Source organism: Plantibacter sp. H53, from assembly GCF_001650455.1.
Taxonomy (GTDB): domain Bacteria; phylum Actinomycetota; class Actinomycetes; order Actinomycetales; family Microbacteriaceae; genus Plantibacter; species Plantibacter flavus_A.
Genome location: NZ_LWCT01000046.1, coordinates 113,408 through 214,877, shown reverse-complemented (window position 1 = coordinate 214,877; position 101,470 = coordinate 113,408). Strand labels below are relative to the sequence as shown.

The window sequence follows — 101,470 nt, the reverse complement described above, 5'->3', positions numbered from 1 at the left end:
CCCCGACCGAGGCGGCCCCCGTCGTCGACCCCGCGGCCAGCATCCTCGTCCTGAACGGCACACCCACTGCCGGCCTCGCCGCATCGGCGGCGGCGGCGATCACGGCCGCCGGCTTCACGCAGCAGATCCCGACGAGCGACGCCAGCACCGAGGACGTCACGGCGAGCGGCGTCTACTACCAGGATCCGTCGCAGGAGGGCGTCGCCCGCGCCATCGCGAACGCACTCGGCGGTATTCCGATCCAGATCACGGACACGTACGCGATCCCCGTCGAGGAGGGCGAGGCGCCGGTCCTCCGCATCGTCGTCGTGGTCGGCGCGGACTACCAGCCGGCAGCCTGAGCGCGGCTGGAGCAGGTCGATCGGTCAGGTCGCCGGCTCGCCGTGTTTCCGGAGTGTTTCCTCCATGTTGAGTTGTCGTATCACTCCGCCCCGTTTGCCGATTTCGGGGTGAATCCGCGCGGTGCCCCGGATTAGTATCTGGAATTGGCCGCTCATCCCGTCCCGTCTCGACTCGCCCCCGGGTCCGCTTCGGCGCAGGGTGGCCGCCGGGATCCCGATCCCGGATGGCAGGTCCGGGTCCGGCAACAGTCGGGCGCCGAGAGCACGCAGCAATGGGAGTATGAAATGGCGAACGGAACCGTCAAGTGGTTCAACGCTGAGAAGGGCTTCGGCTTCATCACGGTCGACGGCGGCGGACAGGATGTCTTCGTCCACTACTCGGCGATCGACATGAGCGGCTACAAGTCCCTGGAAGAGGGCCAGGCGGTCGTCTTCGAGGTCGGCACGGGAGCAAAGGGGCCCCAGGCCGAAGGTGTGCGCCTGGCGTAGCCGCTGATCAGGCACGCGATTCCTGCGACGCCGTCCACTCCGGTGGGCGGCGTCGTTCGTCGTTCCGGGGCGGATCCCGGGAGTTCGCTCAGGGCTCCGGTGCTCACTTGCACTCCCACCCCCTGAGTGCCAGAATCGACTTAGCACTCGTACTCATTGAGTGCTAACAACGTTCATGACGTCCGGGAGGGACGAAAAACACACATGGCTAAGATCATTGCTTTCGACGAGGAGGCCCGTCGCGGCCTCGAGCGTGGACTGAACATTCTTGCTGACACGGTCAAGGTCACCCTTGGGCCGCGCGGTCGCAACGTTGTCCTCGAGAAGAAGTGGGGCGCCCCCACGATCACCAACGACGGCGTGTCCATCGCCAAGGAGATCGAACTCGACGACCCGTACGAGAAGATCGGCGCGGAGCTCGTCAAGGAGGTCGCCAAGAAGACCGACGACGTCGCCGGCGACGGCACCACCACGGCGACCGTGCTGGCACAGGCGCTCGTTCGCGAGGGCCTCCGCAACGTCGCCGCAGGCGCCGACCCCATCAGCCTCAAGCGCGGCATCGAGAAGGCCGTCGAGGCCGTCACGGTCGAGCTCATCGCCAACGCCAAGGAGGTGGAGACCAAGGAGGAGATCGCTGCGACCGCTTCCATCTCCGCTGGCGACACCACCATCGGCGAGATCATCGCCGAGGCGATCGACAAGGTCGGCAAGGAGGGCGTCGTCACCGTCGAGGAGTCGAACACCTTCGGCACCGAGCTCGAGCTCACCGAGGGCATGCGCTTCGACAAGGGCTACCTGTCGCAGTACTTCGTGACCGACCCCGACCGCCAGGAAGCGGTGTTCGAGGACCCCTACATCCTCATCGCCAACCAGAAGATCTCCGCGATCAAGGACCTCCTGCCGATCGTCGACCAGGTCATCCAGTCGGGCAAGCAGCTCCTCATCATCGCTGAGGACGTCGACGGCGAAGCTCTCGCGACGCTCGTCGTCAACAAGATCCGTGGCATCTTCAAGTCCGTCGCCGTCAAGGCTCCGGGCTTCGGCGACCGCCGCAAGGCTCAGCTGCAGGACATCGCCATCCTCACCGGTGGCCAGGTCATCTCCGAGGAGGTCGGCCTCAAGCTCGAGACCGTCACCCTCGACCTGCTCGGCCGTGCCCGCAAGGTCGTCATCACCAAGGATGAGACCACCATCGTCGAGGGTGCCGGCGACGCCGACGCCATCGCCGGTCGTGTCTCGCAGATCCGCAAGGAGATCGACAACACCGACAGCGACTACGACCGCGAGAAGCTCCAGGAGCGTCTCGCCAAGCTCGCGGGCGGTGTGGCGGTCATCAAGGCCGGTGCAGCGACCGAGGTCGAGCTCAAGGAGCGCAAGCACCGCATCGAGGACGCCGTTCGCAACGCGAAGGCCGCCGTCGAAGAGGGCATCGTCGCCGGTGGTGGCGTCGCCCTGATCCAGGCCGGCAAGACCGCGTTCGAGAAGCTCGAGCTCGTCGGTGACGAGGCGACCGGTGCGAACATCGTCAAGGTCGCCATCGACGCTCCGCTCAAGCAGATCGCGCTCAACGCAGGCCTCGAGCCGGGCGTCGTCGCCGACAAGGTCCGCAACCTGCCCGTCGGACACGGCCTCAACGCCGCGACCGGTGAGTACGTCGACATGCTCGCTGCCGGCATCAACGACCCGGTGAAGGTCACGCGCTCCGCGCTGCTCAACGCAGCGTCGATCGCCGGCCTGTTCCTCACCACCGAGGCCGTCGTCGCCGACAAGCCGGAGAAGAACCCGGCTCCGGCCGGCGACCCGACCGGTGGCATGGACTTCTAAGTCCGACAGCAACACCTGCGCAGGGCGTCTCCTTTGGGAGGCGCCCTGCGTCGTGTCCGGCACGGCCGTGTCAGACACGACGATTCCGGAAGGCACAATCGTTGTGCCGTCGACACCCCAGAACAATGATCCGGTTGTGTCGTGTCTCTAGGCTGGAGCCATGACACGACTCGGGGGAGCCGCGGCCATCGCCGCCACCATCTTGCTGCTGACCGCTTGTGCGACCGGACCGACGGGGAACACGACGTCCGTGGCCTCGACTTCGCCGTCCGCATCACCGACGGCGACACCCGCGCCGTCCTGGCCGCAGGCCCTCATCGACACGAGCTGCGAGGAGCTCGTCCCGCAGGCGGTTGTGGACGCGACGTTCGGTGTCCCGCTGGCTGCCGGAGCGACCGATCCTGCCCGTGCACTGTTCGGAACGTTTTATCAGACGGCCTCCGAGTACGCCGGAGGCCTGTCCTGCGAATGGGGTGCCATCGACCCGGCCGCCCCGACCGAGGACCGGAACGGCTCCGACGGACCAGACAACTGGCTCGCCGTGGCCGTCGACATCGTTCCGCGCGCCGCCGGGGTGGCCGAGCGGATCGCATCCGACCTCAACGGGTCCGTGTCGACGGCGGATCCCACCGGAGCCTGCGACTTCGGGTTGTGCACCGCCGACATGCTGATCGGGGAATACTGGGTGAACGTCGTCGCGGTTTCCTACGCGGACTCCTACCTTCCTCCGACCGCCGCACAGCAGGCGCTCTTCGACCAAGTCGCGGCGGTCGTCGGCGGCCTCGGTGAGAGCGCAGAGCCGATGCTGCCTCCGGAGAGTGCCGCCTGGGCGAGTGAGTGCGCTCAGGTCGTGTCCACCGAGACGCTCGAATCCGCCCTCGATCTCACCTCACCGACCTGGGAGCCGAGCTTTAGCTATCGATCCAGCAACCTCGCGTATGGCGCCGTGCTCGTCGCAGGCGGGCAGACCTGCGGGTTCGGCGGCGCGGAGGCCGGCCGAACGGGATCGATCAACACCCTTCCCGGCGCTGGACCTGCATTCGCGGAGTCCTTGGCGCTCGCTCGAACCGCGCCCGAGGTGTCGATCGTCGAGATCGACGGGCTTCCAGTCGACAGTGCCTTCGTGCGCGTCGATCCGCTGGTCACCGATCGTGCGGAACTCGAGCTCAACCTGCGCGGGACCTGGGTCACGATCACGGTCGGTGGGGCATCGAGGTTGGGAGACGGGTCGCTCACCGCCACGGATCGCGTCATCGCGCTGGCGACGGCCATGGCGGCGGCCTGACGTCAATCGAGTCGTTCCGGCCGCCGCCGGAGCGTCACCCGCTGAACATACTGGCGTTCGCGCGCTCGATCTCGGCGTACTGGGTGCCCGCGACGGCGAGCGCCCGGCTGATCTCGCCGAGGTTCTCTTCGACCTGACGCTGGGTGCCTCTCCAGCGCTCGACGACACCGTGGAACGCGGCGGCTGCTGCGCCGGTCCATTGCCCGTCGAGTGCCGCCAGCTGCGTGTGCAGGCGGGCGACCTCGTTCTGGATCTGCTCGATCGTGACGCGTGCCGCCGTGGATGCGCGCTCGACCGCGTCGCTGTCGACCTGGAAAGTGGCCATCGGGAACTCCGTTCGTCCGGGCGATGCCTGTCATCGCCACTACCGATCGACGCGTGTGGCATTTCCTATGATCGAGCTATGAGACGCATCGGGGGAGCGGCGATCGCCGCCGTAGTGATTCTGGGGCTGAGCGCGTGCACGCCGGCCGAACCGAAGCCGACGGAGACGTCCACACCGGTGTCGTCCGCGACACCGACCACCGCCCCTGGGCCCACCACCCCGGTCAGCTCGTACGGACTCGGATGCAAGGACCTCGTCCCAGCCGACATCGTCAGCTCGGCACTCGCGCCCTCCGTCGTGCTCGAGGCCCCGTTCACGGATGACGTCAACGCGACACCGATCAATACGGCGCCCGTGGCGCTCGGAGGACTGCAGTGCAGCTGGGGGAACGGGGAGCCCCGCAGTCGGCTGCAGGGAGGCTCTCCGCTCGGGACCGAGCGCTGGGCGCAGGTGCTGGTGCTCCCTCAGGCGTCGGCCCGCTGGCAGCCGTTCTTCGAAGGTTGGACGTCGGGCGAGCCCGGCCCCTGGGAGAACTCCACGCCGCTCTCCTGCTTCACCGGTGACGGACGTGTGCTCGATGTGTGCAGTATGCAGTTCCTCGTCGGCGACAGCTGGGTGGAGGTCCTCATCGACGGCCCGGCCGACAATGTCGCCGAGTCCGACGAAGCGGCGCTGAACGCGGTCATGCCGTTCGTCGAATCGATCAGGACCGCATTGGAGCCGACGGCGAGTGCGCCACGTTTCGACTGGGGCGACACGACGGCCGGGCCAGCTGTCCTGCCGACCGAGTGCGAGGGCTTCGTGCCCGAGGCGACGATGAGTGACCTCCTCGGCCAGCAACTGGTGTACACGTCGGCGCCGAAGAAGGGCGGTTCGGCCAGTCGAGGGGCCGCCGACGATTTGGGCGTCCCGGACTGTATCTTCGGGCTCCCTGACAGCGATTCGGCTCGCGGATTGCTCACCGCCCTGCCCCGTGGACAGTGGGCCTATGAGCAGTTGGTCGAGACGCGGATGAAGGACGGTGCGGACATCAGCTTCCTGGCGCTCGACGGCTTGGGATCGCGCGACGCCTTCCTGCAGTGCCGGACGGAGATCTTCTCGTCGTGCAGCGTCCACCTCACGGTCGACGGTCATTGGCTGCGCATCGATGTCAGTAACGAGAGCTCGGCCGATCCGGTTTACGGGGTCTCCGAGCTCGGCGCACAAGCGACGGCTTATGCTCAGGCTGCCGCGGCCGGGGTCCTGAGCGGCCGTTGAGCCGCACCGTCGCCGGAGGTCGCGGGAGCCCGCCGACGCAGGTCCGTGAACCGCGTCGGCGGTCAGCCGCTCACCCGCTGAACATGCTGGCGTTCGCGCGCTCGATCTCGGCGTACTGGGTGCCCGCGACGGCGAGCGCCCGGCTGATCTCGCCGAGGTTCTCCTCGACCTGACGCTGGGTGCCCCTCCAGCGCTCGACGACACCGTGGAACGCGGCGGCTGCTGCGCCGGTCCATTGCCCGTCGAGTGCCGCCAGCTGCGTGTGCAGGCGGGCGACCTCGTTCTGGATCTGCTCGATCGTGACGCGTGCCGCCGTGGATGCGCGCTCGACCGCGTCGCTGTCGACCTGGAAAGTGGCCATCGGGAACTCCGTTCGTCCGGGCGATGCCTGTCATCGCCACTACCGAGACGATAGGTGCTCACCACCCGCGGGAACCGGCGAGGGAGGCCTCGGACGCACCGTCCGGGGCGAGCCGACGCCTGTGGAGGAGAGTTGAGGAGGCCCGGTGGCGGGTCAGGCCGGAGGGCCCGCGATGACGATGGGGCTCGTGGCCGCTGACGGTGCGAGCGGCAGGATGACGCGGAACGTCGCGCCGCCGCCGGGGGTCTCGGTCACGTCGACCGTGCCACCGTGCGCCGCGACGATGGAGGCGACGATGGCCAGTCCGAGGCCGCTGCCGCCCGTCTCGCGGGTCCGTGAACTGTCGGCACGCCAGAAGCGCTGGAAGATCTTCTCGCGGATCTGCGGCGGAATGCCCTCGCCGTGGTCGACGATGGCGATGCTGGCGGTCCCGGCGCGGGCGTCCGTGCCGACTGCGAGCTCGATCGGGCTGTCGGCGGGTGTGAATCGCAGGGCGTTTCCGATGAGGTTCGTGACGACCTGCCGGATCTTGTTCTCTTCGCCGAGGACGATCGGCGGCACGGCCAGGGTCAACGGTTCGGCATTGGGCTTCGTGTCGGGCGTGGTGGCGTCGCCGGACGGCTTCGGCCGACGCCGGAAGCGGTTGAACGTCGCTCCGAAGATCGGGCCGGTCGAGCTCGTCTGGACCGGTGCTTCGGCAGCGGCTGGGGACTCGCCTGGCGTCTCGGAGGCGTCGTCGTCGGCGGCTCGCGCCATGCGTTCGTCGCGGACGACCTGGACCGTGCGCCCAGGGGCCTGTGCGGTGGTGTCGAGAGCGGCGTCGCGTGCGATCGGGAGCAGGTCGACGGGGGCGACGTTCAGCGGTCGCGTCTCATCGAGGCGGGCGAGCTGGAGGAGGTCCTCGACGAGCGCACCCATGCGGATGGCCTCCTTCTCGATGCGCTCCATGGCTTGTGCCACGTCCTGCGGCGTTTGGAGGGCGCCCATCCGGTAGAGCTCGGCGTAGCCGCGGACGGAGACGAGCGGGGTGCGCAGCTCGTGGCTCGCATCGCCGACGAAGTTCCGCATCTGCTCGATGGTCTTCCCACGATCGGAGTACGCGCGGTCGATACGCGCGAGCATCGTGTTGAGCGATCGGCTGAGTCGCCCCACCTCGGTGTTCGGCGTCGAGCCCGCGAGTCGCTGGCTGAAGTCGCCGTCGGCGAACGCGGCGGCCGTCCGTTCCACCTGGCGGAGCGGTTCGAAGGTCCCGGTCACCAACCACCGGGTGAGGAGTGCTCCGACCACGATGATGAGCACGCCGAGGACGAAGAAGATCGTGAGGTAGGTCGCGATGGTGTTGTCGGTGCCCTGCATCGAGATGGCGACCCATGCCGCTCCCGTGCGGAACCCGTCGAGGGTGACCGGGACGGACACCGCGTGGTACACGATCGTGCCGCTCGCGTTGGTGGTCGTGTAGATCTGGGTCCCGCTCGCGGCGACGTCGTTCGCGCTGAGGTGCGCCGGGTGCTCGGGAGCGATGCTGTCGTCCCAGCCGGAGGAGGCCCGGAGTTCGCCGTTCGTGTCGTACACGGCGACGAACAGCGTCGAGGGGGCGTCGAGCTGGAGCTGACCGTCCTCGGAGATCTCACCGACGATCTTGCCCTTGGCGGCAGTGACCAGACTGTCGTTCGCCTGCTGGGTGAGGACCTCCTTGAGGAGCGGGGTCGTCCCCATGCCTGCGACGAGCAGACCGAAGGCGAGGACGAGCACCGTCACCCCGGTGATCTTCGTCCGGAGTGAGACGCTGCTCCACCAGGTGGACAGGGAATCGGCCATCGGGTGGGGGCTACGCCTTTCCGGCCTTGAGCATGTAGCCGAATCCGCGCTTGGTCTGGATGAGCGGCTCGCTGGAGAACTGGTCGAGCTTCCGGCGCAGGTAGGAGATGTAGCTCTCGACGATGCCGGCGTCGCCGTTGAAGTCGTACTCCCAGACGTGGTCGAGGATCTGGGCCTTCGACAGGACGCGGTTCGGGTTGAGCATGAGGTAGCGGAGGAGCTTGAACTCGGTCGGGCTGAGGTCGATGGGGGTGTCACCGACGAGGACCTCGTGGGTGTCCTGGTCCATCGTCAGCTCGCCGGTGCGGATCACCGCGTCCTCGTCGGCCTGCATCGTCCGGCGGAGGATGGCCTTGATGCGTGCCACGATCTCGTCGAGGCTGAACGGCTTGGTGACGTAGTCGTCGCCGCCGACCGTCAGGCCCGTGATCTTGTCCTCGGTGTCGTCCTTCGCGGTGAGGAAGAGGATGGGCGCCGTGTAACCGGCGCTGCGGAGGCGCTTGGTGACGCCGAAGCCGTTCATGTCCGGCAGCATCACGTCGAGGATGATGAGGTCTGGCTCCTCCTCGAGGACCGCCGAGATGGCGGCTGCACCGTTGCCCACGGCACGGACGGCGAAGCCGGCGAATCGCAGGCTCGTGGTGAGGAGGTCGCGGATGTTCGGTTCGTCGTCGACGATGAGGATGCGGGGTCCGGTCATGACACCATTATCTGCACGTTTCTTGAGACTTTTCTGAGAGCCGGATTCACGCGTTCTGGAGGGCGTGGGCGTCGAGGATCGTGTAGCTGTAGCCCTGCTCAGCGAGGAACCGCTGCCGGTTCTGCGCGAACTCCTGATCGACCGTGTCGCGCGACACCAGGGTGTAGAAGCTCGCGGTGAGACCCGTGGACTTCGGGCGCAGCAGGCGGCCGAGACGCTGCGCCTCCTCCTGCCGTGAACCGAACGACCCCGACACCTGGATGGCGACGGTCGCTTCGGGCAGGTCGACCGAGAAGTTCGCGACCTTGGAGACGACGAGCACCTGCTCGGTGCCGTCGCGGAAGGCCTGGTAGAGCCGTTCGCGCTCGTCGACCGGCGTCGCCCCCGTCAACTGCGGGGCTCCCAGCGTCTCGGCGAGCTCCTCGATCTGATCGAGGTACTGTCCGATGACGAGGATCTGCTCGCCGCGGTGCCGTTCGACGAGCTGCCGGACGACGTCGAGCTTCGCCGGGGCGGTCGCGGCGAGGCGGTACCGCTCGTCGTCGGCCGATGCGGCATAGGTGAGTCGGTCGGCCTGGGGCAGGTCGACGCGTACCTCGAAGCACGCGGCGGGGGAGATGAAGCCCTGCGCCTCGATCTCCTTCCACGGGGCATCGAACCGCTTCGGGCCGATGAGCGAGAAGACGTCGCCCTCGCGGCCGTCCTCGCGGATGAGCGTCGCCGTCAGGCCGAGGCGACGCCGCGCCTGCAGCTCGGCGGTGAGCTTGAAGACGGGAGCCGGGAGCAGGTGCACCTCGTCGTACACCACGAGGCCCCAGTCCATGGCGTCGAGCAGCGCGAGGTGCGCGTACTCACCCTTCCGCTTGGCCGTGAGGATCTGGTAGGTCGCGATCGTGACCGGTTTGACCTCCTTCACCTGCCCCGAGTACTCGCCGATCTCCTCGGCGGTGAGGGAGGTGCGCTTCAACAACTCGTCGCGCCACTGCCGCGCCGACACCGTGTTCGTGACGAGGATGAGGGTGTTGGTGGACGCCGTCGCCATCGCTCCGGCGCCGACCAGGGTCTTGCCCGCACCGCAGGGGAGCACCACGACGCCGGAACCGCCGGAGAAGAAGTTGTCGACCGCTTGCTGCTGATAGTCGCGGAGGTGCCAGCCGTCCTCGACCAGGTCGATCTGGTGCGGCGTGCCGGCCGTGTATCCGGCGAGGTCTTCGGCGGGCCAGCCCAGCTTCACGAGTTCCTGTTTGAGTGCGCCACGTGCCCACGGCTCGACGAGGAAGGTGTCCGGCGTCGGATGCCCGATGAGCAGTGGCGCGATCTTCTTGGCGCCGGCCACCTCGGTCAGGATCGGGAGGTCCGTCGAGCGGAGGACGAGCTCACCCTCCTCGGAGCGTTCGATCACGAGCCGTCCGTAGCGGTTGACGGTCTCGCGCATGTCGATCGTCACGGACGCGGGGATGGAGAACTTCGAGTACCGCTCCAGCGTCTCGATCATCTGGTCGGCATCGTGCCCGGCGGCCCGCGCGTTCCAGAGTCCGAGACGGGTGATCCGGTAGGTGTGGATGTGCTCCGGCGCACGCTCGAGCTCGGCGAACACCGAGAGATCGTGGCGGGCGTCCTCGGCGAGCGGGTGGGCGACCTCGAGCAGCACGGTGCGGTCGCTTTGGACGATCAGTGGTCCATCAGACATAACGGTCGAGTCTACCGGCGGATCCGGTGCGCAACCCCCTTGAGTGGGCGCTCAGCCGGCGATCCGGACCTCGGTGATCATCGCGAGCGGCAGGGTGCGTTCGACGTCGGCCGACCGGTCCAGACCGCGCAGACGACCACCGGCGAGACTCACCGGCTCGATCGTGAACGTGGATCGTCGCTCGCCGTGCTGCAGCTGCACGGTGACCGGCGTGTGGTCGCGGACGGCGATCTCCAGCTGCTTGGACAACCACGCGGAGCTGGTGTCCCCGCGGTCGTCGGCGCGGAGCCGCGCCACCAGGTCCGGTTCCGTCGAGGCGGCCGGAGCGGAGACCGCGGCGCGCATGACCGGCTGCCGGCGGATCCGGAGCGGGGCGCCGTCGTCGTCTTCCGCGACCACCGGATAGCGCGCGTCGTGGAGGGTCCAGTAGACCGTCGCCGCCTCGATCCGGCTGGTGAGCCGGTGCTCGTCGGTCGGCCGGAGACCGAGCGCCACGAGGCTCTGGTCGACCGAGATCGCCGCGATCAGACCGGCGTCGTCGGAGCGGATGTAGCTGCTGCGTCCGGGATCGGCCGAGGCGTCGGCTGACGCGCGGATCGTCCCGACGCGGACGAGGCCGAATCGGGATGCGGCCTCGGACACGAGGTACCGCAGGGGCTGGGGGACGCCGGTCAGGGAGATCGACTCGAGGTAGGCGAGCAGGTCCTCGGCCGTGTCCCCGTCGGCGAGGGCGCGGGTGACGCTCGAGGTCGTGATGCGGTATCTCGACGCCTGGGCGCGCCCCTCCGGCTCCGCGAGGGATCGGAGACGGACGTCGAGTTCCGCTGTCGGGGGACCCAGCGCGATGATCGTCAGGTCGTCCTGGAGGACGACCTGCGACACCTCGGCGGGGAGCATGGACGCGAGCGCCGAGGCCGCGTCGGCCGCGTGGTCGTCGACGAGGAGTCGTCCGAACCCGCTGGTCGCTCCGTCGACGGTGATCCCGAGCAGCTCGGCGACCGCGTCGACCGCCCGCGTCGGTGCCACGACGGCATCCTCCGCCAACGGGTACCACCAGCTGAGCTCCTCGACCAGGTCGACGGAACCGCGCCGGTACGCCGTCAGGACGTGGTCGCGGACCGTGGCCGGGATCGCGTCGCGCCAGGCCGTCGCGAGGCGGAGCCAGCGTTCCGCGGTGGCCGACGCCAGCCAGGCCTCGCCGACCTCGCTCAGGCGGATGGCGGAGCCGATCGCATCGGTGAGCCCGGCCGACGACGCCGCGGACAGGGCGAGCTCGATCTGGTCGGGCGTGCTCGCCGCCGCGGCCGCGAGCCGTTTGAGGTCGGGCATGGACGGGGCCCCACGGCCGAGCAGACGGGCGGGCTCGCGGTCGAGTTCGTGGAGGCTCTCGCCCACGATGCCGACGGCGCCGGCCGCACGCTCACTCGCGAGGGCGTCCGCGTCGGGCGAGGGCCGGGTCGCGTGGGACGTCGGCGCCTCAGCCGGAAGCTGGAGTTCGGCCCGGCCGGGCTTCCCGCTCGCCGCCCACTCCTCGAACACCGCGGCCACCGCGCTCACCGGCCTGATCGGACCGGCTCCGTCGTCCAGTACCAGGATGTCCTGCTGCAGCCGCTCCAGGGCGGCATCCACCTCCGACTCGTCGCGTCCGAGCCTGGTCGCGAGCGACTGGGGCTCCATCCCGTCCAGCGCGGCGGCGAGCACGGCGAGGGTGTCCCGGTCGAGCAGGGCCATCCGGCGGGCGACGCTCGCGTCGTCCAACAGGGCCTCGGCGAAGTCGAAGAAGTCCGCGATGCGGGCTGAGGAGGCCCTGCGGTCGGGCGTCAGCCTGCGGAGCGCGTCGTCCGGGAGCTCCCGGAGGCGGCGCGCGATCGCGAAGGCCTCGCCCATGGTCGTCAGCGCGGTGACTGACCGCGGGACTCGCGGGACCGTCGAACGGCACCCACGATGATGAGCGTGATCAGCATCAGGAAGGCGATCGGGAGTCCGACGAGCGGCAGGATCGTCACGACCGGCCAGGCGCCGACGGCGAAGTCGCCCTGCTCGAGGCCGGTGGCGGTGCCGACCATCACCGCGACGAACGCGGCGATCGACACGGCGACGATCGTCACGACCATGTAGGCCAGGATCCGTTCGGGCCGCGAGATGCTCGGCGTCTGCTCATCAGTCACGCTCCCAGGATAGAGGCACGCGGCTGCTGCACCGAATAGGCTGGGGGCCGAGGACCGATGGTCCTCTCGATCGCGCGTCCTGCGCGATCACCGCACGGCGCTGCATTTCTGCGCACGACACACAGCGAGGTTCCCATGCCCACCGGCAAGGTCAAGTTCTACGACGAGGAGAAGGGCTTCGGCTTCATCAGCTCCGATGACGGCCAGGAGGTCTTCCTGCACGCTTCCGCACTGCCCGCGGGCACGGCCGGCGTGAAGCCGGGGACGCGGCTCGAGTTCGGCATCGCCGACGGCAAGCGCGGCGCCCAGGCGCTGTCCGTGCGCGTCCTCGAGGCTCCGCCCAGCCTCGTCAAGCTGAAGCGCAAGCCGGCCGACGACATGGCGATCATCGTCGAGGACCTCGTGAAGCTCCTCGACGGCATCGGTGGCGACCTGCGCCGCGGCAAGTACCCGAACAGCAGCCACAGCAAGAAGATCGCTGCCGTACTGCGCAAGGTCGCGGACGAGCTGGATGCCTGACGCGGGCCAGGAGACACCGGCCGAGGATCGCGACGTCACGGCCGACACGGACGCCCGACCCCTGTCGGACGAGCACCGCTCGGACGACGGCACCGACGGCGAGCCGACCCCGGCACCCGTGCCGGACGAGACGCTGATCGCGGCCGTCGAGCTCGCGCGTGAAGCGCTGCAGGAGATCACGCCCGCGAGCACGGTGGGTGAGCCGGCCGGGCACGTCGTGGTCGACGATCACGTCGTCTCGTTGCTGTTCGCGAACACGATGGCCGGCTACCCGGGATGGTTCTGGACGGTGACGCTCTCGCGGACCGCCGACGACGCCGCGCCCAACGTGCTCGAGACGGAGCTGATGCCCGGTGACGGCGCGTTGCTGGCTCCGCAGTGGGTGCCGTGGTCGGAGCGCCTCGCGGACTACCGCGCCGCGCAGGAGGCCGCGGCCGCTGCCGCGGCTGACGACGCGCTCGACGACGCTGATGACACCGACGAGTTCGACGACGACGTCGCGCTGTCCGGGGATCCCCGCGACCGGGACCGCGACGGCATCGAGCTCGAGTACGACGAGGACGACGTCGATGCGGCGTCGGGCGACTCCGACGACGACGACGATGAATCGGACGACGACGACTCCGATGAGGACGACGAGGACGAGGAAGACGAATCCGACGAAGACGACGACCGGTTCGAGGACGAGTAGCACTCGCGCACCACGCGACAGACGAACGGGCGGCCGGACCTCGAGAGGGTTCGACCGCCCGTTCGGCGTTCAGCGGGGGAGGCGGATCAGAGCGCCCCGACGACGTGTTCGATGCTCGCGATGAGCTGACGGACGTCTGCGGGGTCGATCGCCGTGAAGGTCGCGACGCGCAGCTGGTTGCGACCGAGCTTGCGGTAGGGCTCGGTGTCGACGATGCCGTTCGCCCGCAGGGTCTTCGCGACCAGCGCCGCGTCGATGGCGTCGTCGAAGTCGATCGTGACGACGACCTGCGAGCGGTGGTCGGGGTCCGTCACGAACGGCGTCGTGTAGGAGGTGCGCTCGGCCCACTCGTACAGGGCGCCTGAGGATTCGGCCGTCCGTGCCGACGCCCAGGCGAGGCCGCCGTTGCCGTTGATCCACGAGATCTGTTCCTCGAGAAGCACGAGCGTCGACAAGGCAGGCGTGTTGAGCGTCTGCTCGAGTCGGGAGTTGTCGACTGCGTTCTTCAGGCTCAGGAACTCCGGGATGTAACGCCCGCTGGCGGCGATCCGTTCGATGCGCTCGATCGCTGCGGGGGAGCAGAGGGCGAACCACAGGCCGCCGTCGGATGCGAAGTTCTTCTGCGGTGCGAAGTAGTAGACGTCCGCCTGGCTCGCGTCGAAGTCCACACCACCGGCGGCACTCGTCGCGTCGATCACCGTGAGTGCACCGGCGTCGCCGGAGACGCGTCGCACCGGGGCCATGACACCGGTCGAGGTCTCGTTGTGCGGCCAGGCGTACACGTCGACGCCCTCGACCACCTCGGGATCGATGCGGGATCCACCCGGCACCTCGCGGACGTCCGGGGCGGTGAGCCACGGGGCGCCGGCCGCCTTGGCGAACTTGCCGCCGAACTCACCGAAGACGAGGTTCTGGCTGCGCTGCTCGATGAGGCCGAAGGCGGCGGCGTCCCAGAACGCGGTCGAGCCGCCGTTGCCGACGATGATCTCGTAGCCCTCGGGAGCGCGGAACAGCTCGGCCAGGCCGGCGCGGACACGGCCGACGAGCTGCTTGACGGGAGCCTGTCGGTGGGAGGTGCCGAGGAGGGACAGGCCGGCCGCCGAGAGCGCTGCGATCTGCTCGGGTCGGATCTTGGAGGGGCCGCAGCCGAATCGACCATCGGCGGGCAGAAGGGACGTGGGAATCGTGATCTCCGGCATACGGCGATTCTAGAGGCGGGGGCCTCATGGCGTCGTGCCACGCAGCCGGATGCGTCCACGCGGGGCGGAGTGGCTTGGCGCGGGAACGTCGCCGCTGCGCACTAGGCTTACCGGGAACGTGCAATCGGGCAGGGAGGGCGTCGATGACCGATTTGATTGACACCACAGAGATGTATCTCCGCACCATTCTGGAGCTCGAGGAGGAGAACATCATCCCGCTTCGTGCGCGGATCTCCGAGCGCCTCGGGCACTCCGGACCGACGGTCTCGCAGACGGTCGGTCGGATGGAGCGCGACGGACTCGTCGTCGTGTCGGGGGACCGGCACCTCGAGCTCACCGAACCGGGTCGTCGCAAGGCTGTCCACGTCATGCGGAAGCACCGCCTGGCGGAGCGCCTCCTGAGCGACGTCATCGGCCTGGAGTGGGAGTTCGTCCACGAGGAAGCCTGTCGCTGGGAACACGTCATGAGTGAGCAGGTCGAGCGCAAGCTCCTCGACATGCTCAACCACCCCACCGAGTCGCCGTACGGCACCCCGATCCCCGGACTCGACGAGTTCGGCGACAGCCCCGCCGTCGCCTTCTCGCAGGGCGTCATCAACATCGTGGGTCTCGTCGAAGGACGCTCCGAGCCGGTCACGGCGACGGTCCGACGTCTCGGCGAACCGGCGCAGGTCGACCCCGAGCTGCTCCTGCAGCTCAAGCAAGCCGGCGTCATGCCGGGTCGCGCGGGAACCTTCGCGGCAGCGGGCGGCTACGTGCTCGTCACCATCGACGGTGTCGAGGGCGGCCTCGAGCTGCCCAACGAGCTCGCGACGCACATCTTCGTGGAGACCCCTGCCGCGTGAGCATGAGACGCGTATGAGGATTCCCTCATGTGCCCGTTTTCCCGTGATCGAAACGTGACTTTCTGAGGGGTAACCCGTAGGCTGTCACTCGTCCTGAAGGCCATGATCTGGCTCAAGGAAGACGACCGAGGCACCCCCTAGCCCGTCCCTCGGCCACACGAACCGACATCAATCGTCGGATGGGGCTGCGCCATGCCGATCGCACGACCGCGATCGTCGTCGCTCATGCGGGGTGCCGGAGGAATCCACTTGACTGCAGCTGGCGAGAGCGGCCCCGACCAGGCCGAGACGACCCCGAACGTCCCCCTCACCCGGAAGCAGCTCCGACTCCAGGAGCAGGCCGCGAAGCAGGCGGAGGCGACCACCCCGTCCCAGACGGAAGCAGACGACGCGCTCGTCACCGAGGTCGCTCCGGACGCAACCGTCGACCACCCCGAGATCGTCCTCGACGATGCCGTGGTCGAGGAGGTCGACGCCGCCGTCACAACCGGTGAGGTCCGTGTCGACCAGCGGCCGCTGACGAAGCCCGCCGCACCGGAGCCGACGGCCCCGCAGTCCTTCACCGTGACGTCCGCCACCGACGCCTCGCTCGCGACCGTCGCTCCGCTCCGCACCGGTGCGGATCGCGTCGCCCGCAACAAGCCCCCGGTCAAGCCGTCCGCGTCGACGGTCGCCGTGCGCAAGCCGAAGCCGTCCGGAGCCCGACCCGGCTCCGTCCGCGGCGTCGCCACCATGGCCTTCCTCGTGCCGGCACTGGTCGCCACCGTCGCCCTCCCAGCCTATGCGGCGAGCAGCAGTGCGCAGACCGAGTACGGGACGTCCGCCTCGGAGCAGCTGAAGGCCTCCGGTGCCCAGAGCGTCGTCGCTTCCGACAAGGTGGCCGACGCACCGATCTCCCGCGACCTCTACAGCGCGACGACGCCGGACGAGCTCGCCGAGCGCCAGCGGCAGCTCGACGCCGCTGCAGCTGCCAGCAACGCCACCTACTCGATCACCGTGGGCGCACGTCAGGCCGGCGACGACTACCCCTGGTTCGACCAGGCGACCGACGACGAGGGCGGCGGGCTCTCGCCGCTGCGGTACTACTACCGCGAGTGCGTGGACTTCGTCGCCTGGCGACTCAACCGCGACGCGGGTACGCCGAGTGGGAACTGGGCCTTCACCTGGGGCAACGGCCTGCCGCCGAGCAGCGCCTACGGCTGGGCCGACTCGTGGCAGTACAACAAGGGGACCAACGCCATCGCCGGCTCCGTCGCCTGGTTCAACTACAACCACGTCGCCTATGTGCAGTCGGTCAACGCCGACGGGACGGTCACCCTGGAGGAGTACAACTGGGGATCCGCACGGCACAGCTACAACACGCGCACCATCGCGGCCAGCGCCGTGGCGCTCTACCTCTACCCGCCGGGCGTCGGCTGATCCGACCCGCTCGACCTGGATCGCGTCCCTCCGTCGGAGGGACGCGATTCGTCGCCGTACGCGGTGACCGTTCGCGACCGAGCGGTGTCCGTCGTCCGAAGCCGAGGTGGCGCGGAGGGGAATTCTCCTGCAACGTGCGGAAATCCGGTCGGTGTGGGTTAATCTGGTGCTCTGCAACTCGGAGAGGTTCAGGAGCTGATGCACGCTATACGTCGCCACGTGGTCGCGAATGGTCGCGGCCTCTACGTGCTGCGGCATTCCAGCCAAGCGTGCCGTGGCTCCGCCGTGGATCAAGAGGGTGCTGTCGTCATGACAGTGCCCTTTTTTGTTCCCCGGAAACGACTCGATCCGCCGCGTCAGGGACGCAGCAGGTGATGATCGTCGACCGGTCGCGGCAGCCGTCGTGGCCCTTCGGAAGGGAACGTGCATGCGCACACTGGTGTTGAACGCGGGCTATGAGCCGCTCGCGATCGTCTCGTTCAAGCGGGCCCTCGTGCTCGTGATGCATCACAAGGCGACCGTCGTCGAGATCGACTCCTCGCATCCCGTGGTGGCGACGAGTGGATCGTTCGATCGGCCGTCGGTCATCCTGCTCACCAGATACGTCCGGATCCCGAACGCCCGCCGGGTGCCCGTGACCCGCCGCGGCGTGCTGCGCCGCGACGGCCACCGCTGCGCCTACTGCGGGAAGGCGGCGACGACGATCGACCACGTGCAGCCGCGCTCGCGCGGGGGTGTGGACAGTTGGGAGAACCTCGTGGCCTGCTGCCTGCGCTGCAACAACGTGAAGGGCGATCGCACGCCGATGGAGATGAACTGGAGCCTCCGGGTCTCGCCGCGGACGCCGCACGGCTCGCAGTGGATGGTGCGGGGCGTCGAGCGCTCGGAGCCCGACTGGGAGCAGTACCTGGCGCCTGCCGCCTGAGCGACCGGCTACACTCGACGGGTCAGCCTCTGTAGCTCAATGGAAGAGCAGTTCCGTCCTAAGGAAAGGGTTGGGGGTTCGAGTCCCTCCAGGGGCACTGTCCGAGGTGCGGCCGTCCAGGCGAGCACGGCTTCGCATGTCGGGTAGGGCTGCGAGCACGCCGTAGGCTCGAAGCATGACGCACGACCTCCACCGCCAACTCGAACGCGACGCCATCACTCTTCGTCAGCTGCGGTCGGCCGTGGTCGTCGCGGATGCTCGGACGCTCGGCGCCGCGGCGAACCTGCTCGGGGTCGCACAGCCGAGCCTCGCGCAGCAGCTGCGGCGGCTCGAGGCAGCGCTCGGGGTCGAGCTGTTCAGCGTCCTGGGGGAGGAGTACCGCCCGACGCGCGAGGGGCAGCGCTTCCTGCTCAAGGTCCGCACCTTCATCGACGTGGTCGCCGACATGGACCCGGCGTCACCGGCGCGGCACATCCGGGTCGGCCGTCCGCCGACGACGTGGGACGCGGTCGTCTCCGAGGCCGGTCGCCGCATCGACGTCCCGGCGATCGCGGTCACGATCGAGCCGGTCGAGCAGCTGCACCTCGTCACCACCGGTCGTCTCGACGCCACCATCGTGCGCCTGCCGATCGAGCTGCCGGACGAGCTCGCCGCCGAGGAGATCGCCGCACTCCCGCTCGGGGTCGTCATGCGAGCGGCGCACCCGCTGTCGGCGAAGGACGTCATCGAGTGGTCCGATCTCGCCGACCAGGAGCTGCTTCGTCCCGAGCCCGGAAAGGACCCGGCGTACTCGGCCTGGCTGGCCGGCGCGCTCGCGGCGCGCGGCTGGTACCCGCGCTCCCTGACGATCGACGCGGGGAACGACACGCTGTTCCTCGACGCCCTGCGCTTCGGTGAGCGACTCGTCGCCCTCCGTCCGGTGGCCGCGATGCGGGAGGGCGACGGCCTGTGCTGGCGGCCGTTCGCCGACGCGCCTGAGCTCCGCGAGCGGTTCGCCCTGGTCACCCGACGCGAGTGAGTCCGCTCGGGGCCGGTTGGTGATGACACCCTCCACACGCCCTTTTGCGACCCGACCGGGATCTTCTCCCGATCAAGTCGGTCGACTTGTTCCGGATTTCTGCCGCGTTCGACACCGTGTTCTCAGCTCGGAGTGGGTACGCTTATCCCTGAATCGGGGGATGACAGAAGCAGGATACGCACATGCCCGAACGACGACCACAGCAGCAACGAGGTCATGAACGACGCCAGACCGTCGTCGAAGGTGCCGCGCGCATGTTCGACCGGGTCGGCTACGGACAGGCGAGCCTGTCGGACATCGCCCGCGAGGCGGGGACGACGCAGGGCTCGCTGTACTTCTACTTCCCCTCGAAAGAGGAACTGGCGATCGCCGTCATCAACGAGCAGAGCACGCGCTCGATCGCTGCGCTGACCGCGCCGACCACCGCGCCCTCGCCGTTCGGCGGGCTGGTCCAGGCCTCCCGCGCCATCACCGAGCAGCTGCTCACCGACCCCATCACCCGCGCCGGCCTGCGGCTGTCCCTCGAGCAGGGCGTCATCCAGGCTCCGACGACCGCGTTCCACGAGCAGTGGATCGCGAGCGTCGAGGAGCGGGTGCGGGCCTCGATCGAGCTCGGTGAGTTGCAGTCTCCGCTCGAGCCGGCGGAACTGGCGAGGTCCTTCGTCGCGTTCTTCACCGGGACACAGCTCATCTCGAACCTGCTGGCCGGTCGGACCGACCTCCTCAACGCGGTCGACACCATGTGGCGGATCCTCATCGCGGCGGTCATCGTCGCGGACCGCCAGGCCGAGGTGCTCGCCGTCCTCGACGCCGCCTTCGACGCGCAGGACGCCTGAGCGGTCGGGTGCACGTTAGGGGGTAGCCCTGACGCATGCGCCGTGAGGTCACCCTAAACTGAATCGGGTGATTAACTCACTTTGCTGATCGTCGTGCGACGACGGATGGATCACGGTGTGCGGGGGCATTCCGCGTTCCATCGGCGAAGAGTTGGTTCACGTGCCGGGCTGGGCGATGTCGTGGGGGGATCGCCCAGCCGACGGCGTGTGGACGCCTCAGCGGCCGATGGCTTGCGGCGCGTATCGGTGCTCTGGACGCCCGGTGGTCCCGTACCGCAGCTGCGTCGTCAGGAGACCGCGAGCGGCCAGCGCGGAGAGGTACCGTTGCGCCGTCGCGCGTGAGACGCCGACCAGCTCGGCCACCTCGGCGGCCGAGCGCTCGCCGTCCGCCTCCGACACCGCCTCGAGGACGGCCGTCTCCGTGGCGGACCTCGACCGGGTCGTCGCCCCGGCGTCGCCGGAGTGCAGGATGCGCAGGGCGCGCTCGATCGTCTCCTGGTCGGCGTTCACCGCCTCGCCGAGGACGTTCCGGAACCGGGCGTAGGCGGCGAGCCGGTCCTGGAGCACCTGCGGCGCGAACGGCTTCACCAGGTACCCGAGGGCCCCGGCGCGAAGCGCTCGGCGCACGGACGCACCGTCCGACGCTGCGGAGACGACGATGGTGTCGATCGGGAGGTCCACGAGGAGCTCGAGCCCGTTCCGATCCGGCAGATAGCCGTCGAGGAGCACGAGGTCGGGTGGCTCGGTGGCGATGCTCCGCGCGGCCTCGGCGGCCGACCCGACAGGACTGAGCGCGCGGAAGCCGTCGACCTGGTCGACGATCCGGCAGTGCAGGCGGGCGACGTGGAAGTCGTCGTCGACAACCAGCACGGTGAGATCGGCCGTCACGATCCCTCTCCCGCCAGGGACTGCGCCGGCTCGACCGTCCCGGGGAGCCGTGCGCAGAAGACCGCTCCGTGTTCGCCGCGGACGCCGGGGGACGCCAACCAGACGTCGCCTCCTCGACGACGCGCGACGTCGCGCGAGAGCGGCAGACCGAACCCGTGGCCGTGGACGTCGTCCGGGTCGCCAAGGCCGATGGTCGGGGCGGCGGCTGGCGCGTCGTCCTGGCCGGTCGCCGCGACGCCGTCACCCGAGTCCATCACGGAGCAGTGCAGCTCGGTGCCGTGGTCGAGGACCTCGACCTCCACCCAGGCCGGTCGGACCCGGCCCGAGACGGCCGCGTTCACCGCATTGTCGAGCAGGTTGCCGAGGACGGTGGTCACGTCCTCAGGATCGCACAGGGAGCCGGTGACGAGGGTCTCGGAGCCGATGGTGACGAGTACCCCGCGTTCCGCGGCTTCGACCCCCTTCGCACCGAGGAAGGCCTGGAGGTAGGGCTCGGTGAGGCGGTCCGCGTGCTGCACCGGGTACTTCAGCGGTCCATGGTCGAGCACGTTGGCGAGATACTCGCGGGCCTCGGCGTCCTGCCCGGTCTCGAGGAGGCCGGAGATCGCGTGCAACCGGTTCGCGAACTCGTGCCGCTGCGCGCGGAGGGCGGTCGTCATCGTCGCGACCGCGTTGAGCCGCCGGGTGAGCGCCTCGACGTCGGTGCGGTCGCGGACGACGACCACCCGCCCGAGGTCGACGCCGTCCCGGGACACGGGCCGGACGTCGACGAAGAGGACGCGGGACCCGACGACGAGCTGGGCCGAGGTCGGCCTCGCGGCGTCGTCCGCGACGAGGTCCACCAGTCGCTCGGGCAGATCGAGGTCGTCGAACCGACGCCCGACGACCGACCCGATGCCGAGGAGCCTGGCCGCCTGATCGGTGCACACCGTCACGACGCCGTCCGGCGAGACGCCGAGGACGCCTTCGCCGACCCCGCCGAGGACCGCAGCCTGGTTCTGCACGAGCGCGGCGAGTTCCTCCGGTCCGAGGCCCAGGGTCAGCCGCCGCAGCCGCCGCCGGATGAGCATCGAAGCGATCAAACCGATCGTCAGCGCGAGCAGCGCTGCGCCCGCGACCAGCATGGTCTCGCCCACGACGTCGGCGAACACGCGCTGCGGGGCGAACCCGACGCTGATCTCGCCGACGACCTCGCCGGCGCCGGACGAGACCACGGCCCCACCGGTGTCGGAGGACTCTGCGGCGAAGACGGGCACCTTGGCGCGGGCGGACGGCCCGAGGGTGCCGGTCTCCCACGAGACCGACTCCGTCCCGGCCAGGGCCGCTTCCGCACTGGTGCTCACCCGGAGCCCGAGCTGGTCGGGGTCGGGGTGCGCCAGACGGATCCCGCGCTCGTCGGTGATGACCACGAAGAGCGCCCCGGTCCGTGTGCCGACCTCCGTGCCGAGCTCCTGCAGGGGACCGGTCCGGAGGTCGGCCGCCGTCGGCGTCCCCGGGGTACGTGCCTCGAGCGTCACGGCGGTCCGGACGTCGGGATCGCTCGCGACGCTCTGCGCGATCGCGAGGGCGGTGGACTGGGCCTCGCGCACGAGGCGCTCGCTGCTCATCCAGGCGAACACGCCCGTGCACACGGCGACGACCGCGATGACGACGACCAGCTGCAGCACCAGCACCTGCGCCGCGAAGCTGGAGCGCCCGGCCCGTCGTCGACCTGGCAGCTCCGCTTCCTCGCCGATCATGGCTCCGATCGTACGTCGCCGGGGCGATGGGCGGTGTCGACCAGGTGATGAGCAGAATGCGCAGAAGGTCGTGTAACCCGCAGATCCGAGCCGAACGCCCACAAGCGAGACAGTTCCGTGCCACTCCCGTACGGTTCCGGGAACGCCCGCCGCGCTCGGTCCATCGCCCGTGTCGCCGCGTGACGTCCCATCGTGCACACCGCGGTGCACGCAGACGAAGGAGTCGACATGCTGGTCATTCTCGGATTCGCGATGATCCTCACCTTCATGGTGCTGATCATGACGAAGCGCCTCACCCCGATGGTGGCGCTCATCATCGTCCCCACGGTCTTCGGGCTGTTCGCCGGCGCCGGACTCGGGCTCGGCGACATGGTCATCGAGGCGATCGGCAGCCTCGCTCCGACCGCCGCCCTGTTGATGTTCGCGATCATGTACTTCGGGATCATGATCGACGTCGGGCTCTTCGACCCGCTCGTGCGGTTCATCGTCCGTGCGCTGGGCAACGACCCAGCGAAGATCGTCGTCGGTACGGCCCTCCTGGCGGGCGCGGTGTCACTCGACGGCGACGGGTCGACGACCTTCATCGTGACGACCGCCGCGATGCTGCCGATCTACCTGCGGCTCGGCATGAACCCGGTCGTCCTCACCTGCGTCGCCGGGCTCGCGAACGGCACGCTGAACATCGTCCCGTGGGGTGGGCCGACCGTCCGCGCCGCTTCGGCCCTGGGTGTCTCGCCGACCGAGATCTTCGTCCCGATGCTGCCGTCGCTCGCCGCCGGCCTCGTCCTCGTGTTCGCCTTCGCCTGGTTCCTCGGGCTGGGGGAGCGCAAGCGCCTCGCGGGCGTCGACCTCCTCGGCGACGGTGCCTCCGGCGTCGCCGCACCGGGTTCGGGTTCCGGGCCCGCCGACCACCCGCTCACCGGCGGCATGTCGACGACCTTCTCGACCAGTGCCCGTGGGCGCCTCGCGACCCTCGTCCGCCCCGACGACACGGCCATGGCCGACACGATGCTCGACCCCGAACGCGACACGCTGCGCCCGCGCCTCATCTGGGTGAACCTCGTGCTCACGGTCGCGGTCATGACGCTGCTCGTGCTCGACCTCGTCCCGTTGCCCTACGTGTTCATGGTCGGCACCGCCATCGCCCTCCTGGTGAACTTCCCGAGACTCGCGCAGCAGTCCAAGGAGATCGTCGCCCACGCCCCGAGCATCGTCGGCGTGGTCTCGATGGTGCTCGCGGCCGGTGTGCTGATCGGCGTCCTCAACGGGACCGGCATGGTCTCCGCGATGGCCGACTGGATCGTCGACATCATCCCGACGGAGCTCGGTCCGTTCCTCGCGGTCATCACCGGGGTGCTCAGCATCCCGATGACGTTCTTCATGAGCAACGACGCGTTCTACTTCGGCATCCTGCCGGTGCTGGCCGAGAGCGCTTCGACCTTCGGCATCGAACCGGTCGAGATGGCGCGCGCGTCGATCACCGGTCAGCCGGTCCACCTGCAGAGCCCGCTCGTTCCGGCCATCCTCCTGCTCGTCTCGCTCGCCAGCGTGAACCTCGGCGACCACCACAAGAAGGTCCTGTGGCGCGCCGCGATCGTCTCGCTTGTGATGCTCGTTGTCGGCGTGCTCGTCGGCACCATCCCGTTCGGCTGACACCGGCGGGCACCGCGGCTCAACGCGTGGTCGTCCAGTCGAGGTTGACGACGTCGCCGATGTAGATGTCGAGTCCGAGGCCGGGGATCGACGGGTTCATGCGGAGCAGCTGCTGCTGCGGCAGGTCGAAACGCTGCGCGATGTCGAAGAACACGTCGCCGGCGACCACCGTGTAGGTGAGCGGGTTGCCCTCGGCATCCGTGGCGACCGGGCCGAGCGCGCCGTCCCGCGGCCCGAGGTCGAACGCCGGGCCCTCCGGAAGCGGTTCCGCCGGTTCCGCCGGCGCGTTCGGCACGATCGGTGCCGGCTCAGGAGGCAGGGCGTCGCGCGCGGTCGAGGTGGGCACCGGGGCGACCGAGGGCGACGGGTCGGGCTGCTGGGTGACGACCACCGTCACCGGAGGCGGGGCCGGCTGCGAGACGCAGCCGCTCAGGGTGAACAGACCGGCCACGCCGATCGCGAGGTTCCGGGCGTACGGCAGCGCACGTCGACGCCCGGTCGATTCCTTCGGCCCCACAGCGCATCCCCCCAGGATGGACCGGGCCCGCAACGCGGTCGGCTGGGCTCGGTCGAACCCTCAGCCTACGGCGAGGCGCGGCGAGTCCGAGCAGGGCTAGCCCCGAAATCCCGAGCGCGGGGGCCCTCCAGTAGGCTGCTGGAACGCGCATCGAAGGAGAGCCATGACGGAGCAGGACATCGACCGGACCGGAACGGGAACCCCCGCGGCAGGACCGTCCACCGGCTTGCGATGGGGCATCCTCGGCCCTGCCGGTGTCGCGAAGAGCTTCACCGCCGACCTCCGACGGCACGGCTTCGACGTCCGGGCCGTCGCCTCGCGATCCGCCGAGACCGCAGCCGCGTTCGCCGCCGAGTTCGACATCCCGAACGTCCACGTGGGGTACGAGGCGCTCGCCGCCGACCCCGAGGTCGACGTGATCTACATCGCGACCCCGCACCCGTTCCACGCCGAGCAGGCGGTGCTGGCGCTCGACGCCGGGAAGCACGTCCTCATCGAGAAGCCCTTCACCCTCAACGCCGCCGAGGCGCAGGCGGTCGTGGCGCTCGCCGCGGAGCGCGGCCTGGTCGTGCTCGAGGCGATGTGGACCCGGTTCCTCCCGCACATGGTCCGGCTCCGCGAGTTGCTCGCCGACGGTGTCATCGGACAGCCGCGTAGCCTCGTCGCCGATCACACCCAGCTGCTCTCGGACGACCCGGAGCACCGCATGAACAACCTCGAGCTGGGCGGCGGCGCGCTGCTCGACCTCGGCGTGTACCCGGTCTCCTTCGCGTCGTCCGTCTTCGGGACCCCGACGACGATCCAGGCCACGGCCGCGCTCCGCGACACGGGGGCGGACATGCAGGTCGCGACCCTCTTCGGCTACGCGGACGGCCAGGTGGCGAACACCCTGTCGGCGAGCAACACCGTCGGCCCGAACCGCGCGGCCATCGTGGGGACCGACGGCTGGATCGAGTTCGACCGCGTCTGGTACACGGCGACGACGTTCCGGGTGTTCGGCACCGACGGCGAGGTCGTGGAGACCTACCGTTCCGAGGTGGACGGCCGCGGGATGCACTTCCAGGCGTGGGAGCTCGAACGGCTTGCCTCCGAGGGCAAGCTCTCCGGTGACATCATGCCGCTCGCCGAGACGGTCGCGATCATGGAGACCCTCGACGAAATCAGGCGCCAGATCGGCGTCCGGTACCCGGGCGAATGACCCGAGGCGCCTGAACACGCGGGTCGAGACCGATCCGTCGTGCCCGAGCGCCCTCGTGCAACTCGATGGCGTCGCTGTAGTGCCCGATGAGGGCGCTGCTGACGCTCTTCCAGCTGCGCGGCAGGACGCCGGCCCGAGCTGCGGCACCGAACGCCGCCCGCTTCACCTCGTCGCCCACGAGGTCCTGGGCGAACCCGCGCAGCTGTTCGAGCCTGCCGGGTTCGTAGAGCCACCCGGTGCGGCTGGAGTCGACGAGGTCCACCGGTCCGCCCCGACCGGTCGCGACCACGGGTACCCCGGAGGCCATCGCCTCCTGGATGGTCTGGCAGAAGGTCTCCGACTCGCCGGGGTGGACGAACACGTCCAGCCCGGCCATCGCGACCGCCAGCTCCTCGCCGCCCAGGAATCCGGTGAAGACCGCGTTCGGAAGTCGCTGTTCGAGCGAGGCACGCAGCGGCCCCTCGCCGACGATGACGAGCTTCACGCCCGGGAGTCCGCCGAGCACCGCGAGGTCCTCGACCTGCTTCTCGGCTGCGAGTCGACCGACGTAGCCCACGATGCGCTCGCCGCCGGGAGCGATGGACCGACGCCAGGCCTCGCTGCGCCGTTCCGGGGAGAACCGGACGGCGTCGACGCCCCGCACCCATAAGCGGACCCGCGGGATGGCGTGCGCCTCCAGCTGCGCGATCGACTGCCGTGACGGCGCGAGCGTGAGCGTCGACCGGCCGTGGAGGCGCTCGACGTGTTGCCACAGCAGCGCTTCGGCGACCGGGAACCCGTACCGTCCGGCGTAGGCCGGGATGTCGGTCTGGTACACGGCGACGGTCGGGACGCCCAGGCGCTCGGCGGCCTGGACACCGCGCCAGCCGAGGACGAACGGCGAGGCCAGGTGCACCACGTCGGGGCGGAAGCCGCGGAGGAGCTCCGTGATCCGGCCGACCCCGCCGGCGGCGACCCGCACGTTCCGGTAACGGGGGAGCGGGATCGACGGGACGCCGTCCACCCGGAAGCCCTCGTGGAGCCGCGGCGTCGAGGCTCCGGCGCCGGGGGCGATGACGAGCACCTCATCCCCTCGGTCCGCGAAGTGCTCCATGATGCGGAGCAGGGAGTGGGTGACGCCGTTCATCTGCGGCAGGAACGACTCGGTCACGATTGCGATCCTCACACCCATGATGCTCCGCGTCGTACGGGTCGCAGCGGTGCCCGGCGGGCGACGTGTCGGTGACCATCGGGTGACATCGCGGTGCCGCACGATGAGGCGCAGCCTGCTTTACTTATCGCATGAGTGCTGGTGGATTCGGAAGCGGCGGCGGGAGCGCGTCGGAGCGGATCGAATCCTTCTCGTACACCCCGGCGCGGCGGCTGCGGCCGAACGCGAAGGTCCTGCCGGAACACGCCCGCGGCCACAACCGGGCGCTCGTGCTCCAGACCCTCTTCGCCAGCGGGGCCATGAGTCGGGCCGACATCGCCCGAGCCACCGGCCTGACCCGGGTGAGCATCTCCGACCTCGTCGCCTCGCTCATCGCGGACAACCTCATCGTCGAGGTCGGGCTCCGCGAGACCTCTCGCCCGGGCAAGCCCGCCACGCTCATCGACATCAACCGCGACGAGTTCCAGATCGTCGGCCTCGACCTCTCCGACACCGAGGTGTTCCGAGGCGCGGTGCTGACGCTCGACGGCGAGGTCGTGACCATGCTCGAGGTGCCGCTCGACGGCGCCATGGGGGCGGACGCGATCGCGAAGGCCGTCGCGCTCGCCGCAGATCTCGTCGAGGAGGCGACGGTCGAGGTGCTGGGCATCGGGGTCGGCTCGCCCGGCATCGTCGACATGACCGGCACGGTCCGCAGCGCGCCGAACCTCGGCTGGACCGACGTCGACCTCCAGGGGGCGATCGAACAGGTCGCCCAGGTACCCGTCCTCGTCGCGAACGACGCCAATGCCGCCGTCCTCGCGGAGTACAGCTTCGGCGGGGCGGACGGCGACCTCATGCTCGTGAGCGTCGGGAACGGCGTCGGGGCGGGGCTGCTCGTGGGCGGTCACCCGCTCTTCGGGAGCCGGTTCGCAGCCGGTGAGATCGGCCACGTGGTCGTCGGCACCGACGGTGGACCATTGTGCGCCTGCGGGAAGCGTGGGTGCCTCGAGGCCTGGCTCGCCGTGCCGCACCTGCGCGAGCTCCTCGCGGCGGCCGAGGCGAGCGATCTTCCGACCGCGGAGGTCGAGCAGCGTCGCGAGGAGATCCTGCGCGCGGCAGGGGAGCGACTCGGTGTCTCGCTCGCCGCGATCGTCGGTGCGCTGAATCTCTCGGAGATCGTGGTGAGCGGCCCGGAGGAGTTGCTCGCCGGCGTGCTCCTCGACGCGGCGATCGAGACCGTGCGGGCGCGCACGATGACCGAGTTCCACGGCGGCGTCCAGATCCGGATGAGCGAGCAGGGCGCCGACATCGTCCTGCGGGGCACCGCGGTGATGGTGCTCTCCGGCCTCCTCGGCGTCTCCTGACCCTCGGACGACGCGCGCGTCGCACATTTCCTCGGCGGACTCGGCGAAAAACCGCACCGCTTCCCGGTGTTTCCACTACCGGGCACGTATGGTGCAAGTGTGTGGCGGCTAGAGAAGAGACGGGATGACGGCGACGTGACGTCCGGAGTCGAACGGGAAGCAGCGGAGGCGCAACTCCGCGAGGGTCCCGTGGCGGCATCGGCAGGCGTGGTCGACACGGCGCTGCACGCCTGGCGTCAGCAGCTCAGCACGGTCGGCGGCCCCTCGCCGCTGCTCCACTTCGTGGACGCCCCGACGACCCGGGTGGAGCTCAGCTCGACGCATCCCGGTGGTCTGCCGCAGTTCATCTCGGGCAAGTCGACGCTGCTGTCGAACCTCATCCGCGACGAGATCGCGCTCCGCGGAGCGAAGCGCGCCGCCGATCGCATCACGACGAAGGGCATCGAGCTCTCCACCGTCCGCGGCATCGACGCCGTCCACCTCGCCGTCGGTCTCGCCCAGTGGACGCATCAGGGCGAGGACTTCAGCGCGCCGGTCCTGCTCCGACCGCTGGCCATCCGCCGGTACGGTCGCGACTTCGAGGTCAAGCTGCGCGGTGCCACCACCGCGAACCCGGAGCTCGTCCGCGCCCTCCGCGAGCAGTTCGGCATCGTCCTCGATCCGGACGAGTTCGTCGCACTGAGTGAATCGGGTGGCGTGTTCAAGCCGCAGCCCGTCATCGACCGCCTCCGCTCGCTCGCCGCCGGGCTCGAATGGTTCACCGTGCAGCCGCGTCTGCTCGTCTCCTCGTTCGCCGCCGTCGGTCACTCGCTGCTCGACGACGCCGCCAAGCTCGACCACCCGATCCTCGACGCCGTCGCCGGCGACGAGGGGGCCATCGGCCTCGTGCGCAGCAGCTTCACGCCCGTCGACGCGCCGGGCCAGGACGACCGCCCGCCGTCGACCGACACCCTCCTGCTCGACGCGGACGTCGAGCAGGAGAACGTCATCGCCCAGATCGGCGCCGGCAACTCGCTCGTCGTCACGACGCTGCCGGGCACCGGCGGGACGCAGACCATCGTGAACGCCATCGGCGTGCTCGCTTCGCAGCACAAGCGCGTCCTCGTCGTCAGCCCCCGTCGCTCCACGCTGGAGGGCATCCGCCACCGCCTGACCAAGGTCGGTCTGCCGGGCCTGTGCGCGTCGCCGTCGACCCTCCGTCGCGACCTCATCCAGGCGATCACGCGCAACGAGCGGGCGATCCCGCCGCAGGTCGGCGAGGTCGACGACGCGCTCGTCCGGCTGCGTCGGGTCCTCATCGACTACCGCACCTCGCTGCAGGCGAAGGACCCCGATCTGCGGGTCTCGGTCATCGACGCACTCGAAGCGCTCTCGAAGCTCTCCAAGCTGCCGCACCCTCCGGGAACCCTGGTCCGACTCGACCGCCAGACGCTCGTCGGACTCGCAGCGGGCCGCTCCCGCGCGGCGGAGGCGCTCGAAGGCGCGGCCGCCCTCGGTGAGTTCCGCTACGGACCGGGCGACTCGCCCTGGTACGGCGCGTCGTTCGACACGACTGCGGAAGCCCAGGAGACCCACGATCTCGCCAAGCGCCTGCACCGCAAGGACCTGCCGCAGTTGCTGGAGCGTGCGTACGGCCTCATCGGGCAGACGCAGATGCGGCCGTTCGAGTCCATCGACGAGCTGGGTATCTACCTGCGACTCCTCGCGGACATCCGTGAGACGCTCGACCGCTTCCAGCCGGACGTCTTCGACCGGTCGCTCGCCGACCTCATCGTCGCCACGAGCCCGCGGAAGGACTCCGCCGCGATGTCGTCGGCGAGCCGCCGGCGACTCAAGGCCCTGGCCAAGGAGTACCTGCGGCCCGGCGCACACGTGCCCGACATGAACGCCGCACTCCGTCGGATCCAGCAGCAGCGCACCCTGTGGCAGCGCTATGTGACGACCGGTGCGCCGCCCGAGGTGCCGCTCGGCATCGCGGACGTCGAGCAGGCGTACCAGACGGTCGCCGCGAAGCTCGAGCTGGTCGACCAGCCGCTCGGCATCGCCGACACCCCGGACCGCCTCGGCCGCCTCGCGATCCCGAGTCTCGTCCGCACGATCTCCGAGCTCGCTGCCGAGTCGGAGGTCCTCCACAACCTCCAGGAGCGCACCGCGATCCTCGCCGGCCTGCGCGAGCAGGGCCTCGGTGAACTCATCGTCGACCTGTCCCAGCGGCACGTGCCGCGGACGCGCCTCGCCGACGAGCTCGAACTCGCCTGGTGGCAGTCGATGCTCGAACTCGTGCTCACCGAGGACCGCGGTCTGCTCGGCGCGAACACGAGCGTCGTCGAGCGCCTCGAGTCCGACTTCCGGCTGGTGGACGAGGCGCATGCGTCCGCGTCCGGGCAGCTCCTCGCCTCGCTGCTGGCCGACACCTGGAAGATCGGTCTCGTCGACCACGCCACCGAAGGTATGGCGCTCCGCTCGCTCCTCAAGCGCGATCGACCGCTCCGAGCGGCCGAGCTCGAGCAGGCGGCTCCGACGCTGTCCCGCGTCCTCGCGCCGGTCTGGCTCGTCTCGCCGTACGAGGTGCCCCGCATCCCCGAGAGCGCGTCCTTCGACGCCGTCTTCCTCGTCGACGCGGGGGCGACGCTCCTCGCGGAGAACGTGGACGCCATCCGTCGTGCGCGTCAGGTCGTCGCCTTCGGTGACCCCGTGACGCAGAGTCCTTCGCCCTTCGAGATCCGTCTGACGGATCAGGAGGCGACGCCCGAGCAGCACGCCGACATCGCCGAGCTGCACCGTGAGTCCGCGCTCGAACAGCTGAGCTCGGTCCTGCCGACCCTCATGCTGACGCGCTCCTACCGCGCGGGAGGCGAGGACCTCGCGGAACTCGTCAACGAGCGGTTCTACGGCGGCCAGATCGACTCCCTGCCGTGGGCGGGTTCGTTCCTCGGCCACGGCAGCCTGAGCCTCGACTACGTGCCCGGCGGGCTCGGCATGCCCGACCCGGTCACCGGAGCGGTGGAGAGTGTCGACGTCGAGGTCGAACGGGTCGTGGAACTCGTCCTCGAGCACGCCTCGAACCGCCCGAAGGAATCCCTGATGGTCGTGACCGCGAGCGACAAGCACGCGGTCCGGGTCCAGCAGGCGGTCCTCGCAGCGTTCTCCCGTCGTGCCGACCTCTCCGACTTCCTCCTGCGCGAGCGGGCTGAACCGTTCACCGTCCTGACACTCGAGCAGTCCGTGGCCGAGAGCCGCGACCGCGTCATCTTCTCGATCGGGTACGGTCTGACGCCGCACGGACGGGTCCTGTCCGATTTCGGCGCACTGGGTCAGCCCGGCGGCGACCGGCTGCTAGCAGTCGGCATGACGCGCGCGCGGCGGTCCATGGTGATCGTCTCCTGCGTCCGCCCCGAGGACCTCGACCAGAACCGGATCCAGCACGGCATCCTCGCGCTCGCACGCATCCTCACGGACACGTCACGCCGCGCCTCCGAGGATCAGGCGACGCACGAGGCCGAGCCGATGCTCGTCGACCTCGCGACGCGCCTCGAGACACTCGGGATGCGGGTCGACATGGGCTACCGCGGCAAGCTCGCCCTGGTCGCCTCGTGGGGTGGCCGAGCCGTGGTCGTCGAGTGCGACGAGGAGCTGGGTGACGCGAGCCTCCGGGAGTCGCTGCGGCTCCGCCCCGACGTCCTGCGCCGTCTCGGCTGGCACTACGTCCGCGTGCACAGCTTCGACCTCTTCGCCGACGCCGAGGCGGTCGCGCAGCGCGTGGCCGGTGTGCTCGGGCTCAACACGACCGAGCACCTCGACACCGCGCCGATCGCCGTGCAGGTCCCACGCCACTGATGGTCGGACACTGATCATGCAGGACGATCAGGAGCCTCGGATCGTCCGTCCCCGAGGATCGAGGCGGGCGATCCGCCCCGGTGCTCCCGGGACGGATCCCGCGCCGCAGCTGCCGGCCGATCCCGTCAAGGCTGCGGAGGACACCGACGCCGCTTGGGGCGGAGCCGCCAAACCCGCTGGCGGCGGTGGCAACGACGACGAGCTGCAACGCAACGTCCCGCCCCACTGGTGAGCGGGACGGGACGTCGGTGCTGCTCGACGAGTCGGACTAGCGGCCGTCGGTCGTGTCGTCGCGAGCGGGCGGCAGCGGAGCGCTCGTGCCCGTCTTCAGCACGTCGCGGATCTCGGTGAGCAGCGACAGCTCGCTCGGTGCTGCCGGCTCATCAGCGATCGTCGGCTTCGTCGTGACGCGCTTGAAGTGGTTCATCGGCAGCACGATGACGAAGTAGACGACGGCGGCGACCAACAGGAACTGGATGGTCGCGCCGATGAACGCGCCGAAGTGGATGACGGCAGGGTCGCCGTCGACCGTCGGGATGGAGACGTTGAACGCGTCGTTCAAGCTCTCCGCGCGGAAGAGCGCCCCGAGCAGCGGGTTGAAGATGTTCTCGACGAGCGAGTTGACGATGGCGGTGAACGCGGCCCCGATCACGACGGCCACTGCCAGGTCGATCACGTTGCCGCGGAGGATGAACTCCTTGAAGCCTTTGAGCATGGGGTCTCCCTGAGGATCGGGGATGGACAGGACCCTGGCTACGCTACCGGCTCAGGACGCGGCGCTCCCGGCGGAGGCCGGTGTGGCGCTGGAGCCGGAGCTGGAGGAGCCGCCCGAAGAGGAGGAACCGCCCGTGGTGTCCGAGGAGGACGAGCTCGACGACCCCTCCGAGGACTTCGAGGAGGCCGGGATGGAGCTCGAGCCCTTGCCTGCACCGGCGCGGGAGTCCGTGCGGTAGAAGCCGGAGCCGTTGAACGTGACACCGACCGCGCTGAACAGCTTGCGCAGCTTGCCGGAGCACGCCGGGCACTCGGTGAGGGAATCGTCGGTGAAGGACTGCTGGACGTCGAAGGCGTTGCCGCACTCGGTGCAGCGGTAGGCGTAGGTGGGCACGGGGTCTCCTGGGATGTGGTGGGTCGGCGCGCTCAGCGGCGCGGTCTGACCTGGTCGAAATCGAGGATGCGGCTCGGGGTCACGGCACCGCCGACGGGTTCGTCGTGGATCTCGCTCGGGACCTCGTCGAGGATCTCGGTGTCGTACAGCACGGCGTAGACGGGAGGGCAGCGCTCCATCGAGCCGAGCGTCTTGTCGAAGTACCCGCGCCCCCACCCCATGCGCATGCCGTGGGCGTCGACGGCGGCCGCGGGGACGAGGATGAGGTCGACGTCGTTGATCGCGATGGGACCGAGGGTGGTACCCACGACCTCGGGGGTGCCGGCGAAGCCCACCGTCTCGATGCCCTCTTCGCCGATCGTCCAGTCGAGGAGCCCGTCGGTGCGGGTGATGGGGAACAGGATGCGGATGCCCGCCTCCTGCGCCCATTGCAGGAAGGGCCTGGTGTCGGGCTCACTCGGGGAGGAGAGGTAGCAGGCGATCGAGCTCGCGCCGAATCGGGAGACCAGGGCTCGGAGGTTGTCCGTGAGGCCGGTGGTCGACCGTTCCTTCTCGAGGGAGGTGAGCAGCTCCCGCCGCTCACGGAGCTCGGCGCGCAGCGCTCGTTTCTCGTGTTCGGCGGGGCTCGTCATGCGACCCATTCTAAACGGCTCGTCGTCGCGCCCGGCTCGTTGCCCGTCGTCCTACCCGACATCCGCCGCCTCGTCCAGGGGTTCGGGGGATTTCACCCTCGATCGAGGGGGTATTCGGGTACTTCACCGACTCCACACGATAGGTTTTTCCTCATGACCACTCGTGTTACCAAAGCAGTCATCCCCGCAGCAGGTCTCGGCACCCGGTTCCTTCCGGCGACGAAGGCTCTGCCGAAGGAGATGCTCCCCGTCGTCGACAAGCCGGCCATCCAGTACGTCGTCGAGGAGGCCGTCAGCGCCGGGCTCGCCGATGTGCTCATGATCATCGGCCGCAACAAGAACGCACTTGCGAACCACTTCGACCGCGTGACCGAGCTCGAGCTCAACCTCGCGAAGAAGGGTGACACCCAGCGCCTCGAGAAGGTCAACGAGTCGAATGAGCTCGCCGACATCCACTTCCTGCGCCAGGGAGACCCGAAGGGCCTCGGCCACGCCGTCCTCCGGGCCAAGCGCCACGTCGGCGACGAGCCCTTCGCCGTGCTCCTCGGCGACGACCTGATCGACGCCCGCGACGTCCTCCTCGAGCGCATGCTCGAGGAGCAGGACAAGCGGAACGCGACGATCATCGCCCTCATGGAGGTCGACCCCGACTCGATCCACATGTACGGTGCGGCAGCCGTCGAGGCGACCGACGACTCCGACGTCGTGCGGGTGACCGGCCTCGTCGAGAAGCCTGCGAAGGAGGACGCCCCGTCCAACCTCGCCATCATCGGTCGCTACGTGCTGAAGCCCGAGGTGTTCGAGATCCTCGAGCGCACCGAGCCGGGCAAGGGCGGCGAGATCCAGCTGACCGACGCGCTCCAGGAGATGGCCGCCGACGTCGAAGGCACGGGCGGCGTCTACGGCGTCATCTTCCGTGGCCGTCGCTACGACACGGGCGACCGCCTCGACTACATCAAGGCGATCGTGCAGCTCGCGGTCGACCGCGAGGACCTCGGTCCCGAGCTGCGTCCGTGGCTCAAGGACTTCGCCGGGGACCTCGACTGACTCCAGCCGACGACACACGCCGCGCCCCGGGTCCGCGACAGCGGATCTCGGGGCGCGATGCTGTCGACGACGTGGTGTCGGTGCATCGGTGAGCGCTCCACTAGGCTCACCACAGAACGCGAGAGGGGTGGCACGGTGGCGCAGGTCGTACCCGTTCTGAGCAGTGGGCGAGTGAGCATCCGGCCGATCAAGGTCCGTGACGCGAGGCCGCTCGAGCGCGAGCTCGCGGAGAACCGAGCCTGGTTGCGCCGCTGGGAGGCGACGAGTCCCTACGGCCCGGTCCCGGCCGACAGCCGTGCGGCGATCCGGTCGCTGCAGAACCACGCGCGCTCGGGCGCGGGCCTTCCGTTCGTCATCGAGGTCGACGGGGAGTTCGCCGGCCAGCTCAACGTCTCCGGCATCACGTACGGATCGCTGGCCTCGGCGTCGATCGGCTACTGGGTCTCCCAGCGGTTCGCGGGTCTCGGTGCCACACCGATCGCGACCGCTCTGGCCACCGACCACTGCTTCACCGCCCTGCAGCTCCACCGGTTGGAGATCTGCATCCGGCCCGAGAACGCTCCGAGCCTGCGGGTCGTCGAGAAGCTCGGGTTCCGGTACGAGGGTCTGCGCCGCCGCTTCATCCACATCGACGGCGACTGGCGCGACCACTTCTGTTTCGGCCTCGTCCGCGAAGAGGTCCCGGGCGGCGTCCTCAACCGGTGGTTGGACGGCCAGGTCCCGAAGGACGCGTGTGTGATCCCCGAGGCCGACCGTCTCGCGGCCGCGGCGCCGTTCCCCACCCGCTGAGCAGGTAGCCGTTTTCGCCCTCCATCCGGGGACACACCCAGCTGTTGATCGGTCTCAGGTCATCGACCCGCTACGGTCAGGGACATGGACGGCGGATTCCTGAGCGGTGGGGTGATCATTCTGGTCGCAGCGATGCTGTGGCTGGTGTACCTGGTGCCGTCGTGGGTGCGTGACAGTCAGTTCTCGGCCAGCGAGCGCAACGCGATCCGGCTGCAGCAGACGCTCCGTGTGCTCGCCGAAACGGCCGAGGTTCCGGAGGCGGTCCGGCTCGAGGCGACGTCGCGTGAGGTCGCCGCGCAGCGCAAGCTCCTCAAGCAGCTCGAGGCCAGGACGAAGGCGACGGCCGAGGCGGCGGCCCGCGTCGAACTCGCCGAAGCCGATCGGATCCGTCGCGAGGAGGAGGCCAAGGCCGTGCAGGCCGAAGCCGCCGCCCGTGCCGCGGAGGATGCTCGTCGCGCCGCCGCTGCCGCAGCCCGTGCCGTCCAGCGCAACGCCCGAGCGGCGAAGCTCGCGCGGAGCCGTCGTCGGTCGCGGTTGCTCGCGACCACCGTGTTGGTCGCCTCCATCATCGGGTTCTGCTCCGGCGTGACCGCGTTCATCGCAGGTGGCGGTCTCGTCCTCGGTATCTCGTCCACGGTCGTCGGGATGCTCGCGCTCTCTGCGCTCTCCCGGATGTCGCGCATCGCCCACCGTGCCGTCGCACCGGTACCGGCGGTCGCTGTCACGACCAGGCGTGTCGAGTCGGCGCTCTTCGAGTACAACGAGCCCGTCAAGGCGGCGTCGCAGGCGCAGACCTGGACCCCGACGTCCATCCCGAAGCCGCTCCACCTCTCCGAGGGCTCGTCGGCTGCCGCCGAGCTGGCGAAGGCCGACGCCTACGACCGCCTGCGTCAGGCGGCCATGCAGGAGGCCATCGCGTCCCGCGCCGAGCGTCTCGCGCCGGTCGTACCGACGATCGTCCGACGTCCGGAGCCCGTCGCCGCTCCGCAGCCCGAGCGCGTCGAACCGCAGTCGGCCCCGAGTCGTTTCGCCTCGATGGGCGTCATCGACGAGGGCGAGATCGCCGCCGGCGGATCCACCCTGTTGCAGCGTCGCCGCGCCGCGGGCTGAGTCCCGACCGCGCCCGTCCGGTCGTTCATGAACCGGTCACCGGCGACGGATAGACTCGTCGAGGGGGTTCGTCGCTCGGTTCTCGTCGGCGCCCTGGAACGCGAAAGGTGACCATGGGCGTGTGGCGGAAGAGCCGGCGGAAGCCGATGAAGCCCTACGTCGCGCCCCCTGAGGTGGCTCCGCCGCCGGTCGAGCACGCGGTCGAGGAAGGCCTCCTCATCGCGCGGTCCTGGACCGTGGTCGAGGTCACGAACTGGATCATCGAGCGAGCACTCCGCGACGGCGCGTCCTACGACGCCGAGGCGACGCAGGCGGCTGTCCGGCGCGAGCTGGGGCGCATGGCGGACGAGCAGGAGGAGTACGCGGACCTCGCACGGGAGGCGCGCCAGACGGCCTTCCAGCGTCGGGGGAGTGCACGTCACCAGCACGACTACCGCGCGGGCGACCTGAGCGCCCTGTCCCGTCGCCGCGAGGTGTACTCGGGCCTCGCCGCCGAACTCCGTCGGGTGAGCAAGGACGAGGAGTTCGTCGCGGCGATCGCGGAATCCGCTCGTGAGCGTGCGTGGGGCGACCTGGAGCGCGCCATCCAGGCGAAGCTCGACCGGGTCCTCGACGAGCCGGTCGTCGACGAGCACTATCGGCGTGCCCGGAGCCAGCGGCTCCGCTGGTTCCGCGATCTCGACCTCGCTGCCCTCATCGCCGCAAACCCGAAGGACGGTGGCATGCCGGTCGACGACGGCCCGAACCCCTACGAGGACTAGCGCGGCCGGTTCGAAACGGGTCGTCGGTTCTGCTAGCCTGGACGAGTAGTTGGGCCCATGGCGCAGTCCGGTAGCGCACCTCGTTCGCATCGAGGGGGTCAGGGGTTCGAATCCCCTTGGGTCCACCAGCTGCAACGACAACCCCGCACCTCACAGTGCGGGGTTGTCGTGTTTCCGGGTGTCGGTAGCGTCCTGTGCCGTTTCGGCTGCGCTCCGCGTCCTGTACGGTCGGGAGCACGGCGCCGCTTCGGTTCCCGTGAACGGGACGAGCAGTCATGCCAGCACCATCCGAACCGACCGTGCAGCACGATGCCGTCCTCGGGGTGATCGGCACTTCGCTGAAGCCCGACGAACGACGCGTGCCGATCCACCCGGCGCACTTCGAGCGCATCCCGGAGGAGTTCCGGTCTCGGATCGTCGTGGAGCACGGCTACGGTGCCCGGTTCGGTGTCTCCGACGAGGAGATCGCGCCCTCCGTCCGCTCGTTCGCGACACGCGCCGAGGTCATCGCGCAGGCCGACGTCGTCCTCCTGCCGAAACCGCAGCTCGAGGATGTCCAGGAGCTCCGCGACGGGCAGACACTCTGGGGCTGGCCGCACTGCGTCCAGGACACCGCGCTGACGCAGCTCGCGATCGACAAACGGCTCACGCTGATCGCCTTCGAGGCGATGAACCACTGGGCCGCCGACGGCAGCTTCGGCTTGCACGTCTTCCACAAGAACAACGAACTCGCCGGCTACAGCTCGGTGATCCACGCGTTGGAACTCTGTGGCTCCACCGGCAGCTACGGCCGTCGCCTGACCGCTGTGGTCATCGGCTTCGGCGCGACCGCCCGAGGTGCGGTGACCGCGCTCAACGCCCACGGGATCCACGACGTGCGCGTGCTCACCAACCGCCGGGTCGCGGCGGTCGCGGCGCCCATCCACTCCGCCCGCATGATCCAGTTCGACCACGACGACGGCCCGTACCTGAGCGAGGTCATCACCGACGAGGGTCGCGTGCCACTCGCGCCCTTCCTGGCGGAGAGCGACATCGTCGTCAACTGCACGCTGCAGGACCCGAACGCACCACTGCTCTATCTCCGTGAGGACGACCTCGGCGCGTTCCGGCCCGGGAGCCTCATCGTGGACGTCTCCTGCGACGAGGGGATGGCGTTCGAATGGGCGCGTACCACCGGGTTCGACGACCCGATGTTCACCGTCGGGCCCGGGGAGATCAACTACTACGCGGTCGACCACAGCCCCTCGCTGCTGTGGAACTCGTCCAGCTGGGAGAACAGTGAGGCGTTGCTGCCGTTCCTGCCCACCGTCCTGGCCGGCCCGGCCGCCTGGGTCGACAGCCTGACCGTCCAGCGGGCTGTCGAGATCCAGGACGGCGTCATCCGCAACCCTGCGATCACCGAGTTCCAGCACCGGTCGGCGGAGTACCCGCACGAGGTCCTCCCGGGCTGATCGGTTCTCGGCCGACCGTTCAAGCAGCGGGCCGCGGCGGGCCTCTCGGTGAACCACTGACGGAGGCACCGCGCCCGGGAGGCCTCTCGTGGGCACTTCGACAGGCTCAGTGACCGGGGGTGGTCCGCCCGGAACCCTCCGGTCCTCGAGCAATCGTTCCCCGGTCACTGAGTGACCCCTTCCGGTCCCTGAGCCTGTCGAAGGGCCCACGGAGGACTCCACGAATCCGGCGCCCGTTCTCCGGTCCCTGAGCCTGTCGAAGGGCCCACGGAGGACTCCACGAATCCGGCACCCGTTCTCCGATCCCTGAGCCTGTCGAAGGGCACACGAACAACTTCCACAGTCACCCTCACTCGGCATCTGGAATGTCAGTGGTCCATGGTGGACTTGTCCCATGACCGAGACCCCCCCTCACCGCGACCCGCGTCGGCGACGAGTACGCCGCGCAGCTCGCGGAGTTCTCGGACCATTACGCGGACATCCAGCGGCGTCGCGCCAACCTGGACGCGGAAGAGGCCCGGCTCCTCGCCCGCTCAGCGGCCTACGCGGACGCCTACGCCGACTCGGTCATCCCGACGGCCTTCCCTCCGGCCGAGCGCCTGGCGCTCTCGCGCCGCTCCACCTGCGCGGCCCTCGCGATGGCGACCCGCACCCCTGAGCGGACCGTGCAGCGTGCGACGAACGACGCCGAGCGCCTGGTGAACGAAGCGCCGGCCGTGCTTGCCTCCCTTGAAGCGGGCCGTATCTCGGTCCGTCACGCGCAGACGATCATCGACCAACTCAGTGATGTCCCGATCGAAGGGCGGGCGGTGTTCCTCTCGGAAGTCTTACCGGTCGCGGAGGAGTCCACGAACGCGAACCTCCGCAGGCGCGCCCGCGTCCTGCGCGAGCGTCTGCACCCCGAGTCGATCACCGCCCGAACGATCCGCTCCGAGGCCGACCGCCGCGTCGAGTTCGAACCCGCAGCGGACGGCATGGCCTGGGTGCACCTGTTCACCACGGCGCCGATCGCGCAGGGGATCATCGAGCGGGTCGAGGCAGCCGCCGCTGAATCGCGCAATGTCGGCGACACCCGCACCTGCGCCCAGCTGCAAGCGGATGCCCTTGCGGCGCTCGCACTCACCGGTGTGACCCCGGACGACGTGATGTCGAGCCCGGTGCTGCCGCACCCGATCGAGGTCCAGGAACACATCAAGCCAACCGTGCAGATCACCGTCCCCGCGCTGACCATGGCCGGAGTATCCTACGCACCCGGCATGCTCGATGGCTATGGGCCCATCGACCCCGCGACCGCAGCACGCATCGCGGTGAACGCGCCCAGCTTCACCCGGATCCTCGTCCAGCCCGAAACTGGTGCGATCCTCTCCTTGGGTCGCAACCAGTACCGCGTTCCGGCTGATCTGCAGCGCGCGGTGCGGTTGCGGGACGGCACCTGTCGGGCACCGGGCTGCGGCAGACGCGCCCGGGCCTGTGACCTCGACCATTCCGTCGCCTGGGAAGACGGAGGCACCACAGATGTCGACAATCTCGCCTGCCTGTGTCGACATCACCACCGCATGAAGCACCTCCCCGGGTGAAACCTCCAACACGCACCCGGCGGTGTCCTCGAGTGGACGACACCTGAAGGCAAGCAGTACCGGACGGAACCAGACCCCGCACCGTTCTGACCCCCGCCGGTCCCTGAGCTGCGCCGCACTTCGACAGGCTCAGTGACCGGGAGAGGTGTGCTTGGCGTGGTGAGGCGTCGTCGTGGGCACTTCGACCGACTCAGTGACCGGGGAGGACGGGCTCAGCGACCGGGAGAGGTGCACTTCGACAGGTTCGGCGACCGTGTGTGGGTGAGTCCGGAAGGCTCTGGTCCCTGAGCTTGTCGAAGGGCAGCCGGGTCGCGCAGACTCAGCGACCGGGCGAGGCGTGCCTGGGTGTTCCGGCCCCTGAGCCTGTCGAAGGGCGCTCGGGCGTGGCACTCCCGGGTGGGTGCACGGCCTGAGAGGTTCGTGGCAGGCCGCGCAAGCGGTCGAGCCCGGCTTGCACCCGCCCCTACGCTGGACGCTTGCGCCGTACGGCATCGGTCGGCGGAGGAACACATGGTGCACGACCGACTCGAGGAGGCATGGATGTTCGTTTGGCAGAGCTGGTGGGGTGTCGCCGCAGCGGCCGGGATAGCGCTGATCGCAGCGCTCGTCGTCATCGTGATCGTGTCGGTCTCCTTCCGGATGGCGGCGCGACGGAGCGAGTGGCCGGGAGCGCTCGCCGGGAGTGCCCGTCACCCCTTCCGAGCGCTCGTGATCCTCGTGGCGGTATGGCTGGCGGTGGCGGCGACGCTCCCCGATGAGAACACTCGCGGGTTCGTCGACCAGACCTTCCGGATCGCGGTCATCGCCGCGGCCACATGGCTGGTCGCCGCGCTGCTCGCCTTCGTCATCGGGCTCGGCCAGGCCCGGTACCGCATCGACGTCCCGAACAACAAGGTCGCCCGCCGCATGCAGACGCAGCTCGCGCTCGTCCGTCGGTTGGCGATCGCGGTCGTCGTCATCGTCGGTGTCGCGTCGATCCTCCTGACGTTCCCCGGCGTCCAGGGCGTCGGGGCGAGCGTGCTGGCCTCCGCCGGTGTCGTGAGCATCGTCGCCGGCCTCGCGGCGCAGTCCGTACTCGGGAACGTGTTCGCCGGGATCCAGCTCGCCTTCAGCGACGCGATCCGGGTCGACGACGTCGTCATCGTCGAAGGGGAGTGGGGCCGGATCGAGGAGATCACCCTCACCTACGTCGTCGTCGGCATCTGGGACGACCGCCGCATGGTGCTCCCCTCCACCTACTTCACCTCCACGCCCTTCCAGAACTGGACGCGGAACACGAGCGAGCTGCTCGGGTCGGTCGAGTTCGACCTCGACTGGTGGGTGAGCCCCGCGGTCATGCGGACCGAGCTGGAGCGCATCCTCGACCGCACCGACCTCTGGGACGGCCGGGCGCAGGTGCTGCAGGTCACGGACGCCGTCGGCGGCTACGTGCGCATCCGCATCCTCGTCACCGCGGTGGACGCACCGACCCTCTTCGACCTCCGATGCCTCGTACGCGAGCAGATGGTCGAGTGGATCCTCGCGCAGAACCCGTCGGCGATCCCGCGCAACCGGGTGCAGATGGTCGAGCAGGAGCCTCGTCCGGAACCGAAGCGCGGCGGTCCGGTGACCGAGCCGGTCGGGCTGTTCAGCGGCAGTGCCGAGGCCGAACAGCGCGCGAGCCTCTTCACGTCGTCGATCACCCTGCCCGACCTGGACGACGAACCCGAACGCTGACCGTCGCGCGGCCGGACGCGTGTGCACCGAATCGTTGTCGTTCCGGCGATCCTGTATGCGCTTCCCATCGCTACCATCAAGGGAACCTCGCCGGGTGACCTGCCGGCGGGCCGTCGGCGCTGCTGCCGACGTGAACGGACGGCGCCGGCCCGAACCCCGGCGACGGCATGCGAAGGAGACCGCGCGTGAACGACGACACCCTCTTCCTCACCGATGAGGACACCGCCGTCCCCGGCGAACGCCCGGAGCAGCGTCTCGAACGACGCTCCGCGTCCGTCCTCAAGCACCGACTCCTCGAGCAGGAACGCAAGCAGTTCGAGGAGTCCCTCGCCTCGGCGAAGGCGGACGGCGCCCTCGAACGCGCAGCGGCCCTCATCGTCTCCGCTCGGCGACGCTTCCTCATCGGGGCGTCGAAGTCGTTCACCTACGCGTCCCTCCTCGCCGCAGACCTCAGCTACGGCCTCGCGAACGTCACACTCATCGACGGGACCATCGTGCGTCCCCTCGACGTCCTCAGCGACGTGCGGACAAGCGACGTCATGATCGCCGTGTCGCTGCAGCGGTACCGGAAGTACACGATCGACTCCGTCGTCCCGTTCGCCGAGGCGGGAGGCAGCCTCGTGCTCATCACCGACGCCCCGGACGCCCCGTTGACCCCGTACGCCGACGAGACGATCGTCCTCGGCCGTGCCGAGGACGGACACCCGAGTTCCTCGATCGGGATCGCGCTCACCCTGCACGTCCTCGCCACGCTCACGACGGCCAGCGCCAAGGGCGCCGGGCGACGGGCGGTGGAGCGGGAGCGCCTCGCCGAGACGCTCGGGGTCTACGTCTCCGACGAGGGCTGAGCGCGGACCGGGCTCAGCTGCCCGAACCCTTCCCCTCGCGCACGATCGACAAGGGTTCCGTGATGTCCTCGAGGGACTTCCGCGCGGCGTCGACCCCGAAGATGAGGGCGACCAACCCGCCGAGGATCATCACGCCGGCGCCGACGAAGTATCCGACGGTGAGCGGCCCACGGTCGGTGCCGTCGCCGATCAGGATCCCGTACAGCAGGGGCGCGACCGAACCCGCGATCTGTCCGATCGCGAAGAAATAGCCGATCACCTGGCTGCGGAGCTCGAGCGGGAAGATCTCGCTCACGGTCAGGTAGGCGCTGGACGCGCCGGCGGAGGCGAAGAAGAACGAGACGCACCAGAAGATCGTCTGCGTCGTCGCGTCGAGCGCACCGGCGTTGAAGAGCACCGCAGACACGGCCAGGACCGCCCCCGAGACGCCGTAGGTGAGGAAGATCATCTGGCGACGACCCCAGGTGTCGAACAGCCTGCCGAGGAGGAGTGGGCCGAGCAGGTTGCCGATCGCGAAGGGGAAGAAGTAGTACTGCGTCGACGAGGGGCTCGTGCCGTAGAAGTTCTGCAGCACGAGCGCGTAGGTGAAGAAGATCGCGTTGTACAGGAACGACTGCGTGATCATCATCGCGAGGCCGACGAAGGTGCGCTTCGGGTACTTCGAGAAGAGGACGCCGAAGATGGTCCGGATCGGGATGTGGCCCTGGGCCTGCACCGTGAGCGCCTTCGACTCGTCGACCGGCTCGATCGTCCCGCCCTGTTTGCGGACGGTCGCCTCGATGTCGTCGACCGTTGCCTCCGCCTCCTGTTCCCGACCGTGCGTCATGAGCCAGCGCGGACTCTCGGGGATGTGGCGTCGCAGGAAGATGATGGCGAGGCCGAGGACCGGCCCGATGAAGAACCCGATACGCCAGCCGACGTCCTCCGCGAAGTAGTCGGTGTTCAGCAGGAAGAGGTTCGCGGCCGATCCGAGGGCGGCGCCGCCCCAGTAGGTGCCGTTGATGGCGATGTCGACGTGCCCGCGGTACTTCGACGGGATGAGCTCGTCGATGGCCGAGTTGATCGCCGCGTACTCGCCGCCGATGCCCATGCCGGCGAAGAACCGGAAGATGGCGAGGAACCAGAACGTGGGGGACAGGCCGGCGATGCCACTCGCGACGAGGTAGATCGCGAGGGTCAGGATGAAGAGCTTCTTGCGGCCGAGGCGGTCCGCCATGCGGCCGAAGACGAGGGCTCCCGTCACCTGGCCGAGCAGGTAGATCGTCCCGAGGAGGCCGACCTCCGCCGCCGACAGCCCCAGCGACTTCTGGAATCCGGCGGAGGCGACGATCTGGATCTCGAGGCCGTCGAGCACCCACGAGAAGCCGAGACCGACGACGATCATCCAGTGGAACCGGGTCCACGGCAGTCGGTCCATCCTGGCGGGGACGAGGCTCCGCACCGGGGCCGGTTGCCCGGAGGTCGACGTGTTCGACATGGAATGGCTCCTTCCACGGCCGTCCCGTCGACGGTCGATCCGGGAGATGACGCTACTCCCGCGGCGGGCATCGGACGTCGCTGATCGGTGCCCCTTGACTTCGTCCTGGCGGAGGAGCACCCTACGCCCGGCACCCCGTGCGATGGCGCCCCGTGGCGCGGAATGGTCGTACGCTCGAAGCGCGACGAGATCGCGGACGGCTGCCGAGGGCCGTCGAGGAGGAGGCGGCATGCACCTGGTCGAGGACAGCACCGAGACGGACATCACACGGGTCTTCCAGGACCGGATCAGCTCCGGCGTCGCCCCGGGATCGTACGTCGCCGTGTTCGACCGCGAGCGGGTCCGGTTCGAGCAGGGGTTCGGCGGAGTCACCGTGGGCGGTCCGGTGCCCGACGCCGACACGCTGTTCCGCATCGCCTCCTGCACGAAGAGCTTCACCGCCGCCGTGCTCCTCATCCTCCGCGACGCCGGCCGCCTCGATCTGGACGCGCCGGTGGACGGGTTCGTGCCGGAGTTCACGCCGGTGCTCCCTGACGGCATCGCCGTCCGGCCGACCGTACGGATGCTCCTGACGATGTCGGGTGGGCTCGGAACGGACGATCCGTGGGGTGACCGCCAGGAGTCGATCACCGTGGACGAGTTCCGGCGGCTGCTCGTGCGCGGCGTCCGATGCGTCACGACACCCGGGACGGCCTTCTCCTACTCGAACCTCGGCTACGCGTTGCTCGGGCAGGTCATCGAGCGTGTGACCGGTGGCTCCTACATCGACGCGGTGACCTCGCTCCTGCTGGAGCCGCTCGGGCTCGGCGCCGTGTTCGAGCGACCCGAGGGCGACGGGGCGGTCACGGCGACCGGTCATCGTGTCCGCCGCGAACGGGCCGTCGATGAGGACGGCCGATTCGTCGAGGTCCCGTTCTCCGGGCCCGGGGTCTTCTCCTCGATCGGCGGGCTCTTCGCCTCGGCCTCCACCCTGATCGGATGGGTGCGCTGGCTCGACGGCGCCTGGACCGGGGACGAGACCGGACCGCTGTCGAGCGCCAGCCGCCGCGAGATGCAGCAACTGCACCGGCTGGCTCCGTCGCGGCCCACGCTCGACGGCGTGCCGCCGAGACTTGCGCTCGGCTACGGCTTCGGCCTCTTCGTCGAGGAGGACCCCGACCTCGGGACGCTCGTCTCGCACTCGGGCGGCTACCCCGGCTACAGCGCCCACATGCGGTGGCACCCGACATCGGGGTTCGGCGTCGTCGCCTTCGAGAACGCCGGCTACGCGGCCGTGGCGAAGCCCGCCGAACAGGCCTTGCGGCTGGCGATCGCGGGAGCCCAGGCCGCCGGCGAGCTGCTGGAACCGGCGATCCGCCCCTGGCCGGAGACCCTCGTGGCGTCCATGACCGCGACCGGGCTGCTGTCGCATTGGGACGACCGCGTCGCCGCGTCGCTGTTCGCCGAGAACGTCGCCCTCGACCGACCGCTGGACGAGCGACGCGAGGCGGTCGACGCCGCTGTCACCGCCGTCGGTGGCATCGCCGAGGTGGCTTCGGGACGTGCGACGCCGATCTGCGATTCGCCGGACCACCTGGTCTGGTTCGTCGAGGGGACGGAGGGCCGCCTCCGCCTGGAGGTCCGGATGACACCCGTGCTCCCGCTCCGGGTCCAGACTTTCACGGTGACGGTCGACGACCAGGGGGTGTGAACGCCGAACGCCGGCAGCTGAGGCTCAGCTACCGGCGTTCAGGTGGAACAGGGTGGTTCGGTTCAGCCGATCGAGTCGTCGTCACCGTTGCCGTTGCGGTTCGTCGGGGAGATGTCCTCCGTCGATTCGACGTACTCGTAGTCGGCCGTCGTCGGGCCGTCGTGGTCGCCGGTGTTCGTCGCTTCGCCGACGGGACGGTAGATGAGCTGGCCTTCGCCGTAGGGCAGGACGAGCTCGCCGTCCTGACCGTCTTCGAGCGGGATGATCTCGCTGTCGAGCGGGCCGCCGGTGAGTTTCGCAAGAGTCTGTGACATGTCGCCAGCCTAGCCCCGACGACTGTCAGAGTGCTGCGATGGTCCAGGACACCCGGTGTGGTGTATTGGGAGCCAGGACGACGAGGTCGGTCCCGGTCGAGAAGGCGTCGGGTGGGCAGGTCATCGGTTCGATGGCGAGCCCCAGTCGGTTGAGCTCCGCGACGGGCTGATCGGCCGTGTGCACCTGGACCCAGGGCAGACCGTCACCCCAGTGCACGGCGACGCCGCTGCCGGATGGCGTCGTCACGCGCACCGTGACCCGGCCGTCGACGTCGCGATCGAGCGTCGTGTACGCGTGATCGATGAAGGTGTCGCCGATGGTCCGGGGTGACCGGAAGTCGAAGTGCTCCGTCGCCTCCGTGTCGACCGGCTCCAGCGAGACCGGGATGAGCCGGTCCGGCGTGACGGTGAGCACCTCGGCGGCGGGCAGTTCGAGCGTCCAGTCGTCGACACGGCCCTCGCCCGCGACGAGGTACGGGTGCGGTCCGGTGCCGTAGGGTGCGTCGACGTCGCCGAGGTTCAGCGCCTCGACGTCGGTGCGGAGTCCGTCGTCGTCGAGCGTGTAGGTCGCGGTGACCTGGACGCGGAACGGATAGCCCTCCTGCGCCTCGATGACCACGCGGAACGCCGCTGACGCCGCGCTCGACGACACGAGGTCCCACTCCGACCAGGCGGCGAGCCCGTGGAGGGCGTGACCGCGAGCGGGTTCCGTGAGTGCGAGCTGGTGGTCGACGCCGGCGAAGGTGTACCGGCCGTCGACGACGCGGTTGGGCCACGGGGCGAGCATGGCGCCGCGGAACGCAGGACGGACATCCTCGGCGTCGAACGGGACCACGAGGTCTCGGCCGTCGTGCCGCAGGAACCGCAATGAGGCACCGACCGAGGCGATCGACGCGGTGTACGCACCGTGCTCGAGATCGACCCGTCGTCCCGAGATCGGACGTCGGTCGACGGAGGCGGACGGGGAGACGGCGCTGGTGGATTCGATCACGGCCCCATTCTGTCGCATCGACGCCGACCGACCCCGCCGACTGGCGGTGCGGGTCGGGCGGTGGGACGCGGCTCAGTCGAGCGAGCGGCCGCGCATGTCCGAGAGGAACAGTGCGGCGACCGCGGCGACGACGAAGAAGGCGGCGAACACGGAGAAGAGCAGGGCCTGTCCTGCGAGGAGGAGCACCGGAACCGACAGCGGGGCGATGATCGAGGCGATGCGGCCGATACCGGCGGCCCACCCGGCCCCGGTCGCACGGAGCGCCGTCGGATACAGCTCCGGGGTCGTCGCGTACAGGGCGCCCCAGGCGCCGAGGTTGCAGAAGGACAGACACATGCCGAACACGATGATCATCGGTTCGGTCGTCGCCGTGCCGAACAGGACCGCCGACACCGCGGAGCCCGCCAGGAAGGTCGCGAGGGTCTGCTTCCGGCCCCAGGCCTCGATCAACCACGCCGAGACGGCGTAGCCCGGGATCTGGGCGAGGGTGATGATCAGGGTGAAACCGAAGGACCGGACGAGGGAGAACCCGGAGTCGACGAGGATCGTCGGGATCCAGATGAACGCGCCGTAGTAGGAGAAGTTGACGCAGAACCACACGATCCAGAGCGAACCGGTGTCGCGGCGGTGCGTGGCCACCCACAGTCCACGGAGGCGCTCGCCGGCGGAGGGGCCGGTGCTGACAGGGGTGTCGGTGGTGGTCTCATCAGCGGTCTCCGGGTGGGCGACGCCGGCCGATGCCTCGAACTCGCGGACGACCGCTTCTGCCTCGCGGTGGCGCCCACGCGACTCGAGGAAGCGCACCGACTCCGGGAGACGCGTCCGCACGATGGCCGCGTAGACCGCGGGCAATGCACCGATGGCGAGCGCCCAGCGCCACCCGTCGTCGCTCGTCGGCACGACCAGGTAGCCGATGAGGGCGGCGGCGATCCACCCGACGGCCCAGAACGCCTCCAGGAACACGATGATCCGCCCGCGGATCCGTGGCGGGGCGAACTCGCTCATGAGGGTCGAGGCGACGGGCAGCTCGGCGCCGAGTCCGAGGCCGACGATGAACCGCAGCACGATGAGCACGCCGAGTCCCCAGGCCAGGGCCGACGCGCCCGTCGCGATGCCGAACACGAGGAGTGTGATCGCGAAGACGTGGCGTCGACCGACCCGGTCGGCGAGCAGACCGCCGAGCGTCGCACCGATGGCCATGCCGAGGAACCCGGCTGAGGCGATCCAGGAGAGCTCCGTGTTCCCGAGCTGCCACTGGACGGCGAGCTGGGCGAGCACGAAGGACACGAGTCCGACGTCCATGGCGTCGAGGGCCCAGCCGACGCCGGAACCGACGAGCAGTCGCCCGTGGGCCTTGGTGAACGGGAGCGCGTCGAGGCGCTCGCTGCGGGTGCGGGGTGTGGTGGGGGCGGTGGACACGTCACCATTCTGGTGCAGGATGTGCCCACCGGCGTCGGTCCGTCGCAGATAGGCTGACGGCACGAACTGCAGGCGTGCGGCCGGGCAGTTCACCCGCTCCGCCCGCCGTTCCGTCGAAAGGCCACTCCCGTGACCGATGCACCGCCTCCCGACCCCCAGCAGCCTGACGGACGCCCGCCGCAGTGGCCGACAGGTCAGCAGCCGCAGCAGCCGTATGGTCAGCAGCAGCAGCAGCCGTATGGCGGGCAACCACAGCAGCCGCCGTACCGGCAGGGACCGCAGCAGCAGAACCCGTACGGTCAGCAGCAGAACCCGTACCCGCAGAACCCGTATGGCGGGCAGCAGAACCCGTACCAGCAGAACCCCTATGGCCAGCAGCAGAACCCGTACGGCGGACAGCAGCAGCCACCGCAGCAGAACCCGTACCAGCAGCAGCCACCGCAGGGGCCGCCCGGGTTCGGCCAGCAGCCGCCGCCTCCGGGCGCCCCGAAGCGCAAGCGGACGGGGCTCATCATCGCCCTCGCCGTCGGTGTCCCGCTCGTGTTGGCGGCGATCATCACCGTCGTCGCCCTCGTCCTCTCGCAGGGTGGCGCACCTGTCGCGGATCCGAGCCCCACCCGCTCGGCCACCCCGACGAAGACCGCTTCTCCGACGCCCACGGAGACGGACTCGACGCCGGAGCCGACGAAGACCTATGTCTCCATCCCGCCCGACCTCGACTTCGCGGCCGGGCAGGACGTCCCCGCCGAATGGACGGCTTACCTGACGAACGACCTGGATTCGTCCTGGGCGGCGATCGGTCCGGACCGGAACGGCGTCGAGATCTACCGGAACGCGGCGACCTCCTGCGACGTCGGACTCGGCAACATCGCGCTGACGCCTGACGAGATCGCGGTCGGAGACGACGAGAAGTCGAGCGACGCCTACATGGCGAAGTACGTCGGGGCCGACTACGTCAAAGCGGACGGCACGACGGAGCAACTGAACTACAACAGCGGTGGGGGCCTCATCGAGTTCCGGGTCCTGTCGTGGACGCAGCCCTCGGGGGAGCGCACGTACTGGGGCGTCCGGTCGCTCACGAAGATGGGGATCCTCGTCGTCTTCACCTTCACGTGCAAAGACCAGGGGTCGCTCGACCTGCTCGCAAGCGACGTCGTGAACCTCATCTCCGTGGAGCTGCTCCCGAAGCGCTGACCGGTCCCGTCGTCAGAACGCGCGGAGGACCGCCTGCGCGACCGTGAAGATCGCGAGGCCGGCGAGCGCGCCGACGATGGTGCCGTTCAAGCGGATGAACTGCAGGTCGCGTCCGACGAGCAGCTCGATCTTCTGGGTCGTCTCCCGGGCGTCCCAGCGCTCAACGGTCTCGGTGATGATGCTCGCGATGTCGTGCCGGTAGCGGGTGACGACGTAGGACAGTGCGTCCGCGACGCGGGTGTCGACGCGGGTGGAGAACGCTCGATCCGTCGACAGCCGCCGGCCGAAGTCCGCGATGGTGCCGGAGATCCGCACGCGGAGGTCGCTGTCGGGGGCGTCGAGTGCCTCGAGGAACGCGCTCTTCGCGGCCGTCCACGTCTTACCGGCGACCTCCCGGACGCGAGGACTGTCGATGACCTCGTGTTTGGCGTTCTCGAAGCGGGTGATGGTCGCGTCGTCGTGCTGCAGCTGCTCCGCGAGCTCGCCGAGATACCCGTCGAGGGCATGACGGAGCTGGTGGTCGGGGTCCGCGCGGACGGCCTGGACGAAGGACACGGCCTCACGGTAGAGCTTGTCGTCCACGAGCCGGTCGACGAAGGACGGCACCCAGGTCGGCAGACGGCTCGAGACCAGGCGCTCGAACGCCTTCGGGTTCGTGCTCAGCCACTCACCTGTGCGGTCGAGGAGGAGGTCGACCGCGTCGTGGTGCGCGCCCACGCCGACGATGTGCTCGACCCAACGGCCGATGTTCGGGGCCCACTGCGGGTCGATGAGGTGTTTGGACGCCAGTGCCTCGATGACCTCGCGGACGTCGTCGTCGGACAGCGTCTCCAGGAGACCCCGCACCGCGATGGACCCCTCGGCGGTGACCCGCTCGGCGTTCGCGGGCTCGGACAACCAGCCGCCGAGCTTCTCGGAGACGGAGACGGACGCGAGCTTCTGCCGCACGACCTCTTCGGAGAGGAAGTTGGTCTCCACGAACTCGCCGAGGCTGACGCCGATCTCGTCCTTGCGCTTCGGGATGATCGCCGTGTGGGGGATCGGGATGCCGAGCGGGTGCCGGAAGAGGGCGGTGACGGCGAACCAGTCCGCGAGCGCCCCGACCATGCCGCCCTCGGAGGCGGCCCTGACGTACGCCAACCACGGGTAGCGCCCCTCGAGCGCGAACGCGACGGCGAAGATGACCGCCATGACGAGGAGCAATCCGGTGGCGAGGCGTTTCATCGATCGCAGGGCTCGCGCACGGTCCGCATCGGCGGCGGTGAGTTCGAGTGTGGGGGAGCTCGTCATCCGCCCATCCTAGGCTCGTCGACCGTGTCCTCCGGTCCGACGGAGCAGGAGGGCGCCGTACCCCCTGGTGGTACCCTGAGCCGGTGATCGAAGACATCAAGAAGCGGGCCCTGCACCGGACGAAGATCCTCGAGGGCCAGATGCGTGGCCTCGAGAAGATGATCGAGAACGAGGACTACTGCATGGACATCATCACGCAGTCGCTCGCCATCCAGAAGTCGCTGGGATCGCTCAACAAACTGCTCGTCGAGAACCACCTGCTGACGCACGTCACGCAGATGTTCGAGGAGGGCGGGGACAGCAAGGACGCCGCGGTCGGCGAGCTCCTGCGGATCTTCGAGCTCAGCAACAACCGCGGCTGAGCCGCGCCTTCAGGTCGGCCCGAGCCGTCACACGGGCCCGAGCCAGGCGTTCGCGACGGTGGCGTGGGCGGACTCGTCGTCGGAGGGATGGAACATCCCGGCGAGGACGTCGCGGTACAGCCGGCCCAATTCGCTCGCGGCGAAGTAGCTGCCGCCGCCGGCGACCCGGATCGCCTGATCCACGACCTCGCGGGCGGTCTCCGTCGCGCGGACCTTGAGCCCGACGAGCTTCGGTAACCAGAGCGCGCCGTGGTCGACGCCGTCATCGAGGTCCCGGGCGATGCCGGCGAGCTGCGGCAGCATGCCGTCGTACGCGATGGCGGCCGCCGCGATCCGACGGCGGATGTCGGGGTCCGCCGCGTACCTCGCGCCACCGGCCTTCTTCGACGTCTTCCGGTGGGCGGTCTCGACCGCGAGCCGAAGGGCGCGTTCGCCGATGCCCGTGTACACGGCGGCGATGAGGGTCTCGAAGCAGGCGAAGATCCCGAAGACGATGGGATCCGGGTTGGGCCCCGGGTCGAGGCGTCGGACGATGTGTTCCGCCGTCGACTCGGCCCCCTGGAGCAGGGTCGTCCTACTCTGGCTGGCGCGCATCCCGACGGTGTCCCAGTCGTCGAGGATCTCGAACCCGCCGCGCGAGCGCTCGATGAAGCCGTAGACGACCTTCGGACCGTCGGCCGAGGTCGTGTCGAGCCCGGTCGTCCCCAGCCACGTCCACGCGGGTGACAACGAGGTGAAGATCTTCCGGCCGTGGAACCGATAGGAACCGTCGGGGCCCGGACGGGCTTCGGTGTCGGATCCGAAGAGCACGAGGTCGTTGCCCGCCTCGCTCACGCCGAACGCGTAGAGCTCGTCCCCGGCCGCTCCCTCGAGGACGAAGCGGAGCGAGTCGTCTCCTCGAGTGTGGAGCAGTCGAGCGACACCCGTCCACACGAGGTGCATGTTGATCGCGAGGGCGGTCGCCGGGGCGGCGGTGGCGAGCCGGGATTGGAGCAGCGTGACCTCGCTCAGACCGAGGCCGAGGCCGCCGAACTCCTCGGGGACGAACACCCGGAGATAGCCGCACGCTCGCAGCTCGGCGAGGTCCTCGTCGAAGAAGGCGTTCTCACGGTCCGCCACGGCGGCACGTTCGCGGATGCGCTCGACGAGCCCGTCACTGAGGATCGAGGCGGGGTCGAACGATCGATCGGACGGGTGGTGCTGCGCTTGAGCGGTCACCGGTCCATTGTCGCATCGGGCCCGGCCGAGGTGGCAGGTGTCGGCGAGCGGCGAGCGGCGCGCCGGCGGCCCGACCTGACGAGGAGGACCACGACCGCGGCGACGACCGCGAGGGGGAGCAGCCACGGCACCAGGACGCCGACCACGACGACGAGCCCCGAGGCGGCGGCGACGAGCGCGTTCCACCCGGCGACCACGCCGCCCCAGAAGTCGGTGGGCACGCCCGGCGCGACCGAGCCCGGGGCCACGAAGCTCACGAACACGGAGGAGAAGTCGACCTGGTCGGCGAGCGCGTCGCGCTGGGCGACGAGCCCGTCCAGTTCCGCCTGCCGCTGGGACAGGCTGGTCTCGGCGGCGAGGAGGTCGGCCGTCGTGGTCGAAGCCGCCATGAGTCCGAGCAGTCGGTCGACGGAGGCCTGGAGGGCGGTGACCCGCGCGTCGAGGTCGGCGGCCTGTGCCGTGACGTCCACCGCGGACACGGAGAGGCTGTTCACCGTGCCGAGTGCCTGCAGCTGTGCGAGCACGTCGTCGAAGTCGTCGGCGGGGAGGCGGACCGTCAGGGTCGCCTGCGCGGCCTGGTCGGAGGTGCCCGGAGTCTCGTCGCGGCTGTCGACGCGCCCGCCCGCCTCGGTGACGATCCGGGTGGCGTCCGTCGCGGTGCTGATCGGGTCGTCAGCGGTGACGGTGAGTGAACCGGTCGTGACCACCTGCTGTTGCGTGAGGTCGGGGGAGGCGGCGCCGTCGACGCCGAGCTGCGCGTCGCCGGCGACCTGGCCGGGCGCGGGCATCGCAGCTCGCGAGTCGCTGCCGGCCTCGGTGCTCGACCCGGCCGAGCAGCCCGAGAGGACGAGCCCGACGAGGACGACCGAGACCAACACGGTGGTGGTGCGGATCACTGCTGAGCGCTTCATGGCATCACCCTAGGGAGCCGTCGCACCGCGGAGGTGCAGGGACCCTGGGAAGCGGGTCACGATCAGGTCTCACGACGCGGGTCACCCCAGGGAGCCGCGGTGCAGGGACCGTGGGAAACAGGTCGCGATCAGGTCTCGCGTCGCGCCCGCTGCTCGAGTTGCAGCTCGGCCCAATCACCGATGGCCTTCGTGGTCTCCGCCGGGCGGTCCCGGTGCACGTTGTGACCGGCACCCTGGACGATCGTCAGGCTGACCTGGCGGTTCGCGAGGACCTCGGCGGCGAGCGCGCCGCGGAAGAGGCTGTACACCTCCGGGTCGGAGGCGATCACGAAGGTCGGGTTGCGCAGAGCGGCCGCCGCAGGACGGACGTCCCACGGGTGGTTCTGCTCGCTCGTCTGCTCGATCGCCCACCGGCTCGCCTCGGACACCGCCTGGACCTTGATCTCCACGTCCAGTGGGTGCCACTCCGGGTTCTTCGCGCGGACGGAAGCGATCGTGTTGTCGGCGAAGGCGGCCTCCTGGCTGGCGCGGATGATCTCGGCGTCGTGGTCGTCGAGCGCGATGGCGGGGTCGAGCAGCACGACCGCCGCCGCCCACCGGGGATCCGCTGCGGCGGCGACCGCGGTGGCGGCGCCTCCGAGCGAGTGTCCGACGACGAGGTCCCACGCGGCGTGCCCGACGCCGGGCACGGGGGTCGGCCTGGTGGCCAGCAGATCGGCGGCGTAGGCCTCGACCCGGTAGTCCAGCGCACGAGGGGCGACGCCGTGGCCGCGGAGGTCGACCGCCTCGACGAGCCAACCGCGATCGGCCAGGGCGGCGCAGATGCGCCAGGTGCTCGGACCGTTGCTGCCGAGTCCGTGGACCACGAGCGCCCGAGCCGGCGCGTCGTGACGACCCCAGCGGTGACGCGGGAGCTCCACGGGCGTGATCGTGCGGGCGGCGAGGCTGGACGCGGTGTCGACGACGGGCTCGGTCATGGGTTCAGCCTACGGTCTCGCGTCAGTCGAGCCGGTCCGGGTCGGTGCCGGTGCGCTCGCCGTTCTCGAGCGCCGAGATGGCGGCCAGGTCGTCGGCATCGAGGGTGAAGTCGAACACCGCGAAGTTCTCCGCGATCCGCGCCGGTGTGGCCGACTTGGGGATGACGATGTTGCCGAGCTGCAGGTGCCAGCGCAGCACCACCTGTGCGACCGTGCGCCCGTGCTTCCGTGCGATGGCCCCGAGGTCGGAGGTGGCGTCGTATCCGTCGGCGGCGGGCGTGAAGAAGCGGCCGCGGGCGAGCGGCGACCAGGCCTCCGTCGCGATGCCGTGTGCCGCGTTGACAGCGCGCAACTCCCGCTGGGGGAGGAAGGGGTGGAGTTCGACCTGGTTGACGGCCGGGGTGACCTCCGCCGACTCCAGGAGTCGTTCGAGATGGCTGCGGTGGAAGTTGGAGACGCCGATGGAACGCGTACGTCCTTCGGCCCGCAACCGCTCGAGCGCGCGCCAGGTCTCGCGGTACCGGTCCTGCCCCGGGGCCGGCCAGTGGATGAGGTACAGGTCGACGTGGTCGAGGCCGAGGAGGTCGAGGCTCGTGTCGAACGCGCGCAGCGTCTCCTCGTACCCCTGATCGGTGTTCCAGACCTTCGTCGTGACGAAGAGCTCGTCGCGGGCGATGCCCGACTCGCGGATCGCGACGCCGGTGCCTCGCTCGTTGCCGTACAGCGAGGCGGTGTCGATGTGGCGGTACCCGACCTCGAGCGCCATCCGCACGATCTCGGTGCTGGCGAGGTCCGGGACCTTGTAGACGCCGAAGCCGAGCTGGGGGATCGTGTGCCCGTCGTTGAGGAGGACGGTCGCGGTGCTGTCTGCCATGGCACCAGTATCCTCGACAGGGCCACCGTCACCGTCGAAAGGGAGCCCATGCCGCAACTCATGATCGTCACCGGGAGCGTCCGTGCCGAGCGGGTGGGCGGCGCCGTCGCCGACTGGGTCGCCGGCGTGGCGGAGACGGACGAGCGGTTCACCGTCGACGCGGTCGATCTCCGGGAGCTGGCGTTGCCGTTCATGGACGAGCCCGCGCACCCGCGGAAGCGTGCCTACGTCCACCCGCACACGATCTCCTGGAGCGAGCGGGTCGACCGGACGGACGCCTTCGTGTTCGTGACGCCCGAGTACAACTACAGCTACGCGCCCGCCCTCAAGAACGCGCTCGACTACCTCATGCACGAGTGGGCGCGGAAGCCGGTCGGGATCGTCAGCTACGGCGGGCTGTCGGGCGGAACCCGCGGCGTCGTCGCCCTTCGGCCCGTGCTGCAGGCACTCGGTCTCATCAGTACCGGTGCGAACGTGGAGATCCCATACGTCTCACGACAGATCGCCGACGGCGTGTTCACGCCCAACGACCGCCAGACGACGATGTTGCCGATGCTGCTGGGCGAACTGGCCGCACTCGACGGGGCCCTCGCGCCGCTGCGCGCCGACGACTGAAGCGGGGCGGCTCAGGACGGGTGGGTGTTGATCGGCTCCGTGTCGGGGATCGGGCTCGCATCGCGGCCGCGGAGGTCGGGGTGCCAGCGGTGACCGATCCAGGGGATGACGAAACCGAGCAGCGCGAACAGGCCGGCGACCCAGAACGCGCCGACCGCTCCGGAGCCGTCGATGAGGAAGCCGGCCGCCGCCGACCCCATCGCGGCACCGATGAGCTGACCGGTGCCGACCCAGCCGTAGGCCTCGGCCGTGTCGCTGAACTTCACGCTCGCCGAGACGATGGCGAACAGCACGGCGAGGGCCGGTGCGATGCCGATGCCCGCGACGAAGAGGGTGACCGACAGCCACCAGGCGTTGAGGAAGAGGCTCGCGACGGCGAGTCCGGCGAAGACGATGAAGATGCGGCGCGCCAGCGCGTAGGGACCGATCGGGGTGTGTCCGAGGGCGAGGCCGCCGGCCAGCGAGCCGACCGAGAAGATCGCGAGGACGATACCCGCTTCGAGGCCGTCGTGCCCGAAGGTCGCGACGACGCCCGCCTCGACGGCCGAACAGGCGCCGATGAGGAGGAAGCCGACGAGGGTGGCGAGGAGGACCGGCGGGCGCTTGAGCACCTGCCCGAGCTTGCGACGGCTCCTCGGGATGCGCACGCGCCCGACCTCCGGTGAGGAGATGAACCACAGGCAGCCGACGACCATGATCACCGCCGCCAGGGCGATGCCCCAGACCGTGCCGACCTGGGTGGACACGAAGGTGGTCACGACGGGCCCGAGCACCCAGATGATCTCCTGGGCCGAGGCGTCGAGGGAGAACAACGGGGTGAGCTGCTGGGAGGTGACGAGCTTCGGGTAGATGGTGCGGACCGCGGGCTGGACGGGCGGGGTGCTCAGCCCGGCGACGAATCCGACCGCCATGTACGCGGGGACGGTCATGGTGACGAGGGCGATGGTCGTGACGGAGACGGCACACACCGCGAGGGTGAGGAGGAGCACCTTGCGGATGCCCCAGACGCCCATCCACCGGCTCGTGAGGGGGCCGGCGATCGCCTGCCCGATGCTCGTCGCAGCGAGGACGAGCCCGGCGGCCCCGTAGGACCCGGTGACCTGTTCGATGTGGAGCAGGAAGGCCAGCGAGAGCATCCCGAACGGGAAGCGTGCGGTGAGCTGCGCCGCGATGATCCGGGCGACGCCGGGGGTACGAAGGAGGTCACGGTAGCTGCTCACAAGGACACCAGTCTAGGGACCGGCTCCGACACGCGCGACACGCCCGCGACACGCCCAAACCGACAACGGATGTCGGAGGTGCGGAGGAGAATTTTGCCTGTGGATAGATATCCCTCGGACGGGGGAGAAAAGGCCGTCAATCCGGGACTTTCGCGTCGCCCAGGGGTGTTGTAGCCAGTGGAGAACCGGTGGATAACTCGCCCGAAACGGTGGAGAACCCGGTGGAAAACTACAGGGCTGTAACTACTAGCCCTTGTGGTCGACCTGAAGACCGCCATCTATATGTAGTATTGGAACCCCGGCGCAGGACGCCGCGGGGAATCACCAGATTTTGAGGGGAAGGCACGAAGAGCTATGGCAATCACGGTCTACACGAAGCCCAGTTGCGTGCAGTGCACCGCGACGTACCGCGCACTCGACAACAAGGGCATCGAGTACAACATCCTCGACCTCTCGGTCGACGAGAACGCACTCGAGCAGGTCAAGGCCCTCGGCTACCTGCAGGCACCGGTCGTCATCACCGAGGAAGACCACTGGTCGGGCTTCCGTCCCGACAAGATCGAAGAGCTCGCCGCACGTCTGGCTTGAGCCCACGGTCGCAGGCGTCATCATGAGCCGGCTCCAGCAGCACCGCACCATCCGACCGTCCGGACGTCGACGAGGAGGCCACCCGTGCAACCACGGCTGATCTACTTCTCCAGCATTTCCGGCAACACGCATCGCTTCATGCAGAAGCTCGACCTGCCCTCGTTGCAGATCCCGCTGTATGCGAAAGACGAAGCCGTGCACGCCACGGCACCCTACGTCCTCGTGACCCCCACCTACGGCGGGGGCAACGGCGACGGAGCGGTGCCCAAACAGGTGATCCGGTTCCTCAACGTGGAGGCCAACCGCTCCCTGATCCGCGGGGTCATCGCCGCCGGCAACACGAACTTCGGCGAGGCCTACGGGCTCGCCGGCGACGTGATCGCCAGCAAATGCAAGGTCCCGCACCTGTACCGCTTCGAACTCTTCGGAACCCAGGACGATGTCACCACCGTCCACAATGGATTGGAATCATTTTGGCAGCAGCGCCAGTTTCAGTGATCGACGCACCGTCGACGAGCCAGATGGACTACCACTCGCTCAACGCGATGCTCAACCTCTACGGCCCGAACGGCGAGATCCAGTTCGACAAGGACCGTGAGGCCGCGCGGGAGTACTTCCTCCAGCACGTCAACCAGAACACCGTCTTCTTCCACTCGCTGAAGGAACGGCTCGACTACCTCGTCGAGAAGGAGTATTACGAGCAGGCAGTGCTCGACAAGTACTCGTTCGACTTCATCCAGGAACTCAACGACCTGGCCTACTCGAAGAAGTTCCGCTTCCAGACCTTCCTCGGCGCGTTCAAGTACTACACCTCGTACACGCTGAAGACCTTCGACGGCAAGCGCTACCTCGAGCGGTTCGAGGACCGCGTCGTCATGACCGCCCTCGGCCTCGCCGACGGCGACCAGCAGCTCGCGGTCGCGCTCGTCGAAGAGATCATCGCGGGTCGGTTCCAGCCGGCGACGCCCACCTTCCTCAACTCGGGCAAGGCCCAGCGAGGCGAGCTCGTCTCCTGCTTCCTCCTCCGCATCGAGGACAACATGGAGTCGATCGCCCGCGGCATCAACTCCGCGCTCCAGCTCTCGAAGCGTGGCGGTGGTGTGGCGCTCTCGCTGTCGAACATCCGTGAGTCCGGTGCGCCGATCAAGCAGATCGAGAACCAGTCGAGCGGCATCATCCCCGTGATGAAGCTCCTCGAGGACTCCTTCAGCTACGCGAACCAGCTCGGCGCGCGTCAGGGCGCCGGTGCGGTGTACCTCAACGCACACCACCCCGACATCCTGCGCTTCCTCGACACCAAGCGTGAGAACGCCGACGAGAAGATCCGGATCAAGACGCTGTCCCTCGGCGTCGTCGTCCCCGACATCACCTTCGAGCTCGCGAAGAAGGGCGAGGACATGTACCTGTTCTCCCCGTACGACGTCGAGCGCGTCTACGGCGTGCCCTTCGGCGACATCTCGGTGAGCGAGAAGTACCACGAGATGGTCGACGACTCCCGCATCAAGAAGACGAAGATCAACGCCCGCGAGTTCTTCCAGACCATCGCGGAGATCCAGTTCGAGTCCGGCTACCCGTACATCGTGTTCGAAGACACGGTGAACAAGGCGAACCCCATCAAGGGCCGCATCAACATGTCGAACCTCTGCTCGGAGATCCTCCAGGTCAACACGCCGACCACCTACAACGAGGACCTCTCGTACAAGGAGATCGGCAAGGACATCTCCTGCAACCTCGGCTCGCTGAACATCGCGCTCACGATGGACTCGCCCGACTTCGGTCGCACGGTCGAGACCGCCATCCGCGGCCTCACCTCCGTGTCCGACCAGAGCCACATCTCCTCGGTGCGTTCGATCGAGGACGGCAACGACAAGTCGCACGCCATCGGCCTCGGCCAGATGAACCTCCACGGCTACCTCGCCCGCGAGCGCGTGCACTACGGCAGCCCCGAGGGCATCGACTTCACGAACATCTACTTCTACACGGTGGTGTTCCACGCGCTGCGTGCCTCGAACCTCATCGCCAAGGAGCGCGGGGAGACCTTCGACGGTTTCGCCGACTCGCAGTACGCGTCGGGTGAGTTCTTCGACAAGTACATCGACCAGGTCTGGGAGCCCGAGACGGCTCGTGGCCGCGAGCTCTTCGAGCAGGCCGGCGTGCAGATCCCGACGCAGGCGGACTGGACGGCCCTCAAGGCGTCCATCCAGGAGTACGGCATCTACAACCAGAACCTCCAGGCCGTCCCGCCGACCGGTTCGATCTCCTACATCAACAACTCCACGTCGTCGATCCACCCGATCGCGTCGAAGATCGAGATCCGCAAGGAAGGCAAGCTCGGTCGCGTGTACTACCCGGCTCCGTTCATGACGAACGACAACCTGGAGTACTACGAGGACGCCTACGAGATCGGTGCCGAGAAGATCATCGACACGTACGCCGCGGCGACGCAGCACGTCGACCAGGGACTGTCGCTGACGCTGTTCTTCAAGGACACCGCCACCACGCGCGACATCAACAAGGCGCAGATCTACGCGTGGAAGAAGGGCATCAAGACCATCTACTACATCCGTCTCCGCCAGCTCGCGCTCGAGGGCACGGAAGTCGACGGCTGCGTCAGCTGCATGCTCTAAGGAGCTTCGCGCTTCGTCATCGCACTTCGACAGGCTCAGTGACCGGGGTTCCGGTCTCTGATCCCGACCCCGGTCCCTGAGCCTGTCGAAGGGCATCAGCACCACCGGTCCGTCGAGGGCCATCAGCACCACCGGTCCCTGAGCCTGTCGAAGGGCCAACCCCACTTCCCGATAGAGGACACCAATTCATGTCAGAGAAGCTCAAGCTGGTCGACCGCGTCCAGGCGATCAACTGGAACAAGATCGAGGACGAGAAGGACGTCGAGGTCTGGAACCGCCTCGTCAACAACTTCTGGCTGCCCGAGAAGATCCCGCTATCGAACGACGTCCAGTCGTGGAACACCCTGACGCCGCAGGAGCAGCAGCTCACCATGCGCGTGTTCACGGGCCTCACGCTCCTCGACACGATCCAGGGCACTGTCGGCGCCGTCGCCCTCATCCCCGATGCGATCACCCCGCACGAGGAGGCCGTCTACACGAACATCGCGTTCATGGAGTCGGTGCACGCGAAGAGCTACTCGTCGATCTTCTCCACGCTCAGCAGCACGAAGGAGATCGACGAGGCGTTCCGCTGGTCGGTCGAGAACCCGAACCTGCAGAAGAAGGCGTCCATCGTCCTCGACCGCTACCACGGTGACGACCCGCTGAAGCGGAAGGCCGCCTCGACCCTCCTCGAGTCGTTCCTCTTCTACTCGGGCTTCTACCTGCCCATGCACTGGTCGAGCCGCGCGAAGCTCACCAACACGGCCGACATGATCCGCCTGATCATCCGCGACGAGGCCGTGCACGGGTACTACATCGGCTACAAGTTCCAGAAGGGACTCGAGAAGCTCACGCAGGCTGAGCGCGACGACGTCAAGGACTACACGTTCTCGCTGCTCTACGAGCTCTACGACAACGAGGTGCAGTACACGCAGGACCTCTACGACGAGGTCGGCCTCACCGAGGACGTCAAGAAGTTCCTGCACTACAACGCCAACAAGGCGCTCATGAACCTCGGCTACGAGGCCATGTTCCCGAAGACGGTCACGGACGTGAACCCGGCGATCCTGTCGGCGCTCTCCCCGAACGCCGACGAGAACCACGACTTCTTCTCGGGTTCCGGCTCCTCCTACGTGATCGGCAAGGCCGTGGTCACGGAAGACGAGGACTGGGACTTCTAGTCATCGCGCAGTCGCTGCGCTGAACGCACGAGGGCCGGATGGAATCCACGATTCCATCCGGCCCTCAGGCGTTGAGCGCGTATCGGCGTCAGCCGCCGAGGCCACCGCCGGTCGCCAGGAAGAAGTAGAAGAACGCGGTCACGCCCTGGACGACGGGGAAGAAGAGCGCCGCGATCGCGGTGACCACGATCGTGAGGATGGCGACGAGCGCGACCAGACTGACGACACCGTTGCGTCCTGCGCTCGGAGCCTCGACGGGTTCGGCGACGAGCAGCTCGTCCATGGTCGCTTCGGTCGTCAGCATCGTTCTCCCTGTGGCTCTGGTGTCCTCGACACTACCCGGAGAGCCGCCGTGCGCCGCTGACTCGCCCGAGGATGTTCGAATCCGACGCGGAAACGCGCAGATTCGGGCGACTCAGCGACGGCGGGTGGTCAGCGTCGGGTGGACCAGAGTGCCCAGGCGATGAGCACGGGCTGGAAGAAGAGGCGGGTGAACCGGCGGCTGTCGGTGTCGAGGCCGAAGGCGTCGCGGCGGTTGAGCCACTGGGAGAGGTTGCCCGGGAAGATCGCGGTGAAGAACGCCGCGGCGAGGTTACCGACGGCCGTCCGCTTCACGCCTGAGGCGAGTGCCGCACCCAGGGCGATCTCGACGACGCCCGAGGCGAGCACGGTGGTGTCCTCGTCGATCGGGACCCATTCCGGCACCTGCGCCTGGAAGTCCTTCCGAGCGAAGGTCAGGTGACTGACGCCGGCGAAGACGAGTGCGCCTCCGAGCAGCAGACGTGCGGCGGTGCGGGCTTTCGATCCAGCCATGAGGGTCCTCTCGACGATGGTGATGTCACCACGCTATCCGGAGATCGGTGGACCGACGGCGGGTTGCGAGTGCACAGATGTCCAGCAGCAGGCCGCTCAGCCGTCGATCTGCGAGTTCGCGTCGAGGCGGTGCCAGGTGCGGTTGTGGTAGACGAGCGGCGCGCCATCGAAGCTCGGGGTGAAGGCCGGGACGGCGGGAGCGGGTGCCTCGGCGGCAGGCTCGGCCCGGACCGGCTCCTCGGCCGCTTGCGGCTGCGAAACGCTCGACTCCAGCGCGTGCACCGCGATGACCGTCGAGGTGCCCGCCTCCATGCGGTTGACGATGCGTCCGCGGATCCAGACGCCGTTGCCCGTGAAGTACGGCTCGCCCGTCGGCAGGCGGTCCCAGATGGAGGTGTCGGCGAAGCGATCGATTCCGCTCGTCGCGCAGAGCTTCGCGATGTGCAGCTGCTCGGAACCCAGAAGGTGGACCACGACGGTGTCGGATGCGGTGATGGTCGGCGCGCTCGAGGACAGCGACGACACGGAGAAGACGAGGAGCGGCGGTTCCGCACTGACGGAGAAGACCGAGGTGGCGGTCAGCCCCACCGGCCCGGAGCCGTCGTCGGCGGTGATGACCGAGACGCCGGCGGGGTGCTGACGGAACGCCGCCTTGAAGTCGTCGGGGGACAGGGAGGCGAAACCGGGGGCGACCTCGCCACCGTCGACGGGGGACGGCAAGGCGGTCACGGAGGCGGCTGCCGGGTGGACTGAGCTCACGGGGGATCCTTCGAACGGCTGTGGACGACTGCTGCAACGCCGATTCGGTGGACGCTGCACAGGCTACGTTTCGCTCATCCGGCCGGAGCTGCAACTCTGTTACCCGGTGTGACGGTGACCGAGCGGTCGGACGCAGGTCTCGTCGACCTCCCATGCGTACGCTGGACGCATGCCCATCCTCATCACCCCGGACGACCTCGCCGCCTTGATGGCCTCCGAGACGCCGGTGCGCGTCCTCGACGTGCGGTGGCGACTCGACGCACCGGACGGACGGCCCGCCTACCTCGAGGGACACCTGCCCGACGCCGTGTACGTCGACCTCGACCATGAGCTGGCCGACCACGTGCCGACCGGAGAAGCGGCCGTCCGAGGCCGTCACCCCCTGCCCGATCGCGAGGCGCTCCAGACGTCCGCACGTTCATGGGGCGTCGACGACGGCGACGTCGTCGTGGTCTACGACGACCTCACGAGCCTGTCGGCGGCGCGCGCCTGGTGGGTGCTGCGGAACGCCGGCATCGTGGACGTCCGCATCCTCGACGGCGCGTTCCGGGCGTGGACGGACGCCGGACTGCCCGTGGAGCGTGGCGAGATCGTCCCGGAACCCGGGACCGTCACGCTGACGACGGGTGTCCTGCCGACCATCGACATCGACACCGCAGCGACGTGGGCGGGCGAGGGACGGGTCCTGCTGGACGCGCGCGCCGGCGAGCGGTACCGGGGTGACGTCGAACCGATCGATCCCCGGGCCGGTCACATCCCCGGAGCGCTCAGCACACCGACGACCGCCAACGTCGGCGCCGACGGCCGGTTCCTCTCGCCTGAGACCCTCCGCGAGCAGTTCCTCGCCGCGGGCGTACCGGAGGATGCGACGGTCGCCACCTACTGCGGCAGTGGGGTGACCGCGGCGCACAACGCGGTCGCACTCACCCTGGCCGGCTTCGAACCGGCGCTGTACCCGGGGTCGTGGAGCGAGTGGGCGAACCACCCGGAGCGTCCGGTGGCGACAGGACCCGAGGCCTGAGCCGTCGACCCGGTCATCGAGCTTGTGGAGATGCGCCCTTCGACAGGCTCAGGGACCGGCGTCCATCGTCAGGGATCAGGGAGGGCTAGCCCGCGAGGACCTTCTGCAGGCGCTGCAACGACACCGATTCGGCCGTGCCCAGCTGCTGGGCGAACAGGCTGATCCGGAGCTCCTCGAGCATCCACCGGGCCTTCACGAGGTGCTCCGGAGCGTCGGCGGGCAGTGGGATCGTGCCACCGGCGGCCTCGAACCGTGCCGACGCCGTCTGCGCCTCCGTCATCCACACCCGGTCGCGGTTCGGGTTGTCCGTCAGTCGCTCGGCGCGGTAACGGATGCCCGCGAGGTAGCGGGGCAGATGCTCGAGTCGTGCTGAGCCCGTCCGGGAGACGAAGCCCGGGAAGACCAGTCCGTCGAGCTGGCCCCGCATGTCGGTGAGGGCTGCGAGCAGCGTCATGCTCGTCGCCGCCTTCATGGCCTTCTCCGTGTCGCGCGCGGCTTGCAGGATGCGGGCGACGATGGCGACCGTCTGGAACATGCGGTCCATGACCGAGGCGGAGACGCGGTCGCGAAGCGTCTCGTACTGCAGCCGCGAGAACACCTGTCCGTCGGGCACCACGCGGAACAGGACATCGTCGATGCAGGCGGCGAGGCAGTCCTCGAACAACGCCGGCGTCGACCGGTACGGGCTCGTCGCGAGCGCGAGCTTCTCGTTGGCCTTGAGGTGCTGCTGCACGTACGCCGTCGGGGACGGGATCGCGAGCAGGAGGAGGCGGCGCACGCCGGCGGGCATGGCGCGGGCCTGGTCGGCCTCCGTGCTCATGATCCGGATCGACACGCTCGTGCCGTCATCGACGATCGCGGGGTAGCCGCGGATCACGCCGTCCTCTTGGCGGATGTCGATGAAGCGGGGGAGGTCGTCGAAGTCCCATCTGGTGAACCCGGAGCGCTCGATGGCGTTGGGCACTCTGGCGGCCGCGACCTTGGCGACGCTCGCACGGGTGCGCTGCTTGAGGCGCTGCTGCAGCTCGACGAGGTCCTTGCCGCTCGCGAGCGTGCGGCCGCGCTCGTCGATGACGCGGAAGGTCACGAGCAGGTGGTCGGGGACGCGTCCCATCTCGAAGTCCGAGGCGGTGATGTCCATGTAGGAGAGCCGCTTGATCGCGTTCGCGAGACGGGTGGCGAACGAGTCCTCGGCGGCGGGACTGCCGGGGGCGACCGCCGGGACGTCTGCGGGGAGCTCGGCGAGCAGCTTCGCCGCCCAGTCGGCCGCAGGCACGATGTTCCGACGCAGGGCCTTCGGGAGCGCTTTGATCATCGCGGTGATGAGGTCTCGACGGAGCCCGGGGACCTGCCAGTCGAAACCCGCGGGCGAGAGCCGGTCGAGCAGGGCGAGCGGGACGATGACCGTCACGCCGTCGTCGTCGCTTCCGGGCTCGAAGCGATAGCTGAGCTTCAACCGCTGGTCGGCCTGCACCCACTCGGCGGGGAAGCGGTCCTCGTCCACCGCCGGAGCGTCCTCGTGGAGGAGGTCCTCCTGGCGCATCGTGAGCAGCTCGGGCTGGTCGACGCGCGTCTTGCGCCACCAGGACTCGAAGCCCCGCGTCGTCGAGATCTCGGCGGGGACGCGGGCGTCGTAGAAGTCGAAGACGGCTTCGTCGTCGAAGAGGATGTCGCGGCGTCGCGTCCGCTCCTCGAGCTCACTCAGCTCCTTGCGCAGCCGTCGGTTCGCGCGGTGGAAGTCGAACAGCTTGTCGCGACCGATGTCGTGGGTCCACTCGCCGTCGACGAGCGCGTGCCGCAGGAACAGTTCACGGGCCTGCTCCTGGTCGATGCGACCGAACTGCACCCGGCGGCGCGGCACGATCGGCACGCCGAAGAGCGTCACCTTCTCGAACGCGACGGCGGAGCCCTGGTTCTTCTCCCAGTGCGGCTCGCTGTACGAGCGCTTGCAGAGGTCGCCGGCGATCTGTTCCGCCCACGCCGGGTCGATCGAGGCGTTGGTGCGGGCGAACAGCCGACTCGTCTCCACGAGTTCCGCGCTCATCACGGCGTTCGGCTGCTTCTTGGCGAGCGCGGACCCGGGGAAGAGGACGAAGCGCGTCTGGCGGGCGCCGATGTAGTCGCCCTTCTTCGCGGTCTTCGTCGCCGGTGGAGCGTTCCGGCCCTTCACGACCGGAGCGACGGTCTGATCCTTCAGCCCGATGTGGGAGAGGAGCCCCGCGAGGAGCGACTTGTGGATGCCGTCGGGGTTCACCGCCGGCTCGTTGATCGTCAGGCCGAGTGGCTTCGCGAGCTGGCGCAGCTGGCGGTAGACGTCGTGCCATTCGCGGACGCGGAGGTAGTTGAGGAACTCGTTCTTGCAGAGCCGACGGAACGCGCTCGACGACAGCTCGTCCTGTTTCTCCTCGAGGTAGTTCCAGAGGTTCAGGAGGGCGAGGAAGTCGCTCGTCGGGTCGACGAACCGGCGGTGCAGTTCGTCGGCTTTCTGCCGGTGCTCGAGCGGTCGTTCGCGTGGGTCCTGGATGGTGAGCGCCGCGACGATCGCGAGCACCTCCCGCGACACCCCGTGCCGCTTCGACTCCACGACCATGCGCGCGAACCGCGGATCGATCGGCAGGCGGCTGAGGTCGCGCCCCACCCGCGTGAGGCGTGGACCGCCGCCGCGAGGTGACCCGTCGGCGAAGGTGCGCGTCTCGATCGCGCCGAGTTCGGACAGCAGGTCGACGCCGTCCTTGATGCCGCGGGCGTCCGGCGGCTGGAGGAAGGGGAAGGCGGCGATGTCACCGAGGCCGAGGGAGATCATCTGCAGGATCACCGCGGCGAGGTTCGTGCGGAGGATCTCCGGTTCGGTGAACTCCGGGCGCTTCGCGAAGTCGTCCTCCGAGTAGAGGCGGATGGCGATGCCGTCGCTCGTGCGGCCGGAGCGACCCGAACGCTGGTTCGCCGACGCCTGCGAGATCGCCTCGATGGGGAGCCGCTGCACCTTGGAGCGCACGCTGTAGCGCGAGATGCGGGCGGTTCCGGCGTCGATGACGTACTTGATGCCGGGCACCGTGAGGCTCGTCTCGGCGACGTTCGTCGCGAGGATGATGCGCCTGCGGAGGCCTGCCACGGTCGACGGCTGGAACACGCGGTGCTGGTCTGCGGAGGAGAGCCGGCCGTAGAGCGGGAGCACCTCGGTGCCGGGCAGGTTGCGGCCGCGGATGGCGTCGGCGGCGTCGCGGATCTCCGTCTCACCGGACAGGAAGACGAGGACGTCGCCCATCGACTCGCGCGCCAGCTCGTCGAGGGCCGCGTTGATGCCCTCGAGGTAGTCGCGGTCGGCGGCCTCGGACTCGGGGGCGTCCTCATCGTCGTCCGTGGGCTCGTCGGCCACGAGCGGCCGGTAGCGGATCTCGACCGGGTACGTGCGGCCGGAGACCTCGACGATGGGCGCCCCGTCGAAGTGCTTCGAGAAGCTCTCCGGGTCGATCGTCGCGGACGTGATGATGACCTTGAGGTCGGGGCGCTGGGGGAGGAGCTGCTTGAGGTAGCCGAGCAGGAAGTCGATGTTGAGGCTGCGCTCGTGCGCCTCGTCGATGATGATCGTGTCGTACTTGCGCAGCATCCGGTCGCGGTGGATCTCGTTCAGCAGGATGCCGTCGGTCATCAGCTTGATCTTCGTCGCCTTCGACGCCTGATCGGTGAAGCGGACCTGGTAGCCGACGATGCCGCCGAGCTCCTGGCCGAGCTCCTCCGAGATGCGTTCGGCGATCGTGCGCGCGGCCAGACGTCGGGGTTGCGTGTGCCCGATGGACTCGCGACCGAGCTCGAGGCAGATCTTCGGCAGCTGGGTGGTCTTGCCGGAACCCGTCGCTCCCGCGACGATGACGACCTGGTGCTCGCTGATGGCACGCGCGATGTCCGCGCGGGCGGCACTGACCGGCAGCTCGGGCGGGTAGGAGATTCGGAGGTCGGACATCAGCCCTCCATCGTATCGGGCTGGGCGGGTTGTGCTGCCGTTCCGGGCCTCCTGATCCCGCGAACCCTGAGCCGCCCTTCCCCGGTCCTCGAGCCACCTTCCCCGGTCCCTGTGCCGCCTTCCCCGGTCCCTGAGCTTGTCGAAGGGCACACGGAGGACCCCACGGTTCCGGGGCTGTTCATCCCGGTCTTTGAGCCTGTCGAAGGGCACACGAGGACACGTGCACAGACGCCTCGACTCGGCATCTGGAATGTCAGTGGTCCATGATGGACTTATCCCATGACCGAGACCACCACCACCGCGACCCGCGCGAGCGACGACTGCGCCGCGCGCCTCGCGGAGTTCTCGGACGAGTGGGCGGACCTCCACCGGCAGCAGGCCGTCCTCGACGCACGCAAAGCGCGCCTCCTCGCCCGCTCCGCCGCCTACGCGGACGCCTTCGCCGACGCCACGGTCCCGGCCATCTTCCCGCCGGCCGAGCGCCAGGCCTTGTCCCGCCGGTCGACGTGCGCGGCTCTCGCGATGGCGACCCGGATCCCGGAGCGGACGGTTCAGTGTGCGACGAACGATGCCGAGCGGCTCGTCAACGACGCGCCGGCGGTCCTGGCGTCGCTCGAGGCAGGCCGCATCTCGGCGCGACATGCGCAGGTGATCACCGACCAACTCTGCGACGTCCCGATTGCTGGGCGGGCGGCGTTCCTCGAGCAGGTCCTGCCTGAAGCGGAGGGCATGACCGCAGCAGGACTCAAGAACCGCGCCCGAGTGCTCCGCGAGCGCCTCCACCCGGAATCCATCACCGCCCGCGCGGTCCGCTCCGAGGTCGACCGCCGGGTCGAGTTCGAGCCCGCAGCGGACGGGATGGCGTGGGTGCACCTCTTCACCACGGCACCCATCGCGCAGGGCATCATCGAGCGCATCGAAGCAGCGGCTTCAGAATCACGCGCATCTGGCGACACCCGCACCTGCGTCCAGCTGCAGGCGGACGCCTTGGCGGCGCTCGCGCTCACCGGCGTCACACCCGACGACGTCATGTCCAGCGCGGTCCTCCCGCACCCGATCGAGGTGCAGGAGCACATCAAGCCGACCGTGCAGATCACCGTGCCGGCACTGAGCACGGCTGGCGTCTCCGACACCCCGGCAACCCTCGACGGCTACGGCCCCATCGACCCGGAGACCGCGGCACGCATCGCGGTGAACGCGCCCAGCTTCACCCGGATCCTCGTCCAACCCGAAACCGGTGCGGTCCTCTCCGTCGGCCGGAACCAGTACCGCGTTCCGGCCGACCTCCAACGCGCGGTGCGCCTCCGGGACGGCACCTGTCGAGCACCAGGCTGCGGCAGACGGGCCCGGGCCTGTGACCTCGATCATTCGGTCGCGTGGGAGGACGGCGGGACGACAGATGTCGGCAATCTCGCCTGCCTCTGTCGACATCATCACCGGATGAAGCATCTCCTCGGTTGGAACCTCCAACACGCACCGGGCGGCGTCCTCGAGTGGACGACACCCGACGGGAAGCAGCATCGGACCGAACCGGATCCCGCGCCATTCTGACCAGCTCCGGTCCCTGAGCCTGTCGAAGGGTTTCCCGTGGGCACGTCGACAGGCTCAGTGACCGGGAAGGACAGGCTCAGAGACCGGGGGAGGTTTGCTCAAAATGGCGAGGCGTCCTCGTGTGCACTTCGACAGGCTCAGTGACCGGAAGAGTATGTCCGCGTCGTTTCGGTCCCTGAGCTGTGCCGGGGGGGGGGGGGCCACCGGAGGCGATTCGGTCCCTGAACCTGTCGAAGGGCAGTTGGGCTGCGGCGCCTCGGTGCGAAGCGGGGATGTTTACGCGCGGTATCGCAAACAGGGTTGCCTAGCAGAGTGGTTTGCGTTACAAAGTAGGTATGACTTCACCGATGGAACCCACCGACGGCTCGGACGCGCTCGACCCGGCCGCCATGCTCGCTCTGCAGGAGCGACAGGCGAGCCGTGTCGACGACATCTTCACGAGGCCCACCATCGCGATCGTGTACGTCTGGGGTGTCGCGTGGACCGTCGGGTTCCTGGCCCTCTGGTCCGCGAGCGGCGAGAACCCCTGGTTCACCACGCCGCCGGCGGTCGCCGGATGGCTCTTCGGGATCCTCATGGTGGGCGGCATCGTCTCGTCGTCGATCATCGGCTCCCGTGTGTCGCGTGGGATCCAGGGAGCACAGCAGGTGCAGGGCACGATGTACGGCATCGCCTGGGCGATCGGGTGCACGGCAGCGGCGGTGTTCGGCGGCGCACTGTTCGCTGCGGGGATGGCACCCGCACTCGCCGCCATCTTCTACCCGGCGATCTACAGCCTCGTGGTCGGTCTGCTCTACCTCGCAGGTGGAGCAGTCTGGCGCGACCGCCTCATGTACGGCATGGGCATCTGGATCATCGTGGTCGGCATGGCCGCGCCGTTCTTCGGCTCGCCGGGCAACGCGCTCATCATGGCCATCGCCGGCGGAGGCGGGTTCCTCGTGTACGCGACCTTCCTCGAAGCGACCCGCCGTCGGCGTGCCCACCGATCGGCGGCGTGACCGATGGACGAACTCGACCCCCTCATCCATGCCCAGGCCCGCCTGCGCATCATGTCGACGCTCGCGGCGATCGATGCGGACAGCAGTATGTCGTTCCCCCGCCTGCAGGAGATGCTCGACATGACCGCCGGGAACCTCTCCACGCATCTGCGGAAGCTCGAGGACGGCGCCTACGTCCTCGTCACGAAGACCCACCGGGGACGCACCCCGGTCACCTACCTGGAACTCACCACGCTCGGGCGCCGCGCGTTCGAGGACTACATGACCGGGCTCCGAGCGATGCTCGGCGGCGCGTCGGGAACGGGGACATCATGACGATCACACCACTGGCCGCCCTCGAGGGCGTGACACGACGTTACGGCGACGTGACCGCGCTGCACGACGTCGACTTCAGTATCGAGCCGGGCTCGCTCGTCGGGCTCCTCGGGCCCAACGGCGCCGGCAAGTCCACCGTGCTCTCCCTGCTGCAGGGCACCCGACGTCCGACGACCGGCACGGTGACGCTCTTCGGCGGCGATCCCGCCCATGCGGTCAACCGCACCAGGCTCGGATCGACACCGCAGGAGACGGCACTGCCGCCCACGCTCCGGGTGGGAGAGGTCGTCGACTTCATCGGACGCCACTTCGCGGACCGCGTGCCGACGGCCGCCCTGGCGGAACAGTTCGGTCTCGGTGACCTCCTCCGACGCCAGACGGGCTCGCTCTCGGGCGGCCAGCAGCGCCGCCTCGCGGTCGCGCTCGCGTTCGTCGGCAGACCGCGTCTCGTGCTCCTCGACGAGCCGACGACGGGCCTCGACGTCGACGCCCGCCGAACCCTCTGGGACGCGATCCGCCGGCAACACGAGCTCGGGGCGACCATCGTCCTCACCAGTCACTACCTCGAGGAGATCGAAGCGCTCGCCGAGCGTGTCGTGGTCCTGGGTGGCGGACGGGTCATCACCGACGCCCCGCTGCGCGACGTCCTCGGGCTCGTCGGTATCCACCGGGTGCGGCTCCGGACCACCGACCCCGGAGCGGTGGAGCGGCTCACCGGGGTCGTCCAGGCGAGTCGTGACGGTGACGCCGTCGAACTGGACGTCCGTGACGCCGACGCGTTCGTGCGCGAGCTCGTCCGGTCCGAGGCCCCGTTCACCGATCTCGCCGTGCGCGGAGCGACCCTCGAGGAGGCGTTCCTGACCCTCACCGCGGATGCCCGGGCGGACGTCGAACGGAGCGCCGCCTGATGGCCACCACCGTCCAGCTCACCGCCCTGCACGCGCGGTACTCCCTGCTCGAGACCGTGCGCGTCCCGATCGCGCTGATCGGCTCGCTCGTCTTCCCGGCGCTCTCGCTACTGTTCTTCGTCGTCCCGCAGGCGCAGGTCGCCGGCGATCCCGTCATCGCGACCCAGGCGGTCATCTCCCTCATCGTCTTCGCCGTGCTCGCCAACTCCCTGTTCGGCTTCGGTTTGACCATCGCCCAGGCGAGGGAACAGGCGTGGGATCCGTACCTCCGCACGCTTCCGGTGACGGGTGTCGCCCGTGTTCTCTCGCACCTGTGCTCGGTCGGCCTCCTCGGGTTCGCGGCCGTCATACCGGTCGTCGTGCTCGGCGCGTCCCTGACCGCAGCCACCACGACTCCGATGGGACTGCTCGGCGGCATCGTGGCGCTCCTGGTGGGTGCCCTGCCGTTCATGCTCCTCGGCACCGCGATCGGGTACGCCCTCCCGAGCAAGGCCGCGATCGCCGTGGTGCAGGTGGTCATGTTCTCGCTGGCCTTCGCCGGCGGACTGTTCATCCCACCGTTCCTCTTCGCCCCGTGGCTCGACCGGCTGTCCATGTTCCTCCCGAGCCGTCAGACCCGGGAGCTCGTCGTCTGGGCGGTCCAGGGTGGCGAGTTGCCGTGGTGGTCGTGGGTCGGCGTCCTGGCGTGGACGCTCGTCCTGACCGTCGTCGTCCTCGCCCTCTACCGCCGCGACGAGGGCCGCCGCTACCGCTGAGGTCGACGGACACCTCGCCGAACACCGGCCGTTCCCGCGTGCCGTCATACGTCGACACACACCGTGCACCGGCCGCGAGGCGCTCGTACGCTGACGTCCATCCCGGCCGGTCCACGGCCCCTCGACGAGCGGATGGAGCGACCCGTGTCCAGCAGCGCAGACCAGACGAACGCCGCCGACCGATCGACGGGCGCGCACTGATGGGAGCGCCCGTCGTGTTCGGCACCGGCCCGATCTCGGTCGACGACCTCGTGGCCGTGTCCCGTGACGACGCCATCGTCGTCCTCGACACCCCGGCGCTCGACCGCATCGGCGCCGGCCGGGCCATCATCGACCGGCAGACGACGCCGGTCGGAGTCGGCGCTCAGGGTTCTCGGCCACATGGTCCACGGATCCCTGGGGCCGCCGGGGGACGAGCGGCTCCGCGCACCGCGACGCTCGACGTCTCGGCAGTGGAGGAGCGCGTCGTCCATGACCGCCGTGGCGGCATCGGACTGCCGCTCTCGGTGGACCGTGCTCGGGCGGTGGTCGCCGCCCGGCTCGCCGGCTGGACCCGTGGGGCATCCGGGATCCGCCTCGAGACCGCCGTGTTCGTCGCGGAACTCCTCAACCGTGGGGTGACCCCGGTGATCCCGTCCATCGGCTCCCTCGGCGACGGCGACGAGACCCACCTGGCATCCGTCGCGACGCTCGTGATCGGACAGGGGGAGGCGGTCCTCGCGGGCGAACGGCTCCCCGCGCAGGTCGCCCTGTCACGGGTCGGGCTCGCGCCGCTCGACCTCGCTGTGCACGAGGGGCTGGCGTTCGTCCACCACAACGCCTACTCCCTCGGCGTCGGCGCGCTCGCCCTCCACCGGCTCGGCGCGCTCAGTCGACTCGCGGACACCACGAGCGCACTCTCGTCCCGGGCGGCTGCGCGGTCCGGGCGCGGCGGGCGAGGACCGGCGTTCGACGCGACGGTCCTCGCGGGCACCCCGTCGGCCGGCACCCGGGCGAGTGGCGAGCGGATCTCCGAGTTGTTGGCGACGCCGGTCGGCCCGGAGGGTGCGCGCGGCGGAGGGGAACGAGACGGACTGCGGCTCCGGGCGACCCCACAGATCAACGGTGCCCTCGCCGACGAGGTCACCGCGGCCGTCCTACTCATCGAAGCGACACTCGGAACGGCCTCGGAGGATCCACTCGTCGACCAGGCGTCGGGTGTCCTGCGGACCGGCGGGTTGCTCCACGGCGCGCGGCTCGCCCGCGCCTTCGACGGGCTGCGCGCGGCCATCGCGCACACCGCCGCTGCGGCCGAGCGACGGCTCAGACGCATCGACGGAGGCGGGGCCGACCACCGGGGGACCGGGCACGGGCTCGCACCGGGTCGGCTCGGTCAGTCGGCCGCGGACCTCGTCGCCGAACTGCGCGTGCTCGCGACCCCGGTCGTCACCGCCGGCGTGCCGGATGAGGCCTCGGACGACCCGGCCTCCTTCGCCGGGACCTCGCTGCGACTGCTGGAACGCTCGACCGCCCTCTTCGCGGACGTGCTGGCGGTCGAGGCGATCGTCGCGGCGGACGCGCTCGGCCCGGGCGAGCACGACGAGTGGGCGGTCGGGTTCTCCGTCGCCCATGCCGGCCTCCGGTCGGCGATCGAGCAGGAGCTGCACGGTCAGCAGCTCGTCACGGCGGCCCTCGCCGCGTTGGGCGTCGACCGATCCTGAGCGACGGCGGCCGGCGGGTGACGGTGCGCGGGCGCACCCACGTCGTCGCATGCCATGTATTTCGACACGTGTCGAGGGGGTGGGCGATGTCGGTGCCCTCCGGTAGGTTCGGACCACCGACCGAGAGACGTTCAGCGAGCCACCGACCGCGGCGGCGACGGCCCTTGGAAGACGACCTGTCACGAACAGCCGTGCAAAGAAGAGGCATCGGTCCAGCATGATCTCCTTCGAGCACGTCTCCAAGCGCTTCGACGACGGCACCCTCGCGGTCGACGACTTCTCCCTCACGATCCCGTCGCGTTCCACCACGGTCTTCGTCGGGTCCTCAGGCTGTGGCAAGACCACGCTCCTGCGGATGATCAACCGCATGGTCGATCCGAGCGAGGGACGCATCGTCATCGACGACGAGGTCGTCTCCGCCGTCGACCCCGTCCGTCTCCGTCGCCGCATCGGCTATGTCATGCAGAACTCCGGTCTCCTCCCGCACCGCACCGTGATCGACAATGTGGCGACGGTGCCCATGCTCACCGGCGTCAACAAGAAGCAGGCCCGGGCGGACGCCCTCACCCTCCTCGACACCGTCGGACTCGATCGCGCGCTCGCCGACCGGTACCCGAGTCAGTTGTCCGGTGGCCAGCAGCAGCGCGTCGGCGTCGCACGAGGCCTTGCGATCGACCCGAACATCCTGCTGATGGACGAGCCGTTCGGTGCCGTCGACCCGCTCGTGCGTGCCGAGCTCCAGCGGGAGCTGCTCCGACTGCAGCGCGACATCGCGAAGACGATCGTGTTCGTCACCCACGACATCGACGAGGCCTTCCTCCTCGGCGACCAGGTCGTCATCCTGCAGAAGGGCGGCCACATCGCCCAGGTCGGCACGCCGGCCGAGATCGTCGCCAACCCAGCCGACGACTTCGTCGCCCAGTTCATCGGCGCCGATCGCGGCCAGCGGACCCTGCACGTCGAGCGCGTCGACGGACGCGACGTCGTCGTCGACGAGTCGGGCCGCCCCGCCGGCGTCCTCGGAGCCGGGCCCGGCGCAGGCGACCGCACCGGCCTGGACGTCCGGAAGGACGGCGCATCCACATGAGCTGGGTCATCGCGAACTGGGACATGATCTGGGACCTCACCCTCACCCATGTCCAGCTGAGCCTGCCCCCGATCATCCTGGGCTTCCTCATCTCCCTACCCCTCGGCTGGCTCGCACACCGGTACCGGTGGTCGCGAGGCGTGCTACTCACGCTGAGCGGCATCCTCTACGCGATCCCGTCCCTGCCGCTCTTCGTCCTCATGCCGTCCCTCATCGGCACGAAGATCCTCGATCCGGCGAACGTCGTGATCGCGCTCACCATCTACGCCGTAGCCCTGCTCGTCCGCACGGTCGCCGACGCGCTCGACGCCGTCGACGCCGGGGTCCGGCAGTCGGCCCAGGCCGTGGGGTTCTCCACCGGCCAGCGGTTCTGGCGGGTGGAGTTCCCACTGGCGGGTCCGCTCATGCTCGCCGGCGTCCGCGTGGTCTCCGCGAGCACCATCAGCCTGCTGAGCGTCGGCGCCCTCATCGGCGTGACGAACCTCGGCTACCTCTTCACCGACGGCTACAACCGGCAGTTCCCGATCGAGATCCTGACCGGCATCGTCGGGACGGTCGTGATCGCGATCGTGTTCGACGTCCTGCTGGTGCTCCTCGGCCGAATCCTGATGCCGTGGACGCGGATCAGCTCGAAGGGTGCGATCCGTCGTCGTCGCGCGGCCACCGAAGCCCGTGAGCTGGCGACCGCCGGGGGAGGAGCCGCATGATCAACTTCCTCGCCGCCTTCGCCTGGATCCTCGACCCCGCGCACTGGGAGGGCCCCGGCGGCATCCCTGTTCGGGTACTCCAGCACCTGGCCGTGACCGGCCTGACCGTCCTCATCGCCTGCGTCATCGCGATCCCGCTCGGGCTCCTCATCGGGCACACCGGGAAGGGACGAGAGGTCGCGGTCGCGATCACCGGCGCGCTCCGGGCGCTGCCCACGCTCGGTCTGCTCTCGCTCCTCGCACTCATCACCCTCGGGTGGGGCTTCTCCAGCACGAGTCTCGTCCCCGCGATCACGGCCCTCGTCGTGCTCGCCGTCCCGCCGGTCCTGGCCGGTGCGTACGGAGGGGTCGAGGCGATCGACCGCCAGACCATCGACGCCGCGCGTGCCGTCGGGATGAACGAGTGGCAGATCCTCGGCAAGGTGGAGATCCCGCTCGCGCTCCCGCTCATGATCGGTGGCGTGCGCTCGGCCGTCCTGCAGACGATCGCGACCGCGACCGTCGTCGCGTTCCTCACCAACGGCCCCGGTCTCGGTCGCTACATCCTCGACGGTCTGCCCGTACGGGACTACGCGCAGATGCTCGCCGGCTCGATCATCATCATCGTGCTCGCCCTCCTCCTCGAGGGCGTCTTCTCCCTGCTGCAGCGTGCCGTCGTGCCGCGCGGCGTCCAGGCGACCCACACACGGGTCGACGAGACCCGGGGTCACGCCACGAGCGGTGGCGACCGGTCCACCGCTCCAGACCCCGTCGTCGCAGAAGCGGAGGCGAACATGCAGACCGCGGCATACCGCAACGACTGAAGCGTCCCACCACCCCGGGTGACAGCACCGCCCGGCTCCCAGACCCACAACGGCACCACCGTTCTCGCCCATCACAGATAGGAAACACCATGTTCACAGTTCGACAGGGTCGACGCCTCGCCGTCGGCATCGCCGCGACCGCCGTCGCGGCCCTCGCACTCAGCGCCTGCTCCGCAGGCGACCCGACCGCCGGGGAGACCGCGGCATCCGACACGATCACGGTCGGCTCCGCCGGATTCCCCGAGTCGGAGATCATCGCGCAGATCTACATCCAGGCGCTCGAGGCCAACGACATCAAGACGGCCGAGTCCCTGAACATCGGCGCTCGCGACGTCTACATCGCAGCGCTCGAAGACGGCTCGATCGACCTCGTCCCCGACTACAGCGGCAACCTGCTGCAGTTCTTCGACGACTCCGCCACGGCCACCTCGAGCGACGAGGTCTACTCCGCCCTGCAGGAGGCCACGCCCAAGGGCTACGAGGTCCTCGACCAGTCCAAGGCGGAGGACAAGGACTCCTACAACGTCACGAAGGAGTTCAGCGAGGCGAACAACGTCACGAGCCTCGCCGACCTCGCGGCCCTCACCATCCCGCTCGCCATCGGCGGCGCACCCGAGTTGGCTGAGCGCCCGTACGGACCGAAGGGCCTGACCGAGGTGTACGGCGTCCCCGCCGACAAGCTCACCTTCGTCCCGATCAGCGACGGCGGCGGCGCCCAGACCACCGCGGCCCTGCTCGACGGTACGGTCCAGCTCGCCGACATCTACACCACGACCCCGTCGATCACCGAGAACGACTTCGTCACGCTCGAGGACCCGGAGAACCTGATCCTCCCGCAGAACGTCCTGCCGCTGATCAACTCGGCCAAGGCCAGCGACAAGGTCAAGGAGGTCTTGAACGCCGTGTCGGCGGAGCTGACCACAGAAGACCTCATCGAGCTCAACGCCCGCAACCAGGGCGACGAGAAGGCAGCTCCGAAGACCCTCGCGGCCGACTGGCTGAAGGACAAGAAGCTCTTCGACTGAGCAGCAGCCACACGTCGATGGCGTCGTCCGGTCCTCCGGGCGGCGCCATCGCGCTGTTCGCGGGGAGCGCATCCGGCTGCAGCCGGATGTCCAGGGGGTCTCCGACACCTGAGGAGTTGGTAGCGTCAGGGTATGAGTTCCGAGACCCCCGCAGAGTTCATCGCGTCCTGGACCGCCTGGCACACCGCTCGCGAGCGTTCCGTCCGCGCACCCCACGGTATCGCCGCCCTCCGGTTCACCCACTGGCTGACCGAGGAGGCGACCGCCCTCGAGGGCGCGCCGGGCACCTGGCGTGCGGACGCGACCGGCATCGTCGGTGAGCGGCTCACGGGGACCGGACTGACCACGCCGAGTGGCGCCCAGATCATGACCGACCGCGTCGAGCTGGTCCACGGCGACGAACTGCACTTCGGCGACGCGCTGCTCCGAGGCATGGAGCGGGACGGCGTGTACGCCCTGCGCGTGCTCGACCCGGAGGCACCGACGCGGACCTCGCTCGACGGCATCAGCGCGTTCGCCCCCGACGTCGCCTGGATCCGGCCGGCGCGGTTCGTGCCGTCCCCGGACGTCACGGTCGAGACCGAGTCGATCGACGGCCACGTCACCACCGAGACACCGGTCGGCCGTGTCGAGTTCGAGCTCGGTGATGAAGCGGTGTCGCTGACGGTCACCGGCGGTCCGAACGGACTCTGGGCGGTGTTCTCCGACGGCACGAGTGGCGACGAGAGCTACCGGTTCCGTTTCATCAGCATGCCGGCCCCGACCTCGGACGGCCACGTCCTCGTCGACTTCAACCGCGCGTACCTGCCGCCGTGCGCATTCAGCGACCACTACGTGTGCCCGCTGCCGGCGCCGAACAACCGGCTCCGTACGCGGATCACGGCGGGCGAGCGACTGCCGCTCGGCCAGTAGGTCCCGGGCCACGGACCCCGCATGACCAACCGGCTCGCCGAGGCGATGAGCCCGTATCTCCGATCGCACGCCGAGCAGCCGGTCGACTGGTACCCGTGGGGGCCTGAGGCCTTCGCCGAGGCGGCCCGTCGCGACGTCCCCCTGCTCGTCTCGATCGGCTACTCGACGTGTCACTGGTGTCACGTCATGGCGCGCGAGTCGTTCTCGGACGAGCACATCGCCGAGCTCCTCCGACGCGACTTCGTGGCGGTGAAGGTCGACCGCGAGGAGCATCCGGACGTGGACGCCAGTTACCTCGCCGCCGCCGGCGCGTTCACCCATGACCTGGGCTGGCCGCTGAACGTGTTCGTGACGCCGCGCGGACACGTCTTCCACGCGGGCACCTATTCGCCTCCCGTGCCGCTCCGCGGGCATCCCTCGTTCCCACAGGTGCTCGAGGCCGTCAGGGTCGCGTGGACCGAGCGACGTGAGCAGGTCGTCGCGAGCGCCGACGGGCTCGCGCGGGCGATCGCCGAGACGATGTCGTCCACGGATGACGCGCCGCTGCCGGAGACCGGCGAGCTCGATGCGGCGGTCGAGGCGGTCGAGGCGCTCGAGGACCGGGAGCTCGGTGGCTTCGGCACGGCTCCGAAGTTCCCGATGGCCCCGCTGTTCGACTTCCTGCTCACGCCGCGCGAGGGGGACGCCGCTCGCCGCGGTGTCGACCTCGCGCAACGCACCCTCAGGACGATGGGGGCATCGGCGCTCCGTGACCCGGTCGAAGGAGGGTTCTTCCGGTACGCGGTCAACCGGGACTGGAGCGAGCCGCACTACGAACGCATGCTGACGGACAATGCGCTCCTCCTCACCGCCTACACCCGGGTTTGGGCCGAGCGTCCGAGCTCCTGGGCGGCCGGTGTCGCCGCCGGGATCGCCGAGTTCCTCATCGGCACGCTGCAGCAGCCGAGCGGCGGCTTCGGGTCGGCGCAGGACTCCGAGAGCATCGTCGACGGCGTCGGATCGGAGGGCGGCTACTACCGACGCGATGCGGACGGCCGGGCGACGCTGACCCCGCCTGCCGTGGACCGCAAGGTGCTCACCGGCTGGAACGGGCTCGCGATCGGCGCGCTGGCGGAGGCCTCGACGGTCTTCGACCGTCCCGAGTGGCTCGAATCGGCGAGGTGGGCGGCGGACGCGGTGGTCGAGAACCACCTCGGCTCGGATGGCACGCTCGCCCGGGCCTCGCTCGATGAACGGCGGTCGGGTGCGTCGGCGACCCTCGAGGACTACGGGATGCTCGCGGAGGGGCTCCTGCGCCTCGGCCTCGCGACGGGCGAGGTCCGCTACGCGGAGGTCGCCCGCGACCTCGTCGACCGGTGCTTGTCAGACGAGACCGTGACCGACGAGACCCTGCCCGACGACACCGTGACCGACGCCCCCTCCGCCACGGTGGCCGGCTTCATCCTGCCTGGTGGTGGCGACCCGGTGCTGTCGGCCCAGGGCATGCGGATCGACGGCGACCCGTCGGAGGGCGCGTATCCCTCGGGGATCTCGTCGCTCGGACGCGCGTCGCTGCTGCTGTTCCAGCTGACGGCTGACGGCCGGTTCCGGGACGCCGCCGAGGGCGCGGTCCGGTTCGCCGCGTCGGCTGCGCTGTCGGCACCGACCGCGTTCGGCGCGAGTCTCGCCCTGGCGGCATCGCTCGCCGGTCCGGCGTCGCAACTCATCGTCGTCGAATCGGATCGGGTGGATCCGGACGAGGACGAGGATCGTGCGACGGCGGACCGGGCGATGCGCGACGCGGTCAGGACGCGCCGGGACGACGTCGTGGCGGTGGTCTCCGAGCGGCAGGCGGCGGCTTGGGCGACGAGCGGGTTCGACGTCTTCGCCGAACGGACGAGTCGCGACGGCCGGTTGACCGCCTACCAGTGCCGGGACTTCGTCTGCCGGCTCCCCGTGACGGACGTGGCGCAGCTCGACGCCCGCTGATCCAGCGCACCCGTCGACCCGACACGCGGATGGGTCAGGCTCCGAACGAGCCGTCCGGACGGCCGAACCGCAGCTCGCGTGCTTCTGAGCGCCAGCGCCCGAGTCCACCGTCGAGGAGCGCGACGCGCTCGTACCCGGCTCCGGTCAGCGCCGCCCGCAGGCGCTCGGCGGAGCGCCCGTCGAGCTGGTCGTACAGGACGAGCGTGTGCTGCTCCGTGACGCCGATGGCGGCCGCACCGCGTCGGACCTCCTCCGCTGAGGACGCTCCGAGCCCCCGGCCTGTATCGAGCAGTTCGACGAACACGGCGCCGGGGACGTGCCCGTCGAAGAGGTACAGGTCGTAGCCGCTCACCAGCCGCACCGGGCCGTCGTCCAGCGGAGGCAGCTCGACGACACTCGCGTCGAGGACGATGAGGCTCTCGCTGCCGAGATGGTCCGCGAGCCACTGGGTGGAGACGAGCGGGTCCACCAGGAACGGCGCGTGCGTGGAGGTCATGCGCCCACCGTAGGAGGCCGCGGCCCGGATGACCACGGTGGTCGGCAACACGCGGTCACACGACGCCGGGGTTCAGCACTCGATGACGTTGACCGCGAGACCGCCCTCGCTCGTCTCCTTGTACTTCGTCGACATGTCGACGCCGGTCTGGCGCATGGTCTCGATCACGGTGTCGAGCGACACCAGGTGCGTCCCGTCGCCGTGCAGCGACAGCCGTGCGGCGCTGACGGCCGTCGAGGAGGCGATCGCGTTGCGTTCGATGCACGGGACCTGGACGAGCCCGCCCACCGGGTCGCACGTGAGGCCGAGGTGGTGCTCCATCGCGATCTCCGCGGCGTTCTCGACCTGACGCGGTGTGCCGCCGAGGACGGCGCACAGGGCACCGGCGGCCATGGCGCAGGCCGAGCCGACCTCGGCCTGGCAGCCGCCCTCGGCCCCGGAGATGGACGCGTTCGCCTTGAAGAGCGAGCCGATGGCGGTCGCGGTGAGCAGGTAGCGACGGATACCGTCGAGCGAGGCGCCCGGCACGAACCGCAGGTAGTAGCTCCCGACGGCCGGGATGATCCCCGCGGCCCCGTTCGTGGGCGCGGTCACGACCCGCCCGCCGGAGGCGTTCTGCTCGTTGACCGCCAGGGCGAACGCGTGCAGCCACTCCGTGGGGAGCTCACGCCCGCTCTCGGCCTCGGCCACGTCGAGGCGCTCACGGACGGCACGTGCCCGGCGCTTGACGCCGAGACCGCCCGGGAGGGTGCCGGTGTCGGCGAGCCCGGCGGTCACGCACTCGTGCATGGCCGTCCAGATGGCGTCGAGGCCGGCGTCGACCTCGACGGCTGGCCGCAGGGCTTCCTCGTTGCGTCTCGCGATCGCGTCGATCGGGAGTCCCGTCTCGTCGCAGAGCCCGATGAGCGCCTCAGCGGTCCGGAACGGCATCGGCACGGGTGTCGACGGCAGCACCGTGCTCGGGTCGTCGCCGTCACGACGGATGAAGCCGCCGCCGACGGAGTAGTACGTCTCGGAGCGCACCGGGAGGTCGCTCCGCTGGTCCCAGGCGTGGAGGGTCATGGCGTTCGGGTGGCCCGGCAGCCTCGTCCTGGGTACGAACGAGACGTCGTCCTTCGAGAACGCGATGGCCCGCGTCCCGGCGAGCGTGAGCGGAGCGCCGTCGGGGTGATCGCTCCAGGCCCGTCGGACCTCGGCAGGATCGCACCCTTCGGGGGTGAGCCCCCGGAGTCCCGCGACGACGGCGTCGGGGGTGCCGTGGCCGATGCCGGTCGCGCCGAGCGATCCGTACAACGAGCACGTGACGCGGTCGACCCGGTCGAGCAGTCCGTCGTCCGCGAGCCCGGTGGCGAAGGCCAGGGCCGCCCGCATCGGTCCGACCGTGTGCGAGCTGGACGGCCCGATCCCGATGGAGAAGAGGTCGAACGCGGACACGTATGCGGTCACTGGACGACCCCCTTCGGTGCGACTGGCTCCTCTCACTCTAAGCGCCTTCGGCGTCGGGTGCGGTGTCAGCGGGTGTCAGCGGCAGGTGAGCGCTCCGTGAGCGCCCCCGCCCACACTGTTGTCCGGGTCGCCCACCGGCGGTCCACACCTGATTTCGAAAGGCATCCGCATGAGCATCAGCTCCGACTGGGCGATCGAAGCCCACGGCCTCGTGAAGACCTTCGGCGACAACCGGGCGGTCGACGGCGTCGACCTCTCGGTCCGCACCGGCACCGTCTACGGCGTCCTCGGCCCGAACGGCGCCGGCAAGACCACCACCATCAGCATGCTGGCGACGCTCCTGCGTCCTGATGCCGGCACCGCCACCGTCTTCGGTCACGACATCCAGCGGGAGTCGCAGGTCGTGCGCCAGCTCATCGGCGTGACCGCGCAGTTCGCGTCGGTCGACGAGAACCTCTCCGCCACCGAGAACCTCGTCATCTTCTCGCGACTGCTCGGACTCGGCCGCGCGGAGGCGAAGCGCAAGAGCGCGGAACTCCTCGAGGAGTTCGGCCTGAGCGACGCGGCGTCGCGACCCCTGAAGAAGTTCTCCGGCGGCATGCGTCGTCGTCTCGACCTCGCGGCGAGCCTCATCGCCCAGCCGCCCCTCATCTTCCTCGACGAGCCGACCACGGGCCTCGACCCGCGGACCCGCGCGCAGATGTGGGACACGATCCGCCAGCTGGTCGCGACGGGCTCGACCGTCCTCCTGACCACCCAGTACCTCGACGAGGCGGATCAGCTCGCCGACCGGATCGCCGTCATCGACCGCGGTCTCGTCGTCGCCGAGGGCACCTCCGACGAGCTGAAGGCCTCCGTCGGCGAGTCGTCGCTGCAGCTGCGGCTCGCGGACCCCGCCGACCTGGAGGATGCGCGACGGGTCATCTCGAGCGTCCTCGGCGTGGACACCGTCGTGTCGCCGGAGGCCACCCGCATCACGGCCCCGATGCGCGACCCCGACGCCGTGACCGACCTGTTCATCACGCTCCGGGAAGCCGGGATCCGGCTCGCGGAGATGAGCGTCCAGAAGCCGACGCTCGACGAGGTCTTCCTCACCCTCACCGGGCACGGCGTCGAGGCGGACGACGCCGACGCCGTGTCCGACACCGATTCCCTCGACACCGCAGAGCAGGTCCACGCATGAGCACGATCACCATCACCCCGGCCGCAGACCGGTCGCTCCGGAACCACGTCAGCCTCTCGCAGACGGTCCGCAACTCCTTCACCATGGCGTACCGCGGACTGCTCAAGATCAAGCGCACGCCCGAGCAACTGATCGACGTGACGGTCCAGCCGATCATCTTCACGCTGATGTTCACGTACATCTTCGGCGGCGCGATCGCCGGCGACGTCGCGAGCTATCTGCCGATCATCATCCCGGGCATCCTGGTCCAGACCGTCATCACGACCTCGGTCGTGACCGGCATCCAGCTCCGCGAGGACATGGACAAGGGCGTGTTCGACCGCTTCAAGTCGATGCCCATCGCCCGCATCGCACCGCTGGCCGGTGCCCTCCTCGCCGACACGGTGCGCTACACGATCGCCACGACGCTCACCTTCGCGATGGGCTTCGTCATGGGGTACCGACCGGAGGGCGGCATCGGCTTCGTGGCCCTCGCCGGCCTCCTCGTGATCGTCTGCGCCTGGGCCATCAGCTGGATCTTCGCGTTCTTCGGGGTCATCGCCCGGAGCGCGAGCAGCGTGCAGGGCATCTCCTTCCTCGTCCTGTTCCCGCTGACGTTCCTCTCGAACGCCTTCGTCAACCCGGAGACGATGCCGAGCTTCCTCCAGGGCTTCGTGGACGTGAACCCCGTCTCGCACCTCGTGACCGCGGTCCGCGACCTCGCGAACACGGGTGTCTTCGGCGGTGACGCCTGGCTGGCGCTCCTCGGTGCCGCCGTCATCGTGGCGGTCTTCGCACCGCTCACCGTGCGGGCGTACATGCGCCGCGCCTGACGACGAGACGACCGCAGCGACCGATCAGCGCGCCGCCAGGGCAGGACTGCCGAGCAGTTCGAACGCTCTGGCGGCGCTCTCGTGCGCCTGCAGGGGGAGGGTCCGCTCGGCGAGGCGGTCGCGCTCGGTCGCTGTGAGGCGCGCCGCCGCTGCTGCCTCGTGTGGTGTGCGGACGAGCGATGGGATGTCCTGACGGGAGGCGAGCGCACTGGCGAGCGCGACGAGCTCGGCGCCGATCAATCGCACTTCGTCGTCGTCCGAGCGGACGTACCAGGCGCCGAGGGCGACGACGGTGGAACCGAGCACCGGTCGGTCGAACCGGTTCGGGAGGAGGCGTCCCAGCGCGAGGGTGCGGGTGCGGACCCGCCGCACGAGACGCTGGACCTCGGTGGCATCCGGGACGCCGTCCAGCACGGCGGCGGCGATCGCGGCGGAGCCGACGAGGGTGAACCACGGCGATCGTCGCGACTCACCCGGAGCGAACGCGACGAGCGCCTTCCCGTAGAGCTCGGCTCCCCGTGCGGCGTCGCCCTGGGCCCGCGCGATCTCGGCGAGACCGGCCCAGCCGATCGACCGGCGTTCGGGGAGCGGGGCGAACGCGGAGAACGAGACGTCGTCCGAGAGGAACCGGTCGAGCACGGTGGCGGCGGCGGCGTGGTCACCACGGGCGATGTCGCCGATCGCGATCAGCCACTCGAGTTGACGGAGGTCCGCCTCGGCACCGATCGCGGTCAGCCCCTCGGCAGCGCGGGCCGCCCAGACGAGCGCCTCCTCCGGCTCGTCGTTCTGGCTGTGCAGTTGGGCGAGCATGTGCGCACTCATGGCGGCGCCCCAGACATCTCCGAGCGTGAGCGAGAGGTCGTTCGCGCGCAGGGCGGCCGCTTCGGCGGCGCGGGGGTCGCCGTCGTTCTCCGCCGCCTGTGCCGACATGAGGTTTCCGAGGTTCGCGACGTGCGGGTCGGTCGACCGGGAGTACCCGCGGAGGAGGGCCTCCGCGCGTTCGGGGCGACCCGCGACCAGCAACAGGCTGACCATCGCGCGCATCCGTGGGGCCTGTGTCGTCCGCGCCCGTTCGAGTCGGCGGAGGACGCCGATCGCCCGCGCGGACGTGCGGGGATCGGTGGCGAGGAACGTCACGGTGATGATGGCGACGGCGATGGCGGGGGTGTCGGTCGACACCGACTCCGGGTCCTGGTGGCGGAGCACGTCGAGGACGGCCGCGCCGAAGACCAGGACCTCCTGATGCGCGCTGCGGATCGTCCAGAAGAGGGCGAGTGCTGCGAAGACCGGGGCGACGACATCGGCGCGATCCTCGGCGACGGCCCCGCGGAGCACGTCCACCAGGGTGTCCTGTTCGACGGCGAGGCGCGCGAACGCCGCCACCTGTCGAGGGCCTTGCATGGCGGGGAGGAGCGTCTCCGCGAGTGCGACCGCCCATGTCCGCGTGCGGTCGAGTACGAGGTCGTCCTCGTGCGCCTCGGCGGACTTGATCGCGCCGAACTCGCGGACCGTCTCCAGCATCCGGAACCGGACGGTCCCGGTGGCCGGGTCGTCCTGCACGGTGAGCAACGACTGGCCGACGAGCGCGTCGAGCGCCTCCACGACTTCGACCTCGGGGGCGAGCGCTGCAGTCGCCTCCAGATCGAAGCCGTCGGGAAATCTGGACATGCGACGGAGGACGACACGTTCGTGCTCGCCCAGGAGGTTCCAACTCCAGTCGATGACGGCGAGGAGGGTGCGGTGGCGCTCAGGAGCACTGCGATCACCGGCGGTCAGCAGGGTGAAGCGGTTCCCGAGTCGTCGCTCGATCTCCTCGACCGACATGGATCTGGTGCGCGCCGCCGCGAGTTCGATCGCCAGCGGGAGCCCGTCGAGTTTCGCGCAGAGACGCGCCGCGACGTCGAGTGGCACATGGAGACCTGGACGGGCGGCGCGGGCACGCTCGACGAACAGCCGCACCGCCGGGCCCGCGTGTTCGAGGTCGGTGCCGTCCACGGCGGCGTCCAGCGGGTCGAGCTGGTAGACGTGCTCGGCGGCGATCGACAACGGGCTCCGACTCGTCGCGAGGACGCGGAGGTCGCCGGCCCAGGCCAGCGCATCGGCGATCCAACGTGCCGCCGCGTCCACGAGGTGCTCGCAGTTGTCCATCACGAGCAGCGTCGGCCGTTCCGAGAGACGGTCGATGATGCGCTCGCGCAGTTCGACCGGCTGCACCATGATCGCTTCGCTCAGCCGACGCGGGGTCGGAGCCTCGCGGATGCCGAGTGCGGTCGCGACCGCGAGTGGCAGATCGTCCGGGTCCCGCACGCTCGCCAGTTCCACCACGACGACACCGGGTGTGGTCGTGGTGGCACGTCGGGCGACCTCCTGGGCGAGTCGGGTCTTCCCGAGGCCACCGGGGCCGAGGATCGTGGTCAGGCGGACCTCGGACACGAGCCTGCCGATCGCGTCGAGGTCGGTGTCGCGACCGAGGAGTTCGTTCGGCGCCGTCCGGAGCCCGAGCACCATGCTGGAGACCCCGGTGGTCACCGGAGTAGCCACCGGCGGAGACGCCTCGACGGCGTCCTGCAGGAGTGCCGTGTGCGCCGCGACCAGTGCCGACGTCGGGTCGGCACCGAGTTCGTCGCGGAGCCGGTGACGGTGATCGGCGAAGAGCTGCATCGCGTCGGAGCGACGTCCGCTCTGCGCGTAGGCGTTGAAGAGCATCAGCTGGGTGGCGTCGTCGAGGGGGTCGGCGGCGACGAGCGCCTCGAGATCGGTGATCACGGCCGCGCCGTCGCCGAGCTCGAGGCGGCTCTGAGCACGCACCCGACGCAGCTCGTCGCGGAGTCGCGCCGCGCGGTGCGCCAGCTCCTCGCCGATCGGACCGTCCAGTTCAGCGCCGGGATCACCCGTCCAGAGGAGGAGCGCGTCCCGGGCGAGCATGTCGGCGGTGTCCGGGTCTGCGGCGCGGATGGCCGTCGACGCCGCATCGGCCGCCCGCGCGGCGGCGTGGAGGTCGACCAAGGACTGGTCGATCGACAGTCGATAGCCGGCGGCCGAGGAGTCGATGAGGTCGGGTGCCGACACGGCGCGCACCCGTGAGACCAGGGTCTGCAGTGCAGCTTTCGCACCCGCGGGCGGTGCGTCGTCCCACAGCTCGTCGATGAGGGCGGCCGTCGACACGGCGCGCCCGTCCGCGAGCACCAGGATCGTCACCAGCGCTTTGGCGAGCCGGCCGCCGGGTTCGACGAGCCGACCGGTGCGTCCCTCGACGAGCACCGGCCCCAGGACGGTCACTCGGAGCTTCGACGCAGGCACGTCACGAGTGTATCCAGGGCCGTATCCCGTACCGTCCCGGTCACTGAGCCTGTCGGAGTGCGACCTGCCGACGAGTTCAGGGAACCGAGGCGTCAGCGCAGGGTCTTGCGGGCGGTGATCTGGCCGGTGTCGAAGCCGAGCAGGTGGAGGCCGCCGTGGAACCGGGCGTGCTCCACCTTGATGCAGCGGTCCATCACGACGTTCAGGCCCTTCGACTCGCCGTACTCGGCGGCCTCCTGGTTCCAGATGCCGAGTTGCACCCAGACGGTCGGAGCTCCGACGGCGACGACCTCGTCGATGACCTGGGGGATGTCACTCGCCTTGCGGAAGACGTCGACGATGTCGGGTACCTCCGGCAGGGAGGCGAGGTCGGGGTAGGCGGGCTGTCCGAGGATCTCCGTGGCGTTCGGGTTCACGAAGTAGATCCTGAAGTCGCTCGACTGCTGCAGGTAGGTGCCCACGAAGTACGAGGAACGCGCCGTGTTCGGGGAGGCGCCGACGATCGCGACGGACTTCGCCTCGCGGAGGAGCCTCAGGCGGGCCTTCGCGTCGGGGCCCGCCCAGGTGCGCTGCGAACGCAGCAGCTTCGCGAGCGGCGAATCGGCGGGCAGCGAGCAGGTGAGGCCGTTGGTGAGCCGGACCGTCTCGGTCGCGTCCTGGTCGGTCACGGTCGTGTCCTCACCGGTCACGGTCGTGTCCACACCGGTCACTGAGCCTGTTGAAGTGCTCATGCCACTACTCCTTCACCGCGGCTGCGAGCGCCTGGTCGAGGTCGTAGATGATGTCGTCAGGGTCCTCGATGCCGACGCTCAGTCGGACGATGCCCGGCAGCACACCGGCGTCGACGAGTTGCTGGTCGGACAGCTGCGCGTGTGTCGTCGATGCGGGGTGGATGATGAGCGTCTTCGCGTCGCCGATGTTCGCCAGGTGGCTCGCGAGGTCGACGGACTCGATGAGCTTCTGGCCGACCTGACGGCCACCCTTCACCTCGAAGCTGAAGACCGAGCCCGGCCCCTTCGGCAGGTACTTGTCCGCACGCTCGTGGTGCGGGTGAGCCGGGAGCCCGGCCCAGTTGACGGCGGCGATGCGCGGGTCGGCGTCGAGCCACTCGGCGACGATCCGCGCGTTGTCGACGTGGGCCTGGATCCGGAACGGCAGCGTCTCGACCCCCTGGGCGAGGAGGAAGGCCGAGTGCGGTGCGAGCGCCGGACCGATGTCGCGGAGCTGCTCGGCGCGCAGCCGGGTGAGGAAGGCGTACTCGCCGAAGTTGCCCGACCACTGCAGGCCGCCGTAGCTCGGGACGGGCTGGCCGAACAGGGGGAACTTGTCGGTGTTCCAATCGAAGCGCCCGCTCTCGACGACGACGCCACCGAGGGTCGTGCCGTGGCCGCCGAGGAACTTGGTGGCCGAGTGCGTGACGATGTCGGCACCCCACTCGATCGGGCGGTTGAGGTAGGGCGTCGCGATGGTCGAGTCGATGATCAGCGGAATGCCGTGTGCGTGCGCCACGTCGGCGAGGCCCTCGATGTCGGCGATCTCGCCCGAGGGGTTCGCGACCGTCTCGGCGAAGACGAGCTTCGTGTTCTCCTGGATGGCGGCGGCGTAGTCGGCGGCGTCGGAGGACTGCACGAAGGTGGTCTCGATACCGAACCGGCGGAGGGTGACGTCGAGCTGCGTGATCGAGCCGCCGTAGAGGTTGGCCGAGGCGACGATGTGGTCGCCCTGTCCGGCCAGCGAGGCGAAGGTGATGTACTGCGCGGCGAGACCGGAGGCGGTCGCGACGGCACCGAGGCCGCCCTCGAGGCTGGCGATGCGCTCCTCGAAGCTCGCGACCGTCGGGTTGGCGAGGCGGGAGTAGATGTTCCCGTACTTCTGCAGGGCGAAGCGGGCGGCGGCGTCGGCGGTGTCGTCGAAGACGAAGGCGCTCGACTGGTAGATGGGCAGCGCCCGTGCGCCGGTCACCTGGTCGGGGATGTTGCCCGCGTGGATCGCACGCGTGCGGAAGCCATACTCACGATCTGCCATGCGTTCACGCTACCGGAGCACCGTCGAGCGCTTCACCGTGCTGCAACATTGCGTCGCATTCGACCGCACTGCACAGGGCCTGCCCAGGGCGTCGGCGTATCGTGTGGAGCACAGCCCTGATCGGGCTGCCGGACGAGGGCGCAGTACCCGGAACGCGACAAGACTGACCACTTGGGAGTGATCGTCATGTCGTGGATCGTACTCATCGCGTCCGGCGTCCTGGAAGCCGTCTGGGCCACCGCGCTCGGCAAGTCCGAGGGCTTCACGAAGCTCTGGCCGACCGTGACGTTCGCGGGGGCGCTCGTGCTCAGCATGGCCGGCCTCGCCTGGGCCATGCGCGACATCCCGGTGGGCACCGCCTACGCGGTCTGGGTCGGGATCGGCGCAGCGCTCACCGTCGGGTACGCCATGACCTTCGGTGGCGAGCAGCTGTCGGTGGTCAAGGTGCTCCTCATCCTCGGGCTCATCGGCTGCGTCATCGGCCTGAAGATCGTGGGCGGCGAGCAGTAGTCACGCTGGTCGGACACGCACGCCTGCCTCAGGCCAGGTGCACCGCTCCGAGCGCGAGCACCGCGATGAGGAGCCAGGAGACGAGCCCGACGACGAGCGCGCGCCACCCGGTGGTGACGAGTGTGCGGACGCGGATCGCGGCACCGAGTGCGAAGAGCGCCATCGCGAGCAGTGCGGTCTGCACGCCGTCGGCGACATCGAGGACGAGCTCGGGCGCCGGGAGCAGGGTGCGGACGAGGACCGCGGCGATGAAGCCCGCGACGAACAGCGGGACGATCGGCGGTCGGGCTGCGGTCGCGGTTCCGTCGGTGTCGACCTGCGCACCGGCGCCGGCCGACACCGCCAGGAGTCGGCGGCGTTCGATCGTCGCGGCGGCGGCGACCATGGGGGCGAGGAGTACGACCCGGGTGAGCTTGACGACGACGGCGATCGCGAGTGCGCTCGTGCCGGCGATCTGGGCGGTCGCGACGACCTGACCCACGTCGTGCACACTCGCCCCCACCCAGTGGCCGAACTGCTCGTCACTGAGCCCGAGGGGGCCGCGGAGCGCCGGGAGGACGAAGATCGCGAGGGTCCCGCAGAGCGTGACGAGCGCGACGGGCGTCGCCTGTTCCTCGTCCTTCGCCTTCACGACGCCGCTCATCGCGCCGATGGCGGAGGCGCCGCAGATGGAGAAGCCCGTGGCGATGAGGAGCGGTTCGGGTCCCGTGAGCCCCAGTCTCCGGCCGAGCCACAGGGTGACGAAGAAGGTGACGACGACGATCGCCACCGTGGTGGCGAGCGTGACCCACCCCAGGCCGGCGATGTCGACGAGGCTCAGCTTCAGCCCTAACAGGACGACGCCGATCCGCATGAACCGTTTCGCGCTCATCCCGAGTCCCGGCTTCAGGACGCCCGCCGCGAGCCGCTGGAACGGCGGCAGCTGGCCCATGACCATGCCGAGCAGGACGCTCGCGGTGAGCAGCGGGACGACCGGCAGGAGGGTGTGGAGGCCCAGGGCGGCGAGCGCCGCTGCACCGGCGACGAGCACCCCGGGGAGCGCCTTCATCGTCGTCCTCCCGTCACACCCATGACGGCAACCAGGCGTGCAGGTGCCAGAACCAGTAGGGCACGGTGATCGCGGTCCAGAGCGGATACCAGAAGATGCTCAACAGCGTCGTGATGGTCACGAACACCCCGATGACGCCGACGCCGGCGAACCGTCGTTCCTCCGGGTCGTCGCGGGACCCGAGGATCTTCCCGATCGCGAAGACGAGGGCCAGGATGAGGTACGGCTCGAAGACGATCGTGTAGAACTGGAACACCGTCCGGTTCAGGTAGAGCAGCCAGGGCAGGTACCCCGCTGCGACTCCGAGGACGATGAGCCCGACCTGCCACTCGCGGTACCGGACGAGCCGGTAGACGCAGTACCCGAGCGCGACGGCGGCGCCCCACCAGATGAGCGGGTTGCCGATCGAGGTGATCGCGGAGGAGCAGGCGTCCCACGCGCAGCCGTCGGTCCCGGTGGCGGGGGACTGATAGTACATGCTCGTCGGCCGGATCATGAGCAGCCAGCCGAGCGGGTTCGCGGCGTAGGGGTGCGGGGTGCTGAGGCCGACGTGGAAGCTGTAGGCGCTCTGGTGGTAGTGGAGGAGGCTCTGGAACCAGTGGGGGACCCACGCGAAGGTGCCGGTCCAGGCGTTGCCCACCGCGTCCGCCCACTGACGGTCGTACCCGCCAGACGTCCTGATCCACCCGGTCCAGCTGGCGAGGTACACGAGGGCGGCCACGGGGACGAGGGTCACGAAGGACACGGGGCCCTGTTTGAGGACCGCCGCGCTCGCCCACAGGCTGAGGCCCAGTCGGCGTCGGAGCAGGAGATCCGTGACGATCACGTACACCCCGAACGCGGCGAGGAAGTACAGTCCGTTCCATTTGACCGCGGTGGCCGCGCCGAACGCGACCCCTGCGGCGAGCAGCCACGGCCGCCACCAGAGGACGGGACCCCAGGCCGGATCGGCGCCCCTCGTCCGGGCTGACGCGACCTTCGCCGTCAGGCGTGACGCGTGCCACGACCGGTCCAACAGGATCGCGCCGAATCCCGCCAGCACGAAGAACATGACGAAGTTGTCGAGCAGCGAGACCCGGGCCATGACGATCGCGTGCCCGTCGATCGCGAACAGGAACCCGGCCAGGACGGCGAGGACCGAGGAAGTGAACAACCGCTTGGCGATGAGCGTGACGAGCAGGACCGCGAGCGTTCCGGCGATCACGGTGGAGATGCGCCACCCGGTGCTGTCGTCGATGCCGAACACGGCGATGCCGAGCGCGATCAGCCATTTGCCGAGCGGTGGGTGCACGACGTAAGAGGGGTTCGTGCTCGGGCTGCCCGCGTCGCCGTTCGCGAAGCCCTCGTCCGCCCCGTCCGGCCAGGTGCTCTCGTAGCCGTTCAGCCACAGCGACCACGAGTCCTTCACGTAGAAGGTCTCGTCGAAGACGAGCGAGTGCGGGTGACCGAGGTTCCAGAACCGCAGCACGAACGCGAGGAGCGTCACGGCGGCCGGGCCGCCCCAGATCCAGAGCTTCCTGCGGCGTTCGGTGCGGAGCATCCGCTCCCACCATCGGTCGAGGCGGCATCCCGTCTCAGGGGCTTTCACGAGATCGACCGACACCGTCTCATCTAACCACCCCGACCGGATGGGAGACTGGTCCGGTGATCATCCTCGGAGCGACCCCCATCGGCAACCTCGGCGATGCGTCGCCACGACTCCGGGAGGCGCTGGCCGCGGCTGAGGTCATCGTCGCCGAGGACACCAGGACGGCCATCCACCTGCTGCGCGCCCTCGGTGTGGAATCGCGGCCGCGGCTCATCGCCATGCACGACCACAACGAGCGCGAACGTGCGGCCGAGATCGTCGAACTGGCCCGCGAGACCGACGTCCTCGTGCTCAGCGACGCCGGCATGCCGACCGTGTCCGACCCCGGCTTCCACCTCGTCGACGCGGCGGCGGCCGCAGACGTCCAGGTCACCGCGATCCCCGGGCCGTCGGCGGTCGTGACGGCGCTCGCCGTGTCCGGCCTCGCGACGGACCGCTTCACCTTCGAGGGGTTCCTCCCGCGGAAACCGGGCGATCGACGCAGCAGCCTCCGAGCGCTCGCGACCGAGCCGCGCACGATGGTGTTCTTCGAATCGCCCAACCGACTCGCATCCTCCCTCGAGGACATCGCCTCCGTGCTCGGAGCCGATCGTCGCGTGGCGGTGTGCCGTGAGCTCACCAAGCTGTTCGAGGAGGTCAAGCGGGGGACGGCCGCTGAACTGGCCGAATGGGCGTCCGGCGGTGTGAAGGGCGAGATCTGCATCGTCATCGCCGGTGCGGAGGCCGTCGAAGCCGATCCGGCCACCGCGCTCGAGCAGGTGCTCGCGCTCGTGGCCTCGGGCACGCGCCTGAAGGACGCTTCCAACGAGGTCGCCGAGGCCACCGGCCTCTCGAAGCGCGACCTGTACCAGGCGGCTCTCGCAGCCCGGCCCCCGAAGGCGTCGCCGGACGCGAAGGTGCGTCCCGCACCGTAACAGGCACGGTGGCGACGCCCGCTCGTCCTAGGATTGACCCCATGGCCGACGGCACCTCGTTCTACATCACCACGCCCATCTTCTACGTCAACGACGCCCCGCACATCGGGCACGCCTACACGGAGGTGGCCGCGGACGTCCTCGCGCGCTGGCACCGTCAGGCCGGCGACCGCACCTGGTTCCTGACCGGGACCGACGAGCACGGCCAGAAGATCCTGCGCACGGCGACCGCGAACGGCGTGACGCCGAAGGAGTGGGCCGACAAGCTCGTCAGCGAGTCCTGGTACCCGCTGCTCGACACGATCGACATCTCGAACGACGACTTCATCCGCACGACGGACGAACGGCACGAGCAGAACGTCCAGCTCTTCCTCCAGCGTCTGTACGACGCCGGCTTCATCTACACCGGTGAGTTCGAGGGGTACTACTGCGTCGGCTGTGAGGAGTACAAGCAGGAGAGCGACCTCGTGCAGGGCACCGGCGAGTACGTCGGGCAGCTCGTGTGCGCGATCCACTCGAAGCCGGTCGAACTGCTCCAGGAGAGCAACTACTTCTTCCGCATGAGCGACTTCGCCGAGCGCCTGCTGGCCCTCTACGAGGAGCGACCGGAGTTCGTGCAGCCGGAGTCGGCGCGCAACGAGGTCATCCAGTTCGTGCGCCAGGGGCTCAAGGACCTGTCCATCTCCCGCTCGACCTTCGACTGGGGCATCAAGGTCCCGTGGGACGAGAGCCACGTCGTCTACGTGTGGTTCGACGCCCTGCTCAACTACATCACCGCCGCCGGGTACGGCTCCGACGAGGAGGCGTTCGCCGAGCGCTGGCCCGCCACGCAGATCGTCGGCAAGGACATCCTGCGGTTCCACGCGGTCATCTGGCCGGCGATGCTCATGGCCGCCGGGCTCGAGGTCCCGAAGCGGGTCTTCGGTCACGGCTGGCTGCTCGTCGGCGGCGAGAAGATGTCGAAGTCGAAGCTCACCGGTATCGCACCGAGTGAGATCACCGACACCTTCGGCTCCGACGCGTTCCGCTACTACTTCATGCGCGCCATCGCCTTCGGGCAGGACGGTTCGTTCAGCTGGGAGGACCTCTCCGCGCGGTACCAGGCGGAGCTCGCGAACGGCTTCGGCAATCTCGCGTCGCGCGTGCTCGCCATGGTGACGCGGTACTTCGAGGGCGTCGTGCCGGCGAGCGGTCCTGCCGAACCGGCCGACGTGGCCATCCAGGAGACGGTCGCCCGGGCTGCTGCGGACGCCGACGCCGCGATCGAGCGCCTCGCCATCCAGGACGCGCTCGCGGCCATCTGGCGGATCGTCGACGAGCTGAACGGCTACATCACCGAGCAGGAGCCGTGGGCGCTCGCGAAGGACGAGGCCAAGCGGGAGCGGCTCGGCACCGTGCTCGCCACGGCGGTCGAGGGCCTGCGCGCCCTGTCGGTCCTGCTCCACCCCTTCGTCCCGAAGGCGACCACCAAGCTGTGGTCCGCCCTCGGCGCCGAAGCCGCCCTCGGCGAGCTCGGGGCACAGCGCATCGGCGATGTCGGCACCTGGGGGCAGCTGCCCGCCGGCACCTCGGTGGCAGGGCTCGAGCCCCTGTTCCCGCGGATCGAGGCCGTCGCCGAATGAGCGGGGGCGTCGCGCCGGATCCGGCCGCCACACCGCACCTGCGGCAGCGCGAAGCGGGGGAGCGGAAGCAGCTGAGCTACCCTGAGGCACCTGAGGCGCTGCCGGTCGCGGTCTACGACAACCACACGCACCTCGAGCACGCCGACGGCGACGCCCCGCTGACCCCGTCGGAGCACTTGGACCGCGCGGGCTCCGTCGGGGTCCAAGGCATCGTGCAGGTCGGCACCGACGTCGAGACCTCCCGTTGGTCGGCGGCGATCGCCGCTCGTGACCCCCGTGTGCTCGCGGCGGTCGCGATCCATCCCAACGACGCGCCGGACCTCGACCGCGCGGGCACCCTGGACGAGGCGCTGGCCGAGATCGACCGTCTGGCGGCGGAGCCCCGTGTGCGCGCCGTCGGCGAGACCGGCCTCGACTTCTTCCGCACCGAGGAGGACGGCCGAGCGGCGCAGTTCGCGTCGTTCGAAGCGCACATCGCCATCGCGAAGCGCCACGGTGTCGCGCTGCAGATCCACGATCGCGACGCCCACGACCAGGTCGTCGAGACGCTCCTGCGGGTGGGCGCCCCGGAACGCACCGTCTTCCACTGTTTCTCGGGCGGCCCGGAGCTCGCGGAGCTGTGCGCCGAGCACGGCTGGTACGCCTCCTTCGCCGGTACGGTGACGTTCAAGAACGCCGCACCGCTGCGTGAGGCGCTCGCGATCATGCCCCGCGAGCTGATCATGGTCGAGACCGACGCGCCCTACCTCACGCCCGCCCCGTTCCGCGGTCGGCCGAACGCGCCGTACCTCCTCCCGTACACGGTGCGCGGCATGGCCGAGCACCTGGGTGAGGACGTCGCAGCGTTCGCGACGCAGCTCGCGACGAACACCGAGCGCGTCTACGGCTCCTGGGCCGACTGAGCGTCTGAGCTCCTCACCGAGCCTCGCGCCCGTCGCCCGACGAGGACCGGCTCCCCGATCAGGGATACTGGAGGGATGACCGCCTCCGTCGCCCTGCTCGGCCCCGCCGAGATCCGAGATCTCGCCACCCTGCTGGACGTGACGCCGACGAAGAAGCTCGGTCAGAACTTCGTCATCGACGCGAACACCGTCCGCAAGATCGTGTCGGTCGCGCACGTCGCTCCGGGCGACGTCGTCGTCGAGATCGGCCCTGGACTCGGCTCGTTGACCCTCGGCCTGCTCGAGGCCGACGCGAGCGTCGTCGCCGTCGAGATCGACGGTCGGCTCGCCAAGCAGCTGCCGCTCACCGTGGGGGAGATGGCACCGGGCATGATCGACCGGTTGTCGGTCGTCCACGAGGACGCGATGCGCATCGAGGAACTCCCGGCGCAGCCCAACCGACTCGTCGCCAACCTGCCGTACAACATCTCCGTGCCCGTCCTCCTGCACTTCCTGGAGCACTTCACCTCGCTGACGGCCGGTGTCGTCATGGTGCAGGCCGAGGTCGGCTACCGACTCGCCGCCGTCCCTGGCAGCAAGGTCTACGGCGCCCCGAGCGCGAAGGCCGCCTGGTACGGCGCGTGGCGTATCGCCGGCCAGGTGAGCCGGCAGGTGTTCTGGCCCATCCCGAACGTCGACTCCGTGCTCGTCGGATTCGAGCGACGAAGCGACGTCATCGGCACCGAGGAGGAGCGCATCAAGACCTTCGCGCTCATCGACGCGGCGTTCCAGCAGCGTCGGAAGATGCTCCGGCAGGCACTCGGGAGCGTCCTCGGCAGCTCCCAGGCCGCGACGGAGCAGATGGAGGCCGCCGGGGTGAAGCCGACGGCGCGCGGCGAGGAGCTCACGGTCCACGACTTCCTGTCGATCGTGCGTGCGGGACGATAACGTTGGCGCATGACCGCTGATGCTCGATTCCCGCTGAACGTCCCCGACATCCACCGCCCGTACGCTGCGGCGGACGACCGCTACGCGCGGAACGACTACCGCCAGGTCGGCACCTCGGGCCTCTTCCTCCCGCCGATCTCGCTCGGCCTCTGGTACAACTTCGGCGACAACCGGCCGTTCGACGGGCAGCGCGCGCTGCTGCGCCACGCGTTCGACCACGGCATCACCCACTTCGACCTCGCGAACAACTACGGCCCGCCCTACGGTTCCGCCGAGACGAACTTCGGTCGCATGATGCGCGAGGACTTCGGTCCGTACCGCAACGAGCTCATCATCTCCTCGAAGGCCGGTTACGACTTCTGGCCAGGCCCGTACGGCAACTTCGGTTCGAAGAAGTACCTGACCGCGAGCCTCGACGAGTCGCTCGAGCGGATGGGTCTCGACTACGTCGACATCTTCTACTCGCACCGGGTCGACGAGGTCACGCCCATCGAGGAGACCGTGGGCGCGCTCGACGCGATCGTGCGCTCCGGCAAGGCCCTGTACGTCGGCATCTCCTCGTACTCGGCCGAGCGGACCGCCGCCGCGCACGCCGTCGCTCGCGAGCTCGGCACGCCGCTCGTGATCCACCAGCCGTCGTACTCGATCCTCAACCGCTGGGTCGAGGACGGCCTCACCGAGGTGCTGACCGAGACCGGCCTCGGCGCGATCGCCTTCGTGCCACTCGCGCAGGGCCTGCTCACCGACAAGTACCTCGGCGACGGCCCGGCCGAACGTGCGACGAACCGTCCCTCCCTGCCCGACCGCCAGGTGAGCGAGGAGATGGCGACCCGCCTCCGGTCCCTCAACGACATCGCCGTGGAGCGTGGCCAGACCCTCGCGCAGATGTCGCTCGCCTGGGTCCTGAACAACCCCGCGATCACCTCCGCCCTCATCGGTGCCTCCCGCCCCGAGCAGCTCGACGAGAACCTGGCGGCGCTCGACGGCCCTGCGTTCACGACCGAGGAGCTCGAGGAGATCGACCGACTCGCGGAGGGCGCCGACGTCAACATCTGGGCGGACTCCTCCGACAAGTGACGCGGTCTGAGGCGCCTGCTCGATCGACTAACTTGGAACAATGACCACCGAGGCCATCCTCAAGCACGTCCACGTGCGAGCACCGGGGAAGATCAACGTCTTCCTCAAAGTCGGCGAAGTGATGGACGACGGCTACCACGACGTCGCGACCGCGTACCAGGCGATCTCCTTGTACGAGGACGTGCACGCGTACCCGGCCGACGACTTCAGCGTGTCGTTCTCCGGCTCGGTGGACGTTTCGGGTGTGCCGACCGACACGAGCAACCTCGCCATCCGCGCCGCGAAGGCCCTCGCGCGCCGGACGGGGTACCGCGGCGGTGTCCGGCTCGAGATCGAGAAGCACGTCCCGGTCGCCGGCGGGATGGGCGGCGGCTCAGCCGACGCGGCGGCCACGCTGCTCGCCTGTGACGCCCTCTGGGGGACCGAACGCAGCCGCGACGACCTCCTGGCGCTGGCGGCGCGCCTCGGCGCGGACGTTCCCTTCGCGCTGCTCGGCGGCACCGCGGTCGGCACCGGCCGCGGCGACCAACTGAGCAGTGCGTTGGCCAAGGGGCAGTTCGAGTGGGTGCTCGCCCTCGCCGACTTCGGGATGTCGACCCCGCAGGTCTACCAGGAGCTCGACGCCCACCGGGCGCGGCACATCCTCGACATCTCGCCGTCCGGTCGTCAGCCGACGGTCGACGCCGCGGTGCTCCAGGCATTGCGGGCGGGCGACGCCCACCTCCTCGGCGAGGTCCTCTACAACGACCTGCAGGCCGCCGCGCTGCAGCTGCGCCCGGTGCTGGGCGAGGTGCTCGAGTTCGGCGACTCGCAGGGCGCCCTCGGCAGCCTCGTCTCCGGCTCCGGGCCGACGATCGCCTTCCTGGCGGCCGACACCGACGACGCCGTCGAACTGCAGGTGACGCTCGCCTCGTCCGGGCTGAAGGTCATCCGAGCCCACGGACCGGTCCACGGCGCCCGCATCGTCTCGCAGAGCTGAGACACGGCCCGCACGAACGAAGCAGCCCCGGTCGGAGATCCGACCGGGGCTGCTGTCCGAGGTGGTGCGGTTCAGGCAGCGACGCCGCGCACGCGGAGCGAGTTCTCGATGATCGTGAGCCCCTCCATGCCGGGGAGCTTCGCGATGTGCCCGTCGATGCGGCGCACCTCGGCCAGGCCGTCCTCGTCGCCGAAGAGGTGTCCCATGACGTGCGTGACCTCGGAGTCGGGCATGACGCCGGAACCGACGGGGCCCCACACCTTGCGGAGGAGGAACCGGGTGAGTCGACGTGCGCTCTTCGACGACTCCAGGCGTGCCCTGGCCTGGCTCGCGTAGAACGCCACGTGACGGGTCTCCTGCTTCGCGATCCGCTTGAGGAGGACCGAGAGCACCGGGTGCCGCTCCAACTGTGCGAGGCGGGTGTACGCGGCGGTCGCGGACCACTCGTTCGCCGCGCCCCAGCTCATGTGCACCGCGATGAAGTCGGTGCCCACGAGGTTGCCGAGGATCGACTGCTTGATGGGGTCGAGGCGGTCCTTCCAGCCGAGCTTCAGGCGCGTCGCCTTGAGCTCGTCGAAGTCGACCGTGATGTCGTGGGCGGCGAGGACGGCGGCGAGCGCCTCCCCGTGCCAGAACTCCTCACGGTTCCACATCGTCATGAACGCGCCGACCTCGTCGTCCTCGTGGGACGGCGTCATGAGCATGTCGCGCAGGTAGCAGACCGTGTGGTACTCGATGTCGCACATGTAGCGCAGGCTGCGCAGGGTGGAAGCGGGGAGCGGGTTCGTCTTGAACTCGTCGAAGTCGAGGTCGCTCCAGTTCACCGAGACACTCGTCTCGGTGAACTTGTCGATGTCAAACGCCATGTGCGGTGGGGCGGTCGGGGATCGTGTCCTCGGCCGTCCGCTCTCCTCTCGGCTGTGCGGGGCGCGGTGCGCGGGTCAGTTCGTCTTCGGAGCGGACGCCTCCGGTGGTTCGTGCCCATTCTCGCACCGTCCACCGCCCGGCCTGCGCCAGCTTGTACAGGGTGTGGTCGGGGTTGACGGCGACCGGGTTCCCGACCAGCTGCAGCCAGGCGGCGTCCGCATGGGAGTCGCCGTAGCCGTAGGAGTGCGCGAGGTCCATGCCGTGCTGCTCGGCGTACTGGGTGAGCCAGGCGCCGCGCGCTTCGTCGACGAGCGGCGGGCTGTCGAGGTAGCCCGTGAGGCGTCCGTTCTCAGCGTGCATCGCCCCGGCCACGACCTCGTCGAAGAACGGCTCGAGCGGAGCCGTCATGAGGTCGATGGTGCCGGTGACGAGGATCGTCCGGTGACCGGCTGCCCGGTGCGCGGCGATCTGCTCGAGCGCCTGG

Annotated in this window: 93 protein-coding genes, 2 tRNA genes and 1 riboswitch (1 of these 96 only partly in view); of the genes, 57 read left to right on the top strand and 38 right to left on the bottom strand. The window is 69.5% G+C overall.

The window, feature by feature from the left end:
* The 4 genes from A4X17_RS15615 to A4X17_RS15600 form a co-directional block, all read left to right on the top strand.
* Nucleotides 1-341, top strand: a 341-nt coding sequence (locus tag A4X17_RS15615) for a LytR C-terminal domain-containing protein (protein ID WP_197479105.1), incomplete at its 5' end; no start/stop codon positions are given.
* Between the two features lie 285 nt (nucleotides 342-626).
* The gene (locus tag A4X17_RS15610) at nucleotides 627-830 is read left to right on the top strand and encodes a cold-shock protein (RefSeq protein WP_064296568.1); all 204 of its coding nucleotides are present in this window, start codon (nucleotides 627-629) and stop codon (nucleotides 828-830) included.
* Between the two features lie 204 nt (nucleotides 831-1,034).
* Nucleotides 1,035-2,654 carry a chaperonin GroEL gene (groL, locus tag A4X17_RS15605; protein ID WP_064296567.1) on the top strand — a complete coding sequence of 540 codons (1,620 nt, stop codon included), beginning with the start codon at nucleotides 1,035-1,037 and terminating at the stop codon, nucleotides 2,652-2,654.
* 160 nt (nucleotides 2,655-2,814) lie between these two features.
* Nucleotides 2,815-3,939 carry a hypothetical protein gene (locus A4X17_RS15600; protein WP_064296566.1) on the top strand — a complete coding sequence of 375 codons (1,125 nt, stop codon included), beginning with the start codon at nucleotides 2,815-2,817 and terminating at the stop codon, nucleotides 3,937-3,939.
* A gap of 34 nt (nucleotides 3,940-3,973) precedes the next feature.
* Here the strand turns inward: A4X17_RS15600 and A4X17_RS15595 are convergent, their stop codons facing one another.
* The gene (locus A4X17_RS15595) at nucleotides 3,974-4,264 is read right to left on the bottom strand and encodes a WXG100 family type VII secretion target (protein WP_064296564.1); all 291 of its coding nucleotides are present in this window, start codon (nucleotides 4,262-4,264) and stop codon (nucleotides 3,974-3,976) included.
* Nucleotides 4,265-4,852: 588 nt separating this feature from the next.
* Here A4X17_RS15595 and A4X17_RS19345 point away from each other — a divergent pair.
* Nucleotides 4,853-5,521 (top strand): hypothetical protein, encoded by a 669-nt coding sequence (locus A4X17_RS19345; protein ID WP_157583567.1) that lies wholly within the window; start codon nucleotides 4,853-4,855, stop codon nucleotides 5,519-5,521.
* 70 nt (nucleotides 5,522-5,591) lie between these two features.
* On the opposite strand, the gene A4X17_RS15585 is transcribed toward A4X17_RS19345, so the two are convergent.
* From A4X17_RS15585 to A4X17_RS15560, 6 genes are all read right to left on the bottom strand, one after another.
* On the bottom strand, nucleotides 5,592-5,882 hold the full coding sequence (locus A4X17_RS15585) for a WXG100 family type VII secretion target (protein ID WP_064296564.1): 291 nt from the start codon (nucleotides 5,880-5,882) through the stop codon (nucleotides 5,592-5,594).
* 153 nt (nucleotides 5,883-6,035) lie between these two features.
* Entirely contained in the window at nucleotides 6,036-7,700 is a 1,665-nt protein-coding gene (locus tag A4X17_RS15580; protein ID WP_064296563.1) for a HAMP domain-containing sensor histidine kinase, read from the bottom strand.
* Nucleotides 7,701-7,710: 10 nt separating this feature from the next.
* Nucleotides 7,711-8,400 carry a response regulator transcription factor gene (locus A4X17_RS15575; RefSeq protein WP_056007716.1) on the bottom strand — a complete coding sequence of 230 codons (690 nt, stop codon included), beginning with the start codon at nucleotides 8,398-8,400 and terminating at the stop codon, nucleotides 7,711-7,713.
* Nucleotides 8,401-8,446: 46 nt separating this feature from the next.
* Nucleotides 8,447-10,090: a DNA repair helicase XPB gene (locus tag A4X17_RS15570; RefSeq protein WP_064296562.1), complete on the bottom strand. Its 1,644-nt coding sequence runs from the start codon at nucleotides 10,088-10,090 to the stop codon at nucleotides 8,447-8,449.
* Nucleotides 10,091-10,141: 51 nt separating this feature from the next.
* Nucleotides 10,142-11,977, bottom strand: a complete 1,836-nt coding sequence (locus tag A4X17_RS15565) for a helicase-associated domain-containing protein (protein ID WP_064296561.1) — start codon at nucleotides 11,975-11,977, stop codon at nucleotides 10,142-10,144.
* A gap of 5 nt (nucleotides 11,978-11,982) precedes the next feature.
* Nucleotides 11,983-12,258, bottom strand: coding sequence for a hypothetical protein (locus A4X17_RS15560; protein WP_064296560.1), 276 nt, complete (start codon nucleotides 12,256-12,258; stop codon nucleotides 11,983-11,985).
* A 135-nt stretch (nucleotides 12,259-12,393) separates the two neighbouring features.
* Here A4X17_RS15560 and A4X17_RS15555 point away from each other — a divergent pair, with 135 nt between their 5' ends.
* Nucleotides 12,394-12,777: a cold-shock protein gene (locus A4X17_RS15555; RefSeq protein WP_064296559.1), complete on the top strand. Its 384-nt coding sequence runs from the start codon at nucleotides 12,394-12,396 to the stop codon at nucleotides 12,775-12,777.
* Nucleotides 12,770-13,468 carry a DUF3027 domain-containing protein gene (locus A4X17_RS15550; protein ID WP_064296558.1) on the top strand — a complete coding sequence of 233 codons (699 nt, stop codon included), beginning with the start codon at nucleotides 12,770-12,772 and terminating at the stop codon, nucleotides 13,466-13,468. The genes A4X17_RS15555 and A4X17_RS15550 overlap by 8 nt, the downstream gene beginning before the upstream one ends.
* An 86-nt stretch (nucleotides 13,469-13,554) precedes the next feature.
* Here A4X17_RS15550 and serC read toward each other — a convergent pair whose 3' ends face one another.
* A complete protein-coding gene (serC, locus tag A4X17_RS15545) occupies nucleotides 13,555-14,667 on the bottom strand; it encodes a phosphoserine transaminase (protein WP_064296557.1) in 1,113 nt (370 codons plus the stop codon).
* A gap of 143 nt (nucleotides 14,668-14,810) precedes the next feature.
* On the opposite strand from serC, the gene A4X17_RS15540 reads away from it, so the two are divergent.
* From A4X17_RS15540 to A4X17_RS15515, 6 genes are all read left to right on the top strand, one after another.
* Nucleotides 14,811-15,512, top strand: coding sequence for a metal-dependent transcriptional regulator (locus A4X17_RS15540; RefSeq protein WP_064296556.1), 702 nt, complete (start codon nucleotides 14,811-14,813; stop codon nucleotides 15,510-15,512).
* Nucleotides 15,513-15,761: 249 nt separating this feature from the next.
* Nucleotides 15,762-16,931, top strand: a complete 1,170-nt coding sequence (locus tag A4X17_RS15535; protein ID WP_197479104.1) for a CHAP domain-containing protein — start codon at nucleotides 15,762-15,764, stop codon at nucleotides 16,929-16,931.
* A 427-nt stretch (nucleotides 16,932-17,358) separates the two neighbouring features.
* A complete protein-coding gene (locus tag A4X17_RS15530; protein ID WP_064296554.1) occupies nucleotides 17,359-17,856 on the top strand; it encodes an HNH endonuclease in 498 nt (165 codons plus the stop codon).
* Nucleotides 17,857-17,881: 25 nt separating this feature from the next.
* Nucleotides 17,882-17,953: transfer RNA gene (locus A4X17_RS15525), tRNA-Arg, on the top strand.
* Nucleotides 17,954-18,031: 78 nt separating this feature from the next.
* Nucleotides 18,032-18,874, top strand: a complete 843-nt coding sequence (locus A4X17_RS15520) for a LysR family transcriptional regulator (protein ID WP_064296553.1) — start codon at nucleotides 18,032-18,034, stop codon at nucleotides 18,872-18,874.
* A 182-nt stretch (nucleotides 18,875-19,056) separates the two neighbouring features.
* Nucleotides 19,057-19,710: a ScbR family autoregulator-binding transcription factor gene (locus A4X17_RS15515; protein ID WP_064296552.1), complete on the top strand. Its 654-nt coding sequence runs from the start codon at nucleotides 19,057-19,059 to the stop codon at nucleotides 19,708-19,710.
* A gap of 216 nt (nucleotides 19,711-19,926) precedes the next feature.
* Here A4X17_RS15515 and A4X17_RS15510 read toward each other — a convergent pair whose 3' ends face one another.
* On the bottom strand, nucleotides 19,927-20,598 hold the full coding sequence (locus tag A4X17_RS15510) for a response regulator (RefSeq protein WP_064296551.1): 672 nt from the start codon (nucleotides 20,596-20,598) through the stop codon (nucleotides 19,927-19,929).
* Nucleotides 20,595-22,337, bottom strand: a complete 1,743-nt coding sequence (locus tag A4X17_RS15505; protein ID WP_064296550.1) for an ATP-binding protein — start codon at nucleotides 22,335-22,337, stop codon at nucleotides 20,595-20,597. The genes A4X17_RS15510 and A4X17_RS15505 overlap by 4 nt, the downstream gene beginning before the upstream one ends.
* A 228-nt stretch (nucleotides 22,338-22,565) precedes the next feature.
* On the opposite strand from A4X17_RS15505, the gene A4X17_RS15500 reads away from it, so the two are divergent.
* Nucleotides 22,566-23,990 carry a CitMHS family transporter gene (locus A4X17_RS15500; protein ID WP_064296549.1) on the top strand — a complete coding sequence of 475 codons (1,425 nt, stop codon included), beginning with the start codon at nucleotides 22,566-22,568 and terminating at the stop codon, nucleotides 23,988-23,990.
* Between the two features lie 19 nt (nucleotides 23,991-24,009).
* On the opposite strand, the gene A4X17_RS15495 is transcribed toward A4X17_RS15500, so the two are convergent.
* A complete protein-coding gene (locus A4X17_RS15495) occupies nucleotides 24,010-24,507 on the bottom strand; it encodes a LysM domain-containing protein (RefSeq protein ID WP_064296548.1) in 498 nt (165 codons plus the stop codon).
* 163 nt (nucleotides 24,508-24,670) lie between these two features.
* Here A4X17_RS15495 and A4X17_RS15490 point away from each other — a divergent pair, with 163 nt between their 5' ends.
* Entirely contained in the window at nucleotides 24,671-25,705 is a 1,035-nt protein-coding gene (locus tag A4X17_RS15490) for a Gfo/Idh/MocA family protein (protein WP_064296547.1), read from the top strand.
* On the opposite strand, the gene A4X17_RS15485 is transcribed toward A4X17_RS15490, so the two are convergent.
* Nucleotides 25,668-26,870: a glycosyltransferase family 1 protein gene (locus A4X17_RS15485; RefSeq protein ID WP_064296595.1), complete on the bottom strand. Its 1,203-nt coding sequence runs from the start codon at nucleotides 26,868-26,870 to the stop codon at nucleotides 25,668-25,670. The genes A4X17_RS15490 and A4X17_RS15485 overlap by 38 nt on opposite strands.
* 116 nt (nucleotides 26,871-26,986) lie before the next feature.
* Here A4X17_RS15485 and A4X17_RS15480 point away from each other — a divergent pair, with 116 nt between their 5' ends.
* The 3 genes from A4X17_RS15480 to A4X17_RS15470 all read left to right on the top strand — a co-directional run bounded on the left by A4X17_RS15480 (nucleotide 26,987) and on the right by A4X17_RS15470 (nucleotide 32,270).
* The gene (locus tag A4X17_RS15480; protein ID WP_082916219.1) at nucleotides 26,987-28,201 is read left to right on the top strand and encodes an ROK family transcriptional regulator; all 1,215 of its coding nucleotides are present in this window, start codon (nucleotides 26,987-26,989) and stop codon (nucleotides 28,199-28,201) included.
* Nucleotides 28,202-28,336: 135 nt separating this feature from the next.
* The gene (locus A4X17_RS15475; RefSeq protein WP_231884410.1) at nucleotides 28,337-32,038 is read left to right on the top strand and encodes an AAA family ATPase; all 3,702 of its coding nucleotides are present in this window, start codon (nucleotides 28,337-28,339) and stop codon (nucleotides 32,036-32,038) included.
* 16 nt (nucleotides 32,039-32,054) lie between these two features.
* Nucleotides 32,055-32,270 carry a hypothetical protein gene (locus A4X17_RS15470; RefSeq protein ID WP_064296545.1) on the top strand — a complete coding sequence of 72 codons (216 nt, stop codon included), beginning with the start codon at nucleotides 32,055-32,057 and terminating at the stop codon, nucleotides 32,268-32,270.
* Between the two features lie 36 nt (nucleotides 32,271-32,306).
* Here A4X17_RS15470 and mscL read toward each other — a convergent pair whose 3' ends face one another.
* From mscL to A4X17_RS15455, 3 genes are read right to left on the bottom strand one after another with little or no spacing between them, the layout of a single operon-like run.
* Entirely contained in the window at nucleotides 32,307-32,753 is a 447-nt protein-coding gene (gene mscL, locus A4X17_RS15465) for a large conductance mechanosensitive channel protein MscL (protein ID WP_064296544.1), read from the bottom strand.
* Nucleotides 32,754-32,804: 51 nt separating this feature from the next.
* Nucleotides 32,805-33,146, bottom strand: a complete 342-nt coding sequence (locus A4X17_RS15460) for an FmdB family zinc ribbon protein (RefSeq protein WP_064296543.1) — start codon at nucleotides 33,144-33,146, stop codon at nucleotides 32,805-32,807.
* Between the two features lie 32 nt (nucleotides 33,147-33,178).
* Entirely contained in the window at nucleotides 33,179-33,778 is a 600-nt protein-coding gene (locus A4X17_RS15455; protein ID WP_064296593.1) for a 5-formyltetrahydrofolate cyclo-ligase, read from the bottom strand.
* 153 nt (nucleotides 33,779-33,931) lie between these two features.
* Here A4X17_RS15455 and galU point away from each other — a divergent pair, with 153 nt between their 5' ends.
* The 9 genes from galU to A4X17_RS15410 all read left to right on the top strand — a co-directional run bounded on the left by galU (nucleotide 33,932) and on the right by A4X17_RS15410 (nucleotide 43,077).
* Nucleotides 33,932-34,825, top strand: a complete 894-nt coding sequence (gene galU / locus A4X17_RS15450; protein ID WP_064296542.1) for a UTP--glucose-1-phosphate uridylyltransferase GalU — start codon at nucleotides 33,932-33,934, stop codon at nucleotides 34,823-34,825.
* Nucleotides 34,826-34,960: 135 nt separating this feature from the next.
* Nucleotides 34,961-35,614, top strand: a complete 654-nt coding sequence (locus A4X17_RS15445; protein ID WP_064296541.1) for a GNAT family N-acetyltransferase — start codon at nucleotides 34,961-34,963, stop codon at nucleotides 35,612-35,614.
* Nucleotides 35,615-35,698: 84 nt separating this feature from the next.
* The gene (locus A4X17_RS15440; RefSeq protein ID WP_064296540.1) at nucleotides 35,699-36,724 is read left to right on the top strand and encodes a hypothetical protein; all 1,026 of its coding nucleotides are present in this window, start codon (nucleotides 35,699-35,701) and stop codon (nucleotides 36,722-36,724) included.
* Nucleotides 36,725-36,831: 107 nt separating this feature from the next.
* Nucleotides 36,832-37,485, top strand: a complete 654-nt coding sequence (locus A4X17_RS15435; RefSeq protein WP_139205400.1) for a hypothetical protein — start codon at nucleotides 36,832-36,834, stop codon at nucleotides 37,483-37,485.
* A 51-nt stretch (nucleotides 37,486-37,536) separates the two neighbouring features.
* Nucleotides 37,537-37,613 (top strand) — tRNA-Ala (locus A4X17_RS15430).
* Between the two features lie 147 nt (nucleotides 37,614-37,760).
* Nucleotides 37,761-38,936, top strand: coding sequence for a N(5)-(carboxyethyl)ornithine synthase (locus A4X17_RS15425; protein WP_064296538.1), 1,176 nt, complete (start codon nucleotides 37,761-37,763; stop codon nucleotides 38,934-38,936).
* Nucleotides 38,937-39,415: 479 nt separating this feature from the next.
* Entirely contained in the window at nucleotides 39,416-40,513 is a 1,098-nt protein-coding gene (locus A4X17_RS15420) for a DUF222 domain-containing protein (protein ID WP_369808467.1), read from the top strand.
* A gap of 540 nt (nucleotides 40,514-41,053) precedes the next feature.
* On the top strand, nucleotides 41,054-42,229 hold the full coding sequence (locus A4X17_RS15415; protein ID WP_064296592.1) for a mechanosensitive ion channel family protein: 1,176 nt from the start codon (nucleotides 41,054-41,056) through the stop codon (nucleotides 42,227-42,229).
* A gap of 185 nt (nucleotides 42,230-42,414) precedes the next feature.
* Nucleotides 42,415-43,077: a MurR/RpiR family transcriptional regulator gene (locus A4X17_RS15410; protein WP_197479103.1), complete on the top strand. Its 663-nt coding sequence runs from the start codon at nucleotides 42,415-42,417 to the stop codon at nucleotides 43,075-43,077.
* Between the two features lie 13 nt (nucleotides 43,078-43,090).
* Here A4X17_RS15410 and A4X17_RS15405 read toward each other — a convergent pair whose 3' ends face one another.
* A complete protein-coding gene (locus A4X17_RS15405) occupies nucleotides 43,091-44,554 on the bottom strand; it encodes an MFS transporter (RefSeq protein WP_064296535.1) in 1,464 nt (487 codons plus the stop codon).
* 229 nt (nucleotides 44,555-44,783) lie between these two features.
* Between A4X17_RS15405 and A4X17_RS15400 the strand changes: the two genes are divergently transcribed.
* Nucleotides 44,784-46,244, top strand: a complete 1,461-nt coding sequence (locus A4X17_RS15400; protein ID WP_064296534.1) for a serine hydrolase — start codon at nucleotides 44,784-44,786, stop codon at nucleotides 46,242-46,244.
* A 62-nt stretch (nucleotides 46,245-46,306) separates the two neighbouring features.
* Here the strand turns inward: A4X17_RS15400 and A4X17_RS15395 are convergent, their stop codons facing one another.
* The 3 genes from A4X17_RS15395 to A4X17_RS15385 form a co-directional block, all read right to left on the bottom strand.
* Nucleotides 46,307-46,558 carry a hypothetical protein gene (locus tag A4X17_RS15395; RefSeq protein WP_064296533.1) on the bottom strand — a complete coding sequence of 84 codons (252 nt, stop codon included), beginning with the start codon at nucleotides 46,556-46,558 and terminating at the stop codon, nucleotides 46,307-46,309.
* 25 nt (nucleotides 46,559-46,583) lie between these two features.
* Complete coding sequence (locus A4X17_RS15390) at nucleotides 46,584-47,549, bottom strand: aldose 1-epimerase family protein (protein WP_369808466.1); 966 nt, start codon at nucleotides 47,547-47,549, stop codon at nucleotides 46,584-46,586.
* Between the two features lie 72 nt (nucleotides 47,550-47,621).
* Complete coding sequence (locus A4X17_RS15385; protein WP_197479102.1) at nucleotides 47,622-48,968, bottom strand: MFS transporter; 1,347 nt, start codon at nucleotides 48,966-48,968, stop codon at nucleotides 47,622-47,624.
* A 129-nt stretch (nucleotides 48,969-49,097) separates the two neighbouring features.
* On the opposite strand from A4X17_RS15385, the gene A4X17_RS15380 reads away from it, so the two are divergent.
* A complete protein-coding gene (locus A4X17_RS15380; RefSeq protein ID WP_064296532.1) occupies nucleotides 49,098-50,162 on the top strand; it encodes a hypothetical protein in 1,065 nt (354 codons plus the stop codon).
* Between the two features lie 12 nt (nucleotides 50,163-50,174).
* On the opposite strand, the gene A4X17_RS15375 is transcribed toward A4X17_RS15380, so the two are convergent.
* A complete protein-coding gene (locus A4X17_RS15375) occupies nucleotides 50,175-51,452 on the bottom strand; it encodes a DUF445 domain-containing protein (protein WP_064296531.1) in 1,278 nt (425 codons plus the stop codon).
* A gap of 83 nt (nucleotides 51,453-51,535) precedes the next feature.
* Here A4X17_RS15375 and A4X17_RS15370 point away from each other — a divergent pair, with 83 nt between their 5' ends.
* A complete protein-coding gene (locus tag A4X17_RS15370) occupies nucleotides 51,536-51,814 on the top strand; it encodes a metal-sensitive transcriptional regulator (RefSeq protein ID WP_064296530.1) in 279 nt (92 codons plus the stop codon).
* Between the two features lie 27 nt (nucleotides 51,815-51,841).
* Here A4X17_RS15370 and A4X17_RS15365 read toward each other — a convergent pair whose 3' ends face one another.
* The 4 genes from A4X17_RS15365 to A4X17_RS15350 all read right to left on the bottom strand — a co-directional run bounded on the left by A4X17_RS15365 (nucleotide 51,842) and on the right by A4X17_RS15350 (nucleotide 55,794).
* Complete coding sequence (locus A4X17_RS15365) at nucleotides 51,842-53,032, bottom strand: acyl-CoA dehydrogenase family protein (RefSeq protein ID WP_064296529.1); 1,191 nt, start codon at nucleotides 53,030-53,032, stop codon at nucleotides 51,842-51,844.
* Nucleotides 53,029-53,943 carry a DUF4349 domain-containing protein gene (locus A4X17_RS15360; protein ID WP_082916215.1) on the bottom strand — a complete coding sequence of 305 codons (915 nt, stop codon included), beginning with the start codon at nucleotides 53,941-53,943 and terminating at the stop codon, nucleotides 53,029-53,031. Before A4X17_RS15360 ends, A4X17_RS15365 begins: the two co-directional genes overlap by 4 nt.
* 128 nt (nucleotides 53,944-54,071) lie before the next feature.
* Nucleotides 54,072-54,920: an alpha/beta fold hydrolase gene (locus A4X17_RS15355; RefSeq protein ID WP_064296527.1), complete on the bottom strand. Its 849-nt coding sequence runs from the start codon at nucleotides 54,918-54,920 to the stop codon at nucleotides 54,072-54,074.
* Nucleotides 54,921-54,942: 22 nt separating this feature from the next.
* A complete protein-coding gene (locus A4X17_RS15350) occupies nucleotides 54,943-55,794 on the bottom strand; it encodes an aldo/keto reductase (RefSeq protein ID WP_064296526.1) in 852 nt (283 codons plus the stop codon).
* A gap of 48 nt (nucleotides 55,795-55,842) precedes the next feature.
* Here A4X17_RS15350 and A4X17_RS15345 point away from each other — a divergent pair, with 48 nt between their 5' ends.
* The gene (locus A4X17_RS15345; RefSeq protein ID WP_064296525.1) at nucleotides 55,843-56,409 is read left to right on the top strand and encodes an NADPH-dependent FMN reductase; all 567 of its coding nucleotides are present in this window, start codon (nucleotides 55,843-55,845) and stop codon (nucleotides 56,407-56,409) included.
* Nucleotides 56,410-56,420: 11 nt separating this feature from the next.
* On the opposite strand, the gene A4X17_RS15340 is transcribed toward A4X17_RS15345, so the two are convergent.
* Nucleotides 56,421-57,629, bottom strand: a complete 1,209-nt coding sequence (locus A4X17_RS15340) for an MFS transporter (protein WP_064296524.1) — start codon at nucleotides 57,627-57,629, stop codon at nucleotides 56,421-56,423.
* Nucleotides 57,630-57,983: 354 nt separating this feature from the next.
* Here A4X17_RS15340 and nrdH point away from each other — a divergent pair, with 354 nt between their 5' ends.
* The 4 genes from nrdH to nrdF all read left to right on the top strand — a co-directional run bounded on the left by nrdH (nucleotide 57,984) and on the right by nrdF (nucleotide 62,007).
* Nucleotides 57,984-58,217 carry a glutaredoxin-like protein NrdH gene (gene nrdH, locus A4X17_RS15335; protein WP_056007615.1) on the top strand — a complete coding sequence of 78 codons (234 nt, stop codon included), beginning with the start codon at nucleotides 57,984-57,986 and terminating at the stop codon, nucleotides 58,215-58,217.
* An 84-nt stretch (nucleotides 58,218-58,301) separates the two neighbouring features.
* Nucleotides 58,302-58,715 carry a class Ib ribonucleoside-diphosphate reductase assembly flavoprotein NrdI gene (gene nrdI / locus A4X17_RS15330; RefSeq protein ID WP_064296523.1) on the top strand — a complete coding sequence of 138 codons (414 nt, stop codon included), beginning with the start codon at nucleotides 58,302-58,304 and terminating at the stop codon, nucleotides 58,713-58,715.
* A 23-nt stretch (nucleotides 58,716-58,738) separates the two neighbouring features.
* Entirely contained in the window at nucleotides 58,739-60,844 is a 2,106-nt protein-coding gene (gene nrdE / locus A4X17_RS15325; RefSeq protein ID WP_064296589.1) for a class 1b ribonucleoside-diphosphate reductase subunit alpha, read from the top strand.
* Nucleotides 60,845-61,032: 188 nt separating this feature from the next.
* A complete protein-coding gene (nrdF, locus tag A4X17_RS15320) occupies nucleotides 61,033-62,007 on the top strand; it encodes a class 1b ribonucleoside-diphosphate reductase subunit beta (protein ID WP_056007612.1) in 975 nt (324 codons plus the stop codon).
* Nucleotides 62,008-62,095: 88 nt separating this feature from the next.
* Here the strand turns inward: nrdF and A4X17_RS15315 are convergent, their stop codons facing one another.
* The 3 genes from A4X17_RS15315 to A4X17_RS15305 all read right to left on the bottom strand — a co-directional run bounded on the left by A4X17_RS15315 (nucleotide 62,096) and on the right by A4X17_RS15305 (nucleotide 63,549).
* Nucleotides 62,096-62,311, bottom strand: a complete 216-nt coding sequence (locus tag A4X17_RS15315) for a hypothetical protein (protein WP_064296522.1) — start codon at nucleotides 62,309-62,311, stop codon at nucleotides 62,096-62,098.
* 128 nt (nucleotides 62,312-62,439) lie between these two features.
* Nucleotides 62,440-62,820 carry a DoxX family membrane protein gene (locus A4X17_RS15310; RefSeq protein ID WP_064296521.1) on the bottom strand — a complete coding sequence of 127 codons (381 nt, stop codon included), beginning with the start codon at nucleotides 62,818-62,820 and terminating at the stop codon, nucleotides 62,440-62,442.
* Between the two features lie 96 nt (nucleotides 62,821-62,916).
* A complete protein-coding gene (locus A4X17_RS15305) occupies nucleotides 62,917-63,549 on the bottom strand; it encodes a flavin reductase family protein (protein WP_064296588.1) in 633 nt (210 codons plus the stop codon).
* Nucleotides 63,550-63,748: 199 nt separating this feature from the next.
* On the opposite strand from A4X17_RS15305, the gene A4X17_RS15300 reads away from it, so the two are divergent.
* A complete protein-coding gene (locus tag A4X17_RS15300; RefSeq protein WP_064296520.1) occupies nucleotides 63,749-64,600 on the top strand; it encodes a sulfurtransferase in 852 nt (283 codons plus the stop codon).
* Between the two features lie 85 nt (nucleotides 64,601-64,685).
* Here the strand turns inward: A4X17_RS15300 and hrpA are convergent, their stop codons facing one another.
* A complete protein-coding gene (gene hrpA, locus A4X17_RS15295; protein WP_064296519.1) occupies nucleotides 64,686-68,561 on the bottom strand; it encodes an ATP-dependent RNA helicase HrpA in 3,876 nt (1,291 codons plus the stop codon).
* 279 nt (nucleotides 68,562-68,840) lie between these two features.
* On the opposite strand from hrpA, the gene A4X17_RS15290 reads away from it, so the two are divergent.
* The 12 genes from A4X17_RS15290 to A4X17_RS15235 all read left to right on the top strand — a co-directional run bounded on the left by A4X17_RS15290 (nucleotide 68,841) and on the right by A4X17_RS15235 (nucleotide 81,290).
* Nucleotides 68,841-70,112 carry an HNH endonuclease signature motif containing protein gene (locus A4X17_RS15290; RefSeq protein WP_064296518.1) on the top strand — a complete coding sequence of 424 codons (1,272 nt, stop codon included), beginning with the start codon at nucleotides 68,841-68,843 and terminating at the stop codon, nucleotides 70,110-70,112.
* Between the two features lie 335 nt (nucleotides 70,113-70,447).
* Entirely contained in the window at nucleotides 70,448-71,110 is a 663-nt protein-coding gene (locus A4X17_RS15285) for a hypothetical protein (RefSeq protein WP_157583565.1), read from the top strand.
* 3 nt (nucleotides 71,111-71,113) lie between these two features.
* Nucleotides 71,114-71,425 carry a transcriptional regulator gene (locus tag A4X17_RS15280; RefSeq protein WP_064296516.1) on the top strand — a complete coding sequence of 104 codons (312 nt, stop codon included), beginning with the start codon at nucleotides 71,114-71,116 and terminating at the stop codon, nucleotides 71,423-71,425.
* Nucleotides 71,422-72,333, top strand: a complete 912-nt coding sequence (locus tag A4X17_RS15275) for an ABC transporter ATP-binding protein (RefSeq protein WP_064296515.1) — start codon at nucleotides 71,422-71,424, stop codon at nucleotides 72,331-72,333. Before A4X17_RS15280 ends, A4X17_RS15275 begins: the two co-directional genes overlap by 4 nt.
* Nucleotides 72,333-73,088, top strand: coding sequence for an ABC transporter permease (locus A4X17_RS15270; RefSeq protein WP_064296514.1), 756 nt, complete (start codon nucleotides 72,333-72,335; stop codon nucleotides 73,086-73,088). Before A4X17_RS15275 ends, A4X17_RS15270 begins: the two co-directional genes overlap by 1 nt.
* Before the next feature lie 200 nt (nucleotides 73,089-73,288).
* Nucleotides 73,289-74,788, top strand: coding sequence for an aromatic amino acid lyase (locus A4X17_RS15265; RefSeq protein WP_064296513.1), 1,500 nt, complete (start codon nucleotides 73,289-73,291; stop codon nucleotides 74,786-74,788).
* Between the two features lie 217 nt (nucleotides 74,789-75,005).
* The gene (locus A4X17_RS15260; RefSeq protein WP_064296512.1) at nucleotides 75,006-75,875 is read left to right on the top strand and encodes an ABC transporter ATP-binding protein; all 870 of its coding nucleotides are present in this window, start codon (nucleotides 75,006-75,008) and stop codon (nucleotides 75,873-75,875) included.
* Complete coding sequence (locus tag A4X17_RS15255; protein WP_064296511.1) at nucleotides 75,872-76,582, top strand: ABC transporter permease; 711 nt, start codon at nucleotides 75,872-75,874, stop codon at nucleotides 76,580-76,582. Before A4X17_RS15260 ends, A4X17_RS15255 begins: the two co-directional genes overlap by 4 nt.
* Nucleotides 76,579-77,385: an ABC transporter permease gene (locus A4X17_RS15250; protein WP_064296510.1), complete on the top strand. Its 807-nt coding sequence runs from the start codon at nucleotides 76,579-76,581 to the stop codon at nucleotides 77,383-77,385. Before A4X17_RS15255 ends, A4X17_RS15250 begins: the two co-directional genes overlap by 4 nt.
* Before the next feature lie 89 nt (nucleotides 77,386-77,474).
* Complete coding sequence (locus A4X17_RS15245) at nucleotides 77,475-78,410, top strand: ABC transporter substrate-binding protein (protein WP_064296509.1); 936 nt, start codon at nucleotides 77,475-77,477, stop codon at nucleotides 78,408-78,410.
* A gap of 132 nt (nucleotides 78,411-78,542) precedes the next feature.
* A complete protein-coding gene (locus tag A4X17_RS15240) occupies nucleotides 78,543-79,322 on the top strand; it encodes a DUF1684 domain-containing protein (protein ID WP_064296508.1) in 780 nt (259 codons plus the stop codon).
* Between the two features lie 21 nt (nucleotides 79,323-79,343).
* Entirely contained in the window at nucleotides 79,344-81,290 is a 1,947-nt protein-coding gene (locus A4X17_RS15235; protein WP_064296507.1) for a thioredoxin domain-containing protein, read from the top strand.
* Nucleotides 81,291-81,324: 34 nt separating this feature from the next.
* On the opposite strand, the gene A4X17_RS15230 is transcribed toward A4X17_RS15235, so the two are convergent.
* A complete protein-coding gene (locus tag A4X17_RS15230; protein WP_157583563.1) occupies nucleotides 81,325-81,786 on the bottom strand; it encodes a rhodanese-like domain-containing protein in 462 nt (153 codons plus the stop codon).
* 72 nt (nucleotides 81,787-81,858) lie between these two features.
* On the bottom strand, nucleotides 81,859-83,232 hold the full coding sequence (locus tag A4X17_RS15225) for an L-serine ammonia-lyase (RefSeq protein WP_064296505.1): 1,374 nt from the start codon (nucleotides 83,230-83,232) through the stop codon (nucleotides 81,859-81,861).
* Nucleotides 83,233-83,401: 169 nt separating this feature from the next.
* On the opposite strand from A4X17_RS15225, the gene A4X17_RS15220 reads away from it, so the two are divergent.
* Together A4X17_RS15220 and A4X17_RS15215 are read left to right on the top strand one after the other, a co-directional pair.
* Entirely contained in the window at nucleotides 83,402-84,415 is a 1,014-nt protein-coding gene (locus tag A4X17_RS15220) for an ATP-binding cassette domain-containing protein (protein WP_064296504.1), read from the top strand.
* Complete coding sequence (locus tag A4X17_RS15215) at nucleotides 84,412-85,227, top strand: ABC transporter permease (protein WP_064296503.1); 816 nt, start codon at nucleotides 84,412-84,414, stop codon at nucleotides 85,225-85,227. The genes A4X17_RS15220 and A4X17_RS15215 overlap by 4 nt, the downstream gene beginning before the upstream one ends.
* Before the next feature lie 24 nt (nucleotides 85,228-85,251).
* Here the strand turns inward: A4X17_RS15215 and A4X17_RS15210 are convergent, their stop codons facing one another.
* The 3 genes from A4X17_RS15210 to A4X17_RS15200 form a co-directional block, all read right to left on the bottom strand.
* A complete protein-coding gene (locus tag A4X17_RS15210) occupies nucleotides 85,252-88,527 on the bottom strand; it encodes a BTAD domain-containing putative transcriptional regulator (RefSeq protein WP_082916214.1) in 3,276 nt (1,091 codons plus the stop codon).
* Nucleotides 88,528-88,619: 92 nt separating this feature from the next.
* Nucleotides 88,620-89,258: a CoA-binding protein gene (locus tag A4X17_RS15205; protein ID WP_082916213.1), complete on the bottom strand. Its 639-nt coding sequence runs from the start codon at nucleotides 89,256-89,258 to the stop codon at nucleotides 88,620-88,622.
* Between the two features lie 4 nt (nucleotides 89,259-89,262).
* Complete coding sequence (locus tag A4X17_RS15200; protein ID WP_064296501.1) at nucleotides 89,263-90,552, bottom strand: O-acetylhomoserine aminocarboxypropyltransferase/cysteine synthase family protein; 1,290 nt, start codon at nucleotides 90,550-90,552, stop codon at nucleotides 89,263-89,265.
* A 108-nt stretch (nucleotides 90,553-90,660) separates the two neighbouring features.
* Nucleotides 90,661-90,724: riboswitch (guanidine-III (ykkC-III) riboswitch) on the top strand.
* Nucleotides 90,725-90,738: 14 nt separating this feature from the next.
* Between A4X17_RS15200 and A4X17_RS15195 the strand changes: the two genes are divergently transcribed.
* The gene (locus tag A4X17_RS15195; RefSeq protein WP_064296586.1) at nucleotides 90,739-91,062 is read left to right on the top strand and encodes a multidrug efflux SMR transporter; all 324 of its coding nucleotides are present in this window, start codon (nucleotides 90,739-90,741) and stop codon (nucleotides 91,060-91,062) included.
* A gap of 28 nt (nucleotides 91,063-91,090) precedes the next feature.
* On the opposite strand, the gene A4X17_RS15190 is transcribed toward A4X17_RS15195, so the two are convergent.
* The gene (locus tag A4X17_RS15190) at nucleotides 91,091-92,110 is read right to left on the bottom strand and encodes a YeiH family protein (RefSeq protein ID WP_064296500.1); all 1,020 of its coding nucleotides are present in this window, start codon (nucleotides 92,108-92,110) and stop codon (nucleotides 91,091-91,093) included.
* Between the two features lie 13 nt (nucleotides 92,111-92,123).
* On the bottom strand, nucleotides 92,124-93,650 hold the full coding sequence (locus A4X17_RS15185; protein ID WP_082916212.1) for a dolichyl-phosphate-mannose--protein mannosyltransferase: 1,527 nt from the start codon (nucleotides 93,648-93,650) through the stop codon (nucleotides 92,124-92,126).
* A 104-nt stretch (nucleotides 93,651-93,754) separates the two neighbouring features.
* On the opposite strand from A4X17_RS15185, the gene rsmI reads away from it, so the two are divergent.
* From rsmI to A4X17_RS15155, 6 genes are all read left to right on the top strand, one after another.
* Complete coding sequence (gene rsmI / locus A4X17_RS15180; RefSeq protein ID WP_064296498.1) at nucleotides 93,755-94,612, top strand: 16S rRNA (cytidine(1402)-2'-O)-methyltransferase; 858 nt, start codon at nucleotides 93,755-93,757, stop codon at nucleotides 94,610-94,612.
* Between the two features lie 41 nt (nucleotides 94,613-94,653).
* Complete coding sequence (gene metG / locus A4X17_RS15175) at nucleotides 94,654-96,234, top strand: methionine--tRNA ligase (protein ID WP_064296497.1); 1,581 nt, start codon at nucleotides 94,654-94,656, stop codon at nucleotides 96,232-96,234.
* Nucleotides 96,231-97,136 (top strand): TatD family hydrolase, encoded by a 906-nt coding sequence (locus tag A4X17_RS15170; RefSeq protein WP_064296496.1) that lies wholly within the window; start codon nucleotides 96,231-96,233, stop codon nucleotides 97,134-97,136. The genes metG and A4X17_RS15170 overlap by 4 nt, the downstream gene beginning before the upstream one ends.
* A 75-nt stretch (nucleotides 97,137-97,211) precedes the next feature.
* Nucleotides 97,212-98,063: a 16S rRNA (adenine(1518)-N(6)/adenine(1519)-N(6))-dimethyltransferase RsmA gene (rsmA, locus tag A4X17_RS15165; protein WP_064296495.1), complete on the top strand. Its 852-nt coding sequence runs from the start codon at nucleotides 97,212-97,214 to the stop codon at nucleotides 98,061-98,063.
* A gap of 9 nt (nucleotides 98,064-98,072) precedes the next feature.
* Nucleotides 98,073-99,140, top strand: coding sequence for an L-glyceraldehyde 3-phosphate reductase (gene mgrA / locus A4X17_RS15160; protein WP_064296494.1), 1,068 nt, complete (start codon nucleotides 98,073-98,075; stop codon nucleotides 99,138-99,140).
* A 40-nt stretch (nucleotides 99,141-99,180) separates the two neighbouring features.
* On the top strand, nucleotides 99,181-100,119 hold the full coding sequence (locus tag A4X17_RS15155; protein ID WP_064296493.1) for a 4-(cytidine 5'-diphospho)-2-C-methyl-D-erythritol kinase: 939 nt from the start codon (nucleotides 99,181-99,183) through the stop codon (nucleotides 100,117-100,119).
* A 71-nt stretch (nucleotides 100,120-100,190) separates the two neighbouring features.
* Here A4X17_RS15155 and A4X17_RS15150 read toward each other — a convergent pair whose 3' ends face one another.
* A complete protein-coding gene (locus A4X17_RS15150; protein WP_056007527.1) occupies nucleotides 100,191-100,985 on the bottom strand; it encodes a hypothetical protein in 795 nt (264 codons plus the stop codon).
* On the bottom strand, nucleotides 100,975-101,470 hold the final stretch of the coding sequence (locus A4X17_RS15145) for an SDR family oxidoreductase (protein WP_082916211.1). Its footprint extends 1,931 nt past the window's final position; 496 of the gene's 2,427 nt are visible here — the last part of the coding sequence; its start codon lies off the right edge, out of view; the stop codon is at nucleotides 100,975-100,977. Before A4X17_RS15145 ends, A4X17_RS15150 begins: the two co-directional genes overlap by 11 nt.

Bases quoted from the DNA above. Each gene is read 5' to 3' on its own strand.
- A4X17_RS15260 (WP_064296512.1), top strand. From the start codon at position 75,006: ATGATCTCCTTCGAGCACGTCTCCAAGCGCTTCGACGACGGCACCCTC.
- A4X17_RS15350 (WP_064296526.1), bottom strand. From the start codon at position 55,794: ATGGCAGACAGCACCGCGACCGTCCTCCTCAACGACGGGCACACGATC.
- A4X17_RS15220 (WP_064296504.1), top strand. From the start codon at position 83,402: ATGAGCATCAGCTCCGACTGGGCGATCGAAGCCCACGGCCTCGTGAAG.
- A4X17_RS15405 (WP_064296535.1), bottom strand. From the start codon at position 44,554: ATGTCGAACACGTCGACCTCCGGGCAACCGGCCCCGGTGCGGAGCCTC.
- mscL (WP_064296544.1), bottom strand. From the start codon at position 32,753: ATGCTCAAAGGCTTCAAGGAGTTCATCCTCCGCGGCAACGTGATCGAC.
- A4X17_RS15480 (WP_082916219.1), top strand. From the start codon at position 26,987: ATGAGTGCTGGTGGATTCGGAAGCGGCGGCGGGAGCGCGTCGGAGCGG.
- A4X17_RS15595 (WP_064296564.1), bottom strand. From the start codon at position 4,264: ATGGCCACTTTCCAGGTCGACAGCGACGCGGTCGAGCGCGCATCCACG.
- A4X17_RS15245 (WP_064296509.1), top strand. From the start codon at position 77,475: ATGTTCACAGTTCGACAGGGTCGACGCCTCGCCGTCGGCATCGCCGCG.
- A4X17_RS15580 (WP_064296563.1), bottom strand. From the start codon at position 7,700: ATGGCCGATTCCCTGTCCACCTGGTGGAGCAGCGTCTCACTCCGGACG.
- A4X17_RS15570 (WP_064296562.1), bottom strand. From the start codon at position 10,090: ATGTCTGATGGACCACTGATCGTCCAAAGCGACCGCACCGTGCTGCTC.
- A4X17_RS15455 (WP_064296593.1), bottom strand. From the start codon at position 33,778: ATGACGAGCCCCGCCGAACACGAGAAACGAGCGCTGCGCGCCGAGCTC.
- A4X17_RS15285 (WP_157583565.1), top strand. From the start codon at position 70,448: ATGACTTCACCGATGGAACCCACCGACGGCTCGGACGCGCTCGACCCG.
- A4X17_RS15255 (WP_064296511.1), top strand. From the start codon at position 75,872: ATGAGCTGGGTCATCGCGAACTGGGACATGATCTGGGACCTCACCCTC.
- A4X17_RS15505 (WP_064296550.1), bottom strand. From the start codon at position 22,337: ATGATCGGCGAGGAAGCGGAGCTGCCAGGTCGACGACGGGCCGGGCGC.
- A4X17_RS15530 (WP_064296554.1), top strand. From the start codon at position 17,359: ATGCGCACACTGGTGTTGAACGCGGGCTATGAGCCGCTCGCGATCGTC.
- A4X17_RS15500 (WP_064296549.1), top strand. From the start codon at position 22,566: ATGCTGGTCATTCTCGGATTCGCGATGATCCTCACCTTCATGGTGCTG.
- A4X17_RS15415 (WP_064296592.1), top strand. From the start codon at position 41,054: ATGTTCGTTTGGCAGAGCTGGTGGGGTGTCGCCGCAGCGGCCGGGATA.
- A4X17_RS15205 (WP_082916213.1), bottom strand. From the start codon at position 89,258: ATGAGCACTTCAACAGGCTCAGTGACCGGTGTGGACACGACCGTGACC.
- mgrA (WP_064296494.1), top strand. From the start codon at position 98,073: ATGACCGCTGATGCTCGATTCCCGCTGAACGTCCCCGACATCCACCGC.
- A4X17_RS15190 (WP_064296500.1), bottom strand. From the start codon at position 92,110: ATGAAGGCGCTCCCCGGGGTGCTCGTCGCCGGTGCAGCGGCGCTCGCC.
- A4X17_RS15270 (WP_064296514.1), top strand. From the start codon at position 72,333: ATGGCCACCACCGTCCAGCTCACCGCCCTGCACGCGCGGTACTCCCTG.
- A4X17_RS15240 (WP_064296508.1), top strand. From the start codon at position 78,543: ATGAGTTCCGAGACCCCCGCAGAGTTCATCGCGTCCTGGACCGCCTGG.
- A4X17_RS15375 (WP_064296531.1), bottom strand. From the start codon at position 51,452: ATGACGAGCTCCCCCACACTCGAACTCACCGCCGCCGATGCGGACCGT.
- nrdH (WP_056007615.1), top strand. From the start codon at position 57,984: ATGGCAATCACGGTCTACACGAAGCCCAGTTGCGTGCAGTGCACCGCG.
- A4X17_RS15155 (WP_064296493.1), top strand. From the start codon at position 99,181: ATGACCACCGAGGCCATCCTCAAGCACGTCCACGTGCGAGCACCGGGG.
- A4X17_RS15555 (WP_064296559.1), top strand. From the start codon at position 12,394: ATGCCCACCGGCAAGGTCAAGTTCTACGACGAGGAGAAGGGCTTCGGC.
- A4X17_RS15425 (WP_064296538.1), top strand. From the start codon at position 37,761: ATGCCAGCACCATCCGAACCGACCGTGCAGCACGATGCCGTCCTCGGG.
- A4X17_RS15150 (WP_056007527.1), bottom strand. From the start codon at position 100,985: ATGGCGTTTGACATCGACAAGTTCACCGAGACGAGTGTCTCGGTGAAC.
- A4X17_RS15185 (WP_082916212.1), bottom strand. From the start codon at position 93,650: ATGCTCCGCACCGAACGCCGCAGGAAGCTCTGGATCTGGGGCGGCCCG.
- A4X17_RS15315 (WP_064296522.1), bottom strand. From the start codon at position 62,311: ATGCTGACGACCGAAGCGACCATGGACGAGCTGCTCGTCGCCGAACCC.
- hrpA (WP_064296519.1), bottom strand. From the start codon at position 68,561: ATGTCCGACCTCCGAATCTCCTACCCGCCCGAGCTGCCGGTCAGTGCC.
- nrdE (WP_064296589.1), top strand. From the start codon at position 58,739: ATGGACTACCACTCGCTCAACGCGATGCTCAACCTCTACGGCCCGAAC.
- A4X17_RS15230 (WP_157583563.1), bottom strand. From the start codon at position 81,786: ATGACCTCCACGCACGCGCCGTTCCTGGTGGACCCGCTCGTCTCCACC.
- A4X17_RS15565 (WP_064296561.1), bottom strand. From the start codon at position 11,977: ATGGGCGAGGCCTTCGCGATCGCGCGCCGCCTCCGGGAGCTCCCGGAC.
- A4X17_RS15440 (WP_064296540.1), top strand. From the start codon at position 35,699: ATGGACGGCGGATTCCTGAGCGGTGGGGTGATCATTCTGGTCGCAGCG.
- A4X17_RS15200 (WP_064296501.1), bottom strand. From the start codon at position 90,552: ATGGCAGATCGTGAGTATGGCTTCCGCACGCGTGCGATCCACGCGGGC.
- A4X17_RS15250 (WP_064296510.1), top strand. From the start codon at position 76,579: ATGATCAACTTCCTCGCCGCCTTCGCCTGGATCCTCGACCCCGCGCAC.
- A4X17_RS15195 (WP_064296586.1), top strand. From the start codon at position 90,739: ATGTCGTGGATCGTACTCATCGCGTCCGGCGTCCTGGAAGCCGTCTGG.
- A4X17_RS15275 (WP_064296515.1), top strand. From the start codon at position 71,422: ATGACGATCACACCACTGGCCGCCCTCGAGGGCGTGACACGACGTTAC.
- A4X17_RS15610 (WP_064296568.1), top strand. From the start codon at position 627: ATGGCGAACGGAACCGTCAAGTGGTTCAACGCTGAGAAGGGCTTCGGC.
- groL (WP_064296567.1), top strand. From the start codon at position 1,035: ATGGCTAAGATCATTGCTTTCGACGAGGAGGCCCGTCGCGGCCTCGAG.
- A4X17_RS15395 (WP_064296533.1), bottom strand. From the start codon at position 46,558: ATGTCACAGACTCTTGCGAAACTCACCGGCGGCCCGCTCGACAGCGAG.
- A4X17_RS15300 (WP_064296520.1), top strand. From the start codon at position 63,749: ATGCCCATCCTCATCACCCCGGACGACCTCGCCGCCTTGATGGCCTCC.
- galU (WP_064296542.1), top strand. From the start codon at position 33,932: ATGACCACTCGTGTTACCAAAGCAGTCATCCCCGCAGCAGGTCTCGGC.
- A4X17_RS15550 (WP_064296558.1), top strand. From the start codon at position 12,770: ATGCCTGACGCGGGCCAGGAGACACCGGCCGAGGATCGCGACGTCACG.
- A4X17_RS19345 (WP_157583567.1), top strand. From the start codon at position 4,853: ATGCAGTTCCTCGTCGGCGACAGCTGGGTGGAGGTCCTCATCGACGGC.
- A4X17_RS15310 (WP_064296521.1), bottom strand. From the start codon at position 62,820: ATGGCTGGATCGAAAGCCCGCACCGCCGCACGTCTGCTGCTCGGAGGC.
- A4X17_RS15400 (WP_064296534.1), top strand. From the start codon at position 44,784: ATGCACCTGGTCGAGGACAGCACCGAGACGGACATCACACGGGTCTTC.
- A4X17_RS15515 (WP_064296552.1), top strand. From the start codon at position 19,057: ATGCCCGAACGACGACCACAGCAGCAACGAGGTCATGAACGACGCCAG.
- A4X17_RS15280 (WP_064296516.1), top strand. From the start codon at position 71,114: ATGGACGAACTCGACCCCCTCATCCATGCCCAGGCCCGCCTGCGCATC.
- A4X17_RS15355 (WP_064296527.1), bottom strand. From the start codon at position 54,920: ATGACCGAGCCCGTCGTCGACACCGCGTCCAGCCTCGCCGCCCGCACG.
- A4X17_RS15215 (WP_064296503.1), top strand. From the start codon at position 84,412: ATGAGCACGATCACCATCACCCCGGCCGCAGACCGGTCGCTCCGGAAC.
- A4X17_RS15575 (WP_056007716.1), bottom strand. From the start codon at position 8,400: ATGACCGGACCCCGCATCCTCATCGTCGACGACGAACCGAACATCCGC.
- A4X17_RS15235 (WP_064296507.1), top strand. From the start codon at position 79,344: ATGACCAACCGGCTCGCCGAGGCGATGAGCCCGTATCTCCGATCGCAC.
- A4X17_RS15170 (WP_064296496.1), top strand. From the start codon at position 96,231: ATGAGCGGGGGCGTCGCGCCGGATCCGGCCGCCACACCGCACCTGCGG.
- A4X17_RS15520 (WP_064296553.1), top strand. From the start codon at position 18,032: ATGACGCACGACCTCCACCGCCAACTCGAACGCGACGCCATCACTCTT.
- A4X17_RS15600 (WP_064296566.1), top strand. From the start codon at position 2,815: ATGACACGACTCGGGGGAGCCGCGGCCATCGCCGCCACCATCTTGCTG.
- A4X17_RS15345 (WP_064296525.1), top strand. From the start codon at position 55,843: ATGCCGCAACTCATGATCGTCACCGGGAGCGTCCGTGCCGAGCGGGTG.
- serC (WP_064296557.1), bottom strand. From the start codon at position 14,667: ATGCCGGAGATCACGATTCCCACGTCCCTTCTGCCCGCCGATGGTCGA.
- A4X17_RS15360 (WP_082916215.1), bottom strand. From the start codon at position 53,943: ATGAAGCGCTCAGCAGTGATCCGCACCACCACCGTGTTGGTCTCGGTC.
- A4X17_RS15490 (WP_064296547.1), top strand. From the start codon at position 24,671: ATGACGGAGCAGGACATCGACCGGACCGGAACGGGAACCCCCGCGGCA.
- A4X17_RS15585 (WP_064296564.1), bottom strand. From the start codon at position 5,882: ATGGCCACTTTCCAGGTCGACAGCGACGCGGTCGAGCGCGCATCCACG.
- A4X17_RS15265 (WP_064296513.1), top strand. From the start codon at position 73,289: ATGGGAGCGCCCGTCGTGTTCGGCACCGGCCCGATCTCGGTCGACGAC.
- nrdF (WP_056007612.1), top strand. From the start codon at position 61,033: ATGTCAGAGAAGCTCAAGCTGGTCGACCGCGTCCAGGCGATCAACTGG.
- rsmA (WP_064296495.1), top strand. From the start codon at position 97,212: ATGACCGCCTCCGTCGCCCTGCTCGGCCCCGCCGAGATCCGAGATCTC.
- A4X17_RS15290 (WP_064296518.1), top strand. From the start codon at position 68,841: ATGACCGAGACCACCACCACCGCGACCCGCGCGAGCGACGACTGCGCC.
- A4X17_RS15540 (WP_064296556.1), top strand. From the start codon at position 14,811: ATGACCGATTTGATTGACACCACAGAGATGTATCTCCGCACCATTCTG.
- A4X17_RS15470 (WP_064296545.1), top strand. From the start codon at position 32,055: ATGCAGGACGATCAGGAGCCTCGGATCGTCCGTCCCCGAGGATCGAGG.
- metG (WP_064296497.1), top strand. From the start codon at position 94,654: ATGGCCGACGGCACCTCGTTCTACATCACCACGCCCATCTTCTACGTC.